The organism is Robinsoniella peoriensis, assembly GCF_000797495.1.
Classification (GTDB): Bacteria; Bacillota; Clostridia; order Lachnospirales; family Lachnospiraceae; genus Robinsoniella; species Robinsoniella peoriensis.
On record NZ_JTGN01000005.1, the window covers coordinates 288,357 to 403,699 of the forward strand.

92 protein-coding genes and 1 pseudogene (2 of these 93 cut by a window edge) are annotated in these 115,343 nt (G+C 41.9%); 20 read left to right on the top strand and 73 right to left on the bottom strand.

Features of this window, described 5'->3' with window-relative positions; genetic code table 11:
* The 3 genes in view from QR40_RS12155 to QR40_RS12165 are tightly spaced (at most 4 nt apart) and all read right to left on the bottom strand, a layout consistent with a single transcriptional unit that may run on beyond the window.
* Window positions 1-702 carry the 5' end (the start) of an ABC transporter permease gene (locus QR40_RS12155; protein ID WP_044295197.1) on the bottom strand. Its footprint begins 981 nt before the window's first position, so the window shows 702 of its 1,683 coding nt (coding positions 1-702); its start codon is at window positions 700-702; the stop codon falls past the left edge of the window.
* The gene (locus QR40_RS12160; protein WP_242858506.1) at window positions 692-1,780 is read right to left on the bottom strand and encodes an ABC transporter ATP-binding protein; all 1,089 of its coding nucleotides are present in this window, start codon (window positions 1,778-1,780) and stop codon (window positions 692-694) included. The genes QR40_RS12155 and QR40_RS12160 overlap by 11 nt, the downstream gene beginning before the upstream one ends.
* A 4-nt stretch (window positions 1,781-1,784) precedes the next feature.
* Entirely contained in the window at window positions 1,785-2,903 is a 1,119-nt protein-coding gene (locus QR40_RS12165) for an extracellular solute-binding protein (RefSeq protein WP_052430819.1), read from the bottom strand.
* A 489-nt stretch (window positions 2,904-3,392) separates the two neighbouring features.
* On the opposite strand from QR40_RS12165, the gene QR40_RS12170 reads away from it, so the two are divergent.
* Window positions 3,393-4,418 (top strand): LacI family DNA-binding transcriptional regulator, encoded by a 1,026-nt coding sequence (locus tag QR40_RS12170; RefSeq protein ID WP_044295200.1) that lies wholly within the window; start codon window positions 3,393-3,395, stop codon window positions 4,416-4,418.
* 282 nt (window positions 4,419-4,700) lie between these two features.
* On the opposite strand, the gene QR40_RS12175 is transcribed toward QR40_RS12170, so the two are convergent.
* The 5 genes from QR40_RS12175 to QR40_RS12195 form a co-directional block, all read right to left on the bottom strand.
* Window positions 4,701-6,107, bottom strand: coding sequence for a glycoside hydrolase family 1 protein (locus QR40_RS12175; protein WP_044295201.1), 1,407 nt, complete (start codon window positions 6,105-6,107; stop codon window positions 4,701-4,703).
* A gap of 16 nt (window positions 6,108-6,123) precedes the next feature.
* A complete protein-coding gene (locus QR40_RS12180) occupies window positions 6,124-7,404 on the bottom strand; it encodes a glycoside hydrolase family 140 protein (RefSeq protein WP_242858507.1) in 1,281 nt (426 codons plus the stop codon).
* Window positions 7,391-9,280 (bottom strand): beta-glucoside-specific PTS transporter subunit IIABC, encoded by a 1,890-nt coding sequence (locus QR40_RS12185; RefSeq protein ID WP_052430820.1) that lies wholly within the window; start codon window positions 9,278-9,280, stop codon window positions 7,391-7,393. Before QR40_RS12185 ends, QR40_RS12180 begins: the two co-directional genes overlap by 14 nt.
* 384 nt (window positions 9,281-9,664) lie before the next feature.
* Entirely contained in the window at window positions 9,665-10,711 is a 1,047-nt protein-coding gene (locus tag QR40_RS12190; RefSeq protein ID WP_044295203.1) for a LacI family DNA-binding transcriptional regulator, read from the bottom strand.
* Window positions 10,712-10,796: 85 nt separating this feature from the next.
* On the bottom strand, window positions 10,797-12,551 hold the full coding sequence (locus QR40_RS12195; RefSeq protein ID WP_044295204.1) for a S8 family peptidase: 1,755 nt from the start codon (window positions 12,549-12,551) through the stop codon (window positions 10,797-10,799).
* A 192-nt stretch (window positions 12,552-12,743) separates the two neighbouring features.
* Here QR40_RS12195 and QR40_RS12200 point away from each other — a divergent pair, with 192 nt between their 5' ends.
* Window positions 12,744-15,464 (top strand): YfhO family protein, encoded by a 2,721-nt coding sequence (locus QR40_RS12200; RefSeq protein WP_044295205.1) that lies wholly within the window; start codon window positions 12,744-12,746, stop codon window positions 15,462-15,464.
* On the opposite strand, the gene QR40_RS12205 is transcribed toward QR40_RS12200, so the two are convergent.
* A complete protein-coding gene (locus QR40_RS12205; protein ID WP_027292736.1) occupies window positions 15,461-16,360 on the bottom strand; it encodes an AraC family transcriptional regulator in 900 nt (299 codons plus the stop codon). The genes QR40_RS12200 and QR40_RS12205 overlap by 4 nt on opposite strands.
* Before the next feature lie 203 nt (window positions 16,361-16,563).
* On the opposite strand from QR40_RS12205, the gene QR40_RS12210 reads away from it, so the two are divergent.
* The gene (locus tag QR40_RS12210) at window positions 16,564-17,187 is read left to right on the top strand and encodes a sugar O-acetyltransferase (protein ID WP_027292735.1); all 624 of its coding nucleotides are present in this window, start codon (window positions 16,564-16,566) and stop codon (window positions 17,185-17,187) included.
* A 10-nt stretch (window positions 17,188-17,197) separates the two neighbouring features.
* Window positions 17,198-18,616, top strand: a complete 1,419-nt coding sequence (locus tag QR40_RS12215) for an MATE family efflux transporter (RefSeq protein WP_044288922.1) — start codon at window positions 17,198-17,200, stop codon at window positions 18,614-18,616.
* Between the two features lie 86 nt (window positions 18,617-18,702).
* Here the strand turns inward: QR40_RS12215 and QR40_RS29805 are convergent, their stop codons facing one another.
* From QR40_RS29805 to QR40_RS12240, 6 genes and pseudogenes are all read right to left on the bottom strand, one after another.
* A complete protein-coding gene (locus QR40_RS29805; RefSeq protein WP_052430821.1) occupies window positions 18,703-24,792 on the bottom strand; it encodes a family 78 glycoside hydrolase catalytic domain in 6,090 nt (2,029 codons plus the stop codon).
* A 13-nt stretch (window positions 24,793-24,805) separates the two neighbouring features.
* Window positions 24,806-24,934: pseudogene (locus tag QR40_RS33660) on the bottom strand (DUF6783 domain-containing protein); the annotation flags it as partial.
* A gap of 257 nt (window positions 24,935-25,191) precedes the next feature.
* Window positions 25,192-25,980 carry a nucleotidyltransferase domain-containing protein gene (locus QR40_RS12225; protein ID WP_044295206.1) on the bottom strand — a complete coding sequence of 263 codons (789 nt, stop codon included), beginning with the start codon at window positions 25,978-25,980 and terminating at the stop codon, window positions 25,192-25,194.
* 134 nt (window positions 25,981-26,114) lie between these two features.
* On the bottom strand, window positions 26,115-27,083 hold the full coding sequence (locus tag QR40_RS12230; protein WP_044295208.1) for a glycosyltransferase family 2 protein: 969 nt from the start codon (window positions 27,081-27,083) through the stop codon (window positions 26,115-26,117).
* A gap of 13 nt (window positions 27,084-27,096) precedes the next feature.
* Window positions 27,097-29,055 (bottom strand): hypothetical protein, encoded by a 1,959-nt coding sequence (locus QR40_RS29810; RefSeq protein WP_052430822.1) that lies wholly within the window; start codon window positions 29,053-29,055, stop codon window positions 27,097-27,099.
* A 318-nt stretch (window positions 29,056-29,373) separates the two neighbouring features.
* Window positions 29,374-30,120, bottom strand: coding sequence for a Nif3-like dinuclear metal center hexameric protein (locus tag QR40_RS12240; protein WP_044295209.1), 747 nt, complete (start codon window positions 30,118-30,120; stop codon window positions 29,374-29,376).
* Window positions 30,121-30,299: 179 nt separating this feature from the next.
* Here QR40_RS12240 and QR40_RS12245 point away from each other — a divergent pair, with 179 nt between their 5' ends.
* Window positions 30,300-30,926, top strand: coding sequence for a Crp/Fnr family transcriptional regulator (locus QR40_RS12245; protein WP_044295210.1), 627 nt, complete (start codon window positions 30,300-30,302; stop codon window positions 30,924-30,926).
* A gap of 57 nt (window positions 30,927-30,983) precedes the next feature.
* Complete coding sequence (locus tag QR40_RS33970) at window positions 30,984-31,187, top strand: DUF6199 family natural product biosynthesis protein (RefSeq protein WP_027292732.1); 204 nt, start codon at window positions 30,984-30,986, stop codon at window positions 31,185-31,187.
* A 99-nt stretch (window positions 31,188-31,286) separates the two neighbouring features.
* On the opposite strand, the gene QR40_RS12255 is transcribed toward QR40_RS33970, so the two are convergent.
* The 6 genes from QR40_RS12255 to QR40_RS12280 form a co-directional block, all read right to left on the bottom strand.
* The gene (locus QR40_RS12255; protein ID WP_027292731.1) at window positions 31,287-31,502 is read right to left on the bottom strand and encodes a hypothetical protein; all 216 of its coding nucleotides are present in this window, start codon (window positions 31,500-31,502) and stop codon (window positions 31,287-31,289) included.
* A gap of 230 nt (window positions 31,503-31,732) precedes the next feature.
* Entirely contained in the window at window positions 31,733-32,578 is an 846-nt protein-coding gene (locus QR40_RS12260) for a nitroreductase family protein (RefSeq protein WP_242858518.1), read from the bottom strand.
* A 94-nt stretch (window positions 32,579-32,672) separates the two neighbouring features.
* Window positions 32,673-34,679: a glycoside hydrolase family 31 protein gene (locus tag QR40_RS12265; protein ID WP_044295212.1), complete on the bottom strand. Its 2,007-nt coding sequence runs from the start codon at window positions 34,677-34,679 to the stop codon at window positions 32,673-32,675.
* Between the two features lie 46 nt (window positions 34,680-34,725).
* Window positions 34,726-35,571 carry a carbohydrate ABC transporter permease gene (locus QR40_RS12270; protein WP_044295214.1) on the bottom strand — a complete coding sequence of 282 codons (846 nt, stop codon included), beginning with the start codon at window positions 35,569-35,571 and terminating at the stop codon, window positions 34,726-34,728.
* 1 nt (window position 35,572) lies between these two features.
* On the bottom strand, window positions 35,573-36,481 hold the full coding sequence (locus QR40_RS12275) for a carbohydrate ABC transporter permease (protein ID WP_044289149.1): 909 nt from the start codon (window positions 36,479-36,481) through the stop codon (window positions 35,573-35,575).
* A gap of 146 nt (window positions 36,482-36,627) precedes the next feature.
* Window positions 36,628-38,001, bottom strand: a complete 1,374-nt coding sequence (locus QR40_RS12280; RefSeq protein WP_044295216.1) for an ABC transporter substrate-binding protein — start codon at window positions 37,999-38,001, stop codon at window positions 36,628-36,630.
* A 332-nt stretch (window positions 38,002-38,333) separates the two neighbouring features.
* Between QR40_RS12280 and QR40_RS12285 the strand changes: the two genes are divergently transcribed.
* Window positions 38,334-40,496, top strand: a complete 2,163-nt coding sequence (locus tag QR40_RS12285; protein ID WP_044295218.1) for a HelD family protein — start codon at window positions 38,334-38,336, stop codon at window positions 40,494-40,496.
* Between the two features lie 12 nt (window positions 40,497-40,508).
* Here the strand turns inward: QR40_RS12285 and QR40_RS12290 are convergent, their stop codons facing one another.
* The gene (locus QR40_RS12290; RefSeq protein WP_044288918.1) at window positions 40,509-41,237 is read right to left on the bottom strand and encodes a response regulator transcription factor; all 729 of its coding nucleotides are present in this window, start codon (window positions 41,235-41,237) and stop codon (window positions 40,509-40,511) included.
* Window positions 41,238-41,249: 12 nt separating this feature from the next.
* Complete coding sequence (locus tag QR40_RS12295) at window positions 41,250-43,028, bottom strand: sensor histidine kinase (protein WP_044295220.1); 1,779 nt, start codon at window positions 43,026-43,028, stop codon at window positions 41,250-41,252.
* 69 nt (window positions 43,029-43,097) lie between these two features.
* On the opposite strand from QR40_RS12295, the gene QR40_RS12300 reads away from it, so the two are divergent.
* Window positions 43,098-44,051 (top strand): helix-turn-helix domain-containing protein, encoded by a 954-nt coding sequence (locus QR40_RS12300; protein WP_052430823.1) that lies wholly within the window; start codon window positions 43,098-43,100, stop codon window positions 44,049-44,051.
* Between the two features lie 57 nt (window positions 44,052-44,108).
* Here the strand turns inward: QR40_RS12300 and yicI are convergent, their stop codons facing one another.
* The 3 genes from yicI to QR40_RS12315 all read right to left on the bottom strand — a co-directional run bounded on the left by yicI (window position 44,109) and on the right by QR40_RS12315 (window position 48,087).
* Entirely contained in the window at window positions 44,109-46,478 is a 2,370-nt protein-coding gene (yicI, locus tag QR40_RS12305) for an alpha-xylosidase (protein WP_044295222.1), read from the bottom strand.
* A gap of 204 nt (window positions 46,479-46,682) precedes the next feature.
* Window positions 46,683-47,486: a TPM domain-containing protein gene (locus QR40_RS12310; RefSeq protein WP_052430824.1), complete on the bottom strand. Its 804-nt coding sequence runs from the start codon at window positions 47,484-47,486 to the stop codon at window positions 46,683-46,685.
* Window positions 47,487-47,508: 22 nt separating this feature from the next.
* On the bottom strand, window positions 47,509-48,087 hold the full coding sequence (locus QR40_RS12315; protein WP_027292721.1) for a LemA family protein: 579 nt from the start codon (window positions 48,085-48,087) through the stop codon (window positions 47,509-47,511).
* 308 nt (window positions 48,088-48,395) lie between these two features.
* Between QR40_RS12315 and QR40_RS12320 the strand changes: the two genes are divergently transcribed.
* The gene (locus QR40_RS12320) at window positions 48,396-50,150 is read left to right on the top strand and encodes a S8 family peptidase (RefSeq protein WP_044295226.1); all 1,755 of its coding nucleotides are present in this window, start codon (window positions 48,396-48,398) and stop codon (window positions 50,148-50,150) included.
* Window positions 50,151-50,249: 99 nt separating this feature from the next.
* Here the strand turns inward: QR40_RS12320 and QR40_RS12325 are convergent, their stop codons facing one another.
* The 7 genes from QR40_RS12325 to QR40_RS12355 all read right to left on the bottom strand — a co-directional run bounded on the left by QR40_RS12325 (window position 50,250) and on the right by QR40_RS12355 (window position 57,361).
* Window positions 50,250-51,782 carry a glycoside hydrolase family 43 protein gene (locus tag QR40_RS12325; protein WP_044295227.1) on the bottom strand — a complete coding sequence of 511 codons (1,533 nt, stop codon included), beginning with the start codon at window positions 51,780-51,782 and terminating at the stop codon, window positions 50,250-50,252.
* A gap of 53 nt (window positions 51,783-51,835) precedes the next feature.
* Window positions 51,836-52,687, bottom strand: coding sequence for a carbohydrate ABC transporter permease (locus tag QR40_RS12330; RefSeq protein ID WP_044295229.1), 852 nt, complete (start codon window positions 52,685-52,687; stop codon window positions 51,836-51,838).
* Between the two features lie 17 nt (window positions 52,688-52,704).
* Complete coding sequence (locus tag QR40_RS12335) at window positions 52,705-53,613, bottom strand: carbohydrate ABC transporter permease (protein ID WP_052430825.1); 909 nt, start codon at window positions 53,611-53,613, stop codon at window positions 52,705-52,707.
* Window positions 53,614-53,723: 110 nt separating this feature from the next.
* Window positions 53,724-54,764, bottom strand: coding sequence for an extracellular solute-binding protein (locus QR40_RS12340; protein WP_044295230.1), 1,041 nt, complete (start codon window positions 54,762-54,764; stop codon window positions 53,724-53,726).
* Window positions 54,765-54,818: 54 nt separating this feature from the next.
* The gene (locus QR40_RS12345; RefSeq protein ID WP_044295231.1) at window positions 54,819-55,025 is read right to left on the bottom strand and encodes a hypothetical protein; all 207 of its coding nucleotides are present in this window, start codon (window positions 55,023-55,025) and stop codon (window positions 54,819-54,821) included.
* A gap of 170 nt (window positions 55,026-55,195) precedes the next feature.
* On the bottom strand, window positions 55,196-56,269 hold the full coding sequence (locus tag QR40_RS12350; RefSeq protein WP_044295233.1) for a LacI family DNA-binding transcriptional regulator: 1,074 nt from the start codon (window positions 56,267-56,269) through the stop codon (window positions 55,196-55,198).
* A gap of 231 nt (window positions 56,270-56,500) precedes the next feature.
* Window positions 56,501-57,361 (bottom strand): AraC family transcriptional regulator, encoded by an 861-nt coding sequence (locus QR40_RS12355; protein WP_044288916.1) that lies wholly within the window; start codon window positions 57,359-57,361, stop codon window positions 56,501-56,503.
* Window positions 57,362-57,506: 145 nt separating this feature from the next.
* Between QR40_RS12355 and QR40_RS12360 the strand changes: the two genes are divergently transcribed.
* Window positions 57,507-59,681 carry an alpha-L-rhamnosidase gene (locus QR40_RS12360; protein WP_044295234.1) on the top strand — a complete coding sequence of 725 codons (2,175 nt, stop codon included), beginning with the start codon at window positions 57,507-57,509 and terminating at the stop codon, window positions 59,679-59,681.
* Window positions 59,682-59,757: 76 nt separating this feature from the next.
* On the opposite strand, the gene QR40_RS12365 is transcribed toward QR40_RS12360, so the two are convergent.
* From QR40_RS12365 to QR40_RS12420, 12 genes are all read right to left on the bottom strand, one after another.
* Complete coding sequence (locus QR40_RS12365; RefSeq protein ID WP_027292712.1) at window positions 59,758-60,171, bottom strand: hypothetical protein; 414 nt, start codon at window positions 60,169-60,171, stop codon at window positions 59,758-59,760.
* The gene (locus QR40_RS12370) at window positions 60,155-60,388 is read right to left on the bottom strand and encodes a helix-turn-helix transcriptional regulator (RefSeq protein WP_027292711.1); all 234 of its coding nucleotides are present in this window, start codon (window positions 60,386-60,388) and stop codon (window positions 60,155-60,157) included. The genes QR40_RS12365 and QR40_RS12370 overlap by 17 nt, the downstream gene beginning before the upstream one ends.
* Window positions 60,389-60,454: 66 nt before the next feature.
* The gene (locus tag QR40_RS12375) at window positions 60,455-61,444 is read right to left on the bottom strand and encodes a CobW family GTP-binding protein (protein WP_044295236.1); all 990 of its coding nucleotides are present in this window, start codon (window positions 61,442-61,444) and stop codon (window positions 60,455-60,457) included.
* Between the two features lie 53 nt (window positions 61,445-61,497).
* Window positions 61,498-62,388: a TIGR03943 family putative permease subunit gene (locus QR40_RS12380; protein ID WP_044295238.1), complete on the bottom strand. Its 891-nt coding sequence runs from the start codon at window positions 62,386-62,388 to the stop codon at window positions 61,498-61,500.
* The gene (locus tag QR40_RS12385; protein ID WP_044295240.1) at window positions 62,385-63,947 is read right to left on the bottom strand and encodes a permease; all 1,563 of its coding nucleotides are present in this window, start codon (window positions 63,945-63,947) and stop codon (window positions 62,385-62,387) included. Before QR40_RS12385 ends, QR40_RS12380 begins: the two co-directional genes overlap by 4 nt.
* Before the next feature lie 14 nt (window positions 63,948-63,961).
* A complete protein-coding gene (locus QR40_RS12390; protein ID WP_044295242.1) occupies window positions 63,962-64,762 on the bottom strand; it encodes a metal ABC transporter permease in 801 nt (266 codons plus the stop codon).
* Entirely contained in the window at window positions 64,759-65,421 is a 663-nt protein-coding gene (locus QR40_RS12395) for a metal ABC transporter ATP-binding protein (RefSeq protein WP_044295244.1), read from the bottom strand. The genes QR40_RS12390 and QR40_RS12395 overlap by 4 nt, the downstream gene beginning before the upstream one ends.
* 45 nt (window positions 65,422-65,466) lie before the next feature.
* Window positions 65,467-66,519, bottom strand: coding sequence for a metal ABC transporter substrate-binding protein (locus QR40_RS12400; protein ID WP_152614207.1), 1,053 nt, complete (start codon window positions 66,517-66,519; stop codon window positions 65,467-65,469).
* Between the two features lie 109 nt (window positions 66,520-66,628).
* Entirely contained in the window at window positions 66,629-66,952 is a 324-nt protein-coding gene (locus QR40_RS12405; RefSeq protein WP_052377675.1) for a hypothetical protein, read from the bottom strand.
* Between the two features lie 42 nt (window positions 66,953-66,994).
* Window positions 66,995-67,399 carry a Fur family transcriptional regulator gene (locus tag QR40_RS12410; protein WP_044295246.1) on the bottom strand — a complete coding sequence of 135 codons (405 nt, stop codon included), beginning with the start codon at window positions 67,397-67,399 and terminating at the stop codon, window positions 66,995-66,997.
* Between the two features lie 99 nt (window positions 67,400-67,498).
* Window positions 67,499-67,732 (bottom strand): hypothetical protein, encoded by a 234-nt coding sequence (locus QR40_RS12415; protein WP_044295248.1) that lies wholly within the window; start codon window positions 67,730-67,732, stop codon window positions 67,499-67,501.
* Between the two features lie 34 nt (window positions 67,733-67,766).
* A complete protein-coding gene (locus QR40_RS12420; RefSeq protein ID WP_044295250.1) occupies window positions 67,767-68,666 on the bottom strand; it encodes an AraC family transcriptional regulator in 900 nt (299 codons plus the stop codon).
* A gap of 166 nt (window positions 68,667-68,832) precedes the next feature.
* Here QR40_RS12420 and QR40_RS12425 point away from each other — a divergent pair, with 166 nt between their 5' ends.
* The 4 genes from QR40_RS12425 to QR40_RS12440 all read left to right on the top strand — a co-directional run bounded on the left by QR40_RS12425 (window position 68,833) and on the right by QR40_RS12440 (window position 72,764).
* Window positions 68,833-69,591, top strand: a complete 759-nt coding sequence (locus QR40_RS12425; RefSeq protein WP_044295252.1) for a sugar phosphate isomerase/epimerase family protein — start codon at window positions 68,833-68,835, stop codon at window positions 69,589-69,591.
* A 94-nt stretch (window positions 69,592-69,685) separates the two neighbouring features.
* Window positions 69,686-70,858 carry a Gfo/Idh/MocA family protein gene (locus QR40_RS12430; RefSeq protein WP_044295253.1) on the top strand — a complete coding sequence of 391 codons (1,173 nt, stop codon included), beginning with the start codon at window positions 69,686-69,688 and terminating at the stop codon, window positions 70,856-70,858.
* Window positions 70,855-71,859: a Gfo/Idh/MocA family protein gene (locus QR40_RS12435; protein ID WP_044295254.1), complete on the top strand. Its 1,005-nt coding sequence runs from the start codon at window positions 70,855-70,857 to the stop codon at window positions 71,857-71,859. The genes QR40_RS12430 and QR40_RS12435 overlap by 4 nt, the downstream gene beginning before the upstream one ends.
* Before the next feature lie 62 nt (window positions 71,860-71,921).
* Window positions 71,922-72,764 carry a sugar phosphate isomerase/epimerase family protein gene (locus QR40_RS12440; RefSeq protein WP_044295255.1) on the top strand — a complete coding sequence of 281 codons (843 nt, stop codon included), beginning with the start codon at window positions 71,922-71,924 and terminating at the stop codon, window positions 72,762-72,764.
* Between the two features lie 163 nt (window positions 72,765-72,927).
* Here the strand turns inward: QR40_RS12440 and QR40_RS12445 are convergent, their stop codons facing one another.
* The 4 genes from QR40_RS12445 to QR40_RS12460 all read right to left on the bottom strand — a co-directional run bounded on the left by QR40_RS12445 (window position 72,928) and on the right by QR40_RS12460 (window position 76,113).
* Window positions 72,928-73,326, bottom strand: a complete 399-nt coding sequence (locus QR40_RS12445; protein WP_027292699.1) for a Fur family transcriptional regulator — start codon at window positions 73,324-73,326, stop codon at window positions 72,928-72,930.
* A 24-nt stretch (window positions 73,327-73,350) separates the two neighbouring features.
* A complete protein-coding gene (locus QR40_RS12450; protein WP_044295256.1) occupies window positions 73,351-74,868 on the bottom strand; it encodes a catalase in 1,518 nt (505 codons plus the stop codon).
* 187 nt (window positions 74,869-75,055) lie between these two features.
* Window positions 75,056-75,703: a hypothetical protein gene (locus QR40_RS12455; protein WP_044295257.1), complete on the bottom strand. Its 648-nt coding sequence runs from the start codon at window positions 75,701-75,703 to the stop codon at window positions 75,056-75,058.
* 173 nt (window positions 75,704-75,876) lie between these two features.
* Window positions 75,877-76,113, bottom strand: coding sequence for a DMT family transporter (locus tag QR40_RS12460; protein ID WP_081998888.1), 237 nt, complete (start codon window positions 76,111-76,113; stop codon window positions 75,877-75,879).
* A 318-nt stretch (window positions 76,114-76,431) separates the two neighbouring features.
* Between QR40_RS12460 and QR40_RS12465 the strand changes: the two genes are divergently transcribed.
* Entirely contained in the window at window positions 76,432-76,740 is a 309-nt protein-coding gene (locus QR40_RS12465) for an aminotransferase-like domain-containing protein (RefSeq protein ID WP_044295259.1), read from the top strand.
* Here QR40_RS12465 and QR40_RS12470 read toward each other — a convergent pair.
* Together QR40_RS12470 and QR40_RS12475 are read right to left on the bottom strand one after the other, a co-directional pair.
* Window positions 76,733-77,929, bottom strand: coding sequence for an MFS transporter (locus tag QR40_RS12470; protein ID WP_044295260.1), 1,197 nt, complete (start codon window positions 77,927-77,929; stop codon window positions 76,733-76,735). The two genes, QR40_RS12465 and QR40_RS12470, sit on opposite strands and share 8 nt — an antisense overlap.
* Before the next feature lie 441 nt (window positions 77,930-78,370).
* Window positions 78,371-79,288: a helix-turn-helix transcriptional regulator gene (locus tag QR40_RS12475; protein ID WP_160295804.1), complete on the bottom strand. Its 918-nt coding sequence runs from the start codon at window positions 79,286-79,288 to the stop codon at window positions 78,371-78,373.
* 77 nt (window positions 79,289-79,365) lie between these two features.
* Here QR40_RS12475 and QR40_RS12480 point away from each other — a divergent pair, with 77 nt between their 5' ends.
* A complete protein-coding gene (locus tag QR40_RS12480; RefSeq protein WP_044295264.1) occupies window positions 79,366-80,436 on the top strand; it encodes a uroporphyrinogen decarboxylase family protein in 1,071 nt (356 codons plus the stop codon).
* A gap of 250 nt (window positions 80,437-80,686) precedes the next feature.
* Here QR40_RS12480 and QR40_RS12485 read toward each other — a convergent pair whose 3' ends face one another.
* From QR40_RS12485 to QR40_RS12495, 4 genes are all read right to left on the bottom strand, one after another.
* The gene (locus QR40_RS12485; RefSeq protein ID WP_242849045.1) at window positions 80,687-81,106 is read right to left on the bottom strand and encodes a VOC family protein; all 420 of its coding nucleotides are present in this window, start codon (window positions 81,104-81,106) and stop codon (window positions 80,687-80,689) included.
* Window positions 81,107-81,605: 499 nt separating this feature from the next.
* Window positions 81,606-81,728, bottom strand: coding sequence for a hypothetical protein (locus QR40_RS32565; RefSeq protein WP_255348045.1), 123 nt, complete (start codon window positions 81,726-81,728; stop codon window positions 81,606-81,608).
* A 48-nt stretch (window positions 81,729-81,776) separates the two neighbouring features.
* The gene (locus tag QR40_RS12490) at window positions 81,777-82,526 is read right to left on the bottom strand and encodes a DUF2087 domain-containing protein (protein ID WP_044295266.1); all 750 of its coding nucleotides are present in this window, start codon (window positions 82,524-82,526) and stop codon (window positions 81,777-81,779) included.
* Between the two features lie 280 nt (window positions 82,527-82,806).
* A complete protein-coding gene (locus QR40_RS12495; RefSeq protein ID WP_200889750.1) occupies window positions 82,807-83,547 on the bottom strand; it encodes a hypothetical protein in 741 nt (246 codons plus the stop codon).
* 116 nt (window positions 83,548-83,663) lie between these two features.
* Here QR40_RS12495 and QR40_RS31770 point away from each other — a divergent pair, with 116 nt between their 5' ends.
* Window positions 83,664-83,819, top strand: a complete 156-nt coding sequence (locus QR40_RS31770; protein ID WP_160295805.1) for a hypothetical protein — start codon at window positions 83,664-83,666, stop codon at window positions 83,817-83,819.
* A gap of 540 nt (window positions 83,820-84,359) precedes the next feature.
* On the opposite strand, the gene QR40_RS12500 is transcribed toward QR40_RS31770, so the two are convergent.
* The 3 genes from QR40_RS12500 to QR40_RS12510 form a co-directional block, all read right to left on the bottom strand.
* Complete coding sequence (locus QR40_RS12500; protein ID WP_330373731.1) at window positions 84,360-84,962, bottom strand: TetR/AcrR family transcriptional regulator; 603 nt, start codon at window positions 84,960-84,962, stop codon at window positions 84,360-84,362.
* Window positions 84,963-85,114: 152 nt separating this feature from the next.
* A complete protein-coding gene (gene xylB, locus QR40_RS12505; protein ID WP_027292687.1) occupies window positions 85,115-86,596 on the bottom strand; it encodes a xylulokinase in 1,482 nt (493 codons plus the stop codon).
* Between the two features lie 41 nt (window positions 86,597-86,637).
* A complete protein-coding gene (locus tag QR40_RS12510) occupies window positions 86,638-87,315 on the bottom strand; it encodes a fructose-6-phosphate aldolase (protein WP_044295268.1) in 678 nt (225 codons plus the stop codon).
* Window positions 87,316-87,592: 277 nt separating this feature from the next.
* Here QR40_RS12510 and QR40_RS12515 point away from each other — a divergent pair, with 277 nt between their 5' ends.
* The gene (locus tag QR40_RS12515) at window positions 87,593-88,339 is read left to right on the top strand and encodes a DeoR/GlpR family DNA-binding transcription regulator (protein WP_044295270.1); all 747 of its coding nucleotides are present in this window, start codon (window positions 87,593-87,595) and stop codon (window positions 88,337-88,339) included.
* On the opposite strand, the gene QR40_RS12520 is transcribed toward QR40_RS12515, so the two are convergent.
* Genes QR40_RS12520 through QR40_RS12530 form a run of 3 tightly spaced genes read right to left on the bottom strand, consistent with a single transcriptional unit; the run spans window position 88,332 to window position 92,044 of the window.
* The gene (locus tag QR40_RS12520; RefSeq protein WP_027292684.1) at window positions 88,332-89,672 is read right to left on the bottom strand and encodes an MFS transporter; all 1,341 of its coding nucleotides are present in this window, start codon (window positions 89,670-89,672) and stop codon (window positions 88,332-88,334) included. The two genes, QR40_RS12515 and QR40_RS12520, sit on opposite strands and share 8 nt — an antisense overlap.
* A 29-nt stretch (window positions 89,673-89,701) precedes the next feature.
* Window positions 89,702-91,222 carry an FGGY-family carbohydrate kinase gene (locus QR40_RS12525; RefSeq protein ID WP_044295271.1) on the bottom strand — a complete coding sequence of 507 codons (1,521 nt, stop codon included), beginning with the start codon at window positions 91,220-91,222 and terminating at the stop codon, window positions 89,702-89,704.
* A gap of 45 nt (window positions 91,223-91,267) precedes the next feature.
* A complete protein-coding gene (locus tag QR40_RS12530) occupies window positions 91,268-92,044 on the bottom strand; it encodes an SDR family oxidoreductase (RefSeq protein ID WP_027292682.1) in 777 nt (258 codons plus the stop codon).
* Window positions 92,045-92,330: 286 nt separating this feature from the next.
* Between QR40_RS12530 and QR40_RS12535 the strand changes: the two genes are divergently transcribed.
* Window positions 92,331-93,485 carry an ROK family transcriptional regulator gene (locus QR40_RS12535; RefSeq protein ID WP_044295272.1) on the top strand — a complete coding sequence of 385 codons (1,155 nt, stop codon included), beginning with the start codon at window positions 92,331-92,333 and terminating at the stop codon, window positions 93,483-93,485.
* 33 nt (window positions 93,486-93,518) lie between these two features.
* Here the strand turns inward: QR40_RS12535 and QR40_RS12540 are convergent, their stop codons facing one another.
* The 3 genes from QR40_RS12540 to QR40_RS12545 form a co-directional block, all read right to left on the bottom strand.
* The gene (locus QR40_RS12540) at window positions 93,519-94,343 is read right to left on the bottom strand and encodes an SDR family NAD(P)-dependent oxidoreductase (protein WP_044295274.1); all 825 of its coding nucleotides are present in this window, start codon (window positions 94,341-94,343) and stop codon (window positions 93,519-93,521) included.
* Window positions 94,344-94,506: 163 nt separating this feature from the next.
* Window positions 94,507-94,701, bottom strand: a complete 195-nt coding sequence (locus QR40_RS33170; RefSeq protein ID WP_334291786.1) for a DUF2935 domain-containing protein — start codon at window positions 94,699-94,701, stop codon at window positions 94,507-94,509.
* A gap of 9 nt (window positions 94,702-94,710) precedes the next feature.
* Window positions 94,711-95,460: a cyclase family protein gene (locus tag QR40_RS12545; RefSeq protein WP_044295276.1), complete on the bottom strand. Its 750-nt coding sequence runs from the start codon at window positions 95,458-95,460 to the stop codon at window positions 94,711-94,713.
* A gap of 363 nt (window positions 95,461-95,823) precedes the next feature.
* Here QR40_RS12545 and QR40_RS29815 point away from each other — a divergent pair, with 363 nt between their 5' ends.
* Window positions 95,824-97,662, top strand: a complete 1,839-nt coding sequence (locus QR40_RS29815; RefSeq protein ID WP_052430827.1) for a sensor histidine kinase — start codon at window positions 95,824-95,826, stop codon at window positions 97,660-97,662.
* Between the two features lie 38 nt (window positions 97,663-97,700).
* Here QR40_RS29815 and QR40_RS12555 read toward each other — a convergent pair whose 3' ends face one another.
* The 9 genes from QR40_RS12555 to QR40_RS12600 form a co-directional block, all read right to left on the bottom strand.
* On the bottom strand, window positions 97,701-100,304 hold the full coding sequence (locus QR40_RS12555; RefSeq protein ID WP_052430828.1) for a glycoside hydrolase family 38 N-terminal domain-containing protein: 2,604 nt from the start codon (window positions 100,302-100,304) through the stop codon (window positions 97,701-97,703).
* Between the two features lie 57 nt (window positions 100,305-100,361).
* Entirely contained in the window at window positions 100,362-102,575 is a 2,214-nt protein-coding gene (locus tag QR40_RS12560; RefSeq protein ID WP_044295277.1) for a glycosyl hydrolase family 95 catalytic domain-containing protein, read from the bottom strand.
* A gap of 29 nt (window positions 102,576-102,604) precedes the next feature.
* Entirely contained in the window at window positions 102,605-104,893 is a 2,289-nt protein-coding gene (locus QR40_RS12565) for a helix-turn-helix domain-containing protein (RefSeq protein WP_044295278.1), read from the bottom strand.
* Between the two features lie 34 nt (window positions 104,894-104,927).
* Window positions 104,928-108,071, bottom strand: coding sequence for an alpha-mannosidase (locus QR40_RS12570; protein WP_044295279.1), 3,144 nt, complete (start codon window positions 108,069-108,071; stop codon window positions 104,928-104,930).
* A gap of 7 nt (window positions 108,072-108,078) precedes the next feature.
* Entirely contained in the window at window positions 108,079-109,782 is a 1,704-nt protein-coding gene (locus QR40_RS12575; RefSeq protein ID WP_044295281.1) for an extracellular solute-binding protein, read from the bottom strand.
* A gap of 62 nt (window positions 109,783-109,844) precedes the next feature.
* On the bottom strand, window positions 109,845-110,765 hold the full coding sequence (locus tag QR40_RS12580) for a carbohydrate ABC transporter permease (protein WP_027292672.1): 921 nt from the start codon (window positions 110,763-110,765) through the stop codon (window positions 109,845-109,847).
* A 47-nt stretch (window positions 110,766-110,812) separates the two neighbouring features.
* The gene (locus QR40_RS12585; protein ID WP_044288914.1) at window positions 110,813-111,733 is read right to left on the bottom strand and encodes an ABC transporter permease; all 921 of its coding nucleotides are present in this window, start codon (window positions 111,731-111,733) and stop codon (window positions 110,813-110,815) included.
* A 140-nt stretch (window positions 111,734-111,873) separates the two neighbouring features.
* Window positions 111,874-114,477: a glycoside hydrolase family 38 N-terminal domain-containing protein gene (locus QR40_RS12590; RefSeq protein ID WP_044295283.1), complete on the bottom strand. Its 2,604-nt coding sequence runs from the start codon at window positions 114,475-114,477 to the stop codon at window positions 111,874-111,876.
* A 341-nt stretch (window positions 114,478-114,818) separates the two neighbouring features.
* A protein-coding gene (locus QR40_RS12600; RefSeq protein WP_044288913.1) for an ABC transporter ATP-binding protein crosses the window boundary here: on the bottom strand, window positions 114,819-115,343 show its 3' end. 1,356 nt of this gene lie beyond the right edge of the window; 525 of the gene's 1,881 nt are visible here — the last part of the coding sequence; the start codon falls outside the window, past its right edge; it ends in the stop codon at window positions 114,819-114,821.

The window sequence follows — 115,343 nt, forward strand, 5'->3', positions numbered from 1 at the left end:
GTTAATTAAATAAAAATCTTTCCCACCAAGTACAGCCGGTGCTGCAAATGAGTTTAAAGACATCAGGGTCAGAAGTACCGTTGCAGAAAATATAGAAGGTTTAATGACCGGAAGCGCAACCTTAAAAAATGCCTTTATATTGTTTCCACCAAGACTCCTGCAAGCTTCAATGGTAGAGTAATCGATTCTCTTAAATGTTGTTTTCACAAACAATATATGGTAGGTTGTCATAGAAAAACTATGTACAAAAAGTACCCCCACAAACCCGGTAAACCACTTTGGATCCATCCCTGGAAAAACATCCACCAAAAGCTTTGTCACAAAACCGTTTGAAGAGTAAATATAATTGTATCCTGTTACGAGAGAAATACCACCATAAATCAATGGAGTATGAAAAGCCGCTGATAAAATTTTTGATCCTTTGATATCAAAATACTCCGTGACCAAAATCTGAAAAATACCGATAATACTTACCGTTACAACGGTACAGACGGCCATCAGATATGTGTTTTTTAATGAGCTGACCACTCGCTTTGAAGCTGTCAGCTTTTTCACTACATCAATGCTAAAGCTGCCATCCGCAAAGAAAATCTCTCGAAATACCCCAATTACCGGAAGGATAATAAAAGCAGCAATAAACCATCCGATAATCAGAAATAATATCCCATATAAAATATATTGAATTCGCTTTTTACTGCTCATGGGCACTCCCTCCAAAAACAATAACATCTGATTCTTTGAACCATACGCTTACCTCGTCCCCAATCTGAAACAGATCCTCATCTGCGAACACAAGGCTGCTGATCCGTTTCCCGTCACCTAAAAGCAAATTCACCTTGGAATAAGCTCCCTGAAACTCAAAGCTTTCTACTCGTGCAGGAAAACGGAAAAATCCTATTTCTTCTTCCATACTGCTTCTTTTGGCTACCATAAGCTTCTGTGGACGAACGTAACAAGAGCATTCAGGATTGAGTTCATTTTTTTCTTTAAATGCTTTATCAATTTCTCCCTCCAGTAAATTGATTTCTCCCACAAAACGGGCGACAAATTCACTTGAAGGGGAATGATAAATCTCCCGGGGCGTTCCCACCTGCTCCAGACATCCCAGATTAAATACGGCTATCCTGTCAGAAATGGCAAGGGCCTCTTCTTGATCATGGGTAACATAGATAGTCGTAATTCCCAGTTCCTTTTGAAGTCTTTTGACTTCTTCCCGCATAGTAATACGCAGTTTGGCATCCAGGTTTGATAAGGGCTCATCCATGAGTAAAATCCTTGGTTCCAACACCAACGCACGTGCAATAGCAATCCTCTGCTGCTGTCCTCCGGAAAGATCAGAAACCTTCTTATGCAAGTGCTCTGTAATTCCTGTACGCTCTGCCACATTTTTCACCTTCATCTGGATTACTTTTTTATTTACCTTATGAGCCTTCAGTCCAAAAGCAATATTTTCATATACATCCATACTTGGAAAAAGTGCATAGCTTTGAAACACAAAACCCAGATTTCTCTCTTCCGGCAACATTCCCGAAATGTCACGTCCGGAAACAACAATCTGACCCCTTGATGCTTTTTCAAATCCTGAAATACAACGCAGGGTAGTGGTCTTTCCACAACCGGATGGACCTAAAAAGGTAAAAAATTCCCCTTCCTTAATATCAATATTCAGTTCTTTTACTGCTATAAAATCTCCATATTTTATTTCTAAATCTTTAATTTCAATCATATGCGGTCTCCATTTTGCAACAGACGGCTTTTTTGCCGCCTGTTGTTTCTCCATCCTATTACGGCATAATCTCTAATTCTATTTTTTCCAACCATTTATCTAAATTCTTTGCAGCTACTTCCCAGTCAATATTCTGTGCCGTAAACATCGTAGCATTCTCTTTTACTTCCTCTGGACATAGCTCAATGGCTTCCGGTGATGCAGGTGCCTGTCCAAATTCCTTAGCATAAGCGGCCATTACTTCTGCAGATCCAAACCAGTCAATGAATTTCTTTCCCCCATCTTGGTTTTTTCCTCCCTTAACAAGGCCAATCGCTTCTGCCACCACAGGAGTACCGCTCTCTGGTTTTACATATTCCACAGGTATCTGATTTTTCGCACAATTTGAAACCACACCTCCATACCACCATAGCAGTATAGGCAGCTCTCCATCCTTAAATGCCTTCCATATATCCGCATCTGAGCTTGGCAGTGTACCTGCATTCTCATATACCTGACTTAAGAAATCCCAGCCTTCCTGAGAAATGTCTCCGGTTTCCGCATCATAATACTTCCATAGCATTCCAACCAAATATGTTCTCGTTGTCTGTGCTGATGTAGCTCCAATACCATACAATCCACTATATTCCGGTTTATTTAAATCCTCCCACCCCTTCGGTGCCTTATCGGTTGAAAGGAATTCGGGATTATAAGCAATTACAATGGGCGTCTGCCAAAAGCTGTTAAAATATCCTTCTTTGTCCCGGTATACTTCTGGCAGCCCTTCTACCCATGCCGGTTCATAAACGTCTAATATTTCCTCAGTTTTCAACTTATACATAGCGGTCTGGGCCAACCCCATTACCACATCTGCCTGGGGATTATTCTTCTCTGCAACCAGCCTGTCGGAAAGTTCTCCTCCGCCCGCACACAAAAACTGAATGTTCAGTCCCAGTTCCTCTTTTGCCTTATCTTTAATCCAGGTTCCTCTCAGTTCATCTCCTTGAGGCGAATACACTACAATTGTTCCTTCTCCTCCATTTTGTTTTTCTTCAGAATCTGTATTTTCTTTGGTTGCCTCCTCAAATGCTGCCTTTTCCTGGGTACCATCTTTTTCTTTCTCTGTATTACTGCCACATCCAGATACGGTAAATGAAACTGCTAAAAATATTGCTGCCATTTTCTTAAATTTAATCATAGTCCTTATCCTTTCCAAATCCCTTCCGTTTTTTCTGATTCCGTTGTACTATGTAACCTGTTATTTCTGTATACCCGTAAATCATTCCCCAAAAATTCCTGTATACGCTATGTCCTCTGGTTATTTTGCCCTCCTTTTTCTCTTTTGTAATTCATACGATACTATACTTTTACTAAATTGTCAATAAGTTTTACTGAAATATATGTAAATTTTAGTAAAACTTATTGTAAGGATTGCGTAAACTCCATAACTCGCCCACTATAAGCAATTGTATATGAAAATATCTGTAACACCCTTCCTTATTAGGTTTCACCAGGCTCAAAGAATCATGTGTTTCTCTCTTGTAGGAATATACCTATTGATTAGCAGCAAGAAAATGCGGTGACGAATATTTAGTAAATGCTAGTTGTATTTACTAAATATTTATTATATAATGAATAGAACTACTTTAAGAAAGGAGTGCATAGCGTATCGCTATGTTATTAACCTATGACAACTATTAAAGAAATCGCTGAAACTCTTAGTCTTTCATCAGCAACGGTATCCAGAGCCTTACGGAATGATGAGACTTTATCCATAACTGCCGAGACAAAAGCCCGTATATTCATGACCGCAGACAAACTGGGGTACGTGGCAAAGGGAAAAAAGATATTGACGCAGAATTCCGAGTCCAACATTACAGTTCTTCATAAGAAACAGACTTTTCGGAATCAAATAGATTCCTCCTACTATTTTTCCGTCCGGACAGGTATTGAGGATGCCTGTACCAAACATCAAATCTTATGCAATTTTATAACCATTGACGCTTTAAACAGCTATCGTAATACTACTGAAGGAATTCTGATTGTAGGAAATTATTCGCTGAAAGATTTTCAGCTATTTACATCCCACTTTCCATCAATTCCTATGGCTACCACCGGAATCATTTCTTATTATCCGGAACGGATCGATCATATTACACATAGCAATTATGATTCTCTGTCCATGGCCCTGGAACATTTATTCGAAAACGGGCATACCCAAATTGGTTATCTGGGGGTAGAAGAAGCTCCGGGAACCATCCAGTTCGGCTCCAGAAAAGAAATTTTCAAACAAATTCTGGAATCCCATAACTGCTTCCGCCCTGAGTGGGTATACGAAAGCAAGCACGGAAAAGACCGTGTAGAACGGGGGTATGCTACCATGAAAGGGTGGCTTTCCAAAAAACAGGCAATGCCTACCGCTCTTTTTTGTGCTAATGACCCTATTGCACTCGGCGCTCTAAAGGCCCTCAACGAGTCAGGTCTTCGTATTCCTGATGACATATCCATCGTAGCTCATGATGGTTCCTATCCCACCCAATATTCTCAGCCCCCCCTTTCCACAATTGATGTCCATCCATATCAGATTGGGTACGAAGCTGTTAATTTACTGTGTGAGCGAATGTCCGGGGAACGAAAAATCGCAAAAAAAGTAACTTTCTATCCCGAACTTTTAAATCGGCAGAGTGTTAAAAATTTTAATATAAATCTTTGAACAGGAGGACGCATAAAAGGAACTTGTTCTTATCTGCCCTCCCGCCCTACAAACCCAACGGTATAAAGGAAAGCTTTGTAACATTGAAGTATATCCCTGAAAGAGCAGAAGGCAGGCAAGGACAGGGGCTGAGAAAGTTTTGCCATTTCTGTGGCAAGCCTTCTCAGCCCCTGTCCTTGTCTGCCTTCTGCTCTTTCCGTACACGAAAAAAATGCAAAAGATCATCGCAGGCACTTATAGAACCTCAGGCAATAGAGTTATAACATGCAGGTGGAATAAATTTCACAATATCCTCCCATTACTTTGAATTACTTTCTTATACCAATGAAAACTCTTTTTCTTATATCTGTCCAGTGTCCCGCTTCCATCATCGTTCCGGTCCACATAGATAAAACCGTAACGTTTTTTCAATTCTGCGGTGGAAGCGCTGACAAGGTCAATGCATCCCCAGGTTGTATAGCCCAGAACCTCCACACCGTCTTCGATTGCTTCACGAAGCTGCACCAGATGGTCATGCAGGTATTGAATTCGATAATCGTCTTCCACAGTCTTATTCCCATGCTCGTCTTCAATGAGTAAATCCACTGCACCCAGTCCATTTTCTACAACAAACAGGGGCTTTTGATAACGGTCATAGAACATATTCAGCACATAGCGCAGCCCTTTCGGATCAATCTGCCATCCCCACTGGGATGCCTCTAAAGTAGGATTCGGTACCCCACCCAGCAAATTGCCGTTGCCCTTTTTCTGTTTCTCTTTATCGGCTGTGGCACAGACACTCATATAGTAACTGAACGATACAAAATCTACGGTATGTTTCAGGATTTCTTCATCTTCCGGCTCAAAGTGGATCTGAATATTCTGTTCTCTGAAATATCGCTTCATATATCCGGGATAGGTTCCTCTTACATGAACATCTCCAAAAAAGTAGTTTTTGTGTTCCTCTTCCATTAACTGTATCATATCATCCGGCGATGGGGTTAAAGGATACATCGGCATACTTAAAATCATGCATCCGATCTTTGCCTCCGGCATTATCTCATGTGCTATTTTCGTTGCCAGGGCACTGGCAACCAGCTCATGGTGCGCCGCCTGATAAAGCTCCTGTTCCGTCAGTTTTTCTGCCGGTGTATGGATGCCGCCGCTCATAAATGGGGCATGAAGCACAGAATTAATCTCATTAAATGTAAGCCAGTATTTTACCTTACTCCCAAACCGTTCAAACAGGGTTCTGACATAACGCTCATAAAATTGGATCAGCTTCCTGTCTGCCCATCCGTTATAATGTTCCGCCAGATACAATGGCGTCTCATAATGAGATATGGTAACGAGTGGTTCCATTCCGTATTTATGGCATTCGTCAAATAGATGATCATAAAATTGCAGTCCTTTTTCGTTAGGCTCTTCTTCATCACCATTTGGAAATATCCGGCTCCAGGCAATCGAGGTTCGAAATACCTGAAACCCCATTTCCGCAAACAGCCTGATATCTTCCTGATAACGGTGATAAAAATCAATTCCAATTAATTTTTTGTTATCCTCTGTTGGAACTGCCGTTCTGTCTCCCCGGATTCCCCGGGGCAGGACATCCTGAATGGACAGTCCCTTACCGTCTTCTTTATAAGCACCTTCACATTGGTTAGCGGCAACTGCCCCTCCCCAAAGAAAATTTTTTGGAAATTTACACATACTTACACCTCCTGTGCTATTTCTTTTCCAGTATCAGCAATACATCTTTATGGAACGGATGCATGGATATGACAGTGCTGCCATCCATTATATTCATCTCCGCGCACGCCACATATCTGGTTTCCAGATCTAAAGCTTTTGCTCTGTAACCTCTGAGTTCCATTCCGAGAACCACTTTTGTATTATAAGGCAGATAAATCAGATAGCAATCTTCTGCTGCCGCCATACGGATGTCCGATGAAGGATTTTCCAGGCAGGTATTTTGCGGAATCAGCTCCTGTATCCCATACTCCTCCAGTTTAAACCGGATAAATCCGTAATCCCATGCCCCAGGAAATTTAATAGCTTCCTGCCAGGGCAGCGGTTCATCAAAACCTTCACCCAGAACCGGATTTTTCGGGCAGTTTACCTTCTGCCAGTTCCAGATACCATGGGCCCCGTAAGTTACTCCTGCACAGGCACCTGATAAAACGCTGCTCCATGCTGCTTTTCGGATATCCACTGCCTCAAACCGCCCGTATTCCTGCCTGCTAAATCCCATCTGTTCATAACAGGGTTCTGCATTTATCATAGGTTTCTTCGGATATTTTTCCCGGAAACGTTCCGGAAGCACATAGGCCATCTGCTGCTCCCTGGCATTATGACCGGACTGAAACATATAAAAGTCAATCTTATCCAGAAATTCTTCCGGTATCACATCATATCCCCTTTTGATATGCATGGTTTTCAGGGAATCCGGGCTGTTTTCACAGAGGATCTTCAGGGCTGTTCCATAATATGCTTTTGCCTCCGGGGTATCAAAATCCGTATCCCCGCTTACTACATAAATAGGTTCAAAATCATCAAATTCTGAAATCACTTTTTTGGTATAGTCTTCCACAAATTCTGCTGGCATTACATTCATATCCAGCATTCTGCTTCCCCATGTACCAGGTACATAATTCAGCCACAGTACGACCAGGGCAAGCTGGAATCCCTGATCCACCGCCATGCGGCACATCTTTTTTGCCCGTTCATAATAATCCTGATTCCACTTTGAAAAGTCAAATTTATGTCCGTCTTTGGTTGGAAACGGATACAAACCGATATCCGATATACAGCGGTCCCACTGAGGCAGGGTATTGATCTGAAGCACGGTAAAGCCCTGTGCCTTTCTAATGCTCAGGTAATACTCCCATTCTTCCAGGCTTACGTTGGTAAAAGCACTCCAGATCGTATCGCCCAGGTAAAAGAACGGCTTGCCATTCAATATAAAATTACTTCCATTCTGATGAATCTTTACCCTACTCAATTTCATTCCCCCGCATTTTCAACATGATTACAGGATCTCCTGCTTTTACCATTCCTTCACCGGCTGATTTTACTTCTGAATATTCCTCTGTATTAGTGATAATGACTGGAGTAGTGGTATCATATCCGGCTCTCATAATCACTTCCAGGTCGGCTTCCATCAGGAGATCTCCGGCTTTTATCCTCTGCCCCTCAGAAACATGTACGGTAAATCCTGCTCCATTTAATTTCACGGTGTCCATTCCCACATGAATCAGGACTTCTGCCCCTTCTGCTGATGTAATGCCTACAGCATGTCCGGTAGGGAACAAAGCGCTTACCACACCATCACATGGTGCACAGATTTTACCGTCAAGAGGAACAATTGCAATCCCTTTCCCGAGTGCTTCAGCTGCGAAAGCTTCGTCTTTAACTTCGGAGAGCAGAATAACTTTTCCATTTACAGGGGATTTAATCTCTGCTTCCTGCTTGCCGCTGATAACTGTCCCTGCGTCTTCCGCTATAGAATTTTTGTCCGGCTCCAGTATCATATTGTCCTGGAATCCAAATAAATACGTTACAATCGCAGAACCAAAATATGCGATGGCGCAAGCGATACAAAATCCAGCAAAGCCTTTGCCAATATATCCCGGCAGTGTCAGAATACTGGTGGATAACAGCGTGGGGGCTCCTGCTCCGCTAGCTGCCACAATTGCTCCTGCAATTCCGGAAAATACGGCTCCAATAAAAAATGGTTTTTTATATTTTAATGTTATACCGTAAATTGCCGGCTCTGTAACACCGGCAAGTACAGCTGATAATGCTGCAGATCCGGAAAGCGATTTTAACTCTTTATTCTTTGTCTTTAAAAATACACCTAAAGTTGCACCTGCCTGTGCCATATTATTCGGTCCTGTTATGGTAAATAAAGTATCCCGTCCATATTCTGCTATATTATTAAATACAATTGGAGCAAATCCCCAATGGAGTCCAAACATAACCACTGCGGGCCATAGCAGCCCCAGCACAAATCCTGCAATGATCGGACTGAAGCCAACCATGCCTGTATAACCAGATGCCAGGAGATTCCCTGCAAAATCCGCAACCGGGCCAATTACCAGATACGTGGTTGGTACCATAATAACCAGGCTGAGTAAGGGTGTCATAAACCGTTTACAAATTTCAGGGAGAATATGTTTCAGTCCCTTTTCTAATTTAGATAATACATAAATAGAAATGATAATTGGAATAACGGAAGAAGTATAACTTACCAATACCACAGGTATATTCATAAAAGTCAGGGCCTCTCCTGCAGAATAAGCCGCCGTAATATCCGGATATACCAGTGCTGCCGCAATACCTACGGATACATATTGGTCTGCGTGAAATTTCTTAGCAGCAGTAAACGCCAGAAATACAGGTAAAAATGTAAATACTCCATCTGCGGCTGCATACAAAATGCGGTAAGTTCCCATATCTGCCGTCAGCCAGCCCAGTGTAGTACACAAGATCAGGATTCCCTTTAGCATACCTGCTCCGCACATAGCTGCCAGAATCGGTGCAAAGATTCCGGAGACCGTTTCCATGAACAGATTCAGAATGTTTTTCTTTCCCCTGTTCTCCACTTCTTCCGCTTCATCCTGTGCCTTAATTTTCGTATTTTTCAGAATTGCCTCGTATACATCTGCAACCTGGTTTCCGATTACAACCTGTATCTGCCCGCCGCTGTCAATGACCTTAATGACGCCTTCCAGCTGACCCAGTCTTTTTTTATCTACCCTGCTGCCATCCTTCACTTTAAAACGAAGACGCGTTGCACAATGAAATAAAGAAATTACATTTTCAGACCCGCCTACAAAGGTCTCTATCTTTTTTGACAAATCATCATAATTTTTCTTTGCCATGATCTCTCCTCCTAAAATCAACTGCATGAATTGTTTCTTTAAGATGCGCGCCAGAGCATGTTTTAAAATGCTCAAATCTTATTTGTCTGAATTTTAGCATTTCTCAATTCCACATACAATCCCCTCTGGATTTTTCTATCTATATGCTAATTTTCTCCCAAAAACGAACAGATATTTTAAAAAATTTGTAAAAAAACAACATGCTTTTAAATTTTCTTTAAAAGCATGTTGTTGCTATAATATACCGTACAGCATTGTTAGAAAGTAATTATAAAACATTAAATAGAGGTTTCGTTGAGAAAGGGATGCTTTGTAGCCGGGGGAGTGTACGTAAAGATGGGGCGTGGCGGAATTACTTTGCAGAATTGAATTATCAAACAGACTTTAGGAATAAATATACTTAGTTTTATCGAAAACACTGTCCCCTTCCAGAATTCTGGTTTTATAATAGATTCTGACAGTCTCTTCTTCCGCTTCTTCCATATGACGCAGCAGGTGCTTGACTGCCGCCAGATGGCGCTTTGTATGCGTTCCTTTTATAAGCGTCAGATTAATTCCGAGAAGACTAACCGGAGGCAGTGCATCGAATCCCACCAGGGAAACATCCCTTGGAATCCGGATCTGCCTCTCCAGAAGTGCTTTGCTGACTCCCAGTGAAATCACCGAACTCTCCAAAATAAAAGCCGTAGTACGAAAGATTCCTTCATCCAGATATTTGACCATGGACTCATAAACCTCAGCAACTGTATTCCCCAGGTGCCTGATCCGGTTGCACGCATCCCCGCATTCCCGCTTTGCCATCTCCAGGATAAATGCTTCCCGCCGTTCTACAAAATTAAAAATATCGATATTCTCCGCTAAATAAACAATATGGCTGTGCCCTTTATCAACCAGATAATCCACACCCCGTCGGATTCCCTCCCGGTTGTCTACCAGATAGCTGTCCAATCCCTGGTCATAGAACAAATTATCCCCCACAACAATGGGAATCTTCATTTGGAGAAATGGATAAATATCACTCTGCAGCATTTCAGCAGCCATAATATATATTCCCCTGACATTTTTATCCTTACATTTCTTTATCAGGTTTTCCAGATTTTCTTTTTTTTCATGAAAAGTCATGTGCAGAAACTGATATCCGTTCCGATTGACAACACGCTCCAGCTCCTCCATAAAAATTTCTCCGCTTTTACTGGTGCTGCGTTCAAGAATCACCCCATGTTTGACGTAATTAAGCATCAGCACCATCCCTTTATCCACCGCGCATGCACTCAGTCTTTCTTCTTTATACAGCATCTGCATCCGGTCTGCATATTCCAGTATTTTCTTTTTGGTTTCCTCATTTACACCCGGCCGGTCATTTAATGCCAGGGAAACCGTTGCCGGGGATACTTTCAGTGCTTTTGCAATGTCTTTGGCTTTTAAACGCATTCCTACTCCTTTTACCTATATTTATCTGTTGTTTTGTCCATTGTATCATAATTCCATTAAATATCCTATCGCTAACTGTTTCCAATCATTCCCTCAGCCTGAGTATTGACTGGTATAAATTCAACACTCCCATTCCCCACTCTCTGTTGGGATAAATATAAGCCGGATTCCGATCGGCTCCCCGTAACAGATAAGTCTTGATGGAAGCAGAATTCATACTGAGATTATGTCCCTGCACAATTCCCCACGACATCAAAACTGCAGCTGCACCTGCCACATGGGCTGCCGCAATTGAGCTACCCGACTGATATGTCATGGGAATTCCAGACTCTGACAGGACACCGGAAATCCCCGGACCATATACGTCCACCCCGGGAGCCACCAGATTTGGTTTCAAAAAGTTAACCCTGTTAAATCCATAACCTGTATGAATATAAAGGCTGCCGTCCCTGTGATTATAAGCACCTACCGTTATGCTGCTGTACGTATTTCCCGGCTCGGTAATTGTGGTAAATGGATCAGGATTCAAAAAAACTGTATGTTCTGTAATAAACCCAGTTATTGGAAGCCACATATGATAACTGCCTGTAATATAAAGAGAATTATATACCCGAATCCTCCATATCCCATGAGTCGGCGACACAAAACGCATCATAATAAACTGGCTCCCGGATCCTTGCTCCGAAATTCCATAATGAACGGAAATCTGTGTATTTTCTAATGTGAAGGTAACCAGAGTATCATTTTCTGAATCTAGCGGCAGCCTTTGAATGACCTGTCCTCCGGGTGATACAAATCCTACGGTATAAAGTTCAGGAGTGGATGCCCAAAGCTCCATTACGAATCCTTTTTCATCCGTCCCCACAAGCAATTCAACATCTTCGTACTCCATATTCGATGTTATATTTCCAAGAAAATGATGATGTCTTCCCACTTCATTCCCGGTTGCTACCACAGAAGCAAATCCCGTGATCAGATTTGTCCTCCTGAGCAGAAGCCCAAGCGGTGATGATCCTTCATGGCTTCCAAGATTAGTTCCAAGCCCAATACAGATAACCAGAGGCATTCTATAGCGTGCCGATACAAGAGCCAAATACTTTATCCCCATCATAATATCATTTTCCTGATATGCCACAGCAGAATCCTGAATGCAGTAAAAATCACGTAAATATTTTTTAGATTCTTTCAATTTTACAACTGCAATATTGCATTCAGGCGCTACTCCGATAAAATCAGAATTTTCCGATTCCGAACCGGCTGCTATGCCTGCAATAAAAGTTCCATGTCCGTTTTCATCTATACTTGGAACAACAGACAGAGGCTGTTCCGAAGCCAGTGCCAGATTAATCTGTTCGTTGGTATATTCTGTTCCATAAATAATTGTATCATTTACCGTAAATCCCGGTATTCCAGGTGGCAGCTCATTAGTTCCATTTTCAGACGGCAGATTCTGATCCCAAATACCTAAAATACGGGACCTTCCATCCACATGCCTAAATAATGGATTCCGGTAATCAATGCCCGTATCAATAAAACCTATAATGGTGCCCTGCCCCCGCAGGTTCAAAACAGGCTGATTAATTGTTTCAATAATACCGGAAGCTTCCAGACTTGATGTGTCTAGTAGCGTATAAAGTTTCGGGATGGAAAAATATTTATATTTGTGCGTGGTAATTGGGACTGCATCTTCCATAGGAACATACAGGATAGAAAACTGACTGTCCGCATAATCTGCACATGCCCCCGTATTATCCTTAAGGACACCGTCTAAATCATAGGTGTTGTTTGATATAATAAAATCAGCAAATTCCTCTGATGCTACATTTTTCTGGCACTCCATGTAATTCTCCCGTACTGCTTTTTTTAAAATCTATGCTGAACTAGCTGGAAACATACTAACCTTCCCAGAGCGCTTTTTGGCGGCACGCAGTCTAAAAATCTGTATACTTCACTGGTTAATTATGGTATTATTTTATTAATAAAAGATCCCGTTTACAATAATCAGAAAGGTTTTATAAATATGCTATCTTCGATGAAAAAGAACGACACAAAAAGTAAAGATGATTTTGGTATTCCCTATTACGCATTATACAGTATTTTATTTTTAATGATCGGCGGCATATGTTTTTTCTGCCTGTTTTCTCAGAATAAATCTCTGGTCTCTAATGGAGATGCCCTTAATCAGCATTTTTCTGCCCTTGGCTACTATGGAAAGTATTTACGGGGAATCCTAAGAACATTTTTTGAAACGGGAAATCTGTCTATCCCCCTATGGGATTCTAAGCTGGGATTTGGTGCAGACGTAATCACTACTCTAAATTATTATGTAATCGGAGATCCCCTTACGCTGCTTTCGGCGCTTGTTCCAGCTTCTAAAACAGAGTATTTATATGGATTTTTAATTATTCTGCGGCTCTATCTGTCAGGTTTGGGATTTTTATTATACTGCCGTGTTATGAAAAAAGATAGGCTCTCATCTATTTGCGGAGCATTTGTCTACACTTTTTCTGCATATGCACTGTATGCTTCCACAACACACCCTTTTTTCGCTAATTCTATGATATACCTGCCTTTCCTGTTAATAGGAATCGAAAAAATATTTCAAAATAAAACACCTTATCTCTTTATAATCATGGTCTTTATTTCAGCACTCAGCAATTTTTACTTTTTCTACGTTTTAAGTATTTTAATTTTCATATATGCAGTGGTTCGCTTTTTTGATTATTACAAAGAACGCAGGGGACACCATTTTTTATTATGTCTGGGGCGCTTCAGTGGTTATTACTTTTCAGGTGTTCTGCTCTCCGGCATCTTATTACTGCCCGGTATCCTGGCTGCATTATCTACCAGGCGCTTCAACATGGACAATGCCGTACCGTTGTTCTATCAATATAGTTACTACAAAAAGCTTCTGTTTGGTATTTTTACAGGTCAGGGTGCAGGGAACTGGACTTTCATTGGCTGCTCCATTATAACCTTTCCTGCGCTTGTCATTTTATTAATGCAGAGAAAAAAATACCGGAACCTGAAAGTCTGCTTCCTGATCCTGACAGGATTTCTGTTAATACCTTACATTGGTCATATTTTTAATGTTTTCTCCTATTCCATAAACCGTTGGAGTTATGCATATTGTTTTATGATGGCATTTATCCTGGTGTGTATGATACCTGAGTTTTTACATATAACAAAGAAAAAATTCATACTGTTAACATGCATCACTGTCTGTTATCTCATACTCTGCAATACCATTGGAAGAAACACCGGGGACAGTTTTCTTAAATTTGGAACTTTACTGGTACTAACAGTTCTGGCTCTGCCACTGATATCTTTTCTATATAAGAATCAGTCTATCAGACCTCATCTGCGCGAGCCAATAACATATTTATCAATTCTCATATTGATTACCGCAGGAATTGCATGTTATGGATTTGACCAATTTTATTCGGAACACCCGGACGAAAGCAGATTCCACAACAGAGATGCAGCCTATTCCGTCATTGTGAATGAACCGCTCAGCACGCTAAATCAGTTAAATGATCCTGATTTCTTCCGCTATGAACTTATGGGACAGGCTTCGAATATCTCCCGTACTAACTCCGCCCTGCTAAACGGCTTAAATGGTATGGATTTTTATTATAGTATAGCAGATGAAAATGTGAGCAAATTTCTGTTTGAAGTATCAGGGTCCTTTCGCAGTACTAACTGCTATCGCGGATTGGACAATCGCATTATTCTGGATTCCCTTGCAAATGTGAAATATCAGGTTACCGACAACACAACAAAAGAAAATCCATTTTACGGCTATGCATTGCTTCAAACACCTCAAGCCGGGACCTCGGCCTGCCAAATATACCAGAATCAGAATATGCTGCCCTTTGGATATACTTATGACAGTTATCTCCCCAGAGCGGATTATGAATCGCTTAGCCCTACACAAAAACAGGCGGCGATGCTTCAGGCTGCTGTTCTGGATTCAGATACCGGTAATCTCAAAAAAGCGGAAGTTCAATATACCGATTTGAAAGTGCCATACAAAATAAAATCCTCTAAAAATGTAACTTATGAAAACGGGAGCTTTTATGTAAAAAAACCTTCTGCATCGGTAACATTTGTTTTTAATGGAATTCCGGACTCTGAAAATTACCTTATCTTCCAGAATCTCCAATATAAAGGAGAAACTCAGAGCAAAAGTAAAAGTACAGAAACATCTGCCGAGATCACTGCTGCAGCAAACGATATTACGAAAAGCCTGACCGTGTTGACTCCGGAATACCGCTGGTATGAAGGCCGAAACAACTATCTCTTAAACTTTGCTTACAGCAGCAGCCCCTTGAAAGAGATCACGATTACATTTCAGCGTAAAGGTTCCTATACCTTTGATGATATCATTGTCAACTGCCAGCCAATGGATCATTATATTTCGCAGATAAACCTTTTGAAACAGGATTATCTTAAAAATACGGTATTTTCGCCTAACCGGATCAAGGGATCTATTCATTTGGATTCCTCCAGGCTCTTATGTATGACCATCCCTTATTCCAAGGGCTGGAGCGCCTATGTGAATGGCAATAAAACAGAACTTTACAGAGTAAATACTATTTATTCCGGAATTTTACTGGATGCAGGTGAGCATAAAGTGGAACTGAAGTATTTTACTCCCGGCTTGGGGGCAGGCATCTTTTGTTCTCTGCTGGGCATCATTTGCTTTATAGGTATTATACGATACCGGAAATTTCAGAACAGGAGATCCTAGGTCCAGTCATTTTTCCTGTATTTTTCCGGTGAGATTCCATTCTGTTTGCGAAATGCCTTACAGTAGTAGCTTGCGTCATGGAAACCACAGGCGTACGCTATTTCTGTAATAGATTGGGTTTCCTGTTTTAACAATTTCTTGCTTTGATTGATCCGGAATTCCAGAAGATAGCCAAAGGGTGTCATATTCAGGATTCGATGGAAAAGCCTGTTACAGCTGCTCTTGCTGATATTCGCGGCATTTGCCATATCTTCCAGGGTAATTGATTCCGTATAATGTTTTTTAATATACAGCATGATTTTCATAATGCTGTAATTGGAGGAATCTACCGGTGAAGATGATGCAGTACAAAGCCCCGGAATGTTTTGTATCATATCAATAAATATCTGCTGTAATGAATGCTGTACTAAAAATTCTCTTTCAAAACCATTGGAAGCTGCCGCCTGATTCAGTTTGTGTATATGTGACAGACAGATCATTTCCCATGAAGTGGATTGATTGAAAATATGATATGGAACACAGCCATTTTGCATAAGCGGAATAATATATTTGGCCGCTATTAAACTTTGCATGGTTTCTGAAATAAATTCCGGTGCAAAAGTATAGCTGTAATAAACCGGATTTTCATTCTGGGCAGGTTTTACCTGATGCAGAACCTTGGAGTTAATAAAAACTGCTTCTCCAGGGCCCATCTCAAAAGTATCAGAACTTACCGAAAAATGAAAATGACCGGATTCAACATAGGTTAATTCAAAATCATTATGCCAATGCCAGGGGACGATACCCATATCCAGATTAAGGGTAAGACCGGTGGATATCAGAATGGGATATATAGAGGTTCCATGTTCTTCTAACTGCTTCAATGTGTGATCCGTTTTTATAATAGGTGTTTCCATTTACATATTCCTTTCGCACTATGCCTGATCTGGCTTTACTAGTGAGCCTATTCGGGAGCTTTCTGACAATATATTTATAAAAAATGACATTATCACTATATAAACAAATAAATATTAGTAATATAATACCATAAGGTCCGTAAAAGGAACAGCATAAAATAATATGAAAAAATAATACAAAACAGTGTAAGGAGGATATACGAATGGATAATATTGAAAGAAGAGATCGGGAAATGCCGTATATTTCAGATGATGCGGTATTTGAGGAACAAAAAATAACCAGAAAACTTTTACAGGAATTTAATTTTATGGATCGGTCAGATTTTGACGGTCTTGGTAAATTAGTAAAACAGATACTTGGAAAATCCGGAGAGGGCACTTTTATTAATCCACCTTTTTATTGTGATTATGGAAGCCATATTGAAGTAGGTGACAATTTTTTTGCTAATTATAATTGCAGCATTATCGATGTGGCTAAAGTGACGATAGGTAATAATGTAATGTTAGCGCCAAATGTTGCAATTTACACAGCTGGACATCCGATTCACCCTGATTCCAGAAATTCCGCGTATGAATACGGAATAAAGGTAACCATTGGCAGTAATGTCTGGATTGGGGGAAATGTTGTAATCAATCCCGGAGTGACCATTGGGGATAATGTAGTAATCGGAGCAGGAAGTGTAGTTACCAGAGATATTCCCGCTAATGTAGTAGCTGTTGGAAATCCCTGCAGAGTAATGAAACAGATTACGGAAAATGACCGCAAATATTATTATAAAGATAGAGAATTCGATGAGGAAGCATGGGCAAATATCTCCGGAAAGTGATTAAGGTAAGATGAAAAATTTAAAAAGTATGATCCCTGCAAAAGGGGGATTTTATGGTAATCTCTTAGCCCTTGTGTTTCCGATTGCATTCCAGAATCTAATGACCGCTGCCGTGAGTGCGGCGGACGTTGTTATGGTAGGGGTTGTAAGCCAGACTGCGCTGTCTGCAGTCTCCCTGGCGAGCCAGGTTCAATTTGTCCTCAGCCTGTTTTATGCAGGTCTTACCATAGGGACAACAATTCTTGCCGCCCAGTATTGGGGTAAAGGTGATAAGTCCGTGGTGGAACAAGTTCTTGGGATTTCTATTAAATTATCACTTGTCATCTCAGTCCTGTTTGCCGTTGGAGCGATTTTTTTCACCGGACAGCTGATGATGATTTTTACATCTGATCCCGAACTGATAGCTACGGGGATTCCTTACTTAAGAATCGTGGGAATTTCTTATCTGTTTACCAGTGTTTCCCAGATATATCTCTGCATTATGAAAAATACCGGCAAGGCATTGTTAAGTACTATTATCAGTTCCACTGCTATGATTTTAAATATTTTATTAAATGCAGTATTTGTATTTGGCCTTTTCGGCGCTCCTAAATTAGGTGTAGCGGGCGTGGCTATTGCAACAACTATTTCCCGGGCAGTGGAACTAATCTGGTGCATCGCAGAATCCCTCAAAGAAAATAATATTCACATTCGAATCAAATATATTATAAAAAATAATTGGGAACTGTTTAAAGATTTTATGCACTATTCTACACCTGTATTAGGAAATGAGCTGGTATGGGGTTGTGGGTTCACCATGTATTCCGTTATTATGGGACATCTTGGAAGTGATGCTGTAGCGGCAAATTCCATTGCCAATATCGTTAAAAACCTAGCAATCTCTCTTTGCATCGGTGTCAGCAGCGGAGGTGCAATTCTACTTGGAATCGAGTTAGGAAAAAGAGATTTAAAACTGGCTAAACTATATGCTGCCAGGCTTTGTAAACTTTCCCTGATTACCGGTGTGATCGGCGGAGGCATTATACTTGCCGCCAGACCCTTTATCCTGGATTTTGCATCTTTATCTGATCTGGCAAGAGGATACTTAAGTACGATGCTGTATATCTGTTCCTATTACGTTATTGGGAAGTCAATCAATTCTACTATTATCGCGGGGATCTTCTGTGCCGGAGGGGATACTAAATTTGGATTTATCTGCGATACCATTGATATGTGGCTGTTTGCAGTCCCTTTGGGACTTTTATGTGCATTCATTTTCAACCTGCCGGTTGGCTGGGTATACTTTATCATCAGTATGGATGAACTTGTAAAGCTGCCATTCGTATACCGGCATTACAAGAAATACCTCTGGCTTAAGAATATTACACGGGAGTTTGACAACATTAATCCTGATGGAGACTTAGCAGCAATTAAAAAAAAGGCGGTATAGCGCATCATGCTATACCGTCTGTTTTTTTATCTTCTGTTATATATCTTCTGTATTTGAATTACTTTTGAACTACTTTTGAACTACTTTTAAACTACTTCTACTTTTACTTTTGTGCTCTTTCCATTGCTGGTTTTAATTGTGATTACGGCTTTTCCTTTTTTCTTAGCCACTATTTTTCCTTTCTTATTTACTGAAACAAATCTACTGGCAGAAGTTGTATAGGTAATTTTATCCGTTGCCGTAATTGGTGACCTGGAGATCTTCAATTGGTAACTCTTCCCTTTTTTCAATGTAACTTTCTTCTTATCTGCAGTAATCTTATTCGTTTTTACAGCGCTTTTTACAACTTTTATTCTGCAGACCGCTTTTGCACCTTTTACGGTTGTAACTATAATACTGGTATTTCCAGCTTTTTTTGCAGTAATTTTGCCTGATTTCGTTACCGTCGCAATTTTTTTATTTTTACTTGTCCAGCTTTTGATTTTATCTCCTGACAGGAGTCCCGATGCTTTCAACGCTTTTGTGCTCTTCTTTAATTGCAGTTTTATAGAAGATGCGTTTAATTTAACTCTTGGTTTTACTACTTTTATAGAACAGGAACCGGATACGTTACTTCCATCTGCCGCTGTGGCGATGATCCTTACCGTTCCATCTTTTTTAGCTGTGACTTTTCCCTGGTTATCAACAGTTGCGACTTTTGTATCCGATGAAGTCCAATTAAGGTTCTTATTCGTGGCATTTTCCGGAAGTAACACCGCTCTTACCGTAGTTTTCTCTTTAATAAAGATCCGGTTAGCTGATGCAGTAACGGAAATGCGACTAACCTTTACATCCGACGGCGGCACTGCTTTTAATGTTACAGTGGCTGTCCCAAATTTATCAGGATCAACCGCTGATGCAGCCCGAACCGTTAACAGTGCTGCTGTTTCATCTATTCCTACTGTTAGTACACCATCCTTGGAAATTGTGGTAGCCGCACTGTAATTTCCGGTAACGGACCATGTTACTGTCTGCTGAGGTTCATTTTTACCAATTACAGATGCCGTAAATTTCTGTGCGCTTCCTCTTTCCAGTACTGTTGACCCCGGAGATACTTTTACACTTTCTACAACCGGTTCTCTGTCTGCTGCTATCAGGTCTTTCATTGCCTGATTCAAAGCCTGGGCAACAGTGTCCACGGTTTCCTGATCTGCAGTTTCATCACTAAGTATCCTTTGTGCTTCTTCTAATGCATCCTGGAAATTTTTCCAGCTTGATTCCGTATAATCAGCCTGCTTACCCTCATAAGTTTTAGCATCTTCGATTGCTTTTTCCAGAGCAGCTCTATCAATTACCGGTTTGTTATCCCGGTTATAGATCCCCATTTCAGCCAGCTGCAGGAAATAATAATCTCTGTCCGCTGCTGCCGGATCGCCTAATTTTGTTACACGCAGTCTGACATACCTTGCATTTACGAATTCAAAAGTGAATACGGAAGGCTTACCAACTGCCGCTTCATAATCCGTATTGGTTACAATTGTATCGTATTGCGTTTCATTTTCTTTGCGGACTTCAAATGAAAAATCTTTCGGGAAATTCGGTGCCCCTCCGTTGATACTGAGGGTATCTGACCTTGGATAGAGCTGGATACGATTGAAGTCCGTATCTTCCCCTAAATCAATTTCTACCCAATAATCCACGTCCGGTGACTGACCTTGCATCGTAGTATAGCCCAAGCTTTGGGATTCACTGGTTAAAATACCATCTACGAGATTTGCATGTGACCATGCATCGATATCCCAACCTGTTTCATTACTGGTGACCGGCTGCTGTTCCGCCAGGTTTTCACTGCCAATCCATGCAAATTCTGCTGTTAATGTCATATTGCCCTGAGGTGTAACTGTAATCTGTGAGCTCTCAGCAGATTCATCTCCACTCCAACCCACACAGGCGTAATCTACATCATTAACCGGTACCGCTTTGATTGTAACAGCTTTTCCCTTTTCCACTTTAATTCCGGAAGGCATTACCTGCATCTCACTGCCATCCACACTTATGAGACAAGGAATTGTTGTATCTGCATTTTTCAGTGTGATATTACAGTATTCAGCCACACCTGTACTAAAGTGGTACGAGCCGGAAACTGCTTCAAACACAGCTTTATTATCTTTTGTTTCTATGTAGGATAAGCCATCTTTTTCTGCCGTCACTTCTGTATATGATTTTCCATTTACCGTAACTGTTTCACCATCCTCTACCGGAATAGAAATGGTTGCAGTTGTATTTGCAGGTACTACCGCATCATAATTAAATTTGGCATCCTGATAGCTCCAGTTGCTGACAATGCTGCCGTATGCCGAATCATATGTGCAATCCACTTTCTGAATAGACTGATCCGGTGATGGCTGAAGAATAATATGCTTGAATCCCGGGTTCTGGGTGTCATACATAATTCCTGCCATGTAGCCATACATCCATTCTGCAACTGCCCCATAAGCATAGTGATTAAATGAGTTCATGCTGACCGGACCAAATCCGTCTTCAATTGTATAAGAATTCCATCGTTCCCATACAGTAGTAGCTCCCTGATCAACTGAATACAGCCAGGATGGATTACCATGCTGAAGCAGCAGCTGATAAGCCACATCGGTTGCTCCGATATCTGATAATGTCTGCATGATAATTGCGGTCCCTAAAAATCCAGTCTGCAGTTTATTGCCATTGCGTTTGATATTATCTAATAGCGCCTGTTTTACTACCGCTTTAGAATTTTCATCCGGCAGTAAATCCATTTTTAATGCCATCAGACATGCCGTTTGTTCTGTACGCTTCAGACTGCCGTCTTCCTGTACAAACATTTCCTGGAAAAATGCTTTTTCTTCTTCATAAAGTGCCTGATACCGCTCTGCATCCTCTGTTTTTCCCAATACCGCAGCCATTTCTGACATCATTGCGGCATCCCAGGCATAATAGGCGATACCAAACAGATTTTGTACTTCATCGTCATTACTTTCATATGCTAACCAGTCACCGTGATTATGGCCTCCGCCCATCTTATTCGTGGATGCCATAAAAATATCCATGAAGTCCTGCATGTTACTATAATTTTCTTCAATGACTGTGGCATCCCCGTACATTTTATAAAGGTTATAGGGTATGATAATACCGGCATCTCCCCATCCAAGCTGTCCGATCTCGCCATATCCGTTGTAAGGTGCAGTATCCGGATAAGCCCCATTGTATTCGCCCTCAGTTACCTGGGAATCATTCATATCATCCATATATTTTCTGAGGAATCCCTTGGAATCTCCGTTATATGCAGCAGCAGTTGAGAATACCTGAGTATCTGCCGTCCACCCTTTCCGCTCATCACGCTGCGGGCAGTCGGTAGGCACTGAGAGATAATTGCTATACTGTCCCCACAAAATATTGCTGATCAACTGATTTACATCGTCATCAGAAGTGGAAATCATTCCAGTATCATCTGCCACGGAACTCACCACAATACCTTTCATTCCATGAATCGTCACATCCTGCGTTGTTGTAACTTCCACATACCGGAAACCATAAAAACTGGAGGTGGAATGATAGCTTTCAATTCCCTCACCATTCATGATATAGCGTCCCGCCGCCTTTGCCGACCGGAGATTGGCTGTATAGATGCTGCCTTGTGCGCCATCATTTCCACGGGATTTCAGTCCGTTATTATCATTGAGCATTTCGCTGTGACGCATGGTCAGGATCGTACCCTTTCTGCCTTCAGCCTGTATCTCATCCCAGCCTGCAAAATTCTGTCCCATATCAAATACTGCTGTCTCTCCTGCTTTCAGAACAAAAGCGGATACCGGAGCATAAGTTCCTGTTATATTGATCCTTCCGAACTGATTTTCATTTGCATCCACAGCACCATCATATACTACCGCAGATTGTGCAGTAAGTTCAAGATCATTACGAACGCGTACAGACGGCCCATCCTGCGGGCAGATGATACCATTAAATTCTTTATTCAGATCCGCATATGTCCACTTTGAATCATCATAACCGGTCTGCCGGAATGACAAGTCTGCATTCGCATCATAGGTTTCACCATTATAAATATCACCATACAGGATAGGTCCCTGAAGCGCAGTCTTCCAACTTCTGTCTGTTCCGATCACTCTGGTCGAACCATCTCCATAAGTCAGCAGCAGCTGAGCACGGAATGCCTCTTCTTTGCCATAAAAACCTGCAACCTGTCCGGACCACCACCCTGAGGTTACATGTGCTGATATCACACTGGTTTCTTCTCCATTTACCATTTGTGTAACATCATAAGTATGGTAAATTGTTCGTTTGGAGTGATGATTATAACCTGGTTTTAGTTCGTCATAAATCACAGATCCATCATCCTGCCTGGTTCCAACACGTTCCCCATTGATGAATACGTCATAAACACCTAATCCGGCAGTGTATAGCTTCGCAGATACCAGATTATCACCAGGTGTTACTTCCTTACGAAAAGTGGAAATCCCCTGAGGCGGCAGAAGAATACCCACGCCCTTTGTTACAAATCTGCCATCCTCTACCGCACCGGAAAGAAATGGGTTTTCATTTTCAAAATCATAGTCATATACAATATCTCCGCTGATATTATCCGTATAATCTACTAATTTAAAATTATCTACTGTTCCGTTTTCCTCAAGATCTGCACGAAATCCCAGATGTGCAATTTGAGGAGCTATTCCTATTGAGTTCTGATCGCTCAGTTCACCAATAGAAAAAGTATCTATTAACTGTTCATTTATGTAAGTTTTTATTTCTTCTTCCGTTACATCAATCTTAATATGTGCGGAATTGGTCTTAAATTCCTCTGCTGAACCTAAATATGAAGTGACATCTTTATTATGACTGCTGTATGTAGCAAAGCTGCCATCCTTCCAGGTATGGGGTTTGAATAAAACCTTTCCCGGCTGATCTTTTGTATTTAACTGAAACATGTAGAAGTTAGATGTATCTGTCGCATTAAATAATAAACTTACCGCATCCGTATGGCAGGTAATATCCGCCTCTACGGAATAATGCACTTTTTCTACTGTTTCTTCCTCTGTTTTCTCCAGCGCAATTGTTTCTACTCCTGTATATTTTGTATTCAGCCTGCCATTTTCAACGGCACCGTCATCAAAAGGATTATAACCATCCTCAAAATCATATTTTTTCAATACAATTCCGTCCGGATCTACAGAATAATCAGTCAGTGTAATATTGTCCATCCACCCTGCTTCATCTTCCATTGAATGAGAGCGGAAGCCCAAACGCCCTATGGTTCCGTTTAATCCAATTCCTCCCAGGTCAGATGCCGGAATCTCCTCAATTAAATGATCATTCAGATAAGTGGATATGGATTCATTAGTGGCAACAACTTTTACGTGCTGAACATCCGTATCTTTTCCGTTTATATACTGTGACACATTCATTTGCCGAATCGTATGGAAATTACCCGCCTTCCTGTAATGTGGTTTAAATTCCATATACCCGTTTTTATTATTAAACTGCCATAACAGAAAATTATTATTGTCTGTAGCTTCCAACAGGAGGCTGACGCTGGTAGTTACAATCTGAATATCGGCTTCCACAACATAATTCGTCTCTCCTGCTGTGGATGTTGGCGGTTCCGTAGAATTTCCTACCTGTATCCACTGGGACTGGTTCCATCCTTCATTTCCCAACAATCCCATTTCAAAGCTGGCTGCATCTGACTGTATTTCATTTCCGTCTTTATCCCATACTACCACCTTCCAATAGTAGGTTGTTGATGCTTCTAAAGGATTGCCTGCATATTTGATTCCCACTGATATGTCACTCAATATCTTTTGAGAGTCCCAGTATACATCAACAAATTCCACATCCTTTGCCACTATAATCTGATATGCTGTCTGGCACTGTCCCATTGCAGTTGAGTTCATTTTCCAGCTAAAAACCGGATTAGCTGTATCAATACCAACCGGATTCACCAGGTCATCTGTTTTTAAATCATATATCGTAGTATCCTGGGTATCGTCAGCAAAGCTGCTGGTATCTTCTTCACCCACCATGCTGATTTCTGCTGCAAATACAGGTGCTTCGAGAGATACAACACTCATTACAACAGCTAACAGCAGCGCTAAACTTTGTTTTCTTTTCTTCCAAAACCGATTACAAATACTTTCTCTCCATTTCATACGTATCTTTTCCCTATCCCTTCTTCTTTTGCTTCATTCCAGAGCGTGTTTGATCATTGCTTTCCGACATCTGTGTGTCACACATTGTGGGGAATTTGTTCCGAAAATACAAGGCGCAGCGAGCTGCCTGACTAACTTCGGGGCAAAATTCACAATTTTTTCCTTTTTAATGCAGAAAAAATATCACTATTATCAATTTTTTCTCATTTAGAATAGCAATAACCCGTCTTTTTTACTAGAGTAATATCTTTTGATTAGAGGTAAAATCTTTCTTTTTCTAAAAACCTCGTCTAGATGCGGATATAAAAATTGGCAAACAACAGGATACCCCGTGTTTGCCAATGTCATTCTAAATATATATTTTAGTCTTTGCTTTTAAATTTCCAGGTGCTATGTATTTTACCACTCATAAATCAACGGCCGTGGCTCTATCCACCACTGCTCAAAATCACTTACATACTGGCTGAGAAGTTTGCTGTGTTCCTTTTCATGAGGATAATCAGTCCAATTCAGATATGCATTTACAACCTTATCACAATTTTCGCTGGACAGGTCAGACTCAAACTCTCTGCAAAGTTCCACAAACCCCTCCGGCTTATTTTCCTGTGCCTGCACCGTCTCCTCCAAACGTCTGTTACACGGGAATAACACCTGATTTTCCTGTAAGATCATTCGATAGCAGCTGTATATAATATCCCCTGCTGTCTTAAGACGCATGTACCCCTCTGGCTTACAGATGCTCCAGAAATAATCGTAATTCAGTTTCAGGCAGCTGTAAAAAGACTGCATCTTTTCAGCCTGTTCCTGCTTCTGGAATACAGGAATTTTTGCTACGATTTCTTCAATTTCCGGATCTATACTGTATACCACTTTTGAGGACATGAATGAATTTCTGGTGGGTTCATTCGCTTTTTTAGCTGCCTGTTTCAGATATTCTTTGGTCATATATTTGATATCAAAGTAGCCGCCTTCATAAGTACATCTGCCGTTAATCGTCTCACTCAGCCTGTTCTCCGCCTTTTTTTCTTCATATCCCCGGGGCGTAAGAATGACCATGGCATCCAGATCCGAATCCGGGCGTTCTGTTCCCTTAGCTACAGAACCTCCAAAAACAATTGCAATCACTTCTTCATTTTTGTTAAAATAGTCCACTAAATTTTTTAGTGATACCTGGTGATGCTTATACATAATTACTCCCTTTCCGGTTGAAAAACCTGCCTGTATTTATCCGCTTTTCTTATTTATATTTTCTTCTTAATTATCTACACATTATACTAATATACTATGAAATGTGCAATAGTAAAAGCGGTTTGGCATAGATTTTAAACCGGGTTTTCTGCCTTTTCATGATCCCCTTTTTCCTGCATTGTCTTATATCCCTCAAATTGATTCAGAGATAATTCAAACTGCTGTCTCTGATTGGTGCTGATTACATTTAAAATCAAACCGCTGAAGTATGACTGTAAAGAAGCCACAACAAGAAAGCCGCAGATAATCAGGGTTGGAAAGCGCTCTACCAAGCCTGTTTTGAAGTATTCTCCCAATACCGGTACAAAAAAAGCAACAGATAAAAGAAACAAAATAACGGCAATAATGCGATAAAAGGAAAAGGGACGGTAATGTTTGTATAGTCTCGCCACCATTTTTAAAACTTTGATTCCATCAGAAAAAGTATTCAGTTTGGAGATACTTCCCTGGGGGCGGTCTTTATAAGAAATGATCACATTTTCCAGGTGCATATTTTTATCCAGTGCATGGATCGTCATCTCTGTCTCAATCTCAAATCCTTTTGATAATACTGGAAATGTCTTGGCAAATCGATAACTAAATGCCCGATAGCCCGTTAGGATATCACGTATATTGTTTGCAAAAAGGAGATTAATCAGCTTGCGCACCACTTTGTTTCCAAGGTTGTGGAACAGTCTTTTATTTTCTTCAAAATATGTAGAAGACAGACGGTCGCCGATTACCATATCAATTCCTTTATCTAACACAAGATCTGCCATTTTCCGGGCATCTTCTGCCGGATAAGTGTCATCGCCATCTACCATCAGATAACACTGTGCATCTATCTCCCGGAACATGGTTCGGATCACTTCTCCTTTCCCCTGCTTCTTTTCATAGCGGACAACCGCTCCTTCCATTCTTGCTATCTCATCCGTTCCGTCGTTGGAATTGTTATCATAGACATAGATAACCGCTTTTGGCAAAGCACGCTTAAAATCCCTGATCACTTTCCCAATGGTAGTACTTTCGTTATAGCATGGTATTAAAACTGCTATTTCATCCATTATCTCACCTCTTTCAATTGCAAAGATACAAACCGCTTAACAACACACTGATCCCTGCTAATACGCCTGTGCCTGCATGGATTGCTGCCTTAAACTGCCTGTCTCTTATCTTGGTTTCCGCCTGCATTATTACCAACACTGCCGGTATGCATAAAAAGATTCCAAAGTCACACATATACCGCATTAATATACCTGCCATCTGCACATCTGCACCCATAATTACAATTGCTGCTGCCAGTGAAACCAAAGCAAAGGCAAACAGCCCTTTTTGCCGGAGTCCCTTTTTCATCTTTATAATGAACACGTTGAGCCATAGGAAAGGATGCAGCATTAAAATCCCCCCATACATTCCTTCGAAAATAGTGATCCCCTGATAGGCAGCCGCAACGTCTACTTTCTGCATAAACGGAAATTGTGTCTGAAAGTTTACCGGCTGCAGCAAAAACATATAGATTCCCAAAGGAAAGCGGTCCAGATGAAATCCTCTGTTTGTCATATCATTAGTAGTAAGATTATAATTTGCCCCGAAATCAAAAGGGGATCCAAATCTTGCATAATTATAATACATTAGCCCTGCTCCAATCAGAAGAAAGGGTAAAAGGCAAATACCAGCCTGTTTCGCCCAGACTCTTTTATCCAGCCTCCATGACTTTTTTAAATGCGGAGCCAAAAGGCAAAAACAGGGGAAACAGGCCGCCAGCATCTGTGGACGGCACCCTGCAGTAAGTGCCAGGCAGATACATCCTGTAAGGACACGTTTTATATGGATTTTCTCCTGCCCCAATCCGGATATTAAAAAATACATTCCCCATACCACAAAGCACATTCCCATAATAATCGGGAGGGCATAAAATGTGGGATATTCTGCTACAATCAGGCTTCCGCTTCCGCAAAATACTAATATTTCCAGAAGCAGCAGCATTCCAAAAGAAGTCTTTTTAAAATATCTTTTTACCAATTCCAACAGCAACATTACAATTCCCAAAACAAACAGTGCTTCGCAAAAGACTGTTCCCGCAACTGTCGGAAACCCCTGTCCGGTAATCAAGTAATATGGAAGATAAAAAAACAGTACCGGGGCAATTCCAAAATAAACATAATATTTTCCTTCAAAGTAGGCGGTATCCCATTCGGACGGAACTTTCAGGTTTTTCCGAAGCTTTGTATCATAGGGATTATCCATAGCCAGCAATTCTTTCGATGGTTCAATATCCAGATAAAAATGTCCTTTCGCCAATGATTGCGCCAGCTTCTCATATTGGTAGTGATGAACCCATGGCGGATCCACATATTTTGCAGTCGCAAATGCGCCAGACAATACCACGCCTAACTCAATACCAATCACCGCCACACAGATGCAGTATTGCTTTTTATTCCTCATATCACATTTAGCCTTCAATAAATTCCGCATGTAATACAGTCCGGATAACAGCATCCATAATATAAAAATCCCTGCTATATTAGAAATATGTAAATTTAAAGGCTTATGAACATTCAGACCAATCTGTTTGATCCAAACTGCTTCTCCTTTTAAATCTTCCAGTTCTATTTTCAGCTTTTTTGCTTTACCACTCAGGTTTAGTTTCACATATTTACCAGCAGCGCTGTTGACACTTATAACAAGGGGTGGAAGTTCATAGTACAGCTCATTTCCTTCATCCGCCGCTGAAATCCGAATTTGGAATTGCCTGATACTCTCCTTTTCCGGCTGCAAATCCAGATATAAATTGTGAACTGCTTCATTGATATCTGTAATTTCAATTACTGCCTCCTCTTTGCTAAAATGCACTTTGCCCGGCTCTTCCGTCTCCTTCTCCACGCTATAGTCAACCGAATATCCCTCTATGGGTGAAAAGGTGAAAGACTCCCAGGTCCGATAATTGACCAGAAAGCATTCTGCCAGGACTGCAATCAATAAACCAATGATTACACTCTTTATCATCTTTCTCTTTGACTCACATTTCATTTTCATTTATTGCCAGCTCCATTCTGTTGTCTGTCTACTTTTTCTCGTTGTAGACCTTACTGTTATCTTAAAATAAGAATCTTTCAACACCCTTACAAAATCAGAGAACATTCTTACAGTTTTGTCATAATTTGTTTAAAACCCTGGATTGAACCTATATTTTTGCCATAAAATAAAAAATACTAACCGGCGATATGGAAAGACATGGACGCTGAATTGAAATCCATTTTTCTTTTGTATCGTCAATTAGTAATTCATAAAGTTTGGTTTTAGCTAAGAAAAGGAAGGGCCCTTTCTCAGCAAAAACCAATGTTTAATATAATTTCAATCGTTACTTTCCGGTATCCGGTACACTTCCACATCTGTACCCAAAACCAGTTTTTCCGCCATAGCATGTACTCCTGAAATCTCCGTATTTGTATGGCTGCCAACAAACAGATTCATTCCCGCAAAACGTGCATATTGCTGTGAATACAATGCATATTCACCGGTGACGTAGGTATCACATCCTTTTTCTACCGCAATTTTCATTTCCGTTGTAAGGTTCCCACCGCCTGCAGCTACGCATATTTTTTTAATCTTTTTGTTATGATTCTTATATTGCCGAACGGGTTCCTCTAAGATTCCAGTCAGCTTAACAGAAAATTCTTCAAATTGCATCCCGGTATCCAGTTCCCCTATACACCCACCATTATAAATTTCCGCATAAGGCAAATCCTTTTTTAAATTTCTGATTCCCAGCGCCTTAGCCAGCGAGGCGCTTGTTCCAAAATCCGCATCATCCAGCGGTGCGTGAAAAAATGCATGGATTATATGATATTCTTTCAGCAATGCATTACACTCTTCTTTCATTCCGAAAACGAATTCCCAGGAATCATGATGTGTCAGCATGAAATTGACCTCCATCTTTTTTGCTCGAAGAATAATTTCCGGCGTCAGATTCGTGGCATATCCGATACGGTGCACATCCAGCTCCATTTCATTATAAATCCCCCACTCTTCCGGTTTAGCAGCCAGTTTATCCGAATCAAACAGACCTATTAATTTAGATTTTAATATACAGTATTTCATTCATATCTCCTTTTCTGTTTATTTAATATCTCTCACTTTTCACCACATGGCTTTCCATATACAGAGTGTATCTAATTGTGTATTAGATAATGATCTCACAGCTTTAAAGCTTGACAATAGAATAACCCCAAAGTATGATTAATGATAAGGTCAGTTGACCCACTTAAGGAGATTTTTATATGAGCAAAGATTTACTTTTATATATGCCTCCGGGAATAAAGGAAAAATTAGTGAGAAAACATTATTCTGCCGGAAGCCCAATCCTGCTTGCCGGTCATGATAATTCCTTTGTGTTTTTCTTACTCAAGGGGGAAGCCGAAGCATTTATTCAAAATGCGGAAGGTACAATGACTACCGTATATGTATACAAATCCAACAGTATATTTGGAGAAATTGAACCTTTCTATGATGAATTGAAGCCGGTAAGTATTACAGCAAATACTTCCTGCACGGTTGACGTACTTCATAAAAAAGATTTTATAGAATGGCTGCGGAATGATTTTGACGCAGTATCGGCATTAATTTCCATAATTGCAGAAAAGCTTGTAGGAAACAGTCTGTTAATTGAAGAATTATCATTAATGAATGTGCGTGAACGGGTTTTAAGATGTATTGCTGTACATTATGAACAGAATCGTCTGCATTTGCTTACAAAGAAACAGATTTCATTAGAAGCGAATGCTCCCATCAGAAGTATAAACCGTGCGATCGCACAATGTATAAAAGAAGAATTGTTCTATTATGAAAACAAAAAAATACACATATTAAATAAGGAAGCTGTCTTGAACTTTCTTCCCCATATTTAAAATCAATACACATAACACATAAAGGGGCAGCAAAAATCTGCCCAGGGAGGTTTAATTGTGATTACATATATCATTTCAATCTTATTATTGGTTTTGAATATCTTTAATCCCAGAGTTTTATGGTATTTCAAATTTTGGAGGGCTTTCGGTAAAAGTACCGAGCCTTCAAAAACATATATCCTTTATAACGGCATTTTATCTGTCGTTGCCATGATAATACTTTCCATTGCCTATTTTACAACATTTCTGGCGACACCCTGAATCTGGGAAAGATGGGAAACCCATAAGTAATAACTCAAAAATTGTTGGAAATTAGAGAAAGCGAGGAAACTCTTTCCCCGCTTTTTCAAAATCTTTCTCTTAATCTCTCTCGCTCTTATTTCCCGCTTTGTAATCGTCTCTTGCCCAGTTTGGAGCATTGACAGGACCAGCCTTAGCATTTCCGCTTTTCGCAGCACCCTGAATCTCAGGAACCTTTGCCTGTTCATTCTTAGGATGATGCATCCGTTCATGATTCTCTGTTCCGTGATTTTTAGGGTCATAAGGACTTGGCCTTCTCATACCTGCTTTTGCCATGATCATACCTCCTCTTGTTTGAAATTCATTCCCTCCATCTGTACGCCCCTTCGCGTGGAATTTGTCCCAAAAATAGTCAGCGTAGCCCGCTGCACCTGGCATTTTCATAACAAAATCCCACATTGTGTGACGCACAGCTGTCAGAAATCAAATTTTAAACATACTCTAGTTTTTGTATCTCAGGCAAAATTAATCAGGTAATATTTTGTAAATGCAAAGACTTAAGAACGTTACCGCCAGATAACGTCTGCTTTTCGCCTTGGGGCAGTTCTTCTGTATTTTACGTTTGGATATCCCAACAGCATGCAGCAAGATACCTTTTTTTCTCCAATGCCCAGCCATTCCTGCAATGCCGGACTCGTTCCCAGAACCCGCATCATATATCCGCTGTACAATGCTCCGGCTCCTTCTGCCACAGCCATGTTCTCAATATTTGCCGCTGCCAGTCCTCCATCCAGAGGATTTTGGGAAGCAATCACCAGAAATGCCGGTGCATTGAATAAAAATGTATCATCCTTTGGATTTCGCTGCCATTTTTTATAAAAACTTCGAAATGCTTTTTCATAATCCGGCGCTGATTCCTTTAAGATTTCCAAAACTCCCGGTATTTCATTCCAAAGCAATTCCCTGAATTCTTCCATCTGCTCCTGCACCAGCACGAAAGTACACGCCTGCATATTCTTTGCAGTAGCGGTATATCGTCCTGCATCTAATATACGGTCCAGTTTATCTCTTTCTATTTTCTGCTCCTTAAAATCGCGGATACTCCTTCGAAATTTCAATGCATGAAGATAGTGATCAGGACAGACCTTAAAATCTGCCTCCACATATTCCTCAACCTCATCCATCTCATATTCCGGAATACTTACAGCATTCACAGGGCAGATAGCCACACAATGTCCGCATTGTATGCATGGGCGGCAGGATTGCGCCTTATCCTCTGCCAATTTGATTGCCTTACCCGGGCAGTCCTTTATACATGCCCCACATCCTGTACATAATTCTTTATCAAATACTACCATAATTCCTCCTGACTGAGCCTGTTCTTCATAATCCGGATTGGAAACTGCCAACACCGGATTCAAAGATAAATGCTCTCAATTTCTAGTAATTCACCTCCTAAGTATAACATTAAAATCTGGAAGAAAACAGTATAAAGATACAGGAAGTTCATGCTTCTGATCTACAAGCCTTCCCAGCCCTGCAATATACCGGCAACGCATCTAACGGTGCTTCTGCCAGGATCGTCTGCCCGCCTTCATATTTCTCTTTCGTCCGAATGTCCGTCCATTTTGTTCCTTTTGGAAGGTAGACTTCCCGCTGTCTCTGTTTTTCATATAAAACCGGAGCAATTAAAAGCTCATCTCCAAACAGGTACTCATTTTCTATTTCCCAGCAAAGCCCGTCTTCCGGGAAATCATAAAATAATGGACGCATAGGCGGCGTTCCTTTTTCATGTGCCTTTTTCATCATTCTGGTGATGTATGGCTTCATTTGTTCCCGAAGTGCTAAATATTTCCGGCAGATTTCGTATGCTTCTTCGCCAAATGACCACACTTCATTATCCGCACCCGATACGCAGGCGGCACCGCCTTCTGATCCCATAGGCGCTTTAAGCGGTTCCCGATATCCATGAAGGCGCATTACCGGGCAAAAGGTTCCATATTCAAACCACCGGATCAGCAGCTCCCGAAATTCCGGGTCTGCGGGATTACCTCCATGAAATCCTCCAATGTCCGTAGTCCACCAGGGAATTCCCGCCAATCCCATATTTAACCCGGCTGCCAGCTGATTACGAAGGCTGGAAAAGCTGGAATGGATATCGCCGGACCAGACAAGTGCACCGTATTTTTGTGACCCTGCCCATGCACAGCGCAGAAGATTTATAACATTCTCCTGTCCCTCCGCTTTCATTCCATCATAAAAAGCTTTTGCGTACATTGCAGGATAAATATTTCCAATCTGTACATTGGGTCCCAGATGGTACCTGTAATTGTCAAAATCATATACAGAATACTCCGGCTCGGCTTCATCCAGCCAGAATACTTTTACACCTTTATCATAATAATTTTTCTTCGCCTTATTCCAGATATAATTTCTTGCATCCGGGTTGGTAGCGTCAAAATGAATGGTATTACCATGAAAATCCATGACCATACGAAATCCTCTGTCTGTTCTGATTAAATAGCCCTTTTCCTTCATCTCCAGGAAATTTTCGCTACGATAATCAACCGTGGGCCAGACAGACACCATCAATTCTATACCCATTTCTTTTAGTTCTGCTATCATTCCATCCGGGTCAGGCCAATATTTCGGATCAAATTTCCATTCTCCCTGCAAAGGCCAGTGAAAATAGTCAATTACAATTACCGAAATGGGCAGTCCTCTTTTCTTATATTCCCTGGCTGTCTCAAGCAGTTCTTCCTGAGTCTGATATCTGAGTTTGCACTGCCAGAATCCCATGGCAAACTCCGGCATCATTGGAACCGTTCCGGTAACGGAGGCATAGGCTTCTTCTATTTCAGCCGGCGTATCACCTGCTGTAATCCAATAGTCCAGTACCTTTGTTGAAACTGCCTCCCAACTGGTAATATTCTTTCCAAAGACAACCCTTCCCACCGCCGGATTGTTCCAGAGAAATCCATACCCCAGAGAAGATAATGCAAAAGGCACACTTGCCTGTGAATTTCTCTGCGCCAATTCCAAGTCCGTACCTTTTAAATTTAAATACGGCTGCTGGTACTGCCCCATTCCATAAATTTTTTCATCAGGATCAGATACAAATCTCATAGTCAAATGATAATCACCACCGGGTATCGGACAAAATTCTCTAGCCTCAACCTCCAGGGCACTGCAATAGTCTGCAAAAACGTCCAGGCGGTTCCTCAGATATTCCTCTAATAAAATCTCTCCTTTCTGGTTGTAAAAGATCATTTTCCCATACTTGGAAATAACTGCCTTTATTTTTCCGTTTGAAACAGATGCCTGGTCATCTTCAATCATTACTCTGAAGCAGGACTTCTCTTCTACTTTCTGAAGCGCCCAGTCCTCCCCGGGCATATCTGCCTGTTTTGTTGCTCTGATCCTTAAACTGTTTTCTCCCCAGGGCTCTACCCATAATTTTTCCGAATCATAATGGAACACCAAACGATTTCCATCTAATTGAAATACCGACATAGTCATTCCTCCTGTTTATTATTTTGTACGCTGTTTTTTTCATTATTTATCCCTTAACCGCTCCGCTTACCAGTCCACTGACTATATGTTTCTGCAAAGACATAAATAAAATTACAATAGGCAGAATTAATAAAACCCCATAAGCCATAATCATGTTCCACCTGGTTCCGTACAGCGTCAGAAACTGATATATTCCCGCTGTCATAGGCCGCATCGCCTCTTTTGTATTAAAGGTCATAGAATATGCAAGGTCATTCCAAGCCATAATAAATCCAAAAGAAAAAGCAGTCACAATTCCGGGCTTGGATATGGGAATAATAATTCTGATAAATGCACTGAACCGGTTGCATCCGTCAATTCTGGCTGCTTCTTCTAATTCTATGGGGCAGTTCAAAAATATGGGCCGCAGCATTAGAATTACAAAAGGTACCGAGACAGTGGCCGTAGATAAAATCGGTGCCAGATAATTATTTAAAAGTCCCAGTCTGGAATAAATGAGATACAAGGGTGTCAACACTAAGGAAGCCGGAAGCATCTGGGTTACCAGAAATACCAGCATAAAAAACTTGGACCCATTCACCTTATATCTTGCCAGTCCATATGCCGCCGGTACGGAGAGAGTCAGGCATATCAGCATAGAACCCACTGCCACAATAACGGAATTCAGAAAAGGTCTAAATACCGAGTTTGCACCGGTAAACTGCTGGATATATGCCGATAACGTAGGCAGATGGGGAATCAGCGTAGGCGGCTTTTTGAAAATCTCCTGATCCATTTTTAAGGAGCTGACAACGACCCAGTAGATCGGAAATAAAAATATAATCACTACAAGAACTGCCAGTCCATTATTAATCCGGTTTCTTTGTTTTTCATTTAAATGTATTTTTTTCATATTACATCACCTCGTCATCCGAAATAAATTTTAGATAAATCAGGCCTACTATGAACAGACATAGGAACAGTACATTAGCCGCCGCTGAACCATTTCCAAAATTGAAATTCTTAAAGGACAATTGATAGGAATAAGTGGATAGCACTTCTGTTGCATCCACCGGCCCGCCGGATGTCATTACATATATCAAATCAAATACTTTAAAAGTAAGCACAAATCCCAGAATCAAAACAGACAAAATAGTAGGCTTTAACAAAGGAAGCGTAATGTGAAAAAAACGTTGAATTTTATTTGCCCCGTCAATGCCGGCACTCTCATATACATCTTCAGAAATATTCCCAAGACCATTAGAAAGAAGAAGCATATTAAATGGTATTCCTACCCAGGAATTGGCAATGATAACTCCCAGCATGGCTGTTTTCCGCTCAATCAGCCATCCGATTGGCTCCTTAATAAAATGCAGGCTGAGCAGAATCTCATTGACAATGCCGTTTCCTTCTGCAAACATAAACTTAAAAGTAAGTGCCGTGACCGTAACCGGCAGCATCCAGCTGATCACGATCAGACCCCTGGTATACCGGGAAAAGGTAAATTTTTTCGAAAAAAACAGAGCCAGTGCAAAACCGATTACAAACTGAAAAACCAGACATCCTCCCGTATATACAAATGTATTTTTTAAGGAAGTCCAAAATAATTGATCCCCGAAAATTTCCCGGTAATTTTTTAAACCTGCAAATGCTTTGTTATTCTGGGAAATGGTCAAAGCAGTGGCATCCTGAAAACTGATTATGATGTTGTAGATAATCGGATAACCGATTAAAGCCAGCATAAAGACAACTGCCGGAAGGATAAAAGAATATCCCATCATCATATCCCTTCTGTATTCTCCTGTAACCTTTCTTTTTTTCATACAACCACCCGTAAAAATCCTTTCTGCTAATGAATTTCATCTGTCCACTTTCTGTTTCATCAATAAATCCTGCAATTTTGACATAAAAAGTCCTGCCACCGTCTTCCCTGGCGGCAGGACTCCTGTATTTTCATTTAAAACAACAGTTATTTAATCGTAGCATTAATTTCATCTACTGTTTTCTGAGCTTCTTCCAGTGCATCCGGCACTGATTTTTCTCCGGTAAGAGCTTGTTGGATTCCTAACTGAATCGCGGTGGAAAGCTCTGTCCATTTTGGATGCGGTCCTCTTGCCTTTGCCACTTTCAGCTGTTCCCCGAACACTGCCATAACCTCGTCATCCGGGAAAGTCTCTTCTCCGGAAACGTCGGACCTAGGAGAGAATTTTTTGATTTCACCACACAGTTTTTTGGATACGTCTTTACTTTCAAACCATGTTATAAAGTCCCAGCAGGCATCAATATTGGCATCTTTGGAAACAGCCAGATTCTCTCCGCCCAAAACAGATGCGAATTCATTATCTTTTGGTATCATCGCTACACCCCAGTTTTTGTCAGGTGCATCATTTTCAATCAGGTTATTGGACCAGGGTCCGTTAATCATCATGGATGCCTGTCCTGCTGCAAACTGTTTTTCTATATCCGTCTGCCCCCAGTTAATTATCTCTTTGCTCATATATCCTTTGTCTATGAGGCCGGCAATAAATTCCAATGCGCTTTGCGCTTCCGGTGTATTTAAATGTTCCGGATCCCCACCAGCCGATAAGAGGAACGGAATAAACTGGAATGTTGCTTCTTCCGTTTTAATGGCACTCATCGCCAGTCCATAACGGCCATCCTTTGTGAGCGCCTCCGCTGCTTTCTCCAATTCATCCCATGTTGTAGGAACTTCTATATTAGCCTCAGCCAGCTCGTCTTTATCGTAATACAGCGCGAGACAGTTGCTGTTAAACGGAATCCCATATATTTTATCCTGATATGTACAGGAATCCATAGGTCCCTCCAGAAACTGGTTTTCTTCCCATGATTGGAACTTTTCTGTCAGGTCTGCAAAAATTCCCATGGATGCGAAAGAGGAATGGTCGGTACAGTCAATGATTCCGATATCCGGAAGTTCACCGGATACAGCCCCGATGGTATACTGTTTTAAAAGCTCTTCCCTGGGTACATATTCCGCTTTTACATAGACTTTATTCTGGGACTCATTGTACTCACTTATGGTATTCTCCAGAGCTTCTTTTTCCAGTTCCGTTATGTAATGCCAGAGTACCACCTCTTCTCTGCCCTCTGCTGCTGTCGTACTCTCTCCCTGGGTCGATGCAGATGTGTTTTCCTCATTTGAACCTGCTTCGCTTACGGCTTCTGTACCTGCATCAGATTTTGTTCCTGCATCTGTTTCCGCCGCTTCGTCTGTTTTCGTCCCGGTTTCTGTGGTTCCACCGGAATCTGATGCAGCGCTGCAGCCAAAAAGTGTCGTTGCTCCTAATGCCATTGCCAGTATAATTGCTAATCTCTTTTTCATTTATCCTACCTCCTGCTTTTTATAACTCTATTATAAGAAACCCTGAGGAAAATTAAAATTCCAATATTATAAGAAAAGTGTAAATGATTATAAATAACAGTCATATCCTAAACTTTGTGGATGACGTATAAATAAGAAGATTTGAGGGAAATTTAGTATAGAAAAAAAGGCAATTGCGCATAAGCACCAATCACCTTTTCTCTTGCTTTTATTGTATCATACATAATCAGCAACAACAAGACTGTTTTTCAAGTTTTAGTTGTGCTAGACTTGATGGACAACGGCTATGGGACTAAGTTCCGGCCAATTCTGGATGAGAGGTGTTTTTCATAATGGTAAATAATCAATCTGAATTAGAATTTGAAAACAAAAGGCTGGAACAAACGATATCTTTAGCAGAGGAACAACTGGAAAAGGCAAGACAGAACAACGAAGAGAATAAGTCAGCCATTATTTCAGCAAAAAAAGAGATGCGCGAAAATACGTCACACTCTATATCAGGGCTCTGGTCATCGGAAGGTTTTGAAGCTCTCGCTGAGTTAAGCCAATATGTGAATCCGGTTCTGGATAAAATTGCAGACTATGAAGAGGTGGAGAACAAAATATTTCTGTTGGAAAATTTGATCAAATCCCCTTATTTTGCCCGAATTGATTTTAAGTTCGATGATGAAGATACTTTTGAAAAAATATATATCGGACGTTCTTCTTTGAAAAACCTCACTACACACGAATTGTACATCTACGACTGGAGATCCCCAATTGCAAGTGTCTTTTACCGTTTTTTAACAGGGCCGGTATTTTATGATGCCCCCAGCGGGAGAATTAACGGAGAGGTTAACTTAAAGCGCCAGTTTGAAATAAGCTGCGGCAAACTGGAATACTTTTTTGACGCCGATGTTCAGATTGTAGACGAGTTTTTAAGACAGCTATTGTCTAAGAATACTTCTTCAAAAATGAAAACCATAATTGAAACCATACAGAAAGAACAGGATATTGTGATAAGAGACATGGAAAATGACCTGATGATGGTGCAGGGCGTGGCCGGGAGCGGAAAAACTTCCATTGCCCTCCATAGGGCTGCATACCTGATGTATCAGGACCTGCAGGTGAAACTTTCTGCGAATAATATTATTATTATCTCTCCAAACTCACTATTTGAACAGTATATCTCTGACGTATTGCCGGAACTCGGCGAAAGTAATGTTGTTTCCATGGTGTTCGAAGAAATTATTACAAAACTATTCCCGAATGTACATTTACAGTCAAGAAACCAGTTTTTAGAAAACTTGATCACAAGTCCCGAATACCGCAAGGTTATAAAAAGCAGTATCGAATTCAAAACCTCCCGGAGATTTCTGGAAATGATTGACCGATTTATTTCGGATTTGCCCCAGAGATGGATCGCCTTTGAAGATGTCTATTATGATAACAAGTGTATTGTAAGCAAAGATATAATGAGATATAAAATATCCGGAAGAGCAGAAACTCCTTTGGGAATGAAATTAAAACAATTAGAGACTTTTATTCTGGAATCTGTAAATGCAGCACAGAAAAAACGTTTGTCAAAAGCTCAGGAATCTTTGATAAAAGAAGAAATAAAAAAATTCACAGAACTCAATATTTCAGACCTGTACAGACAGTTATTCCTTGATAAAGAATATTTTTATAGCTTAGCAGATGACTTAGAGCATAATGAATACATGGAAGAAATTTTAGAATTCACACAGGAAAACTTAGACTCTAACCTTTTGCATTATGATGATGCAGCTGTTCTGGCTTATTTGCATCTGAAGATATATGGAACAAACGACTATAAAAGCATCAAACAGGTGGTAATTGATGAAGCCCAGGATTATTATCCTCTGCAATTTGAAATTTTCAATTTATTATTTCCGAATTCCAAATTTACCATTTTAGGAGATATGAACCAGACCCTGGGGAAACAGGAAAATCTATCGCTTTACGATCAGATCAGCAGTATTCTGAATAAGAAAAAATCATCTCTGGTTACCATGGATAAAAGTTTCCGCTGCACCAATGAGATCCTGAATTATAGTTTGAAATTTATCGAACATAACCCAGGTATCAAGAGCTTTAACCGCCAGGGCGATGCACCGGAAATTCATGCTGCTTCTGACCCGTCAGCTCTTAGCGGTATGATCCTTAAAGAAGTAAACACCTGTATGGAAAAGGGATATCGCTCCATCGGACTTATCTGTAAAAGTGAAAGAAATGCCCTTAGGCTGTTTGATTCCTTAAAGGACAAGATTGATCTTCAGTTAATAAAAAACGAAAGTGTGGCTGACCTTCACGGCGTGTTTATTATTCCTGTCTATATGTCAAAAGGACTTGAGTTTGATGCTGTTTTAATATGTGACACCGATGCCCTGAATTATAACAATGAAGATGACAAAAACCTTTTATATATTGCATGTACAAGGGCACTTCACCGGCTTAATCTGTTCTGCCTGGGAGATATGAGTCCCCTGTTGTAGTTATGGTTTTGCTCAGCTAAACCCACGCTTTAAACTTGAAACATACTGTTTCGCCGATACCCCTGCATATTCTTTAAACACCTTGGAAAAATATTTCTGGTCCGGGTAGCCGGTCTGGCATGCGATCTCATAGATCTTCATATCTGTTTCTTCCAATAACTGTTTTGCTTTCTGCATTCTTACTTCTTTCAGGTAATTGGAAAAGGTCTTGCCAGTCTCTTTGGCAAATAATGTGCTCAGATACTCCGGTGCCATTTTATACTTGCAGGCAAACAAATCCAGACCCAGATGTTTACCGTATTCTTTATGTATGGTTTCCACCATTGCGCAGATACAGGCGGAGTAGTGCTTCTCCTCTTTGGGCTGCTCCTCCCTGCCTCTGTTTTCAATATTCGCCAGCGTTTCCCGCAGATTATTCACCGTAATCGGCTTTAGAAGATAATCACGGATGCCAAGTCTTACTCCCTCCTGGGCATAACCAAATTCAGCATAACCGCTCAGTATGATAAAGACCGGATTCAGGCTCATGTTTTTCAGCTGCCTGATCATACTCAGTCCGTCTACTTTTGGCATCTGTATGTCTGTAATTACTACATCCGGCTCAAAATCTCTGACAGCCTTCATTCCTTCATAACCATTATCCGCTTCTGCGACTACGCAGTATTCCGGATTTATTTTCTCAATACACTTAACCAGACTATGCCGCACCCGCAGTTCGTCTTCTACTACTACAATACGCATATAGTTCACCCCTTATGGAATCATTAAAACGACTTTTGTTCCCCTTCCCGGTTCACTCTCAATTTGGATCTGTGCTTCACCTTTGTAATACAGATTCGTTCGGTTTACAATGTTGCTGATACCGATACTCTCGCTGTTAAGAGGCGTTTTATTGGAGATATCATTGTGAATCCGCTTTAGGATATCGGGTTTAATACCACATCCGTTATCCTCAATGAATATCATTAATTTCCCATCTTCTAAAACCTCCGCCTTAACAGAGATAACTCCTCCCTGCTTTTTATCCTGGAAACCATGAAGAATAATATTTTCAATAATCGGCTGCAGCAGCATTTTATAAATTGGATAATTCAGTGACTCCTCCTGAATGTCATATTGGCACACAAAGGAATCGTTAAATCTTTTCTGTTGCAAAAAGGTGTATTTTTTCATCCATTCCAGCTCCACTTCCAGCGGTACCTGCATATCTATATTCGTAACACTGTACCGCAGCAGGCTCCCCAGTGAACTCAGCATCTGACTGATCTCTTCCTGATCATTTTCTATGGCAATCCAATTGATGGAATCCAGGGTATTATATAAAAAATGAGGATTAATCTGAGCTTCTAATGCCTTGAGTTCTGCCTTTCTCTGCCGGTTGGACATGGTCATAATTTCATAGTTCTTATCTTTTAGCTCCTGTATCAGCTTCTCATTTTTACCCCGCATCTTATCAAACTGATAGATGATCGATACCAATTCATCCTTTTCCTCCAGACGGGGCAGAACTTTTGTCTCTCCGGGCTGGTACTCTTCAATATACCGTGCCGTTTTTATAATAGAGCGGGATAAGCGGTTCGTAATTGTAACCGTCAGGAGTGTAAAGGACCCCATGATAACAACTACGATTAAAAAGCTGATCTGCCTAAAAAATGTCACATCCTGAAACAGCAGTGTTTTGTCAATAACCTGTACCAGCTGCCAGCCTGTTCCTTCAATTTCATTAAAGAATATCCTGTGATTACTGCCATTTCCGACGGCATTGGCTGCTGTTTCAAAATCACTGCCTATCAGTTCCCTGTTTTCTGCAGCAATTACCTTACTGCGGTTATCAATCACATACGTAGTGATGCCCAGTTCCTCCATATATTTCTTCATTTGATTATTGCTGATTTTCGTATAATGAAACATATCCTCGTCCACTCCCACTACAATGATCCCGAACTTTTCTTTCGTAACCGCATCCTTTAGGGGATACGACAAAAAGAAAGAGTATATTTTTTCTTCCCGGTTCTCCGTAAGGCAAAGGGTGGGAAGATATACCACTTCGTCCTGATCCCATACATTCAGGTAAAAATAATCCCGGTAGATCCGGTTATTCCATATTGTCTCCAGACGTCCCAGCCGCTTATCGTATAAAATATATTCGTCGCTGTCACTTAAATAAGTAATACTGTTTACTTTGTCATAAATAGATGTGAAACTCTGAATTTTTTCCAGGATCTTTGATTTGTACGTATATTCCCCCTCCCTGCCGGCCTGATCCATTTTTCGGACCAATTTTAGAAGCTCCCTGTCCGTTACGATATTATAGAGAATATTCCGGTTGGACTTCAGCCGTTCTTCAATTACCTGCAGATCCCTCTGTGCGTTGTTATCCACAATTGCCTCTATTTTGGAATTGATGCTGCGGCTGTATACCAGATAACTGCCAATTCCGATGAGGATACACGGAATGATCCCCAGCAATATGTATCCCAGCACAATCTTATTCTTCAGCTGCATTACTTTTTTATCTTTTTTCTCTGTCATTTTCTTCTCTTACCTTATCTTGACTTTTCTCCTAAAAACGATTACATTAAAATTCAGGAGGAACGACTTATGCCTAATCACGAATTTGAATATATCAAACACAGTAAAACAAGTTATTGCAAAATATTTCTGGCTGAAATTTTCCAATGCACTCCCCAGCACTGGCACAGCGACATGGAATTACTTTTGGTATTGGATGGAACGCTTACTATAACTTCTCTGCCGGATAACCCCATTGCCAAAGAACATGACATGATTGTTTTTAACAGTTATGAAACCCATCGGCTTACCTGCACCTCCGGAAAAGGGCTTGTGCTGGCTGTCCAGTTTTCCTCATCCTTCTGCCGCAGTTATTATCCGTCCTTTGAATATACCTATTTTCATCAAAACCTGCTGTGTTCCTGCAGCAAATACACAGCCTTGCAAAAACTAATGCTTCAGATGGCTTCCTCTTTTTTCCGGGAACCGGATTATTTTTCCCTCCATTGTATCGGGCTATTAAATTTGCTGACGGAACAGATGCTCCTAAATCTGCCTTACGGCCTGTTGGACATGCAGGAACGAAGCAGCCGTGAGAAAAATATATTCCGTATGCAGAGTATCCTTAACCACATAGAAAACCACTATACGGAAAAGCTGCTGCTTTCCGATATTTCTGAGCAGAAAGGACTGTCTCTGCATTATCTGTCCCACCTGTTCAAAAAAACCCTGGGCATTTCTTTTCAGAACTATATGAAGCAGCTTCGTTTTGAAAAAGCCCTCAATCTGCTTACCGAGACCGACAGCAGTATCCTGGATATCTGCATTGCCAGCGGTTTCTCAGACATCAAGTATCTGAACCAGCTATCAGAGGAATATTTCGGCTGTACCCCCGGTCAGTACCGCCGCCGTTTAAGAGAAAAACAAAGCGCCCCTGTCCCTATCCCTTATATCCGGGAGTGTTCCCTTACCAATGAGTCTCTGAGTGAAAACTTCTCCATATTATGCAGTTATTATCCTGAGCTGGAACTTGATCATGTTTGACAGGCGCCATTATGAAAGAAAACTTCCATTCTTTCATAACCGCACCTGTCCCTGTAATTATAATACCTTAATTTTATATTCCTTACAACCCGCTTCCGGAATCAGATATGTCTGATTACCTTCTTCTTCCAGACTTCCTCTGCCTCCAGTATTGCTGCAAGGATTTTCCAAACACAGCTTCCAGCCTGAATCATGTGTGGCCGTCACCGTTAAGATATCCCCGTTCTTCTCTGCCTGAAGCTCTAATTTATCATTCAGTTCCTTCTTGTACACTACGGCTTTTATGCTCTTTCCCTCTTCCGGTTCAATCAGATGGAACGTCACATTGCTGCAGTAGTCATATTCGGCACAGTCATCTCGGTCTCCCACTGCCAGCAGTGTATTCGGCTTCACTAACAGTGGCAGGGAAAAATAATCAAACTTCTGTGTATACCATCTGCCTCCCACTAATTTTTCTTTTGTGATCCAATTGGTCCAGTTACCCTCCGGTACATAGTAGTTTGCTATGCCGTCTTCACGGAATACAGGTGCTGCCAAAAGGCTGTCACCTAACATATACTGCCTGTCCTGATATGCACAATTTGGATCTTCCGGAAATTCAAGCATCATAGCCCTCATCATCGGTATCCCCTGTTCATGAACCTGCACTGCCTGAGAAAACAAATAGGGCATCAGAGAGCATTTTAACCTGGTGAAAAATCCCAGTACATCACAGGCTTCTTCATCAAACATCCAGGGCACACGGTAGGAATCATGTCCATGAAGCCTGCTGTGGGTAGATAAAAGACCAAATGCCGACCATCTCTTGTATAGATCCGGTGTGGCGGTGCTGTCAAATCCACTGATATCATGCGCCCAAAATCCGAAACCGGACTGGCAGAAGGACAGGCCTCCTCTTAGGCTCTCCGCCATAGATTCATACGTTGCCAGGTTATCTCCGCCCCAGTTTACCGGGAACTGCTGGGTTCCTACCGTTGCGGACCGTGCAAATACGCAGGCATCCCGTTCCCCTTTTTTGCGCTTAAGCATTTCATAAACCGTCCGGTTATATAGAAAGGTGTAGTAATTATGCATTTTTTGGGGATCAGATCCATCAAACCACTGCACCTCTGTGGGTATTCTTTCCGCAAAATCCGTCTTCAGGCAGTCTACCCCCGTATCCAGCAATTCCTCTAATTTCCCTGCAAACCACCGGCACGCATCAGGATTTGTGAAATCTACAATGGTCTGTCCGGGCATCCAAAGATCACTCTGCCAGATGCTTCCGTCTTTCCGTCTGAGTAAATAACCGTATTCTTTTCCTTCCCGGTACAATTCAGAACGCTGTCCTATGTACGGATTAATCCAAACACAGATTTTAACACCATTTTCCTTTATTTTGGCTAACATCCCCTTCACATCTTTAAATTTGCTGTCCCATTTAAAGTTGCAGAGTTCAAATGGCTTCATCCATCCTGCATCATAATGGAATACGCCAAGGGGAATATTCCTTTTCTTCATTTCATCCACAAAACCGTGCACCACTTCCGGCTCATAACTCGGTGTCCAGCTGGTAGACAGCCAAAGCCCAAAGGACCATGCCGGCGGAACCGGGCTTCTTCCTGTCAGCGCAGTATAATTTCCAAGAACCTGCTTCGGTGTACCCCCTCCGATTACCATATATTCCAGAGTCTCACCCTCCACACTGAACTGCACTTTTCTCACATTCTCCGTTCCCACTTCAAATGTAATGTGCTCAGGATGATTTACCAGCACGCCGTATCCGTAATTAGACAGATAGAACGGAATATTTTTATAGCTCTGATCGCCAAATGTTCCGCCGTCTTTATTCCATATTTCGATCGTCTGGCCATTTTTAACGAGTGATGTGAATCTCTCCCCCAAACCATAAATATATTCCCCTACCCCTAGCGAAAGCTGCTCTCTCATATAGGTTTCCTTCATATAATGGGGACGCGGCGGACAATGATTGAAGTCACACCACTGGTCTGCCTCATAATCCAAATCTGTCACATATGCCAGGCTCCTGTCTTTACTGGAAACCATTTTCTTCCCTTCATAATAAAAGCTGAAAGCAAATTCTCCTTTTTTTTCTATGATTACCGTAGTTTTGCCGCTGGTCATCGAAATGGTTTCTTCCGTATCTGCAAATTGCAGGTCTGTCTGCTCCTGAAATAACTTAAATTCAGGTCCTTTTTCGATTTTTCCGTCATAATGGTTCACCCTGATTTTGATAACATCCCTTCTGGGGGAAGTAAACCATACCGTCATTGCAGGTCCGTATGTAGTATCATTTAAATCCCGGATTTCAGCACAGGGGACGAATACCTCAATCCCCTCATCTGAAATCTTATACTCCCATAATGAGTGTACTTTATGCTGCCTGATTCCCTTTGCTTCTTCCCATATTCCATCTGTAAACCTCATGTTTTCCCTCCTGTATTATCAATTTTTCTTGCTGTAAAAAGTATATACAGAATTGATAAATTAAACATGGGCTTATTTGTCTTTTTTATTATGCAAATTAGCTATTTTATTTTCCGCACACTACCTCTATCTTCAAAGCGTCCCTTACTCAGCTAAACCCCAATTTAAGCCAAAATTGTTTGGCCTGGGGAATTGCATGGACTTTTAAAATCTCCCGGAAGCCCCGCCGCCGCCTGAAGAACCGCCTCCGCCAAAGGATCCGCCGCCACCGAAGGAACCGCCCCCGAAGGAGCCGCCGCCGAAAGAGCCACCGCCAAATGGGCCTCCAAAGAATCCGCCGCCGCGTCCGCCTCTGCCGCCGCCTCTTAAGAAGATTACGATAAAAAATAATATCAGACCTATGCTGATAAACGAACCTCCATTTGATGATTCCCCGTAATCCTCATCAGCAAAGCCCTCTTGTATATTGGCATCGTCCAGGTTAGATGGTTCTTCCAGGTTATATTCTGCGTACACTTCCTTTAATACACCGGTAAACATGGTCTTCATCCCCAAGTCCCAATTATCTTCTTTTAAAGCCGGTGTACCCAGATTGCGGATGATTCTTCCTGCCTTGGCATCATTAATCGCCCCCTCAAGTCCATATCCCACTTCAATTCTAACTTCTCTTTCCTGTAAAGCCAGAAGAATTAAGACACCGGAGTTCTTGGATTTATCACCAATTCCATATTCCCGGAACATCTCATTGGCGTAATCTTCAATAGAATTTCCATCCAGGGTCTGTATCGTTGATACAACAACCTGTGCTTTCGACTTGTCATTTAGCAATTTACTCTGTGCAATCATATATTGTTTCGTTTCATTACTCAAAAGTCCTGCGAAATCATTTACATAAAACTCTCTTGTGGGAGCCTGAATACCGGCTGCCGCTTTTACCGGTAAATAAGCCAGCATCAGCACCATCGTAACCATAAGGCTATATGCAAAAATATTTTTTATTTTTTTCATATGACTCCTACCATACCATCTCCTATTGCCCCTCAAAATTGACTTCCGGTACCTGCTGCGCCCCTTCGGCAGCCTGGAAATATTCTGCTTTCTCAAATCCCAGCAGATTAGCAAAAATGTTGGAAGGAAATCTTCTTATTTTCTGGTTATAATTTTTCACTGCATCATTATAGTCTTTTCTTGCAACTGCAATCCGGTTTTCCGTGCCCGCAAGTTCATCAGAAAGAGCGATAAACTGTTGATTTGCTTTTAGATCCGGATAATTTTCCACAACCATAAGCAGTCTGCTCAGTGCACCGGACAATTGATTGTCAGCATCTGCCTTTTCTTCCATACTTGCAGCTCCTGCCAGTTTTGCTCTGGCATTGCTTACATCTTCGATTACCTCTTTCTCATGTTCTGCATAACCTTTTACCGTATTTACCAGATTGGGAATGAGATCTACTCTTCTTTGGAGCATCGTATCAATATTAGCCCTCTGATTTTCCACATTTTCATTAATTCCTACCAGGGAATTATACTGGCTGATACCAACAACTACCAGTATTACAATAATTCCAACAATTACCCATATTGCGATTTTACTTCCAGATCTTTTCATGTTTTCACCCTCTGCACATTGCCGTTAACATCAGCAATGCTGCCGCCTCCTATTGATTTCTGTTGATTCTGCTGCCTTATTTGAAATATATTATATTTATTTTTATTGTATGAACGTTTTCTCTTTCTTAACATTCTATATTAGTATTTACTATCCTTTGTAATCCATTCAGATTTTTATTATAGTAATTTTTTATCTTTCTATACATAAAAACAAACTAAAAACAGGCTTTCTGTGAAAAATAAGAACTATGGTCTTTCTTTCCGGCGATTTACATATATTGTAGAAAATGATTCTGGGAGAATTTCATGGAATGCAATCAAAATGTTGCCTCTGAAGAGTTTGCTGATTTTATCATATCGAATAGCAATTATAGTTTAGATGATACACTTCAGAACAATCCTTCGGCATGTGGGGATTATGTCGACAACCAATTTTCTATAGTATATATTCCCATGCAGGAAGCAGCTCCAATAACTACAGAAAAATACGAATATTATTCTATTCCAAATCTTTATACCACTCTCGATACATCCAGCATGGAAGCATCCGGTATATTGGATACCATTGAACAACCTCTTTTGAATTTGCGGGGACAGGGAACTATTATTGGATTTATTGATACCGGAATCAACTATCAAAATCCGTTATTCCGGCTTTCAGATGGCAGTTCCCGTATTTTGGGAATTTGGGATCAGACCTTACCGTCTTTGGAAATTCCCCAGAAATTACCGCCGGGAATACCAGGTTTCACTGTAAATGACACCATTATTTATGGAACAGAATTTACGAATACCGAAATTAATGAAGCTCTGGCATCCGAAAATCCATTAGAGTTAGTTCCAAGTACAGACACCAACGGACATGGAACCTTTCTGGCTGGCATAGCCGCAGGTACACAATCACCAAATGGAGATTTTATCGGAGCCGCGCCGGAATGTAATATTGCAGTCGTTAAACTCAAACCTGCAAAACAATATTTACGGGATTTCTACTTAATACAGGACTCTGCTGTAGCATATCAGGAAAATGATATTATGATGGGAATTAAATATCTGACACTTATATCTGCCCGATATAAAATGCCATTGATCATTTGTCTCGGACTTGGGACTAACATGGGAAGCCATGAAGGAACATCGCCGCTTGGGCTGCTGTTAAGAAGATTAAATCTGATGACAGGATTTGCATCAGTTGTAGCTGCCGGAAATGAAGTAGGAATGTACCATCATTTTTTAGGCAATATCAAAACCGGTTTGGAATATGAGGATGCAGAAGTATCCGTTGGCGTTGATGAAAAAGGATTTGTGGTTGAACTATGGTCATCTCCCCCGGAACTTTACACCGTCGGTTTTGTATCACCTACCGGACAAACGATCCCACGCATTCCCTTGATCGAGGAAAGAGACACACATGTGACTTTCACACTGGAAAACACACAGATTACAGTTCATTACGACATATCGGAAATGGGCTCCGGCAGTCAGTTTATCACTATGCGGTTTCAGTCGCCTACACCGGGAATTTGGAGAATCCGCGTGTATAATTATCTATTTATCAGCGGCAGTTACCATATGTGGCTCCCGATTCAGGGATTTATTTCCCGCTCAACCGTTTTTTTAAAACCGAATCCGTTTACTACAATCACAGAACCGGCAAACGCCTACAGTTGTATTACTGTCGGAGCCTACAACCATCGGGATGGCAGTCTGTATATTCATTCCAGCTATGGGTATAACCGCATTAACTTTCTGAAGCCAAATCTGGTTGCACCCGGAGTGAATGTATATGGCCCTGCTGTGTCCGGCATACCTGCAGAATCCGGCATACCCATGACCTATCAGACCGGAACTTCCGTAGCCGCAGCACATGTTGCAGGCGCTGCAGCCAATCTGATGACCTGGGGCATTGTGCAAGGACATAATCCCGGTATGAATGCAAATTCTATCAGAACCTATTTAATCCGTGGTGCTGACCGAAATCCTGCGTATGTTTATCCGAACAGGGAGTGGGGTATGGGTACGCTCAATCTCTATCAGACGATTCTAAGGCTTCGTGAGTAGATAACGGGCTTTTGAAAACAAAAATACATCCGCAAGCCAGAGGATTCATTACAAAAAAGTAATAAAATTCTCCGGTTTGTGGAATGCTTGCCTTTCCGCCTAATAATCCAATACTTTTACTGCGAAATCTTTAAAAACAGCCTCGCCATTTTCCGCAAACAACCCTATAAATGTCCCTGTAAAGGTCATCGATTTAGTACCTTCTGTACAAAGCCCTGCTACCAGTCCAGAACCCAATTCAATATAATCATTCCCATTCAGGCTATAAAAAAATTTATAGTAAGTACGATCTGATTCCATTTTCAGCATTATCTCTTCAGCCATTGGAATATCAACACTGGAAGTAACCGTAAAAATATCATGAATATGTTTAGCCAGACAGATTTTCCATGTATTGAGTACTCTGGTGAGATATATTTCATAATGGTAAGAATCATTGTAAAAAGTTGTCAAGCCGGCACGCATGCCCTGTATTGCATTTGTTATACGTACTTTGACCGTTGAAATAGTATAAAAACCTTTTTGCCGAACTCCAAGCCAGGTCGGACTGCCAATGTCATTTAAGGTAATATTTGTACCTCTTAGAATCAGTTCCTTATTTACTGTATCTCTAATATAGTTTTTCATCATAGGATTTCTGAGGAAATTGTACTGGGGATAGAAAGATTCCCATGAAAAATTGTCGCAAAAATCCCGGTTTACAGGCTGTACTGCTTCTCCTGGAAGAGGACCATCCATCTCCAGCGCAATCAGTCCGTCTTCACCAACTACCGGCCATCCTTCTTTTGTCCATTTAACAGGTGCAAGAAATGTTTCGCGGCCTAAATTGTGGAGAAGTACACGGTTCGTTTTTTCCTGGCATGGACGAATACCGAGACACACTAACCACCAGTTTCCATTCTGATCTTCTACCATGTCAGCATGTCCTGTGCAGTAAACTTCCTCTCTCATATCATTTCTGTGTGTAAGAATCGGATTATCAGGACATTCTTCAAAGGGTCCATAAGGGCTGTCAGCACGCATTATCGTTTCCATATGCCCATATTCTGTGCCTCCTTCAGCCAGCATCAGGTAATACTTCCCAAACCATTTATAAAGATGTGGACCTTCGGCATATCTTCCTCCGCATCCTCTGCTAATTATCATGCTCCCGGTAAGGATTTCTCCGGTAAAAGGATCGATCCGGCACAGGTAAATTGCAGTCTCTCCATTTTCATCAAGATCAGTGGAAACAAAATATACAGATCCGTCATCGTCAAAAAGCAGAGAAGGATCAATTCCTCCCTGATCTATCCAAACCGGATTAGACCAGCCCCTCACTATATCTGTTGTATGTACAATGAAATTACCTTTGCCCGAGACATTTGTTGTTACCATGAAAAATGTTCCGTCGTGATAACGCAGCGTAGGTGCAAAAATTCCTCCGGAAGGTCTGCAATTATGCAAAAAAAGCTGTGTCTCATTTACAAGACAATGTCCCAGTAGTTCCCAATTGACTAGATTTTTACTGTGATAAACAGGTACTCCCGGAAAAAATTCAAAAGATGAATTAACAATATAATAATCTTCTCCTACTCTACAGATCGAAGGATCGGGATTGTATCCGGAGATGATCGGGTTTTTGTATTTCATTTAAATGTCCTCCAATTTTTTTGAATTTGTTTCTGTAACTTTGCTTGGGTGCGTCATCCCTTTAGCCCCGACATTTTAATCCCCTGTATAAAATATTTCTGACAAGTTGAAAAGATCAAAAGTACAGGAAATAAAGATATAAGAGCCATTGCCATCATCTGTCCCACCTGAACGTTTCCCTGGGATCCTTTGAAAAACTGCAATCCAATTGCAATTGTGAATTTATCGTCAGAATTCAAGTAAATCAACGGGTTAAAAAAATCATTCCAGTTATACACAAGCGCCATAACCAAAACTGCAAGCATAACCGGCCTGACTGCTGGGAGAAGTATTTTGGTAAATATCTTCAGTGAATTGGCACCATCTATTTTTGCAGCTTCGTCTAATTCTCTGGGTAATGTGCGAAAAAACTGAATAAATAGAAATATATTAAATGCCCCGCCACCCAACCAACTGGGGATAACCAATGGCCACATCGTATCCACCATTCCCAGTTTATAGTATAAAAGATATTGTGGAATCAAAGTGACCTGTGCAGGCAGCATCATAGTCCCCAGAAGTACCATAAACAATACCTTGGCATACCTGGCATCAAACCTGGCAAATCCATAAGCTACAATCGAAGAAGAAAGTACCGTCCCTGTAGTAGCTATAAATGTAATCATTGCCGTATTCTTAAAATACAAACTGAAATTTGCTCCTTTCCATCCTTCCACAAAATTTTCCAATGTTACATGCTCCGGAAACAATACCGGAGGCATTTTATAAATATCCGTCATAGGCTTAAAGGATGTTGAAATCATCCATATAAACGGGAAAAGGCAGATTGCTGCTGCCACTATTAGCACAAAGTATGTCATGGTTCTTGCTGCAAGCTTCGTCTTTTTCTGTGATCTTATACGCATCTTATTTCCCTCCCCCATCAATCATCATAGAACACCCAGTACTTGGATGTTGAAACTGTTATAATGGTAAACAGCATAATCACAGCAAACATACTCCATGCCATCATAGAAGCATATCCCATCTTCCCGTACAAAAATCCATTATTATACAAGTGCATCGCCGCTGTATAAGTGCTATTCAATGGTCCTCCGTTGGTTAGGATCATCGGCTGCTGGAATACCTGAAAAGCAGCTATTACTGTAACGATCAAATTGAAATAAACGGTAGGCGTACACAGCGGCATTGTAATATAACATACCTGACGAATTGATCCTGCACCATCAATTTGCGCGCTTTCGTAATAGGACTGGGGGATATCCTGAATTCCAGCCAGCATGATAATAATATTATTCCCTATCGTCCACAAAGACAGAATTACAATAGAAATCATTGCCACGTTTTTATCACCAAGCCAATTGGGGCCTTTTATGCCAACCAGAGATAATATATAATTGATGATCCCATAATCCTTCTGGAAAATCCATCCCCACAAAATTGTAACGGCAACACCAGAAGTAATATATGGTATGTAAAAAGCCGTACGGAAAAATCCCAGATTTTTAACTTTCTTGCTCAGTAATAATGCTATGAAAAATGAAAGGATAATACTTCCGGGTACAAACATTACTACAAATTTCAAAGTGTTCATAAATGCCTTTATAAATAAAGGATCATCTGTAAGTGCGTATACCCAGTTTTCAAATCCTACAAATTCTCCGTTTCCTGTCAGATTCATATTCGTGAACATCAAATAAAAAGAATATAGTATTGGATACAGTGTAAGAACGACAAAGCCGATCAGCCATGGTGCAGTATATAAATAAAAATTTCTGGACTCTCTTCTTTTCATGACGGAAACTTTTTTAGCTATTTTGGGTTTACTCATTTTCCTTGCCTCCAATTCTTCTTTTAATACATTTCAACTTCTTTTTTTGTAAAAAGCCGGACATGTTAACCGGCTTTTCATACTGTAAACATACAAAAATTGTAACCCTATTAATTTCCATTTGCCTCGTTGAAAGCTTTTTCCAGAGCAGGATAATATTCATTCATAGCTTCACCCGCTGTCTTGCCATCAATGGTCACAGACTGCCAAATCTGTGTATATACGTCTCCTGCCGCTGAGAACGCACCTCCCCAGATATTTAACTTCGCATCCTTCATGCCATCCAGATAAATACTGTTGCTGACAGGACCATATTTCAAATCTTTATAATAACTCTCTGCTATTATTTTGCATGAGGTAAGTCCTATATTGCTGGTTTCTTTCGCCATATCTTCATTTGCATAAGCAGCATCTTTTACAAAAGTCCATGCCGCATCTTTATTCTGTGACGTTTTCAACACCGCATAACCAGTTGCGTACATAAGGTTATTTTTACCTCCCGGTACCCTTGGCATGGTTACTGCTTCCCACTCAAAATTCTCTCCGATTTCATCTGCTATCAATTTTGTTTCAAATCCTCCCAGTGTGTACATCGCAGCATGTCCGGATACAAATAACTGTTCCTTGGGCAAACCCTTTGCTGCTGTGTCATCAGGCATGGCCTTACTCTGCACTAAATCCCCAAAAAGATTCAGGCCGTCTTTTACCTCCTGACTATTTACTTCGCATGACTTCAAATCATCAGAATAAGCTTTTCCACCTTTGCAGATAACAGACAACCCCGCATCTATCCAGTGATTTACCATTCCATAAGTTGCATCTGCGCCTTCACCGCCCACGAACTTTTTAGCTGCTTCCGCCAGGTCATCCCACGTCCAGTCTGCTGTAGGATAGTCCACTCCGAACTGATCGAACATATCTTTGTTATACGCTAAGACAAATACATTTTCTAATAAAGGCATTGCTTCCAGTTTCCCATCAGGACGATAATATGGATCAACCATCCCCTCTGAAATAACAGACTTTAAATCCACTCCTTCTTTTTCAACATATGGATTCAGATCTTCATAATAATCTGTGTACAGCCCATAGTAATCCGGAGACATCTGTATAACATCAGGTCCGGTACCGGCTGATAATGCTGCAGTCATTTTCTGGTCCCATACATGGTCAGCTGTGGGAATTACCGAATGTTCAACCTCTATTTAAGGATGTGCTTTCTTAAATACTTCAATCATGTTTTCTCTGGATTTTTTTTCTTCATCTGCCCCCCAGGACCAGATAACCAGTTTCTGTTTTCCTTTGACTTCCTCTCCAGTTGTTTTGGTTTCCTCTGATTTTCCTCCACATGCCATGAGGCATACTGACATAATTACCGCTAAACCAACAGATATTACTTTTTTAAAAATCATACTTCTTTCCTCCATCCATTTTTACTTATATATCTGAGCTGCGCGCTTAACTCTGACATATTTATACACATGCATATTACAGGCAAGCCTGCAATACTGCCACAATTAAACAGGTTGAAAGAATCACATCATAGCGTCCTTTCTGCATCGTAATTTTCTTTCAACCTTTCTCAATTCAAATTCTTTACCGTCTCTCCTTCTAAGATTGCTAAGGGAGAATAATTCATGTATCTATATTTATTCCCTTCGAGAATATCTATAAGGACATCCACACATTTTGCACCCTGACGCTCTGGATAAATATCAATAGTAGTCAGTTTTGGTTCATAGCGTTCCCGAGTAAATAATCCGTCGATTCCCATGATAGAAATGTCTTCCGGTATTCGCAAACCGTGCTTTTTCAGCCCCTCCATCATACCAAATGCCATATCATCATTAAAACAAATTACCGCAGTAGCCTTATGTTTTGAATTTCTGTAAATATCAGCAGCTTTCTTTCCTAAAAAAAACAAATCCAGATAAATAAATCCCTCCGCAGCCCTGCTGAAATCCGGTTTATCTTCACCCGGAATATCAGTATTATTTAAATTGCCCTGAATATCCAGTAAATACTGTATACACCGCTTACCTATCTCATTAGTCATTCGTTCCTTCCAATATTTATATCGGAGGTTTGCATATCCTTCATTGAAAGGAAGCGCCATGCCAATTTTTTTGTGCCCGTGGTCAATCAGGTAATCAATCGCCATATTAATAACTTTTTGATTGTCAATTATTACTGCGGGCATAGGCTTTTTAAATGCACAGGATGGGTCAAACGAGGCCGTAACAGTCGGAAGATAATAATTTTTTCCTACTGATTCTGCATAAGCCTGTGCTACACTTTCCGTTGGAAAAAGAATTCCATCGGCTAATATCCTTTTCACTATCTCAAAGTCTTCTTCATTCATAATAGCCAAAACATGGTATCCCTTTTTTTCAGCTTCTCTTGCCATCCCATGATACATCTGATTATAGTATACCCCCGTCATATCTCCACAGAAAAATAATAGTTGATATGTTTTCTTCTGCTGCAAAGCCATTGCTACCGGGTTCGGCATATAATCCACCCTATTGGCAATATCCAGAATTTTCTTCTTCTTCTCCTTATCCACATATCCACTGTTATTCAGAGCCCTGGAAACTACAGAGGCAGATACTCCTGCTTCATTGGCAATATCTTTTCTAGTTACATTTTTCCCCATAAAAATACCTCATTTATTTGTCTCTTTTATACTATTTGTATAATCAACATACTATATTATATCGTCAAATATATCAATATACAAAAATGTGGTCACGAATCCACTAGGATAAATACCGAATAAAAGTAAATTTTAATTTTTTCTATGAATTTATTTTGTAAATTTTAAAGCTAAAAAAGGCCGATTTCAAATTACGAAATCGGCTTACGACGCTCCCAAAAAGGCATCCTGTTATGGCATCAGCTTCCTATATTCTCTGGGAGACATCATAACAAGTTTTTTAAACATACTGTTAAAAAACTTAATATCATCATATCCCACGGCACTTGCTATTTCAGATATCCGCAAATCGCTTCCGGCAAGCAGCACACAGCTTTTCTCTATTCGAATCTTCTGCAGGTATTCCCGAAAAGTAATTCCGGTCTCCTGTTTGAACTTCCTGCTTATATACTGCAGGCTGAAATGATGCTCCTGACAGAACATACCAAGCGTGATGTGCTCCCTGTAATTCCTGTCCACATATTGTATCGCATCTAAAACAATCTCATTTTTAGTGATTCTCACACTGCTCTTTACTATACCACGCAGAGTAAGTATCAGAATCTCGATCAGTCTGCAGCGGAAAATCTCCGTATACCCCGGTCTTTTTTCCCGGTATTCTTCTGACATACCGGTCAGCAGCTGCAAAACCCTCTTGTCTTCGTCATGAAAGATACAGTTAGCCGGAGTCTGCATAAGTGATGGTGTATAGTACCGGATGAGACACCCCTGTATCAGTGCATCGAATGAATGGCACCCATGCAGTGTGTTATCTATAACTTCCGGAAGGAACAGACAGTTAATCAGATTCAGATTCCTGCTCTGGGAATAACAATGGACGCTCCCATAATCCACTATAAAATAATCCCCCTGCGTAAGCTCGCTGCTTACATCATTCAAGGTATGGATACAAGTGCCGCAGGTTACATAAACCAGTTCAAAAAAACGATGGTCATGGCTTTCCATATCATCCTGGCTGCAAGGCATCATCACCAGATTTTCTTTATCTCCTAAAGCAATCTGCTTCATATCAATCGTACTTTTTTTCTCCATAAAGATAAATTCACCCCCTATTTAAGTAGAAATCAGGTCTTTTTTTCCATTTTATTCTCTGGTATCATTAATGTCAAGAAACAACCATACATACTTAAAGAAATTTACAATCTCAGGAAATTAACGTAAAATGGAGGTAACTTTTATGGAATGGAAGGCAAAATGGATTAAACCCTCACTTGAAATGGGCGATGTGTGTCCTATGTTTAAAAAGAAATTTCAGACTACTGAAAAAGTAAAAAAAGCAACACTGACAATCACCTCTCTGGGGGTGTATGAGGCTCTGATAAACGGCAGCCGGGTAGGTGAGTTCATCCTTGCACCAGGCTGGACTTCTTACAAAAAAAGGCTCCAATATCAGGTATATGATGTAACGGATCTGCTGGGCGAAGAAAATCTGCTTCTTGTCACCGTAGGAAAAGGCTGGTACCGCAGCAGAATGCCAGGATGGGCCAGTTCAAAAGTGCAGTCTGCATTACAGCAAAATCCTGCAGGACTTCTGGCACAGCTAGATATTGTCTTCGAAGATGGCAGTAAAGAAACAATTATGACAAATGAGACATGGACTGCTGCCGAAAGCAATGTCCGTTTTTCAGAAATTTATGACGGGGAAACCTATGATGCTTCTTTCCAATCTGCCGATGAGACAGAAGTGTGTACTTTTGACGGACCTTTTGATACACTGATCTCACAGCAGGGTGAAGAGATACGGGAACAGGAAAGAGTTTCTGCCGCATGTATTTTTACAACCCCATGCGGAGAGACCGTAGTTGATTTCGGTCAGGAGGTTACCGGTTATATTGAGATTGAAGTTGATGCCAAAGCAGGTGAAGAAGTTTTGCTGTCCCATGCCGAAGTTATGGATCAGGATGGTAATTTCTATACCGAGAATTACCGTTCCGCCAAGGCACAATTGCATTATATCTGCAAAGACGGGCACCAGATCTACAAACCAAAGCTCACGTTCTTTGGCTTCCGTTATATTCGTATTGATAAATTTCCGGTTGCTGTGTCCGCTGCAAAACCAGAGAATTTTACTGCTGTGGCTGTTCATTCCGAAATGAAAAGAACCGGATTTTTACGTTGCTCGAATCCATTGCTGAATAAACTCTTCGATAATATTATATGGGGTCAGAAAGGTAATTTTGTAGATGTTCCAACCGATTGTCCCCAGAGAGATGAGCGCCTTGGCTGGACCGGAGACGCACAGGTATTTATTAGAACGGCATGCCTGAATTACGACGTAGAAAAATTCTTCACGAAATGGCTGGGCGATATGGCAGCAGACCAGAAAGAGGATGGGCAGGTAGGCCATGTAATACCCAATTTGCTGGATGATCCGGATAGCAGTGCTGCCTGGGCAGATGCTGCCACAATCTGTCCCTGGGAACTCTACTTAGCTTACGGCAACGATGAAATATTAAAATCCCAATTCAATTGTATGAAAAAATGGATTGGATATATTACCACCCATACAAAAGATGAATACCTCTGGACCGGAGGAATCCATTTCGGAGACTGGCTGGGGCTGGATGCACCGGATGGCAGCTATAAAGGATCCTCCAGGGAAGATTTTATTGCATCTGCATTTTATGCATATTCCACCTCGCTGGTAATAAAAGCCGGTAAAGTTTTAGAAGAAGATGTTGCAGAATATGAGACACTCTACAAGAAAATCTTAACAGCTTTCCAAAAGACTTATACTGAGTATCATACACAGACCGAATGTGTACTTGCGGTATATTTTAAACTGGCACCTGACTGCCAGGCTGCTGCAGACCAGCTTGCAGATCTCGTGAAAAGCTGTGGTAAACAGCTTCAGACAGGTTTTGTGGGAACACCGTATCTGCTGCATGTTTTAAGCGAATATGGTTATACACAGCTCGCATATGACCTTCTGCTGAGAGAAACTTATCCCTCCTGGCTGTATCCAATCACAAAAGGTGCTACTACTATTTGGGAACATTGGGATGGAATTAAGGAAAACGGAGATTTTTGGAGTAAAGATATGAACTCCTATAACCATTATGCATATGGCTCCGTAGCGGACTGGGTATATGGAGTAGCTGCAGGCATTACGCCTCTGGAGGAATATCCTGGTTATGAAAAAGTTCGAATTGCTCCTATGCCGGATCAGAGGCTTGACTGGCTGGAAGCAACACTGGAAACGCGGCATGGAATTATCCGCTCCGGCTGGAAAATCGAAGATGCATCATGGCGCTATGAGATAGTAACTCCTGTAGCAGCTGATATAGTAATTGCCGGACATGAATATCATTTAGAAAAAGGCAGTTATCTTTTCTATAGTAAAATTAAATAATCTATCTGATAGCAGCTGCCGCAGTACTGGGCAGCTGCTGGATAAAGTTTCAAAGAAGACTCGTTCAGCATTTGGATTATTCGTGTTTTTCCAGATAAATATTAACGGCCAGGTATATAAGAAACATTAGAACAAGCACTGCACATAATGTCCCGGCTATGACTAAATAATATTGATACTTAAAGATTCCATATAAAAGTGTGAAGGTAAAGGTTAGACCGCATATCACATAATTCATAGCCTTGATGACTAAATGACTGCTTTTCATAACCAGATATAAATCTCTTTCATCCGTGTTTTCTGCCAACTCTTCTAAAACACCCTTTTTCGAAAACCCTCTTATAAAGTTAACTGCTGATAAAGCTGCCAGCAAAACGCCTGATATCATGAGTCTCTTTTCATAATAGCCGAAATAGGAAATGAAACATACAATAGATAAAATTGCTGTCATAATTCCAATAACTAAACCACGTTTATTTTTTACTTTCATTCTCTTTTTCCTCCATTTTCGAGTTTTCTTTTAGACAGCATAAATCCTCAATACTTACGTCAAATATTTCAGAAATATGGTATGCCAGCATTAGAGATGGATTATATTGTTCTTTTTCGATAGAAATAATCGTTCTTGACGAAACATGAACCAGGTCAGCAAGCTGCTGCTGCGTTAATCCCATACTCGTTCGCAGTTCCTTAACTTTAGTCTTCATACAACACCTCTTTCTAATGTGAAGCAGACTTCTCATGAAGCCAACTTCATATTATACCGGAACATATCATTTGTCAACAAATAATTCCTGCAGCCTTTCTGTATCTAAAGAAGTCCCGATCACGCAGACTTTTCCGGTATATTGTGGTTCGCCTTTTATAATTTCCCACTCACCGGGCACCATATTAAAATAAATCCACTCTCCTTTTATACTTTCTACAGAACCCTTTGCACGTAAAACCATGCCGTTAACGGTATCCTCATCTAATTTTTTCAGTATCTGGTCTAACTCCTGTTTTGTAAAAACCTTTGCCGTCTCCTTGCTCCAGCTGCTAAATATTTCATCTGAATGATGATGGCTTTCACAGCTGCATACCCGAGGTGCATTCCGATGATGAAGGGATTTTTCATGACCGCCTTTCTCATGGAAAACATCCTTCTTTTTTCCCCCGGTGTTTTCTGCTTTCCCTTCCATTACTTCCAAAATCTGCAGCCCCTTTAACTTTTCCAGAGGCGTCGTAATTACGGATGCCTTGGGGTTGACTTTACGGATTTCCTCTCTGCACTCTATTATTTTTGCTCTGTCTGCTTTATCGGTCCGGCTCAGCAAAATTGTATCTGCATTCCTGACCTGGTCGTTAAAAAATTCCCCGAAATTCTTTTGATACAGACCAAACTTCATTACATCCGCCACAGTAAGGCTGCTTTCCAATATTACGGACTGTTTCCCTTTCATCTCCTGAACTGCCTTGATTACATCTGATAGTTTCCCAACACCGGACGGTTCAATAAGAATACGATCCGGGCTGTATTTTTTCAGCACCTCCTCCAATGCCTTGCGGAACTCGCCTTTCAGGGAACAGCAGATACATCCCGAATTCATTTCCCGGATCTCAATGCCGGTTCCTTTTAACAGACCTCCATCGATGCCGATTTCTCCAAACTCATTTTCAATTAACAGAACCTTTTCCTTTTGAAATACTTCCCGAAGTAATTTCTGAATCAACGTTGTCTTACCTGCACCTAAAAATCCTGATATAATATTTATCTTTGTCATTTTGATTCTTCTCCTTGCTGAAATTTATTAAGACGTGCTACGCCACATTTTTCTTAACGAACTACTGGATAGACATAATCCTGTTCTGCCTTATCCGCATCTTCTATTCCGGTTACCTGGATTTCAATTCCTTTATCTTTATTATAATGGAAAATTCCCGTTACGGAAACCCATTTATCCTGTTCTAGATTTGACGCATCATCCCAAATGCATATTGGTCCGCAGGGAGAAAGGTCTGCTATGCAGCAGCTCATTAATAACCTGGTCACGGCAAACTCGTTTTCTTCAAAAGACTGATCCCGGTAAACTGTCCCATGCATTGTTATCTGATATCCATCATACTTATCCGAATAATAGCTAAGCTGCAGCAGCCAATTATAAAAATCTTCATCACGAACTGTTATGGTTCTGTTTGCCTCATCCAGACCTGCCGGAACCGGTTGTTTTTGTTTATTTGGCGTAGTTGGTGTGGTATTATCCTGAGCCTCGGTATTAACTTTCGTTTCCGGATTCGTCCCATCTGTTACTGATTTCCCGGCTTTCATATCTGTCTCATCCGTTTCGGACTCTCCTGCATAAGCCTGCCCGTCTTCTGGATTCCCCCCATCTATCATCTTTTCTGACTTTCCCGATCCACCACTTAAATAGCTTCCAACTGCTGCAGCGGACGTAAATGATCCATGGGGAAGTAGTATAATCATTAATGGAATCACCAGAATCAGACATCTGTTCATATTCATCTTATACTTTGGTATGCCTGCCTTCCAGAAACGAGACAGCGCCCAGATCATCGTGACAATTCCGGTAAAATACAGAAAAGGCTCCATCCTTGGTGTAACAAAAATAAGATAACTTTTACTGTAAGCCATAGCAAACATCATAACGGAGAACAACAGGTAGCAGGCACCTTCCAGCACCGCCTCATAATTCACGTAACGTTTCATAAAACTACACCGCCTCCTCCCAGCAAACCAAATATCAGAACAATGCCAAAGCAGACAACGAGAGTCGTTAATGCCAGCCTGACTACAAATGACTTCTTAAAATACCCATTTAACATCAGCAGATTCTTAATATCCATCATAGGTCCAAAAACCAGGAAACCCATCATTGGCACAAAGGAAAACGTACCGGACATACTTCTGGCAACCACTGCATCCGACGAAGAACATAAGGATAACAAAAATGAAAGGGCAATCATAGCCAAAAGCGCAATTGGCAGGCTTATAGTCCCCAGCCCTTTCAGCCAACTCAAATCAGCCACCTGAAATACAGAAGAAATGAAGATTCCGATAATCAAATATTTCCCAACATTAAAAAACTCCATCTGGGAATGTCTGAAAAACAGTTGGACTTTACCAGAAATTCCTTTCTGTTCTCCGATCTCTTCGTAACATCCGCAGCTGCAGCAGCCAAAATCCTCAGCCCCTTCTTTTAAGATCTGCTGCGGTCTTTTCAGAAAAAAAGTAAGTCCAATTAAAAATGCACACAGCAGTCCCAACCCCATCCGGTAGATTACAATCCGAATATCCAGGTTAAATGCATAGTAAGTAGACAACAGTACTACCGGATTGACCACCGGCGCTGCGGCCATAAAACAAATGGCTGCCTGTATGGGAACTCCCTTTTTCAGCAGGCTCTTGAAAACTGGTATAGAAGCGCAGTCGCAGACAGGCAGAAAAAATCCCCCCGCCATCCCAATGAACATTCCAAGTATGGGATTTTTCGGAAATACACGCTCCATCCAGCTCTGGGGCAAAAAGACCTGGATTGCCGAAGACAGCAGAACGCCCAGCAATAAAAACGGTACCCCCTGCAGGAATACTCCCATAAAAAGAGTAAGAATGGTGTTGAGTGGCAGCCCTTTTTGTTCCAGAAATGGTGCCGCCAGTATCAGACTCCCTATTACCCCAATGCTGGCAGCCGCCGGAACATAGGGTGCCATTCTTTTTTTCTGAACCGTCTGCTTCATTTCCGGTTGAGAAAGCAGATGGACTTCCGATCTGGAAATACCGTGAATCTTCTGTTCAAACCTGCTTCTGTCCTCTCTGGTCTCTGCATTGCGAAGAAATGTCAGGTCACTGGCTGCCACCTGAGAAATTGGTGCTTCTCCGGTCTGCCCAAGCAGCATATCCGCCACAGGCACATCTGCCAGATAGATCACTTTTGCGATATGGAAAAGTTCGCCCATCCGAAGCTGCAGAAAAATACGTTCCAATTTTGAAAATGCCTCCATCCCATTCCATTCCACCCAGATTTCATCAAACTTCTGATGCTGCATTATCTGGCAGATTTCATCTGCAATACGTTCAAAGGAATGCTCCAGTTCTTTTTTCGACCAGCCAAGAAGCTTGCAGTGCTGCTTGGCATACAATATCTGTTCCCCTTCTTCAAATTGCAGAACCAGTATTTCTTTTCTTCTGCAATGGCGAAGCATCTGGGATATGAATGTTGTTTTGCCGCTATCCAGGAAGCCGGCAACTACATATAAAGGTGTTGTCATAATGCTCCTCCTTCCTATTTTTTTATCAGCGCTTTTCGAAAAACAATAATGACAAACCATACCACTTCCAAAAGTACGATTGTACCTCCCGGTTTCCAACCGGCATAATAGGAAAGTATTAATCCAGCAATTGTTGTTGACACCGCAACGATTACGGCCCACAGAAGGGCTTTTTTATAGCTTCGTCCCATCTGCATTCCGCAGGCTGCCGGCACCACCAGCATAGAAGAAATGATAAGCGCCCCCACCGTACGGGATGCTATCGATATGGTAAGCGCCGTCAAAACAGTAAACACAAAATTAATCCTCTGAACCGGTACACCGGAAATACGCGCTGCATTTTCATCAAACCCTATGTAAAATAATTCTTTATAAAGTAGCAAAACCGTAATCAGCACAATCAGACTGATAACAGTAACCAGTACAAGTTCCTCCCTGCTGATCGCAACAATGCTGCCAAATAAAAAACTGCTGAAATTCGCACTGTTTTTTACAAACCCGGACAATACCCCAGCTAAACCAATACCCCCGGACATAACAATTGCAATAGCCATCTCCGAATAGCGGGGCAGTTTCTTACGGATCCGCTCAATCCCCAGTGCCGCAGCCACGCATACCACTGCCGCACTCAGAACCGGATTGATACCAAAGATCAGGCCTGCTGCCACTCCTGCAAGTGAAGAATGGGAAAGGGCATCCCCGATCATTGACATTCTTTTAAGCACAATTGTCATCCCAATACACGGGGTTATCAGCGCCAGCAAAATGCCTGCCAAAAAGGCTCTCTGCATAAAACTATATTCCAGTATACTCATTCTCTGATTTTCCCCTCTTTCATCTTAAGTATCCGATGCGCTCCAATACAGTCTGTGGTACTTCCATGGGTAACCAGGAATATCGTAACTTTGCGGCTCAGATTAAGTTCCTTTAACAACCGGTAAAAATTCTTAACTGATTCCGCATCCATCCCTGCAGTGGGTTCATCCAGAACCAACAGCTCCGGATTACCCACTAACGCCCGTGCCAGCATAATTCTTTGCTGCTGCCCTCCGGACAGTTCTCCAATCCGGTTCTTCATAAAACTCTCCATTCCAAGTTCCTCCAATGTTTTGCGTACACGATCCCGGTGCATTCTGCCCGGCAAACGAAATCTGCCAATCTGCAGATAAAGACCTGTCAGCATAATTTCTTCCACCGTTGCCGGAAAACTCTGGTTATGGCTAATACTGTTTTGCGGGACATAACCTATGCGGCCACCGGAAAAAACATGGGTTGTTTCCTTTTCGAATATTTCCACACGCCCTTCCTGGGGCTGTAATTCCCCCAGTAAAAGTTTTAATAGGGTACTTTTTCCACTTCCATTTTCTCCGGTAAGAAGCACATACTCCTCTTCCCCGATTTTTAAACTCAAATTTTTCAGAATCGGTACATCTGCATACCGAAAAGTGATATTATCCATGCTGACTATGTTCATGAAGCGTTCCTTCCTTACTATTATTTTTAACTATTTAGCACACTTCTATTTTAAGGCTTCTTCCAGCGTTTTCAGATTGTCCCGCATTACAGAAAAGTAGTCCGCACCCGCCGAAAGCTCCTCATCGCTTAATCCTTCCAGCGGATTCAGAACTTCTGTCTTTGCTCCAATTTCGCTTGCAATTGTTTTTGCAACTTTTGGACTTACAAGCTCTTCAAAAAAGATTGTTTTAACATTGTTTTCCCTTGCAAACTGAATAATCTCATTCATTCTTGCCGGGTCCGGCTCGGAATCCGGCAAAAGACCTTCGATCCCAATCTGATTCAGTCCATACGCTTTACAGAGATACCCAAAAGCTTCATGCGCCGCAATCAGGTCTTTGCTTGCTGTTTTTGCAATTCCTTCTCTATACTCCTGATCCAGCTTTATAAATTCCGCTGCATAAGTTTCATAATTTTTTTCATAGTAATCCTTGTTCTCCGGGTCTGTTGCCACAAAAGCATTTTTAATGTTCTCCATCTCCGATTTAGCATTCATCGGATCAAGCCATACATGAGGGTCGCAGCCAGAGTATTCTTCGGTTTCACCCTCGGTATTTATTTTGCCTTTATCATCGGTTTCACTCTCAGCGTCTGTCTTACCATCCCCCTCATGGCTGTGGGTTTCTTCCATGAGTTTTAATCCTTTCGACGCTTCTACGGTAGTCAGCTTCTGATTATCCAGTGATTCCAATATATTTTCTACCCAATGTTCCATACCGGCACCGTTGTAGACAAACACATCTGCGGTCTCTAATTCTCTGATATCCGTTGCTGCCGGCTCCCAGTCATGAGGTTCTGTGCCTGCCGGTACCATATTAATAACTTCCACTTTGTCCCCGCCTATTTTTTTAGCAAAATCATACATGGGATAGAAACTCGCTATCACTTTTAACTTATCTCCGGCATTATTTTCATCGGTTTCCCCACTGGCATTGCTGTTTATCTGGTTAGCCATTTCTTTGTTCTCATCTGCCCCTATACTGCTTTGTTTTCCACAACCTGCGCAGCACAAAGAAACCGCCAGCGCAGACAGGATAATGTACACTGATTTTTTCATGATGAAATCCTCCATATTCAATTATAATTTTGGTAATTTGGTAAAATGGGCGCAAAAAAACAAGGTTTCTTTCTGCAAAAAGGCAGAATTCTCCCTTGCGTCCGCTGATTTAATCGTTCAGCCTTACCTTATAAGATATGAGTGTTTTTCTCTGAAAGAATTGATAAAATGACGGTATCATAGCGATAAATGCTGCTACAATACAAACTACGGAAGCAAAACAAATTATAGCACTTCCAATCTGATGAATCAGACTTTCTGCATGCTGTATTTCGGCACACACCGGACAGCTTTCACCTGTACATTGATGATGGATATTTTCTGCAATAAAAAAATTAGAGAGAAATAGAACGCTTAAAACAGCTGCAATCAGAAGAATGGCGGCAGCTTTTTTGTAGACTTCTTGAGTTTTATTATGCAGATTCATCATCATCGTTATTTCTCCCTCCTTTCAGATTGCATTTATTGTTCAGCTTCAGCGGCAATGACTGCAATAGCCATAGAGTGTCGTGTGCTGCTGATCCAGTTCAAAATGATGTTCTCTTAAAATATGGATGGAAAAATCCTCCATACAATCACATTTTAAAGGAACCGTTTGTCCACATTTCAGACAAACCAGTTTCCCATGATTCTGTTTATCTTCATCTCCTATATACCTATATTGAGCAGGGGAACCGTCCATAGATGGAATTTTAGTAACCATTCCTTCCTGGTGCAGCCGCTCCAGCATACGATATAAAGTAGTCTGGCCTGCATGCATTCCCTCATTGCGCATATAATCCATAAATTGTTCAACTGTATAGAATTTCTCCTGGTTCGCTTTCAGACATTGCAGGATATTCTCCCTTTGTTTGGTCTGATACTGACCGCGTTCCCCCACCGTGTTTTCCTCTTTTCTTCAAATATGAATTTGAAAATCATTTTCATTTTATAGCAGATTGTATATTTTGTCAACTGCTATTCTATAAATCTCAGGGATTTAGCTGAGAAAGGGACGCTTTGAAGATAGAGGTAGTGCACGGAAAGAGAAGGGGGCGGACCATGGCAGGCGTTTGGAAGGCTTACCGCAGAACTGGCATTTTCTAACCTTCCCGGTGAATGCCCGCGTGCCGCCAAAAAGCGCTTCGGAAAGGTTAGAAAATACCAGTTCTGCGGCCAGCTGACGGAGTCCATACAAGTTTCCCACTCCAATCTTGACCTGCACCATCTCCATCTACAAAGCATCCCCTTCTCAGCTAAACTGCTTCCTACTTTTTCACCATAATACTTTCTGCAGTATGCGGATCAATGATACCGCTCACAGGCGGAAGCACTCCCCTGTCCCTAAGTGGAGAATGTCCAAGGATTCTTTTATAAGCACGATAAAAAGCGGAATAATCTGCAAATCCTGAGGCGGCGGCCGCATCTGCCGCGCTGCACCCGTTAATCAGCAGCTGTTGGGCAAAGATCACCCGCTTTTGCACCAGGTAATCAAAAACCGTAGTCCCAACTGCCTTGCGGAAAACTCTGTTCAAATAATGTTTGCTCAGCAAAAATTTCTCAGCCAGATTATCCAGCGTAATTTCCTCTGAAAGATGGCGATTCAGATAAATTAAGATCTTTGTTGCCAGGTCATTGTCCAGATTATGCCCATGAACTCCGCTTTCTTTACCGATTATGGCAACAATACGGCCAAGAACGGCTTCCATACCTATGGGGATTAGCTGTTCCTGAAGTCCGGACGGGCTTTTCACATATTCACAGAGTGCCTGCAGGCAGGCATCCAGTTGAAATTGTCTTACATTTTCAAAATATATTTTCTGTTTTGGATTTTTCTCAAAAGCTTGAAATACCGATAATAATAGCCTTCGATGTTCAATGGAGATAATATCCGGATGAAAATGAAGCGCATATCTCCGGTAATGGCTGTCGGAATTAATTTTTACTCCATGAAATACATGGGGCGACAGCAAAAGAAGGCTGTGGGAAGTAAGGCAATATCGCTGTCCTTCCACCAGGTAGTCCGCATCTCCTTCTACAAAGTAAAAAATCTCGTAATAATTGTGACAATGCAGATCATACTGATCCGTCATATACTGTGTATCACTATAGCCGACATTGATCAGTTCCAGATAACGGCTGTCCTGTTCTTTTTCATTTTCTGGCATTTTATAACCTCCCTCAACCGTAACATAAAAATACTATAAAACATCAGAGCGATATTTGCAATATAATCGACTCTTCAGGCAATGGTATTTTTATTATAAATAGGCTATAGTTTCTTCAAAGCTCCGGTAAACAAAAATAAAAACACCGGACAGAAAGGATATTATTATGATAACAGGAGCACAGCTTTATACCGTCAGAGATTATATCCAAACGGAAAAAGATTTTACATTTACAATTAAGAAAATAGCAGCCATGGGCTATACAACGGTGCAGATATCTGCGATCGGCAAGGATATTCCTGCTGAGCGGATACGGGAAGTGTGTGATGAAGCAGGTTTGGAGATCGTTTTAACCCATAATAGTGCTGACCGGATTCTATATGATACGGATGCACTGATTGCAGAACACAATCTGATGGGCTGTAACTATATCGGGCTGGGCTGTATGCCGGACAAATACCGCAGTACAGACTGGATTTCTCATTTTGCCGATGATTTTCTGGAACCTGCTAAAAAAATTGCTGCTGCCGGAAAACTCTTTATGTACCATAACCACAACTTTGAATTTGAAAAACTGGGACAGAAGCGTATCCTGGAATATCTTCTGGAAGCCTTTGCGCCGGATGAACTGGGCATTACGCTGGATACTTACTGGGTCCAGGCTGCAGGCGGTGACGTATGCCACTGGATTACGAAATTAAAAGACCGTATTCCCTGCGTCCACCTGAAAGATATGGCAGTTGATCATGGTACTGCTGTCATGGCACCGGTAATGGAAGGAAACCTAAACTTCACTCAGATTCTGCAAACCCTTGAACATACAAACTGCAAATATCTGCTGGTGGAACAGGATATCTGCCAGACCGGCCCCTTTGACTGCCTGCAGAAAAGCTATGACAATCTTGCTGCTGCAGGTTATCGTTAAAACAATCATCCCGGGGCGTGTCTGGAAAATCATTTTATCACTCTGACACATCCCAACCTCCGTAAGAAGTGAAAAATAAAATGAGGAATAGAATATGGATAAAATAAAACTTGGAATTATCGGAATTGGAAATATGGGCAGCGTTCACGCTGTTTCGCTGAGTGAGGGAAATATCCCTGAACTGGAATTAACCGCAGTAGCCGATATACGGGAATCCAGAAGGTGCTGGGCAAAAGAACAGCTCCCTAACAATGTACAGATCTTTTCAGATGGAGACAGCCTGATGGAAGACGGATGCTGTGATGCCGTACTGATCGCTGTCCCCCACTATGACCATCCGCGTTTTGTCATAAACGCATTTGCCCATGGACTTCATGCCATATGTGAAAAGCCGGCGGGTGTATACACGCTGCAGGTACGTAAAATGAATGAAGCGGCAGCCAAAACTGACCGGGTATTCGGCATGATGTTTAACCAGCGCACCAATCCTGTGTACCGTAAGATATATGAAATGGTGCACAGCCAAAAATATGGTGCATTGAAAAGAGTGAACTGGATTATAACCGACTGGTACCGGACCCAGGCATATTATAATTCCGGTGGCTGGCGCGCCACATGGGCAGGGGAAGGCGGCGGCGTTCTGATTAACCAATGTCCCCACAACCTGGACCTTCTGCAATGGATCTGCGGAATGCCTGCAAAGGTACACGCGTTCTGCCACATGGGAAAATGGCATGATATTGAAGTCGAAGATGATGTAACCGCATATATGGAGTTCCCAAATGGTGCCACCGGCGTATTTGTAACTACAACGGGGGATGCCCCTGGTACCAACCGTCTGGAAATCACCCTTGAAAAAGGCAAAATAGTCTGTGAAAATAATGTTTTACGCTTTTATGAACTGGATTGCAGCGAACGGGAATACTGCTTTACTACCCCGGAAGGCTTCCGGCCTCCAGACGGACACTGGACCGAAATAGTTACAGAAGGCGAAAATCTGCAGCATACAGGCGTCTTAAGAGCATTTGCCGCAAACATTTTAAGAGGGGAGCCCCTGGTGGCAAACGGCGAAGAAGGCATAAACGGTCTTACACTTTCCAATGCTATGTACCTATCCGGCTGGCTGGGCAAAACAGTGGAACTTCCAATAGATGAGAATCTGTTCCTGGAAAAATTAAATGAGCTGCGCGCGAATTCTAAGATGAAAGAAGTGCAGGAAATAACATTTAATACAGAAGGAACTTACGGTTCGGGGGGAAAACCATGAGAGCGGCTATAGTAGGATGCGGCAGTATTGCCCACGTCCATGCAGAAAGCATCTCCCGGTTAAGCGATATCACCCTAACTGCATTTGCTGATATCATCGGGGAGCGGGCACAGGATTTCCGGAACCGCTACGGTGGAAATGCCTATTCCTCACTGGAAGAAATGCTGGCAAAGGAAAAACCGGATGTGCTGCATATCTGTACACCCCATTATTTACATGTACCAATGATGCTGTATGCACTTAAGCACGGAATTCACGTCTTTTCAGAAAAACCACCGGTAATCTCAAAAGATCAGCTGGATGAACTGCTCTCTCTCCATACAGAAAAGTATATGGGATTTTGCTTTCAGAACCGTTATAATCCCAGCATCCGCCTGGTAAAAAAACTGCTGGAGTCAAAAGCTGCCGGAAATGTCATAGGTGCAAGAGGAATCGTTACCTGGGAAAGGGATGCATCCTACTACAACGAAAGCGGCTGGAGGGGGAAACAAGACACAGAAGGAGGCGGAGCGCTGATCAACCAGGCCATCCACACAATGGATCTGCTGGTTTATCTGCTGGGGACACCGCTCAGTGTAGATGCCGGAATGCACAATCATCATTTAAAAGGGGTGATTGAAGTAGAGGATACACTGGAGGCATATATCCGTTTTCCAGATGCAAGTGCTGTCTTCTATGCAACCACTGCTTACTGCGAAAATGTCCCTCCACTGATCGAACTGTCCTGTGAAGACAGAACCATTCGGATTGAAGACCACGCGGTCACTTATTACTACCGGGATGGGCGCATAGAAACTCCCAAACTTTCCTCCGCGGAAGCACTGGGGAAAAGCTACTGGGGAAGCGGGCACGTGAGCTGTATAGCAGATTTTTATAAATCCCTCTGTGAAAACAGCCAGTTTAGCCTGGATCTTCCGGGAACACTGGATACCATCCGTCTGATGCTTGCTTCTTATGAATCCGCCCGAACTCAGAAAGAAATTTTTCTCTTAGATAACTAAGTGAAAACTATATAACATACTCAAATAGTATTTAACACGTTGGAATAGAAAGGATTACAAATATGTTGGAAAATGCAAAGATATCCTGTTTCGCTGACGAAATTGACACAGACCTGAAAAAACAGATAAAGCTTTTGAGAGAATTAAATATACAATTTATAGAATTCCGCAGTGCCAATTACAAAGGCATTGCAGATTATACCCTTGCAGCGGCGTTAAAAGTCAGGAAAGAACTGGATCATAACCGTATTGCTGTTTCTGCCATCGGCTCACCCATAGGGAAAATACATATCACTGATGATTTCACTTCACACTTTAAACAATTTCAGCATATAGCAGAACTGGCTGATATTTTTGAGACTCCTTATATCCGGATGTTCAGCTTCTATCTCCCCAAAGATGGCGCGCCCCAGACCCATAGGTATGAGGTCCTGAAACGCATGGATCTGCTGGTGAATTACGCTGCAAAGAAAAATCTGATATTGCTTCATGAAAACGAAAAAGGGATCTACGGCGATACTGCCTCACGCTGTTTGGATTTGATGAAACAATTCTACGGACCGAATTTCGGTGCCACCTTTGATTTTGCCAACTTTATACAATGCGGGCAGGACACCCAGGAAGCTTACGAAATGCTGAAACCATATATTGTGTATCTTCATATCAAAGATGCCATACAGGCTACCGGGGAAATTGTTCCAGCCGGCAAAGGAGACGGACATATCTCTTCTATCCTGAAACAACTGGATCAGTGTGGATACAGCGGATATATCAGTCTGGAACCTCATCTTGCGGACTTTGATGCCCTGAAATCACTGGAACAGGAAGGGCAGCAAAGAGGGAGGACAGATGGAGCCGAGGCATTCCGAATGGCCTATCAGGCATTAATGAGCATCATTCAGTAACTTGCCCCCCGCCCAAAGACAGCGTACATTTTTCTAACTTCATACGTTTGACCTCATGTGGTGTGATATACTATGCTTTTTGAGAAATATGATATTTGTTGTAATAAACAGCCTTTAAAATATAGGAAATAGGCAGGGAATCAATCTTCCCTGCCTACGTTTTCTAATCCTTATTAAGTATTGACTTCTGACAGTCGCAACATATGCCATCAAATACAGTGCGGTGGCGCATTACAATATAACTGGTCTGCTCTTGGACTGTAGTATCCAGATGTTCGTTATAAGAAAGCGGCAGATCTGTTATATTTCCGCATTTCGTACAGATTATATGATAGTGGTAATCCAGCCGACAGTCAAACCGGTCTGCACTTGGCACTTTAACTTGTAGAATCTCTCCGGATTCAGTCAGGAGATTTAGGTTGCGGTATACGGTTCCACGGCTGATTTTATCATCCTTTTCCCGTGCCTCCAGGTAGATTTCATCTGCACTTGGATGGTCATGGTGAGATCTGACAATTTGTAACACAAGTTCACGTTGTCTGGTATTTCTTTGCTGTTTCATAAAACACACCTAACAAATTATATTTTACTCCATTATAGGTGAAATCGTTGCCTGAATCAAGCTTTTATTGTCCAATTTTGCAAGCTTTTTGACCTTGTCCATTGATAAACCTGCAGCCTCAGTAAAACGTTCGCCATATTCCGGATCTGCCAGATAGCAGTGAACGGCATGACGGTACTTAATATTAGGGGTAACGCTTGCAATATCATCTGCAGTATTCTGTATCAGGATTTGCTTTTTTTCTTCTGTCAGAACCCGCCATAAGTCACCACCTGCACGGAAACAATCATCCGTGGGATCGTCCTTTGGATCATAACGGTACATAGCACCTTCCAGAGAAAGCTCAGGTTCCATGACCTCAGGCTGTGCAGTCCAAACCCCGGCACTGTTAGGAGTATAAGCAGGAGCTCCGCCATAATTTCCATCTGTACGCATGGCACCATCCCTATGATATTCATTTACCTCCACTTTTGCTCGGTTTACCGGGATATGATTATGGTTTACCCCCAGACGGTAGCGCTGTGCATCTCCATAAGCAAAAAGTCTTCCTTGTAAGAATCGGTCCGGACTAAATCCAATACCCGGCACCACATGCGCAGGGGCAAATGCAGCCTGCTCAACCTCAGCAAAATAATTATCCGCATTTCGGTTTAATTCCAGCTCTCCCACTTCAATAAGCGGGTATTCCGCGTGTCTCCAGATCTTAGTGATATCAAATGGATTTTCATAGTGGTTTGCAGCCTGTTCTTCTGTCATAACCTGGACATACATGGTCCATTTGGGAAAATCACCTTCTTCAATGGCATCATACAAATCTTTCCCGTGATATTCCCGGTCCAAGCTATTAACTTTTGCGGCTTCTTCATTTGAAAAATTCTTTATACCCTGCTGCGTTTTAAAATGAAATTTGCACCATACACGTTCATTTTTTTCGTTGTATAGAGAAAATGTATGCTCGCCAAAAAAGTGCATATTCCGGAAAGAAGCTGGAATTCCGCGATCGCTCATAACTATCGTTATCTGATGGAAGCATTCCGGAAGGAGGGTCCAGAAATCCCAGTTGTTTTGTGCAGAGCGGCGCCCTGTGCGGGGATCTCTTTTGACTGCACGGTTCAAGTCAGAGAAATTATGAACATCCCTGATGAAAAAAGTGGGGGTATTATTCCCAACCAGATCCCAATTACCTTCTTCGGTGTAGAACTTCGTGGCAACACCTCGTATATCACGCTCACAGTCTGCCGCTCCACGTTCTCCGGCTACCGTGGAAAAACGGGTAAAAGTTTCTGTTACAGCGCCAGGCTGTAATACCTTTGCTTTGGTATACCTGGAAATATCATGGGTTACTGTAAATTTCCCATAAGCCCCCCAGCCCTTTGCGTGCATGCGGCGTTCCGGAATTACTTCACGGTTAAAATGTGCCATTTTCTCCATCAACCATACATCCTGCATCATCACTGGTCCTCTTGAACCGGCGGTGATTGAAACTTCATTATCGGCTACCGGAGCGCCGACCTCGTTTGTCAAATTTTTATGTTCATTCATAGCAAAACTCCTTTCAATTATTATATATGTGATGTGTTAATGAGTATCTTTCTGAACAGCTGCTGCCTTACTTAAATTTTGGTTTTTCGGGTACCAGCCCTTTTCCACCTATCCACCCCTCCTTTTTCTCCCTGTTAATAGAACGATAGCGGGATAAATAATTATGTATTCGAAAGATTATTATCCCCTACAGAAATAAGCACATGCCGATAATCCAGAGGTAGCAGCCTGTTTTGGGCAGCATCAGCATTCCGATCTTAGGGTTACGGTTTGCAAAAAGAACAACCGGAAGATAAAAGGAAAAGCTTAATAAAATGGCAAGCCACATATAATGGACACTTGCTATCACATTTCGATTCACAAAAAAGAGTATAGACACCATAAGGCCCATAACAAAGAAAGGAATGTTACGATAAATTCCCCACTTCACCGGAGGTTGGGCATCTGTCCAACGGTTCCACGGAAGTAAACAAAGTGCTATGCGCAGAACAGCCAAGACATAGATTATATAGTTCCAGAATGGTAAAACCGAAATATTACTTATCTGCAGTCCTATCTGCCAAAGCAGAAGGTAAAATACAGTCATAGAAACAGAGGTAATCTGCTTACCACGCCCCAATGCAGTTCGCAGGGCTTTTTCATTTTTAGAAATGATAACCCTGATACGGGGAAGAAGATGAAAAGAATCTCCAATTACCAATATCAAAGCCATAATTCCAGCCAGCATATGCAATTTGGAAGCAGATACCATAAGCAGAAAAATCCCCATTATTAAGGCTGAAAGCAGGTACAATATATCAAAAGCAATTTCAATCTTTCCAAAAACTCGTTTCATTATAATTCTCCTATCTTCCAAATAAAACAGTAATAGTACTTAGTACTAATAATAGCCGATTATATGATCCGTGTCAAGGAATTTTATTCCAAATGATGGAAATATGTAAAAGATACCCGTCTATGCCTATGAATTTGAAGAATCTTGTTTTTCGTTAAAATGCAGGCAGGAAATCAAAATCCCCCCAATAATACACCCCAGTCCAACCATATGTTCCCCATAACAGTTTCTTTCAAAACAACCGCCGACAATACAATACTGCTGACCGGAACCATACTGGTAAAGACTGCCGCATTGCTGGCGGGAACTTTTTCTATTCCTTTAAACCATAACACATAAGAGATAAACGAAACGAAAAAACCGTAATAAATCACGCAAATAACAGAGGAAAGATCTATTCTTGTCCTAATGTTTGCAGAAGGCTATCTGGAAGGACACCAGTGATCCGGCACGATTGTAGCATACGGCATTCAGGAGTTAAAAAAACCGCTGAATCATGCAGGTATAGCTGGAATCCAAGTAAAAATAAGTTAAATCAGACAGATGATATAAATACTATAGGGGATAGGAATAAGACAGACAAAACAGCTAATACAGAGTCAATAGAGTATTCAGGAAAAGTTCATCATAAGGAAAAATATAAGAATACCGGAATATAACAGAACACTGGCAAATTTTTAGAATACTGGAGAATTTCAAAACACTGAAGAATTTCAGAATACTGGAAAATGAAAAAGTACTATCACAGAAACCAAAATCATCTGATCCGGGAATTAACGGATCAATTTGCCAGTGAGTTTAAAATCCTCGGGCAGACTGCCGGACTGCATATGGTAGTCCGGTTTCATAACACAACCTTTTCCAGGGATCTGGTACAGGAAATAGCACATCAGGGCGTCCGCATATACCCGATTGAAAATTATCTGCTGGAACACTCCGGCTGCAATTATGCCAGCGAAATACTTATGGGTTACTCTCATTTGAGTTTTGAAAATATTGCAGAGGGCGTCCATATTCTTAGGAAAGTCATTACCTAGACGATGCATATTTTTTTGCAACAATTTTATTTAACCGCTCGGACATAACCAGCATCAAAATTGCAAAAATACTTAAATATAATGGAAATATACTAATGTTGATAGCGGAAGCAAGAAAACCAAAAAGCGGCGGCATAATCGTTGTACCCACGTAGGCGCTTGCCATTTGGATCCCGATAATCCCCTGTGAATTTTCTCTGCCAAAATTAAAAGGTGTTGAATGGATAATAGCCGGATACGTGGGAGCACATCCCAGCCCCGTAATAATTAATCCAATCATTGCAAAAAACGTGCCTTCTACCGGCAGGGCAACGAAAATGATTCCTAACAATGAAAGCAAAATACCAAAACGGATTAGTAACTTATCTCCTAATTTATCTGCTATAAATCCACAGAGAAATCTCCCCGCTGTGATACCAAGACAAAACAGAGAGGCAAACCTTGCTGCAATACTCACGTCCAGTCCCCTATGCTGCACCAGATAACTGCTTGCCCATAACATTGCCGTCTGTTCCAGCGCACAATATGAGAAAAATGTTACCAGAACCAGGGGAACCCCTTTCATTTTTAAAATCTGCGCAAACCCCAGGGGTCTGGATGAAACTTCCTTATCAAGTTCCGCATGTTGTATATGATCTGTATTTCCCCTCTTCCAAAGCGGCAGGCTGATAAAGAGAATTACAGTTAATATAATCTGCACGATACTGACCACAAGATAACCACTGTGCCATCCATGGCCACCCGTAAGGCAAAAACTCATTATGTACGGGCTGACAGCCGCCCCAACTCCCCAGAAGCAATGCAGCCAGCTCATATGGCGTGATGCATAGTGCAGGGCAACATAGTTATTCAGTGCTGCATCTACCGCTCCTGCTCCCAGTCCATACGGAACCGCCCATAAACACAGCAAAATAAAAAAATTCGATACCGAAAATCCAAACAGCGCCATGGCTGTTAAAAATACACTGAATGCCGTAACTAATCCGGCTCCAAATTTCCTGGTAAGCCTGTCTGACAGAAGGCTTGAGACAATTGTCCCACAGGCTATAATCATCGTAATGATTCCCGCGTATGAAAAAGGAACTCCCAATTCTGACTGCATCACTGGCCATGCAGAACCTACCAGGGAATCCGGCAGTCCCAGACTGATAAATGCAACATAAATAATCACTAGTAAAAATGAAAACATAGCAAACTCTCCAACTCTATATGATAGCGCCTGTTTTGGAATCCAAAAGATTGGAATTTAATACAAATCAAAACCTTCACCTGCACAATCTGATAATGCCAGGAGAAAATCTCACCACTTAAAAATCACTAAGGATTCTGCGCCGCATAGAATATTATTATAATGTCTGTAATTAACTTTTCATATAATAAAAATGTCATTTTATATGAATATTATGTCATATTCACATATAAAGGCTCACATGTCACTCAACATGTTACTCACATGTTGAAAATGTACTGCAATCCAACATAATATCAAAAACGGAGATACATATTTTTTATCCATTAGTTCATAAAGTTTAAATTTACCGTTAATGTTCTCTATTTCAAATATTGACTCATAAGATTGTTTTGAACAGGAGCCATAAGCCACTTATAAACTGTTAGCTCTAGCTATTATTCACAAATTCAAATGATTCTTACGAAACTCCTGCGGTGATATATTGCAGTGCTTCTTAAATGCTTTAGAATATGAAAATCCATCTGCAAAATTACATAAAAGTGCTATTTCATTTAAATTCTTCCCGGTGTCTAACAGCAGGGTCTTTGAATAATTAATCCGGCTGTCAATCTGATATGCTCCCGGGGAAATCCCGTACATATCCTTAAATTTTTTCCGAAATCTGTCATAAGACATGCCGATACAATCCGACACCTCTCTGGCATTTAAAAAGCGTGGCTTCCTCTGGCAGAGCAGTTCCTCTGCCTTCTGCATTTTCGCAAATTCCCTGCCATCCACATATGAATTTCTGGCACTTCGAAACATCTCGATTGCAAATTCCTGACTGTAAAGATACAAAACCGACAGCTGCTCTTCCGGCAGTTTCCGGAAACATTCCATTAAATAATTGCACTTTTGAAAAGTATGAGGGGTCAGTCCCGGATAAATCACAGGTGTATCCGAAATTAGTTTCAGATCTCTTAAATTCTCATAAGTTTTTTTGCCAAAGCAAACAAAAAACTCCAGCCATTTTCCATCCGGATTTACCATGGTTGTATGCTTCCTGCCCGGCAGCCTCTGTATGTAAGCTCCCGGTTCCAGATCATATTCATATCCCTCTGAATCCGTATAACTCCCCGATCCGTCCAGCAGCAAAAATGCACCATAGTGTTCAAAAACAAGACCACTTTGAGAAAAACCTGCATTTGGTTTATGCAGGAAACCACAGCTTAAAACGCCGTCCTGGGGACTGTGGGTAATATTATAATGCATCGTTTGATTGCGGTACAACCGCTCCGGTATTTTCATCTCCTTCGTCCTTTCTATTTCCAAAAATGACATGCCCAGACCAATAATCCCATTCATATTCTTAATCATATATGCTAACATGTGGATAAGTCAATAACAAAAAAGAAAAGAAAAATATTGTGAAAGGAATATAAACAGGTGCTGATATGACAAAAAGAGAAAACTTAATCGCTATGCTAAAGGGTAAACCTTACCAGGAGGTGCCCGTAGAATTTAATTTATGCCCGGAACTAGTGGCGACCTATCATGAAAAAACAGGAAGTGACCTGAGCTATATGGAGTATTTCCAGATGCCCTGGCGCTATGTGGATGATATCGCCATCAAAGAAAATCCGGAACAGTTTCTTAAATATTATCCCTATGGATTGAAAGAAGGATCTAAAATCGATGTATGGGGAATTGCACATGAACCAGGCAGTGCCGCTGCCAAGCATATGACAAGAATGCGCTATCCGCTTAGTCTGACAGAGGATTTGGAAGAAGTTAAGGATTACACTTTTCCCGATTTCGCTGCAGGCAATGCATCCCATCAGCCAGAACAGGTTAAAACAATCCATAAACAGGGACTGGCTGCTGTAGGCAGTATGCAGGTGACTATCTGGGAAACATCCTGGTACATCCGGGGTATGGAAAATCTCATGTCTGATATGATCTGTGATCCGGAAATTGCTTCTTTCATTTTTGACAAAGTCACGGCACAGGCGCAGATTCGTGCCAGGTCTTTTGCCCTGGCAGGTGTGGATATCATTTACCTGGGTGACGATATTGGGATGCAGCACACCCAGATGATGAGTGAAGATCTCTATTGCGAATGGATTTTACCGCGCCTGAAGAAAGTAATTCAGACAATCCGTTCCGTTAATCCGGAAATTATTATATTTTACCACAGCTGTGGGTATGTTACCCCTTTTATCCCCTATCTGATCGAAGCAGGAATTGATGTTCTGAATCCTATTCAAAGCGAATGCATGGACTTTCAGGAAATTTTTCAAAAATATGGCGGGAAGATTGGATTCCATGGCACCATTGGGACCCAGACCACCATGCCCTTTGCCTCCCCGCAGGAAGTGAAAGCAACCGCCATCCATTTACTGGATATTGCCGGCAAAACCGGCAGGCTCTTTTTGGCACCTACCCATATGCTGGAGCCGGAGGTACCCTGGGAAAATATCACGGCATATGTAGAAGCATGCAGAAATTATACTCTGCAATTTTAGTATATTTTTGAAAGCATTGTCGGCTACAGTGGTTACCTTTTAGGTATTATCGGATATTATAATTAGGCTTTTTTGCTTAAATGTATCGTTTTTTTAACTTCAGGCAAAATATCTCTTACGACACCAGTAAAAAATGCAAAAAAGAATCGTTTAGTCTGACTGCGTGCTAAAAATCACGTTCAGACAAAACGACTCTTTTTTATTTTTACTTTTATTTTCTTTTATTTTTCTTTTATTTTCTTTTTTCCCATTAATCCTCTCGGTAAGTGTCCAGACAGAACGGATGCCCCGCAGGATCAAACAGCGTTCTGGAATCCTCGAAAAATATCTCTTCCGCCAGCCTTGCTCCACAAAGCACAGCATAGCTGATTGCTTCTTCCAAGTCTTCCACTTCTAGATCAAAGTGTATCATTTGTCCCTGTTTTCCAGCTTTCCACGGCCAGACCGGAGATTCATACCCCTCAACCTCCTGAAATGCCATCACATTTCCCTGGGAAGAGGTGATGGCAGACGTCCCATTCTGCGCCGGATGCGAGAGATTCCATCCAAGCAGTCTGCTATAAAATTCCGAAAGTACTTTAGCGCCTCCCATACCACAGTCCATCACAATAGGCCCCATTTTAATATTGGGTCTGTTTTTCTCCATATCAGATTCTTTTAATAGTTCCATACTGATCTCCTCTTTCATTTTTTATTCATATATGATCTCTACTACATATTTTTACTTAAATGAATTCTCAACCACACTCTTATGCGTCATTACTTGAACTTGAGACTCACTCCAGGTTTATTATATTTGGGTTTAGCTGATTAATGACGCTTTGTAGATGTAGGTAGTGTACGGAAAGAGAAGGGGACGGAATATGTTTTTCATTCTGTAATCAGAAAAAGGAGCAAACTTCCAACTTCTTTTACACAAACAGCCGAAACATACTGCGCAGTATCCAAAAACGAACTGCCTGCCACAGCCCAGGGGTTCCAATCTGCTGAGAAAACCAGCTTTGTATCAACGAATGCGATCTCGGAAAGATGGGTGTGGGAAACTGGTATGGGCGGAGGAAGCGTAGAGCAGAGCTGAGTATTTACTTACCTTTTCGAAATGTTTTTTGGCGGATAGTATTCGACTGGCTCCCATCGGATACTAAGCGGGTACTGAACCGAGAAATGCATCAGGATTTCTCGGTGAATACCCGCGTGCCGCCAAAAAGCGCTTCGGAAAGGTTAGAAAATACCAGTTCTGCGGCCAGCTGACGGAGCCCATGCCAGTTTCCCACACCCATCTTTCCGTACACTACCTACATCTACAAAGCGTCTTCCTCAGCTAAACCCAAATTAAACAATTAAATTGTGAGCCAGTATTCCGCTCCGTCTTTCGTTCTTTCCATAAACCCATACATAACCAAATAGCGCCGTAAGGTCATATAATCTTCAAAGACCGGCTTCAATATCTCATTTACCTCTTTCTCGCTATAATGCTTTCCCCGATCAAATTCTTCTGCTATTTTTCCTAAAATAACAATCTTTTTCTTTTCTTTTGGGGAGAAGTTTTTTAATACTAAAGGTGAAAGGGTTTTGAAAGATGTTTCTAAAATGTGTCGCTTTTCCTGTTCTGTAATCAGATACCGGTCATCTACGTAAATTGCTTTGTCGTGAATGGGAATAAAGGCATTCTCATTTTCAGCATGTTCTTCAAACACCTGTTCATAAATAGCAAGATATAATCTGGCCTGTTTTGCTTTTTCCCGAAATGTAAATCTCTGGCGTCTGACCGTAGAATCGGAAATACCGGATTTTTTTGCAATTTCACCGTCTGTCAATCCCGCATAAAATAACGTCATAAGTTCTCTTTGATTTTTCGTTAATGTATTGTACTTCGTGTCTGAATTTACCAGCTGAGCAAAGTTACTCTTATGCTCTGCTGCAATATGTTTTGCCACCGCGTGTTCCGCCACATAAAAATGACCTCCAATTGAAAAAATCTGCCCTTCCTGGAAAGTCTGATCACAATAAATACAGACATAGGCATCTTTTTCTTTGTCAAACTGATATCCCTTTTTTAACTCTTCCAATGTGAGTTTACCGTAATCCATAATTCCCTCCTGTTCTATTTTTTTATAAACTCAATATAACATTGTTTATAGAAATTGTAAACATATTTTATTTTTCTATAATTATATTTCCAGAACAATGAATTGCAGAATGCAGAACAAGCCTATAACTACTGTTGCAGACTTGGCTTGATTTAAATCTTAATCTTAAATTTTAATCTTTCATCTTAATCTTAAATCTTTATCCTAAATCTTTATCTTAGACCTTTATCTTAGATCTTTATCTTAGATCTTTATCTTAGATCTTTATCAATTGAGTCTATCACAATTCATCATTTTGCTGATCAATCATCCACTCTATCCAATTAGAAAATTCCGTTGCAAGATGTTTTTCATGTTCTCGGATGATACCTTTTGGACAAATTGCGGGGAATTCTACTAATAACCGTACCTTTACTCCTGCCCGCGTATTTTTAAACTGGTGCCGCACACCGCCTATGACAGTACCGTCCCGTAACTTTGCTATTCCCACGGATTGATGAGAGTATTTTTTATTTCGAGGCTCTCTGATTCCCTGTTCATCTCCAAATGTTATAAAGAATTGCACAGGTACAGGTGCAATACCCGTAGTCTCTATCACCTCAAGTGTACCATTTTTATCTGGTTTCAAAACGTAGTGATCCGGGCATGCGGATAAATTAATCTTACGATACTTTCCCTTTGGCTGCAGCATTAATTCATCTAGAAATTCACTTAACTTTTCAGCTGTGATACCATCAATATAGATGATCGTAAGTGCATGACGGCGTCTGCTGCCGGAGATTCTGCCTGCAAATTTCATTGCAATTTCCCCAATTTTTAATTTCCTTCTAAGTATCCGTATCATATCCTGATAGGAATATTGCATTTTTTTGTCCGTTAATAACTTATTCATTTCATCCGCATCATTCATAAAAGGTAAGTCTAGTTTCAAATTACGGATAACTTTTTTTATTCTCTTTAATTTCCATGCGTCCAGTTCTGCTTTTAATATTACTTTACCATCTATCACAATCTTCATCATCCCGGATCCTCCTATTTATATCCTATTACGTTTGAACGTGTCTGAAACAGCCTTGTACTACAGCGTACAATTTTATCTTACATTTGGGTTTAGCTGAGGAAGGGGACGCTTTGTAGATGGAAGTAGTGCGCGAAAAGATGGGTGTGGGAAACTGGCATGGGCTCCGTCAGCTGGCCGCAGAACTGGTTTTCTCAGCCGAGTCGAGACCCCGTGGCTGTGACCAGCTGTTCGTTTTTGGATTCAGCAGAGTGTGTTGCGGCAGTTCAGTATGAATTGGGAGAAATAAGTTTAATTTTACTTGCTTTCCTATCACAGAAGTAACTGGATGTAAGTACTATAACCATAAATATACTGTATTAGAATGAAGAATCCCACTACAGTGATAAGATCAAGCTGCTTTCAGCCAATCACGTCCAGCATGCCACAACCCCAGGGTCACACCATGCTGAGAAAACCAGCTTTGTATCAATAAACTGCATCCCGGAAAGAGAAGGGGGCGGACCATGGCAGGCGTTTGGAAGGCGTATAGCAGATCTGAGCATTTACTTACCTTGCCGGAGTGTTTTTTGGCGTATAGTATTCGACTGGCTCCCATCGGATACTAAGCGGGCAGTGAGCTGCGAAATGCATCAGGATTTCGGAGCGAATGCCCGCGTGCCGCCAAAAAGCGCTCTGGGAAGGTTAGAAAATGCCAGTTCTGCGGTAAGCCTTCCAAACGCCTGCCATGGTCCGCCCCCTTCTCTTTTCGCGCACTACTTCCATCTACAAAGCGTCCCCTTCCTCAGCTAAACCCCAATATAATAAACCTGCTTCTACCTAAAACCAATAACTCTCAGTATATATTTTTTTAATTCAGAAAAGGATGCCGCATTTATTTCCAGAGAAGGATCAAATATACTAGACATACCATTTACGACAAAGGCTGCTGCCAGCTCCGTGTCTTTTACATCAAAAAGTGCTTCCTCACAGCCTTGATCAATGAAATTACGGACGGATTCCCTCATTTTTTCTGTAATTTTATCTGATAAAACAGAATGTCTTTCTGAATGAAAAACACGGTCTGTTCGGTACGGTAACATCTTTTGGCTGTATTTACAAAATGCATCTAACAAAGAATCCACTTTTTCTGTAACCGTTAAGCCTTCCTCTTTGAAAATATGATCAAAAGAGCAAAAGCTTTTTTCCACATAATAATTTAGTGCTTCGTCAAGAAAATCATCTTTTGACTTAAAATAATAATAAAATAACCCAATGGCGACATTTGCTTTTTCCACCACTTGCTGAACACTGATTCCTTTTACACCACTTTCCATATAAAGAGCTATCCCAATTTCCAAAAGCTCTTGCCTGCGTATTTCCGGTCTCTTGCTTATCCTTGTAATAATATCATCTCCTCTAAACTGAATATAGTTCAATTATATCACTGAATTTAATTCAGTCAAGTGATTTTAAAATTTTATATAAAGAAAAATAGTATAAAAATTTTCTTACCATAAACAATAGGCGGTTTTGAAATAGTAATCTCAAAACCGCCTTCACAGTATAACGTATTAAATTTATGATACTATCATTCGTGAGCTTTAAAAAAAGGTAAAAGCCCCTGATAAGCCAATTCAAATCTTTGTTTTACAAAACGATACACGTTCTCTTTTTCTTTGTCTGCCTGATATCTTTGACGGATGTGCAGAAATTTTTCCACTTCGTCAAAACTCTGAAACACCCCGGCACCAACACCAGCGATCATAGCCGCTCCAATGGAGGTCGCTTCTTCAACATGATCCGGAACCTGAAAATCTACCTGCATAACATCAGCCAGTATCCCTGCATTTACCGGGCTTTTGGCTCCGCCTCCGGTCAGTATCATCGTATCAACGGACATTTTCCTGCGGTATGCCTTTAAAATCAATTCCAGATTCATTGCTATGCCTTCCATCGAAGCTCGGACATAATCATCCTTCTTATGCTCCGGATGAATCCCTAGATACGCTCCGCTGGTGTCGGAATTCCACCTGGGGCTTCTTTCACCCAGAAGGTAAGGCAGGAAAATCAATCCTTTTGCACCTGCCGGGGAACGTTTCATCCGTTCATCCAGCAAGTCATAGTCCTCTCCGTCACAAATTACGCTGCGGACATATGAATAAGCACTTCCTGCTGCCTGCATTGTCCCGCATGGCATGTATTTTCCTGGAATTACATGGGCAAAACAGAACAATATTTTCTCTTCGTCTGCAAAGGGAACCGAAGAAGTCCCGCCAATCCAGGCAGAGGTACCAAAGGTGGTAAACAATTCTCCATCCTTTACACATCCTGCCCCTACTGAGGAACAGGGTCCGTCTCCGCCTCCACAGATTACAAGCGTATGCTCTCCCAGTCCACAGGCAGAAGATGCAATTGCCGTTACTTTTCCGGCAATGTCCGTAGAGTTATGTAATTCCGGAAATTTATCACCGTCTATCTCTGCTGCCCCCAATATTTCCCTGGACCATTCCATTTTTTTCAGGTCCATCGCCTGGGTGCCGGAACCGTCGGAATAATCCGTGACAAATTTTCCGGTCAGGCGGAATATAATGTAGTCTTTTGCCTGAAGTACTTTATAAGTTTTCTGATAGATATCCGGCTCATGTTTTTTCAGCCACATAAGCTTTTCAATGGTGTAGCTTGGACTGACTCTGTGCCCGGTCAGTTCATAGATGCGGTCTGCACCCAGTCTTTCTTCCAATAAGGCCGCTTCCTTCACGGCTCTATGATCCGCCCAGATAATCGAATTCCGAAGGGGATTCCCCTGCTCATCTACCGGAAGGCATCCCTGCATCTGGGCACTAAAAGAAACTGCCAAAACCTGCTCAGGGTGAATACCTTCCAGAATCTCTCCGGTTGCCTTACAAAAAGCATTCCACCAGTCCAGAGGATTTTGCTCTGCCCGCTTATCTCCGGAGAAATCCACGTCATAGGAAACCACCGCACTTCGAATCATCTCTCCTTCTGCAGTAAACAGCGTTGCTTTATCTCCCGATGTCCCAAGATCATGGGCAATCAAATACTGTTTCATAAAGTCCACCTTCCTTCCTGCTTTCATACGAAACATTTTCTCTACAGATCAGTAAGAGAAACATCTCCCCTGACTGCCACCCAGTCTGCTTTAAAGTCATCCACTGCCTTCTTCACTGCCGCCATTTCAAAAGAACTGTGCATCAGCATTGGCTGTACCGTAGCCGCATGTGCACCAACTGTAAAAGCACGGTTCACCTGGCGGATATTCTTAAAGCTGGCTGCAAGAATCTTACAGGAAGATTGATTTTCGTCAATCATCTGACGGAAATCTGCAATCGTTTCTTCAAAATCAACATCCAGATTTTCCATACGGTTGCAATAGGGTGCAATGAAATCCGCTCCGGCCATAATTGCCATAAATCCTTGGATCTTTGTATAAATAGCAGTAGCAGTGACGCCGATTCCCTTGGATTTTAACATCATCATTGCTTTTAATCCCTCTTCTGTAGTCGGGATTTTTATAAATACTTTATCATCCACATTTTTCAAAACTGCCTCTGCTTCTTTTAGCATCCCATCTGCATCTTCCGCAAGTACCTGTACATGGAGAGACTTTTCCATGCCAATAACATTCCTGATTTCACGAAGGGTACCGTACAGATCCACATTCCCCTCTGCCTTAAGTATACTGGGATTGCTGGTAACCCCTGTTATTGGATAATACTGGCTGTACTTTTTAATCTCATCTAAATTGGCTGTATCAAATAATAGTTCCATACTGATCTCCTCTTTCTTTTTCTATAAGAGGATTATAATTTTTTTTCTAAGGTTTGTCAACACTATATTTACTAATGAAACTATTTTTTATTTCTTTCGTAAGCATTAATTACTTTCTATATTACATTGTTCCCCTGTCTTTCAGTTCTTTTGATACTACCATAATCGCAATTTTTTATTCGAATCCAATATCTCTTTCTTACGAAACCAAATGATTGCGTTTCTGCTTTTCTTATGTTATAATAAATAAAATTTATACAACGAAAGGGAATGCCAGATGAATCATCGTGAAGAAAAAATCTTAGAACTGCTTACGCTGGAAAATAAAATAGAAGTAGCCAGGCTTTCTGACCTGTTAGACGTATCTAAAGTAACGATCCGAAAAGACCTGGACAGCTTGGAAGAAAAGGGATTAATTAAAAGGGAACATGGATTCGCGGTTCTTGGTTCCCGGGAAGATATGAATTACCATCTGGCATTCCATTATGAAAAAAAGAAACAGATAGCAAGGACAGCTGCCGGCATGGTACAGGACGGGGAAACGTTAATGATCGAATCCGGTTCCTGCTGCATCCTGCTCGCCGATGAACTGGCGCGTACCAGAAAAGATCTGACTATCATTACCAACTCTGCATTTATTGCCGGGTATATCCGCCACTATCCCACGGTTCAGGTCATTCTGCTGGGAGGAACCTACCAGAAAGATTCCCAGGCTGTTGTGGGTCCGTTAACCATTCATAATGTGCGTACTTTCTTTGTAAAAAGACTTTTTATCGGAATAGACGGATTCCAGGAGAGTTTTGGCTTTACCGGAAGTAATTTAATGCGCCGGGAGGTCATCCGTGCCATGTCAGAACAGGCAGAACACACCACAATATTAACAGAATGCGAGAAGTTTTCCCAGAAAGGAGCTGTCTCTCTGCTGCAATATCATGAGGTATCCTGCCTGATCACGGATAACGGGATTTCTCCAGAAAAGGTGGAGCTCTTAAGAAGCAAAGGGGTGGATGTCACCGTCACATAAATTCAGACTGTTGACCGTTTCTTCTTCCATCCAGAACCCTGCTCATTTCCGCTCTTTTTCTATCCAGATTATAAAAATACATCAAAATTCCAATTACCAGGCACAGTCCCAGGGGTATCCAGATAAAGCTTGCTTCAATACATGCCAGAGCCTTTGGAGACTGATTTTCATTCGCCGCATAGCCGCCCCACTTCAATATTCCTCCAATCACCGCACTTGCAAGTCCCATGCTTGCTTTCACGAAGAATCCCTGGAACGCTGCAATCAGTCCTGATATATTCTTGTTCTTTTTATACTCCGAATAATCGATAACATCCGGCTGAATGGCAAAGGTCACGCCAAAGATTCCGTAAATTCCAAGTCCGGTAACGACAAGGCCTGCCAGCAGGAAAAAGGAAGTGGACCTGCCGATATAAATCATCATATCTCCTGCAATATAGATGACGATACTTAAATACATCACCCACTTCTTTCCAAATTTTCTCTGAAGAGCCGGAAGAACTAACAGCATTGGAAGTCCTGAAAGAATTCCAAGAAGTCCCACCAGAGTCAGCCATTGTGTCTTTTGGAGATTATATGTAAAATAGTAAATTACGGTGGTACTTCGGAATACATACAGTCCAAAGTATAGAAAATTCAATATAAAAAATAATATGCTCTGGTCTGTCAGTCCTTTCAGGCTTTCCCGGAGTGTTACCTTTTCTTCCTGTACGGTAGAAGGAACGACCTCTTTGGTACTGAGAAAAGTAATAACAAATATAATCATTGCCACAATGCCATACAAACTCATGGTAATTAAATATCCACGGGCCTTGTCGCCTTTTCCAAAGTACTCTACTAACGGAGCTGTAATGGTCATAACAATGGCCGTTCCAAGCATGGCACAGATCATCCTGGTGGATACCAGGCAGTTTCTCTCATGCAGATCAGAGGTAAGTCTTGGCACAATTGTATTCAGCGGAATATTTACAACGGTATACGCGGTGCAGAGAAGACAATACGTAATATAAGCCCAAACGATTTTCCCTGCACTTCCCAGCTCTGGTATATAGAAAGTCGCAATGGTAAATATGGCAAAGGGTACAGCACCAATCAGAAAATAAGGCCTGCCCTGTCCCCATCTGGTGTGAGTCTTATCCACGATAATTCCCATTCCGGTATCAGTTAGAGCATCTATAAATTTTGTAACAAGCATCAGCGTACCGGCAACTGCTGCCGATATGCCGAATACATCCGTATAAAATATCATCAAATAGGATGCCATTGTACTGAATACAAGATTGCAACCCAGATCTCCGATTCCATAACCCACTCTTTTTCTCCACTTTTTCATAATCATTCTCCTCCAAAAGACTTACTGATTTATATCTTTGACAGCTTTTTCATATCTTCTTTTAAATTTTCATATATGGACTGGTAAACACCGTAATACGCATTGTATTTTTCGTGGTTTTGTTGATCAGGCATTATTTTTTCATCCAGAACCTGCCATTTTTTCACTTGCTCATAGGTAAGCAGACCGGTTCCGATACCCGCCAGCATTACATCCCCCATATTTGCTTCCACATCATAGATGGGGCATACTACTGGATATCCTGTTACATCCGCAAAGATCTGTCTCCATACCTTTGACTTGGTAACTCCCCCTGCCAGCAGAATGTATTCACCCAGATATTCACCGGTAGCCTCCATGGCATTTCTAAGGGAATATGCCACTGCTTCCAAAAATGCCCGGTACAGATGTGCCTTTGTATGGGTCAGTGACAGTCCCAGGATAGTACCTTTTGCATCGGAATCCCAGACAGGGCTTCTTTCTCCCATAAAATAGGGCAGCACCACAAGCCCTTCACTTCCTGCTGGAAGCTTTTCTGCTTCTGCATTTAATACGTCGTATGCCTTTGGACCGCCTGCCTTTTCCACCTCAGCTTCGAACTGGCAGATCGTATTGCGGAACCACTTCACTATCGCCCCTGCAGTAGCTCCTCCTGCAAAATAATAGGATAATTTCTTAGCATCATACAGATAGGGCCATACGATCAGGCCTTTTCCTTTTACCGGTTTATCCGAAATCAGTGCTGCGCACATGGAAGTTCCGATGGCTGCTGCATAGATACCGGAATCAAAAACACCAAGGCCTATATTCGCAGCTCCGCAGTCAATTCCTCCTGCAATTACCGGCATTCCTTCCCACAGTCCCAGTTCCATCGCCAGCTCTTTTTTAAGTCCTCCTACAATATCCGTGGACTCCACAATCTTCTGAGGCATCATTGACATGGGAATTCCCATGGCTTCCATCATTTCTTCAGACCACTCCCTCCGGTTCATATCAAATATGCCTCCGATATTTCCCGCTGAAGAATAATCAATGGCAATTTTCCCTGTCATTTTATATATTACATAGTCATTTGGAGGGAGAAACAGTTTGGTCTTTTCCCAGTTTTCCGGTTCATGGTTCTTCATCCATAGAATCTTAGTATAGCCGTAATAGGGATCTGCCCCGTTGTGTGTGATTTCAAGCAGTTTTTCTTCCCCAATCTTCTCCAGCACCCAGGAAGTCTCTTCATCTGCACGTCTGTCCATCCAGATCATACACGGTCTGACCGGGTTCATCCGTTCGTCCAGTGGAATACCGGATCCTCCATATAATCCGCTGACTGCAATTCCCCTGATGTCCCTGGGATTCACTCCCGATTCCGCTACTGTATTCTTAATGGATGCCAACGCTGCATCCGCCCATACATCCGGCCACTGCTCCGCCCACAATGGTTTAGGGGTCAGCACATCATATTCCTGCAGGTTCTGGGCTATCAATTTCCCCTCGGTATCCATTAAAATAGTTTTTGTTCCGGATGTTCCGATATCCGTTCCTAATAAATAATTCATCTTTCTTCCTCCTGTGGGATTTTAAACTGTTCATTTTTACTGGTTCTAGAAACAGGTAAATGCTCCATCCACAACAAAATCAGATCCGGTTGTAAAGGAGCTGGTATCTCCTGCCAGATAGACACAGATAGACTGGAGTTCCTCCGGCCTGCCCATTCTGCCAAGGGGCGCCATGGCATTCCACTGTTCAATCAGAGGCTGCAGGCTAGGTGAATTCAGGGTCAGTTCAGTCCCGATATATCCCGGGCTGATACTGTTAACCCGTACATTTCTCTTCGCCCATTCAATTGCCAGTGATTTGGTCAGCTGAATTACACCCGCTTTTGAGGCATTATAGGAACACTGCGGCTGCGGCACATTTACAATATGTGCAGACATGGACGCCGTATTAATGATGGAACCGCCGCCCTGCTTTAACATCACTTTTCCCGCTGCCTGTGCCGTTAAAAATACGCCGGTCAGATTGATGTCGATCACTTTTTTCCATTGTTCGTATGTCATCTCCTCTGCCGGGATATTCATACAGATACCCGCATTGCAAAAAGCAACATCCAGCCTTCCAAATTTGCTTAATATGGTTTCTATCATCGCATCAACTTCGTCCGGTTTTGTTACATCCGTTTTAACCGCTATTGTTTCTACTCCATTTTCTGCGGCAAGCTGGTCAGCCGTTCTTTTCGCCTCTTCCATATCCACATCCACAATTGCCAGATCTGCTCCCGCTTGTGCAAATGCCGTGGCAACCGATTTGCCTATTCCTCTTGCTCCTCCTGTTACAAAGATTTTTTTACCGTCCAGTCTCATCTTTTCAATAATTCCCATATCCATTCCATCCTTCCTACCGTTTTATGTAGATTCGTTTTTTCGTTTTCATTTTATACATATTCATTTTATAAAATGATTTTCTAAAATGTAATTACATAATAGCTCTTTTTATCTTCTTGTGCAAGATGGAATAATACTCAAAATTGTGTTATATTTTTTAGATAATTTTACCAAAAGTCTTTTTCTAATTACTTTACATAAAATTATATGCTATAATGATTTTGCAAATCTATTTTACATAACGAAGTGAAATCCTCGTTTTACTTTTATATAAGGAGTTATCATGGAAAAATTTTCTCTTACCGACATAAAAAAAATGAACTATTCTGACGTTTATCATTATATCTATTCCAATGATAAATGTTCAAAGCAATCCATTGCAAATGCACTGCAAATGAGTCTTCCTACTGTAACACAGCATCTGAATATGCTTCTGCAAGAAGGCTTTATTGAGACCTGCGGACAGCTTCAGTCCCAGATTGGCAGAAAGGCAGTTGCATATACCATTACCCCTTCTGCCAGAGTTTCCATCGGTGTGGAAATTTTAAAAAACAAATTGACCATTGCTGTTCTGGATCTGTATGGGCATATCTGGTTTCAGAAAATATGCCGGATTCCATTCCAGGATTCTGCAGATTATTTCAAAGATGTCAGCACGGAAATCAGACAGTTTATCCTGGAGCAGGATATTGAAAGTAAAAATGTTCTTGGCATTGCATTTGCACTCCAGGGGCTGGTATCCCAGGACAGCCGGAACATTATTTATGGAAAGATTCTGGACTGTACCGGTTTATCCATTTCCTCGTTTGAAGAACACCTGGACTATCCCTGCCGTTTTGTACATGACGCAGAGTGCGCTGCCATGACAGAACTCTGGGATCATCCAAAGCTTTCACACGCGGTATATTTTTCACTTGGGTACCATCTGGGCGGTGCAATTATAATCAATGGGGAAATACAGAGCGGGCGCACCGGTCGGAGCGGCACAATCGAACACATGACCCTTGTTCCGGGGGGGCTTCCCTGTTACTGCGGACAAATGGGGTGTATGGAATGCTATTGTTCTGCCAATGCCCTGCTTGCCGGAAACGGGGATTCCGGAAACGAAGATCTGGATGCTTTCTTCGAAGCGAAAAATGCCGGCAGCCGGGAACAGGAAGACCGCTGGGTACGCTATCTCAATTATCTTGCCATGGCAATTAATAATCTTCACATGGTAATCGACAGCGAGGTAATCCTGGGCGGACATCTGGCACCTTACATGAACGAGCAGGATCTGGAATATCTCCATGCCCGCATGCAGAAAACTACTGCATTTCCCGAAGCGGATACATTCCTGTCACTTGGAAAGAGAAAAAGCAGCACCGTGGCTACCGGAGCTGCTCTGTACTATATAAAAGATTTTCTTCAAAATTTAAGCGGCGGGCATGATTGGTAGAATGATTGGTAGATCATATCCCTGACTTCAAAATCAAAACGAAGTCCATCCGCCATCAGTCTGAACCACGGCACCTGTCATATGCGTCGCATCCTCTGAAACTAAAAACAAAATAGATGCTGCCTGTTCCTCTGCCGTCGCTTCTCTCTCCTGCATGGTCTTCGTTTTTTGTCCTGCCATGGACTGCGCTTTTTTCGGATCTAATCCCGCATCCAAAGCCTCTTTCTGCTTTTTCATTACAAATGCATAGGCTTCCTCTACCATAGGGGTTGACGTACCTGCAGGATTTACGGAATTGATACGGATACCATAACGTGCATAATCCAGGGCGAGATTCTTAGTCAGTCCATTTACTGCATGTTTTGAAGCTACATAAGCAGGATTTCCAGGAAGTCCTGTCACTCCTGCAATAGAAGAATTATTAACAATTACGCCGCCCCTGCCCTGGCTTAAGAATTGGGACAGCTCACTTTTGCAGCAAAAATATACACTGTAAAAGTTATTTGCCATTGTAAAATCCATATCTTCTTTTTTTAAGTTATGCAAAGGACCGGGGTTTCCCATCACTCCTGCATTATTAACTGCGATATCCAGTTTTCCATAATGAGCCACTGTTTCCTGTACCATCCTTTCTGCATTTTCTTCCGTGGAAATATCCAGATTTAAGAATATCCCATCTCCTCCGCTTTCCTTTATTTCCCGCAGCACCTCTTCTCCCTGTTCTGCCCGTATATCAACTAATACCACCTTTGCTCCTTCTGCCGCCGCTCTTTTTGCCGTTGCTTTCCCAATTCCTCTGGATGCACCGGTTATGATCATAACCATATCTTCAAATCTCCCTTTAAATACCATCGTCATTCTAAACCTCCTTTTTCAGTAGTGTATACTTAACAAGCGGATCTTAGTCCATTATTTATCTGCAATATGAATGGCCCTCAGATGTTTCTGGGTTATTGCATAAAAATAAGAAGTATATGGGCGGATCGTCACTTCCGCTCTATACTTCTTATTTTCATTTTATCTAATCCTGTTCCTGCAATAATCTCAGGTAGTGGTTCGCTTCCCTCAGTACATGGTCTGCAAGGAGCGGAAGTATAATGGAGGAAATCTCACAATCAGAAATTCCTTTTGTTCCGGCTTCTTTAAAATCACGGTATCTGCAGGTTTCCTCCAGTGTTCTCTGGGTAAGTTCATACCGCCCAATGGGACCCGTCAGGTATAAAAACTATTCTGCAATCGCCCACATCCGCACCGGAAGCCCCGTTGCTCCTTCAATGGGAAGAAATGCCGCAATGACTACGGCTCCCGCAGGAGGGACTTTGTCCAGATTGCACATTACCTCTACCTGAAGCTTACCCTTTTTCAAAAGATAGCGTTCACATGCAAGATCCCCTGCTTGTGCAGCCAGCTCGGATGCATCAGTATCCAGTGTCTCATGTCCGTTTGCTGCTGCATTTCTCACCTCGTAAATATACTGCAGCGCCTCCATAGACCATCCCGGAAAATGTTCACCGCCATTTTCATCGAAATTGGAAATGGCATCCATATCCGGCCAGCGGGAACTCCATCCCGTATACAGTGCCACAAAGGCCCCGTCCGGGATTTCACCGTATTTTTCTTCATACGCTTTAAGGTCCTCTACCGTAACCGCATAGTGCACATCTTGTTTTACCTTATCCGAAATATCAATAACCACTAATGGAAATACCATATCCTTAACGGAATATGCTTCCGATAAAGCTTCCCCTTTAATAAAATGCCCTGGGAAATCAATATGCGTACCAAACTGACCCGGAAATTTGAAAGACTGAATCAGACACTCCAATTCATTGCCCCAGTCATATACCGTTTTTGAAAGCTCCACTGCTCCTTCCGGTATACCGCTCCAATAAGGGCTGGTGTTGTTCAGGGGATGCGAAAGTTCAATCCAGCGGTAATTTTTCAGTTTCTCTAGTTCTTCCCATAGTTTGTACATATATGTTTCCTCCCTATCTGTTATATTTTTACAAAAAGCCATAATATCAGCTATTTGTCAGTTAAAATGTTACGTAACGTAAATATCATGAATCATGACCGACAGCTCTGCTGCAAATCTCATATTAGGCAAAGTATAGCAGGTAACATTGGAAGTTACAAGATATATAAGATAAATTATTTGCATTTTTCTGTACTTATTTATCTTCTAATTAATGAATGATATGTTTATTGCAAAGCCTATTGTATTATAGTAATATAAAATATAAAACAAAAACAGACACAATTGAAACTTAACGTTTATCTGGCAAAGAGGATTCCCAATACATTTTCTGCAGCAGATAGACAATGAGGAAGGACCACTATGTATATAAAACATTATTCCAATAAAAATACCTTACTATTACGAGTTACACTGATCATTCTATCTGCTGCTGTTTCCATAACGGCAGTCATACTTTTCACCACATTGTTTCGCTTTGACCAGCAAATGAAAGTGGATGGAAAGTTATTTCCTGTAGAAATCATCGGGGAATACAGTGAAGAAGGCGGCCCCTGGAAGACTTTAACCCACCAGACTGATTTTGAAAATAAGGATCTAAGGGATATTACGGTGCGTGGTTACTTCAGCAGGGATATTCCGGAGGGAGATAAGATCTTTATTAACATCGATCATATGCGTGTTTCCCTTAGCATAAACGGTAAAGAAATTTATGCTACCGGACCTGTAAGAAGCCAGGGAAATCCCACCCAGGCAGTTGGGAAACAGTGGGTTAACATTGTTTCACCGGGCATTACCTCCAGCGACAGTGTGGAATTAAATTTTGGCAATCTCTATGGGAATGCCTATATGATTCAGTTTGATGAATTACTCCGGCAAATGCATACCGGTGATGAACGAATGATGTTGTTTAAAGCAGTAAGCAATGACGGGTGGACGATGAGCATCGGTACGATTTTTCTGTTCCTGACGTTATTTTTGCTAATCGTTGCTCTGGAATGTGCCATTTTGAAACTTAAAGGTGCACGCCGTTTTCTGTGGCTTGGATTGGTTACACTGTTTTCCTCCATCTGGTTCTATACCCTGTCTCCTGCCCCTACGCTGGTTTTGCCCTTTCCTGTATTTCTGAATGTCCTTTATGCCTTTTCCATGCAGGGAATCGCAGTATTTGTTGTACTATTTGCAGCTGAACATCTCTCCGGCTGGAGAAAGCAATCCTTATTATACTGTACCGGCCTTCTGATGCTTGTCACCCTTGCTGCAATGCTGAATCAGATATTCCTTATACAGGATCTCTATACGGCCATTAATTATTTCTCCATTCTGGACCTGCTCATTGCACTGTGGGTAATCTTCTGCCTGTTTTACGAAACACGCAGGCTGAACAACAGAGAATCTGCCCAATTACTGAAAGCCATTTTCCCTCTGGCAGTCTGTGCAGTTTTAGAATTAATCAATGGATATGTGCAGTTTTCAGAGGCCGCCATTCTATTGGGACTGGGATTAATCTCCTTTTCCCTGATTGAGGAAATCTATACCATACGAAGGATCAAAGAGAGTATGAACAGTGAAAAACGTGCCCTTATCCTTGAAAATGAGTTAAACCAAAATCGTATTTCCGTGATGCTCAGCCAGGTACAGCCCCATTTTCTCTTTAATGCCCTGCAGGGTATCAAACAGCTCTGTGACACAGAACCTGCCCGGGCTTCAGAAGCATTAGAGCGTTTTTCCTTTTATCTCAGGGGTAACCTGGATTCTTTGATGGACAAACAGCTGATTTCTTTTGAGAAGGAAATGTTTCATGTGAACAATTATCTGTATCTGGAAAAGATGCGGTTTCCGAATAAGCTGCATATTGAAACCGAGATTCTGTATCAGGACTTTCTGCTTCCCCCTCTTACGGTCCAGACAATCGTGGAAAATGCAGTACGGCATGGAATTATCAAGAGAAAATCCGGGGGTACGCTGTGTATTAAAAGTGAGCGAACTGACGATAACATTATGATTACCATCCGTGATGACGGACTTGGATTTGATTTGGACATTCCGAAAGAGGATGGACGTACACACGTGGGAATCGAAAATGTACGCAGCCGGCTCATGCTGCAATGCGGCGGCTCCCTGGTGGTCGAGAGTGAAGCAGGTGTGGGTACAACAGTTAAAATCATTCTGCCGCAGAACGTGGAGCTGAAATCTCAGTAATTGGGGTATTGGATTCAGGTTGTCGCTGCAAAGCTGTTTCACAGCACGGTGGAACCGGAAACCATCGCTTTTCCAAAAATATCACAATCCTTTAATCCAACCGCCCCAGGTGTCCATTGAAAGGTTCTAAGCTCAAAGGGCTTCAGCTCAAGCTCCTGCTCATACCCGTCCAGCGGAAGGGATACCTTCACCTTTCGCCTGCGTCCTGTGCTTTCAAACAGGCGAATCACATAAGCCTCCTGACCGGCAGCCTTTCTCCATGAAGATAGAATTACAGCGGGATCATCCACTAATATGACGCTTCCCATCTTCTTTCCTTCTCCTGAGGGAAATGCCTGCAGTACAACCGGCGCCTCCTGGAACACAATGGCTTCATTCATCACCTGCTCCAGACGTTCGGAGCCATTTCCTCCCTGTATCACAAAAGAAAATTCCCGTTCTCCCTGATCTATGTAAGGCAGGTAACGGTCCTGTACCAGAAGGGGTCTGTCTCCAATTGGGTGCGCAGAATATACGGCAGAGTGAATCAGCGATATCCTCATGGTTCCATCCATAAAATCTACGCCGGAATTGCCCATATTCAGTACGGTCAGAGCAGAATTCTCTTGCCCGTCCCATAGCCCGCACCAGCGATGGAAAACCTTTTCTTTCCCATCCGTTTCCTGATCCATTACACCGCAGACCGTTTCGCTGCGCCCTTTGGCTTCTTTCAGACAGGTGGGAATCTCAAATTTTAAAAACTTGCCCTTCTCTGTCCAATTAACCTTTACTTCTACCGTAACGGCAGTTCCGTAAACAGGAAGAATATAATTGATACAGGCTTTGGAGGTTTCATAGGAAAATACAGCCTCTACCACAGTTCTGACGGGACCACTTTCAATAATCCGCACGCTGTCTATCACCGTTCCTGCCCTGCCATGGCAATCATTGTACACTCCACTGAAGCGGCTCCCTTCCTCCTTTTCCATCAAGACAAACCGCCCTTCCTCCTGTTGGTAGCTTTTGCGGTTCATTCCCCATGGATCACAGTCCGTCTTCATGACCGTTAGGGCACATCCTCCTGTTTTAAGATAATTTCTTCCGTTTACCCGGTAAGCATCCAGGAGGCCTGTTTTGCAGTTTACAGCCGCATATAGCGTACCATTGTCAAATACAATCTGCTCATTAGAAATCTCAAGTGCCTGATTCTGTGCGTTTCCCGGTCTTTGCTCTGTCATCCGGATTCCGGCAGAAAAACGGTTCATAGAAGCCGGTGCCAAAGCAGCATGGAAGGTCACTCGCTTTCTCCAGTCCAGATTCAAATTGCAGGCTTCTTTTTCCACCTGGCTTTTGAGTTCTTTTCCATTCCGGGTAATATATGGGAGCGCATATTTATCTGTCCAGTTCTGATTTGCCAGCTGGAAATCACAGGTGAAATCCCGTTCCACCGGGTAGGGGTGCGGATTGTAGATCAACACAGGAAACTCTCCCTCCTGAGCCGGTTCTTCTCCATTCATTAAGGCAAAAAAGGCCTTGCGCTTCCACTTTTTTACGATTTCCAATCCAAAGCTTAAGGTCTGCAGACTTCTTTCTTCTGCGGACCGGATAGCTGTGCCCGGCAAAATATCGTGAAATTCACAAAACAGCAATGCTTTTTGTGCCTCCTGTAACTCTTCCTCCGGGTAAGAGAGAAGTCCCAGGGCAACAGCCTGTGACAGCATCTTCTCGGTTACAGACAATTCCCCTTCCAGCTCTCTGTGCTTCTGCTTGATGCGTATTTGGGATGTATAACAGCCCACAGACCAGGCATTCAAATCCTTTTTCACGATCGGTTCTGTTTTCCCGGAATTCATGCACAACTGTCTGCGTTCCGAGAAATAGGCTTCCGGCGTAGAGTGAATCAGATTCCACTGTGGCTCATCTGATGAATCCACAGCGGATACGGATAATTTCACATCCGGATTTTTTGCCATCATCATTCGCCCGATCTCTTCCAGATCTATCCTGGATGGTCCGCCTCCATGATTACCCACTCCCCACAAAATGCATCCGATCTGAAGATTTGGATTCATCCCTTGTTCTTTCAGCCATTTGTGTATAGTCTTTCCTGCTTCTCCCATCAGGGTTCCATAGGTATCCGATCTGTGGGCCATCACTCTGGATCCGTCAAATCCTTCCCAGATGAAATCATCCTCCGGCAGCAAGCAGTCACCCTGCCCCGGACGGCAAAACAGATACGACTCATATCCGGCCTTTGCCAAAAGCTGTACCAGCCCTCTGCTGTGTCCGAAGGAATCAAAATTGATTGCCGTAGTATTTGTTACACCAAACTTTTCCTGAAAATAGTTTCTTCCCAACTCTATCTGCCGAAGAATGGATTCGCCGCTTGGCATATTGCAGTCCGGCTGCAGATACCAGCCTCCCATAATATGCCATCTGCCCTTTTCCACAAGACTGCGGATGCGGGCAAACAGCCTGGGTTCATACTCCTCGATCCATTCATATAACAGTGCCTCGTTATGATTAAACACCAGTCCGTCATATTCTTCACAGAAAGCAGCTGCCATACGAAAGGTTGACAGGGCTGTGGATATTCCTTCTTCCATATCCCACAGCCATACGGGATCAATATGGGCATTACAGATTAAATGCAGATTTTTCATTATAACTTATACTCCTGTCTCTTCCATTATTTTAAGCCGGAATAAATTTGAATACAATCACAGGAACTCAAGTACCCATTCCTCTTCGGGACGCACATAAATCGAGCAGGTTCCGTTTCCATAAGTGACTATTTCTTCACCATTTCTCATGATACACTTCAAATGGTTTTCTTCCTTCCAATGCAGTATCAGGGTTTCCTCCTCTGCCGTATGAATCACGGCTCTTCTCATATGATAATTCCTTCTCTCCAGAGATATGCGGTGTCCGCCCTCTACCGTAAGTCCACGGCAGCTGCATTCCTTCCATTCATCCGGCATCCCCATCATCAGCCATATTCCACTTTCTGCTCTGTGTACAAACATTTCACATAGAGCGGCAGGAATAAAGAAGCCCGATTCCAGTGTAAATGCATCTGAGCTCTCTCCTGCGTTGGTGTCAGATATCCGCAGAACTCCGTTTTGATAGGGATCTCCATTTACCGTAAAAGAATTGCGGGATCTAAAAACCATGCAATAGATTTCCAACATGGTACGGCACATATTTCCTCTTCCGCATCTGGCTGCCATAATTCCCATATATGGGAATGAAAAAGCCGCATATTCCAAAAATCCCTGATTGACTGCCGTATCCAGAGAACGATTTGCCACCTCATTATGGGACTCCTGGCACAAGGGATAAATGGGGTACATCTGGCAAAAATGACGGTGTGAGCCAAACACCTCGATCCCGTCAAACAGTGAAAATCCTTTTCCCGTGGGAACTACTGGCGCCAGGCGGCGTTCCCATTCCAAAAATTTACTTCCATCCCTGCCGAGAACTTTTGAATAACCTTCCATTTTCCGGCACAAATAATGCAGGCAGGATAACGTAAACGTGGAATCATCCGCCATCAGCATATGACCATCCCGGTCTACCTCCGGAGATTGGGTAAACGGAATATGTAAATATTCATCTTCCTTTTCATAAGCAATGGACTGATACAGATGAATTACCTTCTCTATAAAAGGATAGATTTTATCTCTAAGGGTATCCTGTTCTCTGCTATATTCATAGAACCAGGTAAAATCCACTGCTACGAACAGCTCCGGTCCCAGAATCGTATTCCAGTAACACCACTCAGAGGCAGCTCCTGTTCCGTCCGGCGCCATCATAGTGGGTACATGGATGGCATTTTTAATACCAAACAGCTTCCATGCCCGCTCCTCCAGTCTGGGCATTGCTTTTGCATAATAATCAATATATGGACGCACCAGCTTTACATTTCCTGTTTTATAGGCAGGCCAATAGCAGGACTGCACATTCAGGTCATTGTGCAGATCTCCGAACCATGCCGGCATCCGGTTGTCCGGATTCCATACTCCCTGAAGGGTAATGGGGGAGGCATCTTCTCTTTCATTGCAGTAGAGCTTATACATTTCCTGCTCAAAAGCCTCCTGCAGCCTTTCACTTGGCACCTCTATCCCAAAACCAGACCAATAGGCATTCCAATCCTTCTCATGACTCTTGAGATAACATTCTGTTCTGGCAAGATAATCCTCCGCCAGGCTCTCGCCTGCCGCACTCATACAGGATTCCTCTTCCAGATTTCCCGCATTAATTCCAACTGCCAGGGCAATTCCCTGCTGCAGCTGCTTCTGACGGCCGCAAAGTACCGCTGACATATCTTTGCCGAAATGCTGCTTTACGGTAAAGGTATCCCCCTTCTCTATCTGGATGCATGGCTCATAATTCCAGTTTTTCAAAGGCTTCAGTCTTGGAGATTCCAGATCCCAGCCAAGCGCATGAATCTCTAACCCCTTTTCTTCCCCCTGTATGTCACTGCTCCATTCCATATACAGAATATTCACACAGGAATCCAGCCAGATACGTCCTTCCATGGTTCTTTTGTGATCCAGTTCCAGAGAAATAACGGACTGCGCATGCTTTGGATTTGTTCGTGCACAAAATCCGGTTACTTTTCCCGGAATTCCAATTTCAACTGCCAGAGCCGGAAGCTTAGTCCTTCCGATATGCTCTTCAAAAATATTCGTATCCTCTACATATTCCGGATTTCCCTTCAGATATTCCGTTTTATGCTGCAAGATCTGCTGAAATACGGCTTTGGGTTCATCAGGAAGGGTCTCTCTTAATTCCCACAGCTTCACATGATCCAACGAGATGCATAATTTTTCATCACGAATGTATAATACCGCTCCCATATTTCCGTTTCCCCAAAATGGTCCTTCGCAGAACTGATAGGGAATTCTGTCAATTATTATGTTTCTATCCATCTATTTACTACCTCTGTTTTCATTATGAATTATTCTTCCGGTTCTTTTGCAATCATCTTTCGGTATTCGTTTGGTGTTGCCCCCTTAATCCGTTTAAACGCTGTACGCATCACATAGACACTATTATAACCAGTCTGTTCCGCAATCTTTTCTACGGTGGCATTCGTCTGAAGCATCAGACACACCTGCTCGATTCTTACCTTTTCAAGATAGGTAGCAAAATTCTCTCCAAACAGTTCCTTGAACAGCTTGGAAAAATAGGTACTGGCATACCCAAAATCATCTGAAATCTTCGTCAGGCTCATATCGCTGCTGCTATAATGATTGCTGATATATTCTTTAATTTTTTCCACCTGACGATCACTTCTTACATTATTTTCATCCTGAACCTTTTCACAAATAAATTTAAATATATTATTAATCCGCTGGAAACGCAGCAGGATATCGCTTTCCCGGTTTAGCTGTTCAATCTGCCGGTAAAGTTCCTCCTCTTCAATATCAATCTGCCCATTCAGATTATGCAGTACCTTAAACACCGTACACTGAAGATCATTTACAAGAAAATGCATCATGGCGGGGCTGACATTGTGCTCTATGACATTTCCCTGATAAACTTCCGTCAACTGCTCATGCATACTTTTGGCATTCCCTGTTCTCACTGCATTTACAAGTCTTTCCTCCAGTGGTGCCGGGAAATAATAATATTCATTGCTATTGACATAATTTTCATAGAACAGCACATTCCGGTCAGAAACGGGTCCATACTGAAGCATCTCATATATCTTGTCGTAAATTTTACTAATCTGTGAGATTTCTTCACAGAGATTTCCTACGGCGATTCTAGCCCGAATCCCGTATTTTTCCCACAGGGCATCCAGGAGTTCTTCCATTTGTGCTTTCATCTCTGCCTTATTCAATTCATAGGACTGATCCATGGTGCAGATCATTGCACCTGCACGTATATCCATATCACACGCATACTTTGTCCCCGGTATCATCTCCTCCAGTCCATTTTGAATCACCTGTTTATATAATGCTGATTCAGTGGCATACATTTGATCCGCCGTAAGGGTATCCGCATGAATCTGGAATGCAATCACCAGAATTTTTTTACCTGTCAGATAGATATCATATTCCTCCAGGCTGCTGTCCAGCCTGCTCTCCATCCCGCACAGAAGATTTTCCAGAAGAAGCCCCCTGGTCACCAGCTTCTTCTCCCGAATGCTGTCTTTCAGATTGGTATTGCTGCGGATCAATTGCCTGAGGGAATTTGAAATGTAACTCATTTCATCTCCCTTCATCGACTTGTCTTCCTTGTTCTCCATTTTAAACAGCATTTGCAGCATCTGGTCAACCTTTCTCCCACGATGCCAGGAAACCAGAAGAATACTGGCGATTCCCAAAACTACAGCCAGCATAATCAGTAAAACTGTTTTATGCTGCGCATCCGTAATCTGGGCAGATATGTATTCCTGTGGCAGCACCGCTACAAAAGACAGTCCGGTTTCATCGGAAACAGAACGTATAATCTCCACACTGCGGCCACCCATCTCTGCCTCCTGAATGCTTTGCCCGTTTTCCAGATATTTGGCAGGTACCAGTTCCAATTCATTCTGAGCAGAGGGAATGGTCAAGATTACCTTTCCCTCCTTATCTGTCAAATACGCCCAACCGGCATTTGCCACGTATGGATCCTTAAGCAAAGATTTGATAGCCTGACTTTTAATGGGGAATACAAAATTTCCTTTTACTCCGGAATAGGTAATCAGAGACTGTACATACAAAATCATATTCTGGCTATTCCTGTTCTGCATACTGACCGCTTCCGGGAAAATATGCTTTGAATAACTCTCCTGCATCCGTTTTTCCCATTCATCCCACTCCATGCCGTCATATTGAAAAAAAGCCTTACAGGAAGACTGGTCCAGAAAAATGTGATCCGGACTGATAATCATCTGGCTCTCACGAAGGAACAGATAGTATTCTTCCACAAAAGTCTGTATACGCATGGCACTCATATAATCCTGGGCCGACAAAAGTTTTGAAATCTGGATATATTTATCCTTCTCCTTCATATGGGCAGAAATATCCTTTATGGTATTATTTGCAGACAAGTTGTATACGATAGTATCTATTTCACGGAAATTGTTATCAATTGTATCTCTGGCATGTGTCAGGTTCGCCAGTACACTTTTGCTGATATTGTCTTTTGTGACATTTGAAATATTCTCCAGGCTGACAATATTCAGCAAAAGCGGAATTAAAAAAACAAGCAGATAGGTAATAATCAGTCTGGTATATACTTTTTTATTCTTCATTTTCACCCTATTCGTGTGTTGTCAGATATTCCGGCTACATGCGCAGCCGGATGTTCTTAATTTCGAAAGCTCTGAAGTTCAACCGAAGTACGCCATCTGTGACCTCTAATACCTCCTGGTTTTGCTCCAGCATATTACAACTCCACGCACTCTCTACATTTTGATTAATTTTGACCTCTGTGGAAACTGCTGCACCTGCTGCCTCATACAAACGCAGAATCAGATCTCTGCTGTTATCCTCTGCAGGCTTCAAGGTCTCCATCAAAATATTTTTACGATTCATTTGGATAAACTCAAAAAGTAATGCCGTACCCCTGATCATTTGAGGCTTTACATTCAGTTCATACCCCTGTCGAATCACATCCGATTCCACAAAGCTGCCTTCCCATGCATAAAACGCATAAGTAAAATGCTGGGTTCCGTTATCTGCACGCATGTGGGGACTGGAAGCCGCCCGCAGCAGCGTCAGCTCCATCTGATTTCCTTCCACGCTGATTCCGTATTTACAATCATTCAGGATTGCTGCTCCATGACCGTTGTCACAAAGTGCCGTATACCGGTGATTGCACACCTCAAAACGATCCTTGTCATAAGTACGGGAACGGTGGGTTGGGCGTTCCACATAGCCAAATTGCATTTCATTTTTTGCATTAAGCGCATATAAAGATACGGGAAATGCTGCTTTTAGCAGTCTGTGTAGCTCCTGCCATTCTATGATGGTTTCAAATTCCAGTCTCTGCTGATTGGCATCCAGACGAATATACTGCACGTAAGTGGATTGACTGATCCGCCCGCTGACCTTCACTACTGCCTGAAGTCCCTGGGACATAATCTTAATCTCCTGCCCATATGCTCCATCTGTCTCCTGCTCCAGATAATTGTCGTCAATATCCCAGGCATCAAAATGTCTCGGCACATCCTTGAACAGCCTCAGTCTGTTCATTTCTCCGGCAGCCATTTCTCTTTTTGAGCATTTCAGTATGTAAGAAATCACATGTCCGCATTCATTAATCAGAACTGAAGCATATTCGTTTTCCATATGGCAGCCGGCTTCATCCAGCCACGCACAGGCTCGCGGCTGCTTTATTTCCACAGCCCTTTCTTCCAGCACCTCATTTTCACAACTGCAGGCTTTCAGGGTAATCCATCCGCATGACGGGAGCTGCACACATGCCAATACCCGGTTTTCATCCTTCTGGACTGGTACTGCCTTTCCCTCTGCAGTAACGGCACCATCTTTATATCTTTCTGGAAGTTCCACCAACACATTCCTTGGAAATGACAGCGAATTCAATACGGTTATGTCCTCTCCCTGCAAAGTCAGAAAAGCTGCCGCCTTATAGGTCATTTCCGCCGCTGCTTCTAAAATGGAGTTATGTGCTGCCTCTGTTTCTTGATAGACCCTTTCAATCGAAGATCCCGGAAGTATATCATGGAACTGCTGAAACAGCAGCGACTTCCATAAGCTTTCTGCCCGTTTGTGATCCCACGCCATTCCCTGTATCAATGCAAGGCTGCTCCAGATTTCCATTTCTCTCATGGCCAGCTCACATCTTCTGTTATGATTTTTCACCTGTGCCTGTGAGGTGTAGGTTCCCCTGTGAGAGCTGAAATATAATTCTCCGCAGTATGTATGTCCGGGGCCTCCCTCCGCATCCAACATTTTGAAAAATTCCTCCGGAGCCCCCATCTGCATTCTGGGACTTCCCTCCAGATTCTCTTGCCTGAGCACATATTCTATATGATCTCTGGTAGGTCCGCCTCCTCCGTCACCATATCCAAACGGAAACAAAAAGGTCTCCAAATCCTCTTTTTGCTCCCGTTCATTCCATACCGTCCCAACTTCCTGTGGGTCTGTCTGGTATGTATAGCTGGTAGGCAAAAATGAGGTTACCCGGCTGCCATCCAGTCCTTCCCAGTAGAAATAATGATACGGAAAGCGTTCTCCATCATTACAGCACCAGAAGATTTTCTGTGTCACCAGATAAGGAACATCGCATCCCAACAGAATCTGCGGCAGTGCGGCGGTATAGCCAAAGGTATCCGGAAGCCAGAGCACCCTGCTGTCCACCCCCAGTACCTCTTTGTAATATTTCTTTCCATAAAGCAGCTGGCGGATCAGAGCTTCTCCTCCCGCCATATTCGTATCCGGTTCTACCCACATCGCTCCATCAGCTATCCACTGTCCCCGGGCAATTTTTTCCTGAATCCTCTGAAAAAGCCCGGGATAATGCTGCCGGCACATTTCATAAGCGGCTGGCTGGCTCTGTATAAACCGGTACTGTGGATATTGATCCAAAAGCCGCAGTTGTGCCGCAAAGGTTCTGGCTGTTTTCCGTTTTGTTTCCTCCAGAGGCCATAACCATGCCAGATCAAGGTGTGCATTTCCAACAGCCCAGAAACGCGGTGCGGTTGTGCCGTTTTCTGCAGCCAGCACTTTCTGCAGGTGCAGCCTCGCCTTGGCATAGCATACCGCCCTGCCGGACTCATCCTGTTCAAAATCCACATCATAGGTAAAGCGCTTTAATGCCTCTGCAATTTTATAAGCCCGCAAAGAACTTCCATCCAGCACTTCAAGCAAATGAAAGAGGGTATTCACATCCAGAAAAAGCTGGTATGCCTCTTCCCTCCAGATGCCATAGGTGGATTTCCCCAGAACCCTTCTTTCCCCCTCCTTCTGCGGATCCTGAAAGCTGCCTGGGAGCACCGGACCTGTGGCACAATACCCGGTTTCACAATTAGGAAAATAGTGACCTGCATAAGTTTCCATACAAATTTCATAGATGTTCCCAGCCAGCCCTTCTTCCGCCAGAATATTATCTACCATAAAATGGTGGGGATGCGCTACCCAGTCAGCCCGGTATGTACCAAATTCCTGTCCATTTACAAATAGTGCAGACTCTCCCCGGGGCTGGAGATTCAGGACAATTTTTTTGCCTTGCGCTTCCCCGGGAAGCGTAATCTTCCCGCGGAACCAGCAGTATTCCCATGTTTCTCCCCATGTATAACCAGGATTCACGGCTTCAAATGCAAGGCTTTTCAGCTCCTTATACTCATAGTGCCTGTCTGTTCTGTGTGCTTCAAAATGAATTTCTTCTATTGGTGTATAAAAATCTGCCTTCAGGGTTCTGATCCAATGCTGTATTCTGTCATTCCACTCCGCGTTTAATATCATCATAACCTCACTATTTTGCTTTGTAGTATAAATCGTATGCTTTCTGATACAACTGTGTATAAGTTTCTACGTTATAGCTTTCCAGGGTTGACACATAGGTATCCCAATCCTTATCCAGGCTGAGTTCACCGGTGATAAACTGTGCCATGGAGGTTTTTACATATTCCTGCAGGGAGGTTTGAAGCGTGGCAAACTGTTCTGCATCTGCATCTTCCTCTAAAAAGATCTGTCTTGGAAGGTATTCTTTATAGAAATAACCGACTACTTTTTCTGTTTCTTCATATAATCTGGCTTCGTAGGAAGTAGAAACATACATATCCTCCGGAAGCGGATTCATAGAAGAGCGGAATTCTGCCATCTGATTCTCCAGGCCTGTCCAAAATGTGTTTTTATTGTATTCATCATTTTCATTGGATGTGTATCCCGGCTTTATCCAGTAAATAGCTTCTGTTCCAGGGAGAATAGACTCTACGGGCTTCTCCATGTCACCCCAGTATTTTCCTTTTTCTCCATACATCATAACCATGGAAGCCTCATCCCCCATGATAAAATCGCCTACTTTAAATGCCACTTCGGGGTTCTCGCATTCATCAGTAATAAACCAGTTAAATCCCTTTGTCATATCAATATAATCTTTGTGAGGCTGATATCTTGCACCTGTTGATCCTTCTACAGGTACCATAGCATGTGTAATCTCATTTAAGTGTTTGTTTTCCAGATCAATACCCATGGCAAAGTGATCTGCCGTATATCCGAATACTAATTTTTCATCAGAATGGATTACCTGCTGCATCTGGTCGCTCTTTTGTGAAAAAGCAGTAGGATCAATCAGTCCGTTCTGGAATAAATCATGCATATATGCAAGGCCTTCCTTGAATTCCGGTTTATTGCCGGCAAAGATAACTTTTCCGTCTTTTGCATAAGAGAGGCTCTCTTTATCACAAGGTATAAAGGAATTCATTAGGTACCATTCCAGCTGGCAGTCCCAGTCCGGACTTCCGGTCAATGGAATCTCATCCGCCTTTCCATTTCCGTTGTAATCACTGTTTTTCACTGCCGTCAGAACTTCCTTCAGCTCTTCTGTGGTAGTCGGTTCGGACAGATTCAGACTCTTCAGCCATTCTGAATTATACCACAGCTTCGGATAAGCCTGACCATGATAGGATTCGCTTGCGGTAGGGAAGCCATACATATTTCCATCCGGTGCATAAGCGTTCTGCTCGTACTGCGGTCTCTCCTCAAACATTTTCTTCATGTTATTCCCATACTTTTCATATAAGTCATTGATCGGAATAAATATGCCCTCTTTACCGAATTTCACCATCTTCTGTTTATTCAGGTTATAGCAGATTACATCCGGATAATCTCCGCTGGAAAGCATCAGGTTCAGCTTTGTATCGGCATCCGCAGCATCACTGGGAAGTGCAACAAATTCAAGATTTACTCCGGTCTGCTCTTCAAGCCAGCGGATTGCATAGTTCTTATCGGAGTATTCTCCTTTTTCATTCATCTGAACTGCTACCGTAATAGTTTCTCTTTCTTCTGTCCCTGGATTTTCGGAGCTGCTTTTCGTACCGGCTTCGGATGCCGTACTTTCATTCGATTTGGTGTTTGCAGGTGTTTGTGTGTCTTCACTCGTTTTGCAGCCTCCAAGCATCATTGCTGCGGCAAGTCCTATTGCGGCAGCTCTTGTTACCAATGTTTTTCTTTTCATATTCTTTCTCCTTCACTTTTTATATATTATAATATATTTTTTTAAGATACAAATACTTTCTGTTATCCCTTGATCGATCCCATCATGATCCCTTTGACAAAATATTTCTGAATAAAAGGGTACAGAATCATAACCGGAAGGGATGATACGATAATCAGAGAATATTGCATCAACGTTTTCAATTCCTGGCGGTTCATCTGCTCTGCCAGACTTAGAGACATGCCCATGCTGTCATTCAATACCAGAATATTTCTCAGGATCATCTGAAGAGGCTGTTTTGCCACGTCATTTATGTAAAGCAGACCTGAGAAGAAATCGTTCCATTTTCCTACGGCATACAGTAAAATCATTACGGCAATAATTGGTTTCGAAAGAGGTATTACCATATTTACGAAATATTTCCAGTCCGAGCAGCCGTCAATGGAGGCACTTTCGTAAATGTCCAAAGGTATAGAACTCTGTATATAGGTCTTAATCAAAATGACATTCCATACTCCAACAGCCGATGGAATTACCATTGCCCAGAAGGTGTCTATCAGGTGCAGCTTGCTGACCACCAGATAAGTAGGAATCATGCCTCCGCTAAAGAACATGGTCACGGTAAACAAAAACATAACCGGGCCGCGGATTTTCAAATCTGTTCTGGACAGCGGATATCCAGCCAATAATGTCAGGCTTACACTAATGATGGTACCAACAACTGTGTATGCAATGGAATTCAAAAATCCCTTCATGATGTTGGGTGATTGGAAAATAACCTGATATCCCGCCAGTGAAAAATCAACCGGAAACAGAAAGACCTTACCGGAAGATACTGCACTTGCATCGCTGAACGAGGATGCTAAAACGAACAGGATGGGAACCAGAATAATCACCATAATTACAAATAGTAAAATCCATACAAAGACCATCAGCATTCTGTCAGATGTCGAATGATACAATTTTATTTTATTATCTTTTTTTCGTCTTATATTTGTCCACATTTTTTTCACTGCATATTGCAGGCCTGCCTGCAATACTGACTCCTTCCCTACCAAAGACTTGTATCGCCAAATTTCTTGGATATTTTGTTAGCAGCAAACAGTAATATGAAGTTTACTACTGAGTTGAACAATCCTACCGCTGTAGCAAAGGAGTACTGCATATCCCGAAGACCTCGTTTGTAAACATAAGTAGATATAATCTCTGAAATAGGAAGATTCAGACTGTTCTGCATCAAAAATACTTTTTCAAATCCAATGCCCATAATGCTTCCTACTGCTAAAATCAGCTGTATGGTAATAATCGGCTTAAGCGCCGGCAGTTCTATATTGCGAATTCGCTGCAGACGATTTGCACCATCTATCAACGATGCTTCTACCAGCGACTGATCTGTATTGCCCAGGGCAGCAATATAAATGATTGCGGAATATCCTGTGGTCTGCCAAACTCCTGACCATACAAAAATATGCCTGAAATAAGAGGCTTTCCCCATAAAATCTACCCGGTCTATATTCACCGTCTCCATCATGTTGTTAACAATCCCGATGTTCAGATGGAGACATTGCAGTATAATTCCTACCATAACTACCGTCGATATAAAATATGGAGCATAAGTTAAGGACTGCATGAATTTCTTAAAACGCTTTCCGCCTATCATATTTAATGCCAGAGCCAGAATAATCGGTGCCGGAAAACTTACAAGAAGCTGATAAAAACTAAGGATCAGTGTGTTTTTCAAAAGCCGGATCAAATCCGGGTTTTCAAAAAACTGTACAAAATATTTCATCCCCACCCAGTCGCTTCCCATTATGCCCTTCTTAAAAGAATAATCTTTAAAGGCAATTGCGATTCCGCCCATAGGCACATAGCAAAAAACAATAATGTAAGCCAGGGGCAGCAGAAGCATCAGATACAATTGCCATCGCCGCTTTATATCTTCCTTCAGGCTCCATTTTTTCTTTTTTTCCATTCTTTTTCCCTTTCTGTCTTATTTTATTTATTCCTTTCTGATATCACACTACAACGAAATGATTCACCCGTATAGAACATATCCTTGTGATACCTGATAATCCTTGATTATTCCGGGGTGAGGATTCTTGTGGCAAGTGTTTATTTTTTCCATTTGTGTATTTCAGCCTTGAGATGTATCAGTTTCATTGTTCCGGGCTGCATCATGATACGAACCCGATTTCCCTCTGTTTCAAGAATTTCCAAGCTTTCTTCCGAAGGTGAGATTCGTTCTGCCTCCCTGATTTTCCAGACAGACGATTTTAAATAGCAGATGTCCTTTTGGTTTGTATTATTTTTGAGCAGGATATGGATACCATCATGATTTTTTGACGGTGAAACAGATAATACCGTACTCTCTCCCTGAAACTCCAGAAGCCTTTGCTCTTCTTCCACGGCTTTTACCGCTGCTCCTATGGTCACTGGATGCTTCGCTCTGATACCATCGGAATGCATGCTCTGTTCCCGGAACTGTTCATGAAGATTCAGTTCATAAGCGAAGGTCATCCTGCCGGACTGATTGGCACAGAAATTGGTACTCCAGTAATTATTCAGGGGCCAGGCTGCCAGCAGCGGATTCTCTTTTCTTTCAATGCTTCTGTTTTCTTTTGCAAACTGAAAGTTTCCCACCTGAACCATCGGCGCATCCGGACATGACAATGTAACACACATCCTATCATCATACATGCTCACTCCTGTGTCCACAGTCAGGTAATCTCTGCAGGAGAAGCCAAGCTGCTCCTCATCCAAACGAACCATTTCACCAGCAGTGTCATAGCTGCATTGCCAGCCTTCTGACATCTTCAGCGGGATAACAAACATCAGTGACTCCGGCTCACTGACTGGTTCCTTATAGAAAGCAGCCTCCATTCTGATATCCGGACGGTATGTATAAAAGGTGATTTTCTGGCGAATTCCTCTTGTTCCCTCCATGACACCTTCTGTAACAATGGAAATCTGATATTCCTGACGCTCTGCATGCCAGCTGCAGCTGTTTCTTTTCGTATGCTTTGCCTTCCACTCATGATTCCAATGTGATTTATCATGATCATTTACTTCATTGCGGGCTCCATACATGGTTTCCCTGACAGCTTCATTCCACTGGGTATCTACAGTTTCCCTGACTGCCTCAAAAAAATCGTATCCACTTTCGGAACTCAAAATTTCTCTGCCACTTTTCTGATCAACGATCTGCCGGATACCGCCGGTGGATTCATCCAGATAAACCCGGTAAAAAGGAGTGGTAAGCACATGATTCTCCAGATTATAATTTTCTTTCAACGCACTGCTTTCCTTTTGAATTTCCCTCAGAGCTTCAAAGGGCATGGTTTTTACGGTATAAGGCGGCAATGTCATTACACCGCAGTTTTCCACCGGCTCTGTCTTTTCCAGGTAAGGAACATAAAATTTGCTTCTGTGGGCACCAATATGTCTTTTTTCTTCCAGATAATCCTTGGGAAACTGTACCTGGAATGTCTGACTGTACGCCGTTGGGTTCACTACCGCTACTCCTTCCAGCTTATCGCTTTGATACGGATTACGGCAATATTGTTCCATCTGACGGCTTAGCATATAGGAGGAAAGATCAGCGGCTTTATAGGCATTTTGAAGCTTATAGTTCAACTGGCAAAAGGTTTCCGGCGATTCCGGTTCTGAAACAGACTGGGAAGCTCCCCATGTATGCTCATCATAAATGACCATACTTTCCCTGCATTCCTCTTTCACACACTCATAATGGCGGTCCTTCTCAAGCGTGAAGCATTCCAGCATCTGAGCTGTCTGCAGCAAGTCTTTTCCCAGCCTGTTTACTCTGGTTTCTCTTGCAGTACTGGCACATCCAAAGTTCCAGTAATCGGTCCAGTCCCCTTTATGCACGGGAACCGCTTCTTCCTGCAGCAGCCTGTCTCTCAGCATATCTGCCGTCACAAAGCGTATCTTCAGCTCTGGATTTTCTTTATTATAGCGGCAAATCAATTCCGGAAGCTCCCAATCCGGAGGGTTATTGTCGTATAGCGGCGGATTTGTGGCAGTCAGGAAAAGAAAATCTCTTTCATATCCCTGGTCCTCCATCCATTTCACATATTCGGTCAGGCCTTCATGCATGGTAGCGGTGGACGGCTCCCACGAGCGGATGAACTGACTGAACATGGAATAGTGCTCTCCTATAAAAGAGGGAAGTCTTCTGCCATCAGACATCTCCCATTGAAAGAAAGTCATTCTTGGAAAGGGAATTCCCCCAAAATGTGTATTGATACCAGTCAGGTAAAAATCAATGCCACTGTCAATCAGCAGCTGCCCCAGCGTCCAGGGCTGTCCATTCACATCATGATTGACAGCCACTTTAATTTCCATTTCCAGCTCCTGTTCCAGCTCCCTGAGATCTGAAAGCAGATACACCAACTCACCGGCATCCACTCCGGGTGTTGTATGCATGGGCAGCGCAGTCACACAGATTCTTCCTTCTTTTATATGACGCCTGAGCCTTACAATCTGCTCCTGTGCGGCCGTCTTCAGCCAACGCTTCAAAACACAACTGGCCTCAATGGTCCATCTGAACTGTGCCTCTTCTGGATAATTCCGCGTTTTCTCAATTAACTCCATGGCCTGATCCAGATAATCCGACTGAAGCTCCATTATCAGAGGCTGCGGATGGGTATAACCAATATCCAGGTGGCTGTGAGACATACACCATATTTCTTTAATCATAGTTCCTCCTTTTTACTGCACAACAGGCAATTGTTTGATTTAATTCCTTCCTGTATTCACACTACACCTAAATGATTCACCCGTATAGAACGTATACTTGTGAAAGCTGATAATACTTGATTATTCCAGGGGGAGGATTTTTGTGGCAAGTGTTTATTTTTTACAATCTGGTAACGAAGTCTGGAGCAAACAGTTTACTAGTATCGGATTAGCCTTCAAAGACAACGGGATCTATGCTATCCCTTACGCAATAATATATAAAAAAAGAAGAGGATTCTGTAAACCAGAGTCCTCTTCTTTCACTATCAAAATCATTTACAATTAAAAGTTAAAACATGTTTCTATTCCAGCTCAAATGCACCTGTATACAACTGATAATACTTGCCTTTCTCTTCAATCAGTTTATCATGACTTCCGCGTTCAATAATCTTACCATGATCCAGAACCATAATAACATCTGAATTTCTGACGGTAGAAAGCCGATGGGCAATTACAAATACTGTTCTGCCTTTCATCAGTGCATCCATTCCCCTTTGAACAATGGATTCCGTTCGCGTATCGATGGAACTTGTCGCTTCATCCAGAATCATTACCGGAGGATCGGCTACCGCGGCACGGGCAATTGCCAGAAGCTGTCTCTGCCCCTGGGATAAGTTCCCGCCGTTTCCGGACAGCTGCGTATGATATCCATCCGGAAGCCTGGTGATAAAGTCATGGGCACCGGAAAGCTTTGCTGCTTCGATGCACTCTTTCTCTGTAGCATCCAATTTTCCATATCTTATATTTTCCATAACTGTGCCTGTAAAAAGATTTGTATCCTGGAGTACAATGCCCAGTGATCGACGCAGGTCAGCCTTTTTAATTTT

What these genes read in the sequence shown, in the direction of transcription:
- QR40_RS12160 (WP_242858506.1), bottom strand. Translation starts at nt 1,780, where the DNA reads ATGGAGAAACAACAGGCGGCAAAAAAGCCGTCTGTTGCAAAATGGAGA.
- QR40_RS12165 (WP_052430819.1), bottom strand. Translation starts at nt 2,903, where the DNA reads ATGATTAAATTTAAGAAAATGGCAGCAATATTTTTAGCAGTTTCATTT.
- QR40_RS12170 (WP_044295200.1), top strand. Translation starts at nt 3,393, where the DNA reads ATGACAACTATTAAAGAAATCGCTGAAACTCTTAGTCTTTCATCAGCA.
- QR40_RS12175 (WP_044295201.1), bottom strand. Translation starts at nt 6,107, where the DNA reads ATGTGTAAATTTCCAAAAAATTTTCTTTGGGGAGGGGCAGTTGCCGCT.
- QR40_RS12180 (WP_242858507.1), bottom strand. Translation starts at nt 7,404, where the DNA reads ATGAAATTGAGTAGGGTAAAGATTCATCAGAATGGAAGTAATTTTATA.
- QR40_RS12185 (WP_052430820.1), bottom strand. Translation starts at nt 9,280, where the DNA reads ATGGCAAAGAAAAATTATGATGATTTGTCAAAAAAGATAGAGACCTTT.
- QR40_RS12190 (WP_044295203.1), bottom strand. Translation starts at nt 10,711, where the DNA reads ATGCGTTTAAAAGCCAAAGACATTGCAAAAGCACTGAAAGTATCCCCG.
- QR40_RS12195 (WP_044295204.1), bottom strand. Translation starts at nt 12,551, where the DNA reads ATGGAGTGCCAGAAAAATGTAGCATCAGAGGAATTTGCTGATTTTATT.
- QR40_RS12200 (WP_044295205.1), top strand. Translation starts at nt 12,744, where the DNA reads ATGAAAAAGAACGACACAAAAAGTAAAGATGATTTTGGTATTCCCTAT.
- QR40_RS12205 (WP_027292736.1), bottom strand. Translation starts at nt 16,360, where the DNA reads ATGGAAACACCTATTATAAAAACGGATCACACATTGAAGCAGTTAGAA.
- QR40_RS12210 (WP_027292735.1), top strand. Translation starts at nt 16,564, where the DNA reads ATGGATAATATTGAAAGAAGAGATCGGGAAATGCCGTATATTTCAGAT.
- QR40_RS12215 (WP_044288922.1), top strand. Translation starts at nt 17,198, where the DNA reads ATGAAAAATTTAAAAAGTATGATCCCTGCAAAAGGGGGATTTTATGGT.
- QR40_RS29805 (WP_052430821.1), bottom strand. Translation starts at nt 24,792, where the DNA reads ATGAAATGGAGAGAAAGTATTTGTAATCGGTTTTGGAAGAAAAGAAAA.
- QR40_RS12225 (WP_044295206.1), bottom strand. Translation starts at nt 25,980, where the DNA reads ATGTATAAGCATCACCAGGTATCACTAAAAAATTTAGTGGACTATTTT.
- QR40_RS12230 (WP_044295208.1), bottom strand. Translation starts at nt 27,083, where the DNA reads ATGGATGAAATAGCAGTTTTAATACCATGCTATAACGAAAGTACTACC.
- QR40_RS29810 (WP_052430822.1), bottom strand. Translation starts at nt 29,055, where the DNA reads ATGAAAATGAAATGTGAGTCAAAGAGAAAGATGATAAAGAGTGTAATC.
- QR40_RS12240 (WP_044295209.1), bottom strand. Translation starts at nt 30,120, where the DNA reads ATGAAATACTGTATATTAAAATCTAAATTAATAGGTCTGTTTGATTCG.
- QR40_RS12245 (WP_044295210.1), top strand. Translation starts at nt 30,300, where the DNA reads ATGAGCAAAGATTTACTTTTATATATGCCTCCGGGAATAAAGGAAAAA.
- QR40_RS12255 (WP_027292731.1), bottom strand. Translation starts at nt 31,502, where the DNA reads ATGGCAAAAGCAGGTATGAGAAGGCCAAGTCCTTATGACCCTAAAAAT.
- QR40_RS12265 (WP_044295212.1), bottom strand. Translation starts at nt 34,679, where the DNA reads ATGTCGGTATTTCAATTAGATGGAAATCGTTTGGTGTTCCATTATGAT.
- QR40_RS12270 (WP_044295214.1), bottom strand. Translation starts at nt 35,571, where the DNA reads ATGAAAAAAATACATTTAAATGAAAAACAAAGAAACCGGATTAATAAT.
- QR40_RS12275 (WP_044289149.1), bottom strand. Translation starts at nt 36,481, where the DNA reads ATGAAAAAAAGAAAGGTTACAGGAGAATACAGAAGGGATATGATGATG.
- QR40_RS12280 (WP_044295216.1), bottom strand. Translation starts at nt 38,001, where the DNA reads ATGAAAAAGAGATTAGCAATTATACTGGCAATGGCATTAGGAGCAACG.
- QR40_RS12285 (WP_044295218.1), top strand. Translation starts at nt 38,334, where the DNA reads ATGGTAAATAATCAATCTGAATTAGAATTTGAAAACAAAAGGCTGGAA.
- QR40_RS12290 (WP_044288918.1), bottom strand. Translation starts at nt 41,237, where the DNA reads ATGCGTATTGTAGTAGTAGAAGACGAACTGCGGGTGCGGCATAGTCTG.
- QR40_RS12295 (WP_044295220.1), bottom strand. Translation starts at nt 43,028, where the DNA reads ATGACAGAGAAAAAAGATAAAAAAGTAATGCAGCTGAAGAATAAGATT.
- QR40_RS12300 (WP_052430823.1), top strand. Translation starts at nt 43,098, where the DNA reads ATGCCTAATCACGAATTTGAATATATCAAACACAGTAAAACAAGTTAT.
- yicI (WP_044295222.1), bottom strand. Translation starts at nt 46,478, where the DNA reads ATGAGGTTTACAGATGGAATATGGGAAGAAGCAAAGGGAATCAGGCAG.
- QR40_RS12310 (WP_052430824.1), bottom strand. Translation starts at nt 47,486, where the DNA reads ATGAAAAAAATAAAAAATATTTTTGCATATAGCCTTATGGTTACGATG.
- QR40_RS12315 (WP_027292721.1), bottom strand. Translation starts at nt 48,087, where the DNA reads ATGAAAAGATCTGGAAGTAAAATCGCAATATGGGTAATTGTTGGAATT.
- QR40_RS12320 (WP_044295226.1), top strand. Translation starts at nt 48,396, where the DNA reads ATGGAATGCAATCAAAATGTTGCCTCTGAAGAGTTTGCTGATTTTATC.
- QR40_RS12325 (WP_044295227.1), bottom strand. Translation starts at nt 51,782, where the DNA reads ATGAAATACAAAAACCCGATCATCTCCGGATACAATCCCGATCCTTCG.
- QR40_RS12330 (WP_044295229.1), bottom strand. Translation starts at nt 52,687, where the DNA reads ATGCGTATAAGATCACAGAAAAAGACGAAGCTTGCAGCAAGAACCATG.
- QR40_RS12335 (WP_052430825.1), bottom strand. Translation starts at nt 53,613, where the DNA reads ATGAGTAAACCCAAAATAGCTAAAAAAGTTTCCGTCATGAAAAGAAGA.
- QR40_RS12340 (WP_044295230.1), bottom strand. Translation starts at nt 54,764, where the DNA reads ATGACTGCAGCATTATCAGCCGGTACCGGACCTGATGTTATACAGATG.
- QR40_RS12345 (WP_044295231.1), bottom strand. Translation starts at nt 55,025, where the DNA reads ATGATTTTTAAAAAAGTAATATCTGTTGGTTTAGCGGTAATTATGTCA.
- QR40_RS12350 (WP_044295233.1), bottom strand. Translation starts at nt 56,269, where the DNA reads ATGGGGAAAAATGTAACTAGAAAAGATATTGCCAATGAAGCAGGAGTA.
- QR40_RS12355 (WP_044288916.1), bottom strand. Translation starts at nt 57,361, where the DNA reads ATGGAGAAAAAAAGTACGATTGATATGAAGCAGATTGCTTTAGGAGAT.
- QR40_RS12360 (WP_044295234.1), top strand. Translation starts at nt 57,507, where the DNA reads ATGGAATGGAAGGCAAAATGGATTAAACCCTCACTTGAAATGGGCGAT.
- QR40_RS12365 (WP_027292712.1), bottom strand. Translation starts at nt 60,171, where the DNA reads ATGAAAGTAAAAAATAAACGTGGTTTAGTTATTGGAATTATGACAGCA.
- QR40_RS12370 (WP_027292711.1), bottom strand. Translation starts at nt 60,388, where the DNA reads ATGAAGACTAAAGTTAAGGAACTGCGAACGAGTATGGGATTAACGCAG.
- QR40_RS12375 (WP_044295236.1), bottom strand. Translation starts at nt 61,444, where the DNA reads ATGACAAAGATAAATATTATATCAGGATTTTTAGGTGCAGGTAAGACA.
- QR40_RS12380 (WP_044295238.1), bottom strand. Translation starts at nt 62,388, where the DNA reads ATGAAACGTTACGTGAATTATGAGGCGGTGCTGGAAGGTGCCTGCTAC.
- QR40_RS12385 (WP_044295240.1), bottom strand. Translation starts at nt 63,947, where the DNA reads ATGACAACACCTTTATATGTAGTTGCCGGCTTCCTGGATAGCGGCAAA.
- QR40_RS12390 (WP_044295242.1), bottom strand. Translation starts at nt 64,762, where the DNA reads ATGAGTATACTGGAATATAGTTTTATGCAGAGAGCCTTTTTGGCAGGC.
- QR40_RS12395 (WP_044295244.1), bottom strand. Translation starts at nt 65,421, where the DNA reads ATGAACATAGTCAGCATGGATAATATCACTTTTCGGTATGCAGATGTA.
- QR40_RS12400 (WP_152614207.1), bottom strand. Translation starts at nt 66,519, where the DNA reads ATGAAAAAATCAGTGTACATTATCCTGTCTGCGCTGGCGGTTTCTTTG.
- QR40_RS12405 (WP_052377675.1), bottom strand. Translation starts at nt 66,952, where the DNA reads ATGATGATGAATCTGCATAATAAAACTCAAGAAGTCTACAAAAAAGCT.
- QR40_RS12415 (WP_044295248.1), bottom strand. Translation starts at nt 67,732, where the DNA reads ATGGAGATGGTGCAGGTCAAGATTGGAGTGGGAAACTTGTATGGACTC.
- QR40_RS12420 (WP_044295250.1), bottom strand. Translation starts at nt 68,666, where the DNA reads ATGCCAGAAAATGAAAAAGAACAGGACAGCCGTTATCTGGAACTGATC.
- QR40_RS12425 (WP_044295252.1), top strand. Translation starts at nt 68,833, where the DNA reads ATGATAACAGGAGCACAGCTTTATACCGTCAGAGATTATATCCAAACG.
- QR40_RS12430 (WP_044295253.1), top strand. Translation starts at nt 69,686, where the DNA reads ATGGATAAAATAAAACTTGGAATTATCGGAATTGGAAATATGGGCAGC.
- QR40_RS12435 (WP_044295254.1), top strand. Translation starts at nt 70,855, where the DNA reads ATGAGAGCGGCTATAGTAGGATGCGGCAGTATTGCCCACGTCCATGCA.
- QR40_RS12440 (WP_044295255.1), top strand. Translation starts at nt 71,922, where the DNA reads ATGTTGGAAAATGCAAAGATATCCTGTTTCGCTGACGAAATTGACACA.
- QR40_RS12445 (WP_027292699.1), bottom strand. Translation starts at nt 73,326, where the DNA reads ATGAAACAGCAAAGAAATACCAGACAACGTGAACTTGTGTTACAAATT.
- QR40_RS12450 (WP_044295256.1), bottom strand. Translation starts at nt 74,868, where the DNA reads ATGAATGAACATAAAAATTTGACAAACGAGGTCGGCGCTCCGGTAGCC.
- QR40_RS12455 (WP_044295257.1), bottom strand. Translation starts at nt 75,703, where the DNA reads ATGAAACGAGTTTTTGGAAAGATTGAAATTGCTTTTGATATATTGTAC.
- QR40_RS12465 (WP_044295259.1), top strand. Translation starts at nt 76,432, where the DNA reads ATGAAAAAGTACTATCACAGAAACCAAAATCATCTGATCCGGGAATTA.
- QR40_RS12470 (WP_044295260.1), bottom strand. Translation starts at nt 77,929, where the DNA reads ATGTTTTCATTTTTACTAGTGATTATTTATGTTGCATTTATCAGTCTG.
- QR40_RS12475 (WP_160295804.1), bottom strand. Translation starts at nt 79,288, where the DNA reads ATGATTAAGAATATGAATGGGATTATTGGTCTGGGCATGTCATTTTTG.
- QR40_RS12480 (WP_044295264.1), top strand. Translation starts at nt 79,366, where the DNA reads ATGACAAAAAGAGAAAACTTAATCGCTATGCTAAAGGGTAAACCTTAC.
- QR40_RS12485 (WP_242849045.1), bottom strand. Translation starts at nt 81,106, where the DNA reads ATGGAACTATTAAAAGAATCTGATATGGAGAAAAACAGACCCAATATT.
- QR40_RS12490 (WP_044295266.1), bottom strand. Translation starts at nt 82,526, where the DNA reads ATGGATTACGGTAAACTCACATTGGAAGAGTTAAAAAAGGGATATCAG.
- QR40_RS12495 (WP_200889750.1), bottom strand. Translation starts at nt 83,547, where the DNA reads ATGATGAAGATTGTGATAGATGGTAAAGTAATATTAAAAGCAGAACTG.
- QR40_RS31770 (WP_160295805.1), top strand. Translation starts at nt 83,664, where the DNA reads ATGGAAGTAGTGCGCGAAAAGATGGGTGTGGGAAACTGGCATGGGCTC.
- xylB (WP_027292687.1), bottom strand. Translation starts at nt 86,596, where the DNA reads ATGAAACAGTATTTGATTGCCCATGATCTTGGGACATCGGGAGATAAA.
- QR40_RS12510 (WP_044295268.1), bottom strand. Translation starts at nt 87,315, where the DNA reads ATGGAACTATTATTTGATACAGCCAATTTAGATGAGATTAAAAAGTAC.
- QR40_RS12515 (WP_044295270.1), top strand. Translation starts at nt 87,593, where the DNA reads ATGAATCATCGTGAAGAAAAAATCTTAGAACTGCTTACGCTGGAAAAT.
- QR40_RS12520 (WP_027292684.1), bottom strand. Translation starts at nt 89,672, where the DNA reads ATGAAAAAGTGGAGAAAAAGAGTGGGTTATGGAATCGGAGATCTGGGT.
- QR40_RS12525 (WP_044295271.1), bottom strand. Translation starts at nt 91,222, where the DNA reads ATGAATTATTTATTAGGAACGGATATCGGAACATCCGGAACAAAAACT.
- QR40_RS12530 (WP_027292682.1), bottom strand. Translation starts at nt 92,044, where the DNA reads ATGGGAATTATTGAAAAGATGAGACTGGACGGTAAAAAAATCTTTGTA.
- QR40_RS12535 (WP_044295272.1), top strand. Translation starts at nt 92,331, where the DNA reads ATGGAAAAATTTTCTCTTACCGACATAAAAAAAATGAACTATTCTGAC.
- QR40_RS12540 (WP_044295274.1), bottom strand. Translation starts at nt 94,343, where the DNA reads ATGACGATGGTATTTAAAGGGAGATTTGAAGATATGGTTATGATCATA.
- QR40_RS12545 (WP_044295276.1), bottom strand. Translation starts at nt 95,460, where the DNA reads ATGTACAAACTATGGGAAGAACTAGAGAAACTGAAAAATTACCGCTGG.
- QR40_RS29815 (WP_052430827.1), top strand. Translation starts at nt 95,824, where the DNA reads ATGTATATAAAACATTATTCCAATAAAAATACCTTACTATTACGAGTT.
- QR40_RS12555 (WP_052430828.1), bottom strand. Translation starts at nt 100,304, where the DNA reads ATGAAAAATCTGCATTTAATCTGTAATGCCCATATTGATCCCGTATGG.
- QR40_RS12560 (WP_044295277.1), bottom strand. Translation starts at nt 102,575, where the DNA reads ATGGATAGAAACATAATAATTGACAGAATTCCCTATCAGTTCTGCGAA.
- QR40_RS12565 (WP_044295278.1), bottom strand. Translation starts at nt 104,893, where the DNA reads ATGAAGAATAAAAAAGTATATACCAGACTGATTATTACCTATCTGCTT.
- QR40_RS12570 (WP_044295279.1), bottom strand. Translation starts at nt 108,071, where the DNA reads ATGATGATATTAAACGCGGAGTGGAATGACAGAATACAGCATTGGATC.
- QR40_RS12575 (WP_044295281.1), bottom strand. Translation starts at nt 109,782, where the DNA reads ATGAAAAGAAAAACATTGGTAACAAGAGCTGCCGCAATAGGACTTGCC.
- QR40_RS12580 (WP_027292672.1), bottom strand. Translation starts at nt 110,765, where the DNA reads ATGTGGACAAATATAAGACGAAAAAAAGATAATAAAATAAAATTGTAT.
- QR40_RS12585 (WP_044288914.1), bottom strand. Translation starts at nt 111,733, where the DNA reads ATGGAAAAAAAGAAAAAATGGAGCCTGAAGGAAGATATAAAGCGGCGA.
- QR40_RS12590 (WP_044295283.1), bottom strand. Translation starts at nt 114,477, where the DNA reads ATGATTAAAGAAATATGGTGTATGTCTCACAGCCACCTGGATATTGGT.